This is a genomic window from Variovorax sp. P5_A3 (genome assembly GCF_056400665.1).
On the sequence record NZ_JBFUKW010000012.1, the window covers coordinates 110283 to 223181 of the forward strand.

The window sequence follows — 112899 nt, forward strand, 5'->3', positions numbered from 1 at the left end:
GCCGCGCTGATGAGCGCCTGCCTGCTGGGCAAGCGTTTCTCGATCGTGGCGATCTCGCATCGCATCGCTGCGTGGTACCGCGAATGCGTCGCCGCCAACGGCCTGAGCGACCGGCTGGCCAGCATCCGCAACCTGGACAATCCGCTGAAGGACATCGGGCGCGTCCAGGAAGACCACACCGCGCGCCTGGAGGCGCTTTGCCACTCGGCCGTGCAGGACGACGGCGCCGACGTGATCATCATCGCCGGTGCGCCGCTGGCGGGCTTGGCGCGGTCCATCCGGGATCGGATTCCGGTGCCCGTGGTCGATGGCGTGTCGAGCGCCGTGTGCCACGCGCAGACGCTGGTTTCGCTGGGCACCTTGCCGGCGCGGCAGGGCAGTTTCGCGCCGCCGCCTATCAAGCCCAATCACGGGTTGCCCGAGGGCATTGCGCGGCTTCTCGCGCGGGACCGAACGCAGAGATGAAGCGCCGTCGCTAAGATCGAAGCGCATGCCAAAAAAACTGAGTTCTCCCAAGGAAGCGAGCGGCCCGGTCCGCGAGCAGAGTGTCGACGCGATTGCCGAGAAGATCTCCACGGCGATCCTCGAACATCGCCTGGCGCCGGGCACCAAGCTCGGCGAGGACCGGCTGGCCACGATCTTTGGCACGAGCCGCGCCAAGGTGCGCGAGGTGCTGGCGCGACTGGCGCACGAGCAGATCGTCGAACTGGTGCCGCAGCGCGGAGCGCATGTCGCCAAGCCGACCATCGAGCAGGCGCGCGACGTGTTCGAGGCCCGCCGCCTGATCGAGCCCGGCGTGCTGCGACGGCTGATCGGCACGATGGACGACTTCAAGATGCAGCGACTGCGCCGGCATCTGGAATTGGAGGCCGAGGCGCGCCAGCGCAACGACGCGCGCGCGGTGGTGCGCCTGTCGGGGGAATTCCACCTGCTGCTGGCCGAACTCGCCGGCAACTCGGCGCTCGCACGCACCATGCGCGAGCTCTCGACGCTGACCTGCCTGATCATCTCGCTCTACGACGCGCCGACCGCGACCAGTTGCCGTGCCGACGAGCATGAGGAGATCGTCGAGGCCATCAAGCGCAACGATGCGCGGCGGGCCGAGACGCTGATGCTGCATCACCTGGAGCACATCCAGGAAAGCCTCAAGCTCGATGCGGGCAGCGACGAGGCGGATCTGGAGAGCATCCTCGGGCAGTGATCTCGCTGGCTCCATGCAAATGAAAAAGGGCGGCCCGAGGGCCGCCCTTTGCACATGGTCCGAAGTTGGATCAGAAGGCCACGTTGGCCGTGAGGCGTACGGAACGCGGAATACCCGGCGTGTAGCGGTAGCCGCTCTTGTTGATGGCCGCGACGTAGTCCTTGTCGGTCAGGTTGTAGAGGTTCAACTGGAGCTCGACGTTCTTGTTGATTCGGTAGGACGCCATGGCGTCGAACACCCAGTAGGCTTCGGTGTAGGCCGGCGTTCCGACCGCACCGTCGGTGCCGCGCTCGAGCTTGCCGTTGTAGCGGGCGCCGCCGCCGATCGTGAAGCCCATGGGCAGCTGATAGCTGGTCCACAGCGTGAAGGCATTCTTCGGCGTGTAGGCGAGGACGTCGTTCCCGGTGGCCGTCACGGCCGGACCGTTGGTGACCTTGGTGTCCATGGTCGTGAAGCCTGCGCTGACGCCCCATTGGTCCGTGATCGCGCCGACCACGCCGAGTTCGATGCCCTGGACCCGCTTCTTGCCGGTCTGGTAGTACAGCAGGGTGGTCGGATCCTGGACGACTTCGTTCGTGACTTCGGTCTTGTACAGCGCGCCGGTGAGCGACAGCCTGTTGTGCAGCACATCCCACTTGGTACCGATCTCGTAGGTCTTGGATTCCTGCGGTTCGAAATCGGTGCGATTCGCGCTGTTGCCCGTGCCGCCGGCGGCGAGCTGGAAGTTGGCGCCGCCCGGGGGCTGCGCGGAGGTGCCGTAGGCGGCGTAGATGCTGCCGTTCTCGGCCGGCTTGTAGACCAGGCCGATCTTTCCGGTCCACAAGTTGCCGGAGGTGTTGAGATCGGTCGGCGTGATCGTGCGCGCCGGCAGTACCAGCGCCGTGGCCGAGTAGTCGGTGTTGTAGTGGTCGTAGCGCAGGCCGCCCGTGAGCTGCCATTGCTCGTTGAACTTCATCGTGTCGAAGGCGTAGAGGCTGACGGTGTCGGTCTGGCCGAACGAGCCTGTGCCGTTCGAAAGGCGGTTGTAGCCGACGACGTCCGGGTTCGGGTTGTAGAGGTTGGCGACCGGCCAGGAGCCCGCAGGCGCAAAGGTGGTGTTGACCGAAGCGAAGCCGGGCGCGTAGAAGTTGCCGGACTCTTGCTTCTCACGAAGGAGTTCGAGCCCGAAGTTCGCCGTGTGGCTGAAGCTGCCGGTGTTGAATTTGGTGGCGAGGCTGGTCTGGTTGACGAAGATGGTGTTGTCCACGTCCTTGTTGGTCGGCAGGTTGCGCGTGACCGTCCAGGTCGTCGGCAGCGCCGGGTTCGGCGTGGCGATGAAGCCCGCCGTGACGGCCGGGACCGTGCCGCGGTAGGTGTTCGTGTTGCCGACCCTGCTTGCGGTGAGGCCGCCCAGCATGAACGAGGTCAGCATGTAGTCCTGCGACGTCTTGCCGTAGCGCGTGATGTTGCGGATCGTCGTGTCGGGCGTGATGTCGTGCTCGACGCGCGCGGTGAACATGTTGGCCGTGACGTCGTCGAAGTCGGAACTGGTGCCGTAGAAGTTCGACGAATCCACGCGTTGCGCGTAGTTGAGGAAGGTGCGGCGCAGGATCGGCGAATTGATCAGCAGGGCGTCGGGCGTCGTGTAGCCGGGCAGGCCGATCGTCGGGACGCCGCCGTCCGGCACGTTGTTCTGTTTGACGTAGAGGTAGTCGAGGAACACGCGGGTCGGCGTGTTCAGGCCCCAGGCGAACGACGGAGCGATCGCCGCGCGCTTGTTCTTGACCCAGTCGCGTCCGGCGACGCCGCCGTCTTCGGCCATCGCGTTCAGGCGGAAGGCGGTGCCGGATCCGTCCTCGGCGTTGATCGCGCGGTTCCAGTCGATCGTGCCGCGGGCGAAATCGGCGCTGCCGTAGGTGAGCGAGCCGGAGAAGGCGTTGTCCAGCGTCGGCTTCTTGGTGATCAGGTTGATGTAGCCGGTTGGCGAGCTGCGGCCGATGTCGGTGCCCGACGGGCCCTTGACGACTTCGATCTGGTTGATATTGAAGACGTCGCGCGAGATCGTGCCGAGGTCGCGGATGCCGTCGACGAAGATGCTGCCGGAGGCGTCGAAGCCGCGCAGGAAGATCGAATCGCCGGTGCTCGTGCTGCCGTTCTCGCCAAGGAAGAAGGCCCCGGCGCCGGGCGTGTTGCGCAGCGCCTCGCTGAGGGTGGTGGCACCCTGCTCGCGCATCAGCGTTTCGGGAATGATCTGGATGGTCTGCGGCGTGTCGACCAGCGGGGCGGTGAATTTGGGGTTCGCCGAGGTGTCGACCTTGAAGTCACCCATGCTTTCCTCGACCTTGATCTCCTTGAGCGTGTTCGACGTGGTTTGCGCCGCGACCGGCAGTGTCAGCGCGAACAGCGTCGCGGCTGCGGCCGTGCTGAAGGGTGGGATCGCGCGCGCAACAGTGTGCTTGCGGCTCTTGATATACGCCATGAGAACTCCAAAAGGCAGGACAGAAGAGGTGTGTCTCTCTTGGCTGGTCCTGACATTCGGAGTGGCTGCGAGACCGGGGACAGGGCGCCCCCGAAGGCCTCAAATGATAATTACTCTCAATACGTTTGTTCGAACTTTTTTACCTGGCGTTTTCGTAAAGCCTGGAACTTCGGGTCAACCTGTTGGTTTTTTGCATCTGCTGCCCGGATGGTCTGCCGCCTCGTTCGAGGCATGCCGGTGATCCGGCTGTGCCTGCGCATCTCGCCGATCCTCCCCTGACGTGTCGCCTGCAACACACGCCGGCGTCACCACATCGTCACCGTCGCCCTCGATAGTTCCCGCGTGAGCCCACACGCGTGCTCACCACACCTTTTCGCGATCCAGGATCTGGAGGGATTCCCATGTCGAAACACCGCTTCTCGCTGATCTGCGCGCTGACGATGGTCGCCGCAGGTTTTGGTCCGATGGTCACCACGGCGCACGCGCAGCCGGATGCCAGGTCCCGCAGCGACGGGGACGGCAAGGGCCGGGACCACGACCATGACAACGACCACGGTCACGACAACGGTCACCACGGCCGGCCGCCCGAGCCGATCAAGGTCAAGATCATCGGATTCAACGACTACCACGGCAACCTCCAGACGCCGGGGACCTTCGGCATCAACACCTTGGTTCCGACGGCCCAGCGTCCCGCCGTAGGCGGTGCCGAATACCTTGCCGCCTACGTGGCGCGCATGAAGGCGCAGAACGTCAACAATGTCGTGGTGGGGGCGGGCGACTTCATCGGTGCGTCGCCCCTGGTCTCAGCGCTGTTCTTCGACGAGCCCGCGGTCGAGACGCTGAACAAGATCGGCGTCGAGTTCAACGCCGTCGGCAACCACGAGTTCGACAAGGGCTCCGCCGAGCTTCGGCGGCTGCAATCCGGCGGCTGCAAGATCACCAACGGCACGCCAGATCCGAACAGTTGCAAGGGGCTGGGCTCGAATGCGCCGGGTACCTTCGACGGTGCGCGCTTCAAATGGCTGTCGGCCAACGTCTTCGAGACGGCGACGGGGCGCACCCTGTTCCCGGCCTATGGCATCAAGTCCTTCCAGGGCGCGAAGATCGCGTTCATCGGCATGACGCTGAAGGGCACGCCTGGCATCGTGACGCCGACGGGCGTGGCCGGTCTGGAGTTTCGCGATGAAGCACAGACCGTCAATGCCCTGATCCCGCGGCTGCGCGCACAGGGCGTCGATGCGATCGTCGTGCTCGTGCACCAGGGCGGCTTCCAGACCAGCCCCAACGTCGGCGACATCAACGGCTGCGACGGCAACCTCAAGAACGCCGACGGCACCGACTCCGACATCGCCACGATCGTGAAGGGTCTCAGCGATGAGGTCGACCTGGTCATCAGCGGCCACACGCATGCCGCCTACAACTGCTCTGCCAACACGGTCGACGTGAAGGGCGTGACCGGCGCGCCGGTCAGCACGCCGCGCCCGACCGGCTTGCCCAACCGCGCAGGGCGGTTGGTCCCCGTCACGAGCGCGAGCGCCTTCGGTCGCGTGCTCACCGACATCGATCTCACGCTGCATCCGCGCTCGCACAAGGTGCTCGCGGTGTCGGCAACCAATCGGCTGGTCGACCGTACCGATGTCGCGATCAACAACGCCATCGCCGCGGACCCGGGTGTCAGGAACATCGTCGATGGGTACAACACGCTCGTGTCGCCCCTGTCCAACCAGGTCATCGGCACGATCGCATCGGCCTTGCCGAACACGGCGAATGCCGCCGGAGAGATGCCCGCCGGCAGCCTGATCGCCGATGCCCAGTTGCAGGCGACGCAGCCCGCGTCGCTCGGCGGCGCGGTCGTCGCGTTCATGAACGCCGGCGGTGTGCGCAACCCCGGCTTCGTGAATGCGGCCGCGACCTACCCCTACAACGTCACTTACGGCAACGCCTTCACCGTGCAGCCCTTCGGAAACAGCCTCGTGACCATGACGCTGACTGGGCAGCAGATCAAGGATCTGCTGGAGCAGCAGTTCACCGGCTGCATGGGGCAGACGGCACAACGCGTGATGCAGGTGTCGAACGGCCTGAAGTACTCCTGGAGCGCCGCCGCGCCGGCCTGCTCGAAGATCGTGAACGTGGTGCTGACGCCCACCGACGTGACGGTGACACCGCCCGTTGCGAACGGCGCGCCGGACAACATCGTGGTCAATGGCGTCGTGCAGAACCCGACCAAGACCTATCGCGTGACCGTCAACAACTTCATGGCCACGGGCGGCGACGGCTTCACGGTGCTGCTTGGCGGTACCAGTGCGCTCGGTGGTGCCCAGGATATCGATGCGCTGACGGCCTACCTGAACGGCGGCTACAAGGCACCGAAGGCCGCCTACGATCCGACGCTACCGGCGCTGGCGATTCCGCGGATCACCCAGCTCCCCTGACGGCGATCGAGATTGACGCGGTCACTGAGGACGCTTTTCCTGGCGGTGCTCGCGCTGGGCCTGCCGGGCGTTGACTGCGGCGCGCAGGAGCCCGCGCCGCGCTCCGCGGCGGCGATCACGGACATCCGCGTCAACGACCCGGCAGTGATGGAGGCCCGTTCGGCGCTGCTGGCCCGCGCCGAGGCGGAACTCGCGCGCGGCGAGGTCGCAGCGGCGACCGACACCTTCGAGCGCGCGGCCATGATGCTGCACGCGCCAGACACAGAGATGGGCCTCGTGCGCGCCTATATGCAGGCCGGGCAGTACCGGCGGGCACTGTCGTTCTGCGCCCATACGGCCGGCGCACACCTCGAGTCGGGCGCGGCGGGTGCGTTGTACGCCTGGCTGTTGCGCGCGGGCGGGCAGGGGGAGTTCGCAGAACGCGTGCTCCAGGAGACCCTCCGGCGACTGCCGGGCGACGCCGTTGCCCTCGACGTGGGTCGGGCCTTCACGTCACCTGCGCCTGTGGCAACGGGGATCCTGCTGCGAACGCCACAGCGGATGGCGCCGCTGGCCGTGTCGGAGCGAGGTCAGGCCATCGTCCCGGACTCGGCCCGGATGGTCTCCGGCGGCGTCCTGATCGGCAACGGCACGATGGCGCTGGTGCCAAGCGCTCCGGTCCAGCAGGGGAATACGAAGACGATCTGGGTGCGCAACGGGATGGGACGGACCACCTTGGCGCGTGCAGACATTGCGCAGCCCCTGGCATCGCAGGGCGTCACGGTGTTGCGCCTGGACACGCCGCTGGTCGTCGAGGGGATGCTTGTCATGGCACCGCGCGATCCCTTCGCTGGAAGTGCCGGGTTCGCATTCGAATACGCGGCACAGGAGAACGAGCAGCCCGCCTGGCCCTGGCTGAGCCAAGGCTTCTTCGGCGCGTTCCAGGGCCATGAGGGACGGCGGAAGCTTGGCATCGGGGTAGCCGGCAGCACCTATGGAGGTCCGGTTCTCGATGCCGCTGGCCGTCTTGCGGGCATGGTGTTGCCGGACGACGCGAACGAGATCGCGATGCTGCCGGTTTCGCGATGGAAGGATTCGTTGACGAGCGAGTCGCCGGTCGCGGCGGCGACCTCGTCAGTTCCGGCCGCCACCGGCCGGCCGGGTGGCGCCATCCCCGCCGACGAGGCCTACGAAAATGGTCTGCGCGTTGCGCTCCAGGTCATCGTGCTGCGTTGATGACGCTGTCATCGACTCGAAATGCGCCGCGGGTAGCCTCCTCCTTCATTGAAGGCCGACGTCGGCGGAAACACCAGGAAAAGAACAGCATGAAGGTCATGCCCATCACGAAGATCATCGCGACCACGGCTGCCGCATGGATGCTCGCAGGCGGCGCGCTCGCACAGTCTCCGGCGGGAAGAAATCGCGGCGATTTCGACAGTGAAGCCATCGCAGCCTCGCGTGCCGCGGATCAGAACGTGCCGCTCGGTTCACGGACGGTCGAGTCTTCCAGGGCCGGCTGAGCTCAAAGTTCGGCGAATTCGCTGTCGGCGTCGTGCGCGCGCTGGCGCCAATCGTCGATGAATGCCTTGGATCGCTCCCGCAGCGATGAGACGATTTGACTTTCGTCCACGAGTACGTCGCGCAGTGCGATCCGGCACCGGAACGCGCCATCGAGAAACAGCTCCGCGCGCGCCGAATAGCTGCGCGCGAAGCTGTCCCACGCCAGCATGATCTGGACGTTCCATCCGTCGTAGTCGAAGTCGGTCCTTTGAGAACTCGTGTACATCCGTTTGCTTCCTGCGGGTCGCCGGCAAGGTGGCGGGGCCCTGGGGGTGCATTAAACCGGATTTCGGCTGCCTGGCGGCGCAGGCGGGGGTCTGCTTGTTCCCCCGCTCCAGGCGCGAGAAGAACTTCAGTTGGCGCCGTTCACCAATCGAAGCCAGGCCGGAAACTCCCGGTCGAACTCCTGGGGAGTCACGGCTGAAAGGTGTTCGCAGGCGCTGTTGGGCAGCGCGACACTGACCTCGCGATGCCAGAGCACGATGCCGACCAGGCGATTGACGAGGATTCGTTCCTCGCGCGGGACGGGGTATTCCGATACGTGACGAGGCAGTCTTTCCATGGCGACCCGGCGCCGGATCTCTACGTCGAGCCAGCCTTGTCGCTGGGTCCTGATGCACACCGATCTATTCAACCAGAGCTCGAGGTAGAACTCGCGCAATGCAAGAGCGATCAGGATGAGCATCGCGATCAACATGAAAAATGCGCTCTAAGTCGGTGTGATGAAAGAGGTAATCAGGACTAATGATCAGAAGATTAGGCAACCCCGACTGGGCGCGCAATACGGCGTTCGCACTAGAGGGCCCAACTTGCCCGCGAATTCCGCGATGTGTCGCGTGCGAGCAACCCAGGAGCGGATCGAAGCCCAACGAACACGACGGGGGCCGGTCCTCAGGCAGGCACGAAACTGAGGTGAGCCTCGTGCGGCAGACCGTCGCGGACCACGTCGCGCGCCTCGTCATCCGCAAAATCGAACAGCGCATCGGGGATCTGGCCTTCGTCGAGCGCGAAGAGCATCTCGAGCGCATCCTGCTGGGCCTCGGAGAAGGTGCCGACCTGCGTCAGACGGTTGAACTTTGCGGCCGTCTCCTTCGGCGCCAATTGATGCAGTTCGAGCAATTCGAGCACGAGTTCAATCTGCGATGGAGTGAGAGGTTGGGGGGCGGCGGAAGATTTCATGGCGGTTGATCCTTTCGGTCTGGCTCGAGACTGTTCGTTGCCTGAAAAACAGTCTCAGCGCGATGTCTTAAGCATCGCTGAAGACCCTCGAAGATCGTTTTCTCGGCTTGGAAGATCGCAGGCCTAGGCGTGAGGAAAGTCTCGTCAAGCCGCACGGCGCGATGCGCTCACCGCCGTCGTGATGACCCGAGCCAGCCCTCCAGGGACATAGCGCTTCAGAGCACCATCTTGATGATCGTGAAATCGTCCTCGAGCACGCCGGGGCCATGGGCTGCCCGTGCAAAGTCCAACAGGGTGTCGAGTTCGGACTCCCCGTCGCGGACCGGCCGACCGAGCATGTCGGTGAACGCCGAGAACGCCAGCATGGATCCATCGGGCTTGTTGATTTCGTAGGTTCCGTCGCTGAAGACGAAGAGCCTGGCGGGCGACGGCAGGACGCATTCCTGGTCCTTGTAGGTCGCGGTCGGCGAGATGCCGACACAAGGTCCGGATGCCGGCAACGGGCGGGCATCCGCAACGGCATCGCAAGGGCCGCTGACGAGCACGGCCGGCGGGTGGCCGGCAGAGGCGTAGCGCAGGCAGCGTGTGCCGCGGTGATAGACGCCGTACCAGACGGTGCAGAACAATTCGCCGTGGCTCTCCATCTGATAGGCCTGATTGAGCGCGGCGAGCACCTCTGCCGGCTTGTGGAAGTCGGTTCGCGACAGGGCCTCCGAGCGCAGCGTGTCGGCGACCGCCACCGAGAGAAGCGCGGAGCCCACCCCATGACCGCAGACGTCGATCAGGTAGAGCGCGAAGTGCTCGTCGTCGATCCAGTGGTAGCCGAAGGAATCGCCTCCCAGTTCCGTCGAAGGAACGAAGCGCCAGTCGACAGCCAACGGTTCGGACACCGGCGCCGGCAGCATGGCGCGGACGTAGCGTTCGGCATCACGCAGTTCCTGCTGCAACCGGTCGTGGGTGATCAGCAAGGCCTCGCGGGAAGCGGCGAGCTCATCGTGCGCACGCGTCAGCTCCTGGTTCGCCGATTCGAGCTGCGCGATGAGCCGGGCCTCGCGCTGGCTGAGCAAGGTCATGTCATAGGCCTTCTGCTGCACCAGGCGGGCCTCCTCGTATTCCGCCGTCACGTCGAGAAGAAGAACCCAGACGGTGCCGTCATCCGCGAAGAAATGGACGTCCGCCACGCGGCCGCTGGGCATCTCCATCGAACGGATGAGGAAAGGCGTTTCCACCAGCGGCAGCAGCCCTTCGAGGAACGGGATCTGGTCGCTGGCGGGCCCGCCGGACTGAAGGTCGGCCAGACCGTAGTGCGCCAGGTGGCCGCCGGCCTGCATCAGGTTCTGCGAGTCGTCGATGACCAGATGCGCAAGAACACGTTGCGCGTGCAGCAGCATCAGCAGCGAGTCGGAGATCCGCGGTGGAAGGTCGAGCATGACCTATCGCGCCAGGCGCGCCGCTAGTTCCTGGAAGGTCTCCTCGACCGCGAGGCCCGTCTTGGCGCTGGTACGGCGAAAGGTCCAGCCCGCAGCCTCCAGCGTTTCGATCCGTTCCTGCGGGATCGCCCAGTCTTCCACGAGGTCGGTCTTGTTGAGCAGCACGAAGAACGGAACGCCGCCGATCTCCGCACTGATGCGCCGCTGGATCGACTCCGCGGTGTCGAGGGTTTCAGGACGCGTGCTGTCGACGACGAGCAGATAGCCGGCAGCGCCGCGCAGGTAGCTCACACGCACGGCCGCGACCTCATCCTCGCCGGCGATGTCCCAGAGAATGAGTGCCATCTCCTCCGCGTCGACGGCGACCACCTTCTTGTCGATCTTCACTCCCACCGTGGTGAGGTAGGCGTCCGAGAAGATGGTGTCGACGAAGCGGCGCACCAGGCTGGTCTTTCCCACGCCGAATGCGCCGAGCAGGCAGATCTTCTTTTGCAGCATCGCTACTCGCCAGAACTCACGACGAAGGAGACACGACGGTTCATCGACAGTTCGTCTTCGCTGGCGCCGGGCCGCAACGGCTCCAGGGGGCCGGCGCCACGCACGGCGAGGAATGTCGGGTCCACGCCGCGCGCACGCAGCATGGAGCGAACGACTTCCGCACGCCCCAGGCTGAGGGCGAGGTTGGAGTTTTCCTTGCCGGTGGCATCGGCATGGCCGACGATCGTGACCTTCACCGGGAAGCCGAAGGTGCGCGACACCTGGATCAGCTCGCGCACTTCGGCGGCAAGGGCGTCTAGCTCGCCTTCCTGGCTGACTGCGGGCCGCGCCACGTTGTTCTCGAAGTGAATGAGGCGGGCCTGGATGGCGTCGTGCAGGCGAACGTAGTTGGGATCCTGCACATCCTGGAGCGCGCTGAGGTCGATCGTCGGCGCGCCGGCAGGCAAGGTCAGCAGGAAGGCCCGCGCCTTTTCCATCCAGTAGGGCGTTGCGCTGCCCGTGACGCGCACGCCGCTCGCGTCCTGCGACAGCCTGACCGTCGCCGGCGGATTCAACGTGGCTTGCAAACGCTTCAACATGATGGCCGGATGCAGCGCCTGGTAGGGCTCCCAGCGGCCGACGACCAGCGATGGGTCCAGGCGGGACTGCCCCAGCAGTGCTTCAGGAGGCATCGCCAGCGGGTCGCGCAGACCTGACACCAGCCACCTTCCGTCGCGCCGTTCGAAGCCTGTCACGACGATGCCAGGTTGCTCTTGCAGCGCCGCGACGTAGGCGCTGACGCGCTGGCGCTCGACGATTCGCTGGCCGACCCAGTAACCCAGGGCGACGAGCAGCGCCAACGGGATGATCCAGAGCAGCGGCGAAATCTTCCTGTGCGTCTCGGCGGTCTGCGACAGCAGGCAAGGCCGCATGCGCTCGGCGGCTTCCTCGAAGGGAGCGGTGTCGCCGCTGAATTCATCAAGCTCTGCGTGCCATTGCTCGTGGATGGATCCCAGCGTTTCGCCCAGCCGCGTGCGCACCATCGCAGGCGGATTTCCGTGGATGACGGCGGCCAGGAAGGCGGACGGACCTTCCTCGCACCACAGCAGCAGGTCGCCGAGGCGCAGGCTGTCGATGCTGCGGCCGCTCGCGCCGCCACTGCCGGATTCATCGAACGAGTCGCGCACGAAATCCTGGATCGCCGAGAGCATCGCCGAGACCAGTTGCGGGTCGCGCGTGGTCGCATCGTCCCTCGCCACGTGCGCGAGCAACAGGCCGGTCTTGCGATGGACCAGGAAGAGGTGCTCGACGCTGAACACCGCGGTGTGCCGCAGCACCACCTCGGCGAAGGTGCTCCCACTGCGCCATGCTTCGATGCGCCACTTGAGGCCGCGCCAAGACAGGCTGTGCTTGAGCGCCTGATTGATCGATTGCAGAGAACCCTCCAGCGTCTCGGCGATCGCCTTGCGGATCGCCGGCCCCATCACGGGATAGAGGATGTCGACCATCGTGCCCGGGTTCTTCTGGATCGAGGCCTGGGTGGCCCGCTCGACCGTGGGTGCGATGGCCTGGCCGAGGCGATCGTCCTTCGCCGCCGCCGCCAGCCTGAAGGCGGCAGGGAGCACCGTGCCTACCGCGTCGGCGAATTCGTCCGGGTCGTCGATCTTCTGCTGCAGCCGTGCCAGTGCCGCCTGCTCGGGTTCGAGCAGCACGCCTCGCAGGGCGTCCAGCCGCGGATCGGCGTCAAGCCGGCTCGGCACTGCCGCGGCCACGCTGGGATCGACGCAACGCGCCAACTCCATCAGGAGGCCGGCCAACCGCGTGTTCTTATCTTCGCTGGAAGCGCTGCCGGGCGCACTCGTCGCGGTCAGCGACAGGCGCGCGTTCACCTCGCCTCCGCCCGGGCGTCCGGTCGAACGTGGTGAACTGGCGCGCCAGACGCGCGGTTCACCCGCGCTCGATGCCGTTGCCGCCCTTGGGCGCGACGTCCTGATTCAGGCATTTGGCGATCTCGACGAACAGGCCCGCAAGCAGGTTGCGATCGGTCTTCACGTTGCTGAGCTCGGCGAACATGCGCTCGGTCGTGGCGCGACTGTCGTCCTGGCGCTTGCGCATTTCTTCGCGCAGGCCCTGGATCTCGTGGCTCAGTCGGTCCGTGAAATCGCGCTCGTGCCGCGCGAGCTGGTCGGACAGCTGCGCCAGGCGCTTCTCCAGCGTCTGGGTGTGATCCCGCAGGCTGCGCTCCAGCTCCTTGTCGGCATCGGAACGCAGGTCCTTTTCCTCGCGGAACTGGCCGGCGACCGATTCGAGCTGCTTCTTCATCGTGGATTCGAGACTTGCCAGGTTCCGCGTCGACTCCGATTCGATGTCGCGCAGCCTTTGCTGGAAGCGGTCCTCGAGAATGGAGAAGCGCTTGTCGTAGTCCTGCATCTGGTTGCCGAACAACAACTCGCGCATCTTGTCGACACCGGAACTCTCGCCTGCACCGTTGGGCTGTGCGGCGACGAGCGCCGCCTGTGCCGCCAGCGCGCTCTGCGTATCGATGCCTTGGGGGATTTTGGCTGCAGTGGCCATGGGTTTGACTCCTCGGTTGTGGATGGTGGGTTGTCGAAGCTGGATCAGTGCGGTGCCGACGCCCGGAAGAGAAGCGTCAGGCAATTGCGGCCGTCTTCGTGGCGGTAGCGCAAGCCATCGGAGAAGTGGCGAAGGATCGGAATGCCCCAGCCGCCGATGCGTGCATCGTGGACGCTGGTCGCCGGTGGCGGCGCGGGCACCTGACGCGGGTCGAACTGGCTGCCCTCGTCCTCGACGTCCAGGGCCACGTCCTGGCCTTGCCAACCCAGGTGCAGGAAGATGCGCTGCGCATGATCGCTGCAGGCATAGGTCATGATGTTCGTCACGACCTCGGCGGAGCAGAGATCGAGGTTCTGAGCGACTCTGTCCGGCAGGTGCTGTTGCTCTGCCCAATCGTGCACCCAGGCACTGACGCGAGGCAGCTCGCGCAACTCGCTGTCAACGATCAGGGATGCCTGTGGCTCCCCGTCGATCGGAGTCATCAGCGGCTCTCGGCAGCCGCCATCAGCGCGCTGCAGGCGGTATCGACGTCGGGGTAGACCGGGATGATCGTATCGATCCCTGCCATCTTGAGCACCTCCGCGACAAGGGGCTGAGGATTGGCGAGAGCCATCACGCCACCGCGCGATGACTGCGCCCTTGCATTGATCACGAGTGTGCGGATGCCGATGGATGCCAGGAAGGACACTTCGGACATGTCGACCACGGCAAGAAGCTTCCGGGTCGCCACGAGTGCCGCAAAACGCATGTCGATGTCGTGCCCGCCGATGCTGTCCATGCGTCCGACCAGGCTGATTTTTTCCACGCCGTCAGCCAGCTGTTCGCTCCTCAGGTCCATACACTCTCCGCAGTCGATATCGATGGGGTCTGAATGGGGTCCTACATGCGAGAACTGTCTCGTTTGCAAGTTCTTCTTGTTTCTAAAAGAAAACAAGAGCGACTTACCAGCAATAGATAGAGAGCAACAGGTAGAACCTTTTTCTAGCTTACGCCCAAATCGCGGTCACGTCGACAGAGTGCCGATGCGTCAATGCATGCGCGACGGGCTTCTGAAGCGTCTCGTTACCGATCGTTGCGTGCGGGCACGTTATGCAGGGCTTCGACAAGGCGCTCGACGCGGATCGGCTTGGTGAGGTAGTCGTCCATGCCCGCCGCGAAGCACATCTCCTGGTCGCCCTGCATCGCATTGGCTGTCATGGCGACGATGCGCGGACGCTGCGTCGCATCGAGCAATGTGCAGATCTGGCGCGTTGCATCGAGCCCGTCGAGTTCGGGCATCTGCACATCCATCAGCACCACGTCGTAGGTCTGTCGCTGCACCGATTCGACCGCCTCGATGCCGTTCGAGGCGAGATCGGCGCGGTAGCCCATCTGCTGCAGCAGGCGCATCGCGAGCTTCTGGTTCACTGCGTTGTCTTCGGCGAGCAGGATGCGCAAAGGATGGCGCGTCGCCATCGTCGGATCGATCTGCGGCTTGGCGGCATTGATGGGCGCAGCCTTGGCGGCAGGCTCGTCCGCGAGCACGTTCACCAGCGTGTCGAACAGTTGGGACTGGTGGATCGGCTTCGACAGGAACGCATTGAACAGCGATTCCGCGTCGCCCACTTCGCGACGGCCCAGCGAACTGAAAAGCACGAGCGGCAATGTCGTGTTGTTGGCACGAATCCGCCGTGCCAGGTCGACACCGTCCATCTCGGGCATGTGCATGTCGAGGATCGCGACATCGAAGCGCTCGCCCTTTGCAAGCCATTGCAAGGCTTCCGCCGGCGACTCGGTGTCGCGCGGGGCCATGCCCCACTTGCCGGTCTGGAGGTCGAGCACGCGTCGGTTGGTGGCGTTGTCGTCGACGATCAGCACGCGCTTGCCCTGGAGATCGAGGTGCACGCCGCTGACCGTCGGGCGCTTGCTCGGCGGGGCTTCCGCCGTCTGCGCCTCGATGGTGACGTAGAAGGTCGAGCCGCAGCCCGGGCCATCGCTCTCCACCCACATCGTGCCGCCCATCAGTTCAGCCAGCCGCTTGCTGATCGCGAGGCCCAGGCCGGTGCCGCCGTACTTGCGCGTGGTGCTGGAGTCGGCCTGCGAGAAGGACTGGAACAGCCGACTCTTGCCACCTTCCGACAGGCCGATGCCGGTGTCGCGCACGGCAAAGGTGAGGCCGATCCTGTCTCCGCCCTGGGCGGTCGCGCTGACCGTGAGCACCACCTCGCCGGTCTCGGTGAACTTCACCGCGTTGCTCAGCAGGTTCAGAAGGATCTGCCGCAGTCGCGTGAGATCGCCGTTCACGCCCACCGGCACATCGCCTTCGAACACGTAGGCGATGTCGAGCTTCTTCTCGGCCGCGCGCGCACTGATCAGGTCGAGCGCCGACTCGACGCAGTCGCGCAGGTCGAACGGATGCTGCTCGACGTCCATGCGACCCGCCTCGATCTTCGAGTAGTCGAGGATGTCGTTGATGATGGTCAGGAGCGCATCGCCCGAGTCGCGGATGGTCGAGACGTAGTCCTGCTGCTCGCTGTCGAGCGGCGTGTCGAGCAGCAGGCCGCTCATACCGATCACCGCATTCATGGGCGTGCGGATCTCGTGGCTCATCGTCGCGAGGAAGGCGCTCTTCGCTTCGTTCGTCGCCTCGGCGGCGGCGCGTGCCTCCTTGGTCTCGTTGAACAGGCGCGCGTTCTGGATGGCGATGACGGCCTGGTCGGCGAAAGTCTCGAGGAGCTTGATCTCCTTGTCCGCAAATGCTTCCGGCGGCTGGCGCGCGACGTGGATCGATCCGATGTATTGGCTCTCCCATATCAATGGGGCAATCAGGATCGCGAAGTTGCCCATGTAGTCGGCGACCTCGCGCATGAACGCGGGCAGATGCGGCTCGGCGAGCACATCCGGGAGATGAAGGACCTCGGGCCCCGCCATGGAATCGCCGAAAGCCGAATGATCGATGGGCCGGGGATAGAAGCGCTCCAGCGTTTCGCGGGCGGACCCGCGGTGTGCGCCCAGGTGCACCAGCCCGTCGCTGCCGATCAGCGAGATGCCGAGTTGCGTGCCGGAGAACAGCCGCTGGCAGCTCTCCAGGATCTTGTCGAACACCGGCTGGGCGTTCTCCATCGATTCGCTGATGACCTGCAACACGTCCGCCGTCGCGGTCTGCCGTTCGAGCGCATCGCGGGTCTCGTGGATGAGTCGCACGTTCTCGGTCGCGAGCACGGCCTGGTCGGCAAAGAGCTGGAGCAGGTCGATCTGCCGCTGCGGTGTCTTGCCGGGTTCCGGCCACGCGGTGGTGATGGCGCCGATCGGCACGCCGTCCTTGAGCATCGGCGCGCAGATCATGCGGCGCCGGTTCCCGCTGTTCGCGAGCCGCCGGTCGTAGTCGGGATCCGACCACGCATCCTCGATGCTCAGTGGCCTTCTCTCCAGGATGACGCGGCCGTTGAGCTGGCGCGGATCGGGCGGCGCGGGCCACACCGCGCGCGCGGCTTCCAGCGCCTCCGGGGTCCAGTTGCGCGTCGCCGCCAGATGGACCAGGCGCCCGTCATAGCTGAAGATGGCGGATGCGGGCCCTTCGAACAGCCACATCGAGCAGTCCAGGATGGCCTCGAACACCGGCGTCACATCGGTCGGCGATTCGCTGATGACGCGCAGCACGTCGCTGACGGCGGTCTGGTATTCGAGGGACTCGGTCAGTTCGGCGGTGCGTTCCTCGACCTTGTGCAGTGCCGCCTGCGTCTCGTTGAAGAGCTCCGCGTTCTGGATCGCGATGACGGCCTGGTCGGCAAAGGTCTTGAGCAGGGCACGCTCGCCGGGCCGGAAGGGGCCGACTTCGGTGCGCTGCATGCTCAGGATGCCGATGCCGCGGCCTTCCCAGATCAGCGGCGCCGCGAGGTTCGCGAAGCTCGTGCCGACGAGTTCGGCGTTCCGCTTCAACACCAGGGGCGCTGCGGGATCGTTCAGGACGTCCGCGAACTCGACGAGATCGCCCGTCCGGAATGACAGCTCGGCCGAGGTGCCGCCTATCGGCATCGGGTAGTTCGACTGCATCATCGCGCTCAGGAGGGCCATGCGTTCTTCGCTGATCGCGGCGCGACCGGCTGCAGTCAGCGTCCACCGTGCGAGCGCGAGTTGGCCGTGGTCGTCGACCATCATCAGGGCGAACGAGCTGACATCGAACAGGTGCTCGCAACATTCGATGATCTTGTCGAAAACGGGGCCGGGGTCGGCCACCGAACGGCCGATGACCTTCAGCACCTCGGCGGCGGCGGTCTGGTGCGCCAGCGCCTCGTGCATCTCGCGGCCCTGGCGCCGGGTCTCGTCGAACAGGCGTGCGTTCTCCAGCGCCAGGCCCATGCTGGCGGCGACAGTCTCGAGCAATCGGATCTCGTGCGCCCCGAAGGCGTACTCGCGCTCGTGGTTCTGCAGCGCGATGATCCCGAGCACTCGGTCGTTGCCGATGATCGGCACGGCGACGATCGAATGCGCCCAGTCGGTCCCCGGCGCCGGATGCAGGCCGATTCGCGTCTGCTCTTCGCGCGTGTTCGACACGCCGACCTGGCGACTGCGCAGGATGTGATTCAGGGGGTGCTCGGGCGTCAGCGGCCGCGGGGGTGGCAGGGGGAGCGGGCGGTTGTGTTCGTAGCGGTAGAGCACCTGGATCAGGTTGGTCTTGTCGTCCCACCACACGATGTTCAGGTCGCCGGAGTCGAACAGTTCGCGCAACCGGTCGCCCACGAGATCGACGATGGCCTGGAAGCCGATCTTGGCGGCCATGCCTTGCTGGATGCCGTTGATGAGCGTGAGCTCGTTGGCGCGCTGCGTGCGCTCCGCGCGGGACTCGGCAAGCTCGTGCTGGAGGGTCTCGTGGACACGTGCATGGGCCAGGGCACCGGCCGCCTGGCGCGCCAGCGTGGCCAGCAGGTCGCGGTGCACGCGGTCAAAGCGATCGACCGAGCCTTCGACGTCGGCGTAGAGGTAGCCGAACAGCTCCCGCTGCGCGATCAGCGGGGCGATCAGGCATGAACGCTGGTCGGCCGCCGCGGCGCCCTCGGGGCCGTGTCGCAGGGTCGGCTTGCGGGTGCGACGGGACTCGATCAGCCAGGGCGTGATGGCGCGCAAGAGTGCAGCGGCGTCTTCACCCGGCGGAAGGACCGAGCCCGCGCTGTCCAGGCCCGTCTCGGTGTCGAGGACCAGCAGCACGCGCTGTGCGCCTGTCAGCCGTGCGGCTTCGTCGACCAGCAGGTGGAAGACGTCGCCGGCGCTGTGCAGCTCGTTCAGCCGCAGGCCGATGCCGACCAACTGCTCGAACGGGTCGCGCAGCTTGCTGCCCGCGCGCGGCGGGTGCTTCGACAGGGGTCGAGACCGGGACTCAGCCATGGGGCATCTGCCTTCTGCGATCAGCGGGTTGATGCGCGATCGGCGCACCGCGGCGTGGAGTCTAGCGGTGAAGAGGGGATCCCTGCACGCCGGGCCTCCAGTCGCCAGCGCATGTGCGGCAACGAAGCGTCAGAGCCCGGCCACCCATTGGGCCACGCCGTCGAGTATCTCCTTCAGCACCTCGTCATCGTTGCGTCCCGAGCGCTTGAGGACGTGGAATGAATGATCCGCGTGCTCGATCGTCATCAGCCTGGCGCGCGAGCCCAGCGCGTCGATGACCGGGCGCAGATGCCCCAGGTCCGCCAGCTTGTCCTGCGTACCCTGGACGAAGAGCATCGGTATTCGGACTTTGGAAAGATGCTCCGCGCGAGAAACCGCCGGCTCGTCGGCCGGATGCAACGGAAATCCGAGGAACACGAGGCCTTCGACTTGTGGAAGAGGGGCGATTGCCTGCGCCTGGGATGTCATGCGCGCGCCGAAGGATTTGCCGCCGGCCACGAGCGGCAGCGACCCGAAGGTCTGCGCTGCATGCGCCACGGCAGCACGTACGGCGGCGTGCGCAACAGGCGGCGTGTCCGGGCGCTTCTTGCCGAGCTCCATGTAGGGGAACTGATAGCGCAAGGTTGCGATGCCGCGCTCGGCGAGACCATCCGCCACCGCGGTCATGAACGAATGCGCCATGCCAGCGCCGGCTCCGTGCGCGAACACGTAGCAGGCACGTGGATCGCTCGGCGCTTGCACGATGCCCGAGACGTTCAGTTCATCATTGATCCGGATCGAGACTTTCTGCATGGGGGAGTCCGTATGGGGTGTCAGCCAGGTGCTGAAGCCTCCATCATGAATAATGGAAGTTCTGTAACAAGGAGTTTCACACGTGACTTTGAGGATCCCTTCGACCGGTATCGCCGCGGCGGCTGCCGTGACAGTCCTGCTCGCCGGATGCGCCGCCCAGCGCGCAACGGAAACTGCACCAGTGCCCCCCGCACCTGTCGCGGCTGCGCCTGCGGCGCCGTCGACCGACACCGTCGCCCGCAAGGCTGCCGGGATGAGCTACGCGGAAATCACCCAGACGGTGAGCGATGGCGCCGCCAAGGCCAGGAAGGCTCTCGTCGGGAAGACCGTGGCGTTGAACCTGACCAAGTCCAGGACCGCCGGCCTTCCCGCAGGACTGTATGAGGTACAGGCGGATGACGACACATACTTCCGCTGCAAGGCAGTGGGCCCCGGCTTCAAGGGCGGCGACGCCACGGCCAAGATCACGAACTACGCGTACACGCCGAAGACGAACCGCTCCGTCATCGACCTCGACCGCTGCGTGGTTGCGGTCGTTGAAACGAGCGCGCCGGTTGTCCCGCCACCGGCGCCGGTGGCAGCAGCGCCTGCAGGGGCTCCGGCAGCCGCCCCCGCTCCTGCGAAGGGTGGCGCGAAGCCGGGCATGGACGCCCAGGGCAACGTGATTGACTCTTCGCTGGTCGAATCCGGCAGCGGCCGCACGGTCAAGGGCATCAATAACTACGAAGGCGAAATCACCGGCAATCCGGCCAGGAATTCGAAGTTCACCCAACTGCAGATCGGCATGTCCTGGAAGCAGGTCATTGACCTCGCTGGCGAGCCCACGGACAGCGGCGCCTACATGACGGGCAAGGCCTGGATCCCGTTCTACTTCGGCGGCGACCGCCATCGCCTGGAGATGACCTACAAAGGCCAGGGCCGCCTGATCTTCGCGGGCGGCAGCCTTGGCAACGTGTCGGGCGGCAACCTGATCTGGATCATCCACAACCCGAACGAGACCGGCTACCGCTGATTCGCCCCGTTAGCATTGGCCTCCTGCGGGCGCGCACGCCTGCGCTTCGCAAGGAGGCCTGATGCAATACCTCGATCTCCCAGACGGCGCGTCGATCCCTTCGCTCGGCCTCGGCACCTGGCGCATCGGCGAAGTAGCCGGTCGCCGAAAGGCCGAAGTCGCCGCGGTTCGCGCCGCCATCGACATGGGCTACCGCTTGATCGACACCGCCGAGATGTATGGCGAAGGCGGCGCCGAGGAAGTGGTCGGCGAGGCAGTGGCCGATGCATTACGTGCCGGCGACATCCGGCGCGAAGAGCTCTTCATCGTCAGCAAGGTGTACCCACACAACGCAAGCCGCAAGGGAACGCCCGCGGCGTGCGAGCGCAGCCTGGCGCGCCTGGGCCTCGACCACGTCGACCTCTACCTCCTGCATTGGCGCGGCGAACACCCCCTCACCGAAACCTGCGAGGCCCTGCGCACGCTGGCCGCACAAGGTCGCATTCGACGTTGGGGCGTCAGCAATTTCGACACCGACGACATGGAAGAACTCGCCAGCGCGTGCGGCGACGTCGCGGACTGCGCAGCGAACCAGGTCTACTATTCCGTCGCCGAGCGCGGCCCGGAGTTCAGCCTGCTCCCCTGGCTACGCGAAAGAGGAATCCCCCTGATGGCCTACAGCCCCATCGACCAGGGTGCGCTGGCCAAGGATGCAGGCCTCTCGAAGATCGCGCAACGCCTCGGCGTCACGGCAACCCAAGTAGCGCTCGCCTGGGCAATCTCCCAACCCGGCGTAGTCGCCATCCCAAAGGCCGTCCGCGAGACCCACCTCCGCGAAAACCTCGCAGCCACCGAACTGAAACTGAGCGCCGACGACCTGACAGAAATCAACCGCCTCCACCCACCCCCAACCCGCAAAACCCCCCTCGCAATGATCTAACCGGCCGGCAAAGCCAGGCCCGCACGTGAAACACCGCGGAACCGGCTCAGCCGGGCCGCAGGTGTTGCCCCCGGCAGGGGGTGGAGAGCGACACGAAGTGCGCGAGCCTGGGGGCGAGCCTAGTGCATTTCGGCCTGCGTGGCCGCAGCGATGATCGCCGTCTCGTCGTGCTTCGCGCCGTTGAGGAAGAGATTCAGCAGCACCGCGCTGATGGACGCCAGCAGGATCCCCGATTCCACCAGCGAGTGAATCGAGTGCGGCATCCACTGCTTGAAGTTGGGTGCGATCAGCGGAATCATGCCGATGCCGATCGACACCGCGACGATCATCGCGTTGTGGCGGTTGTTCTTGAAGTCCACGCCGGAGAGGATGCGGATGCCGGTGGCCGCGACCATGCCGAACATGACGAGGCCTGCGCCGCCCAGCACCACGGTCGGCAGCGATTCGACCAGCGCCGCCATCTTGGGCAACAGGCCGAGCACGATCAGGATGATGCCGCCGGCCACGCACACGAAACGGCTCTTGATGCCCGTCACGGCCACCAGCCCCACGTTCTGCGAGAAGCTGGTGTAGGGGAAGGTGTTGAACACGCCGCCGATCAGCGTGCCGAGGCCGTCGGTGCGCAGGCCGCGGGCGAGATCCTGCTGCGTGATCTTGCGGTCGGTCATTTCGCCGAGCGCGAGGAACATGCCGGTCGACTCGATCATCACCACGATCATGATCAGCGACATCGTGAGGATCAGGATCGGATCGAACTGCGGCATGCCGAAGTGGAAGGGCAGCACCACGTCGAACCAGGCGGCCTTGCCGACCTTCTCGAAGGTCATGAAGCCGAACAGCGTTGCGACGACCGCGCCGATCACGATGCCCAGCAGTACCGAGATGTTCGCGATGAAGCCCTTGGCGTACTTGACGATCATCAGGATCGACACCAGCACCAGGGCGGCAATGCCGAGTCCGCCGAGGTCCGCATACTTGGGATTCGGCATCGAAGGCACGATCGAGAGCCCCTTGGGCAAGGGCGGAACCGAGGAGCCGGGCGAAGTCACGTCGGCCAGCCACTTGGCGTAGACCGGATCGACCAGCGCCGGTGCGGTGGGACCGACCGGGTTGCCGAAGATCCAGTTGATGCCCACCCGCATCAGGCTGATGCCGATCACCGCGATGATGGTTCCGGTGACCACCGGCGGGAAGAAGCGCAGCATGCGCGACACCATCGGCGCGATCAATATGGAGATGATGCCGGCCCCGATGATGGCGCCGAACAGCAGTTGTGCACCGGCCTGGCCCGGATTGGCGTTGGCGATCGCGACCATCGGCGCGACCGAGGCGAAGGTCACGCCCATCATCACCGGCAGCTTGATGCCGAACCACTGCGTCGCGCCGAGCGCCTGAATGAGCGTGGCGACGCCGCAGCAGAACAGGTCCGCCGAGATCAGGAGCGCGACCTCCTGCGGACTGAGCTTGAGCGCGCGGCCGACGATGAGCGGCACCGCGACCGCGCCGGCGTACATCACCAGCACGTGCTGCAGCCCGAGGGCGGTGAGCTTGCCTGCCGGCAGGCGCTGGTCGACCGGATGGATGGAAGGCGAGACAGCCGTCATTGCGTGATCTCCTGGGGCGGCGTGAGGAAGAAATGGATGATGGGGCGGAAAGGGGGACTGTGACAATCGTCCACCGTTCTGTACGCCAAACTGTATACACGTCAGTCGCGCCGTCATATCGCGGAAAACCCGGAATCCGAGGCCCGAACGGCGCCCGGGACGACAATGCCGCGATGAAGGCACGCGTGGAACAGGCCGGCGAAATTGCAAGCCCAGCGGTCGGCGCGAGCCGCCGGTGGTGGCGTATCGCGGCCATCGCCATGGCGGTTGTCCTGCTGATGCTCGCCGCTGCCTTTGTCGCCCTGCGACAGGCCTATCCGCCGGAACGCCTGGCTGCGTTGCTTTCCGAACAGGTAACCGCCACCACGGGGCGCGCTTTTCGAATCGAAGGCGGCCTGTCGATCCATCTGTTGCCGACCATCGAGGTGCGGGCGAGCGATGTCGTGCTCGGCAACGCGGACTGGGGCTCCCAGCCGGACATGATCCGACTGAGGAACGCCGCCTTCGAGGTGTCGCTGCGCGAGTTGCTCGACGGCCGGATTCGTGTCCTCAGCGTCGACATGGAAGATGCGGAAGTCCTGCTTGAATCGGATGGCGACAACCGCTTCAACTGGGATCTCGCGCCGCACCCGCAGGCTGCCGGCAAGGGTGTGCAGCGGATCGCGGTCGAGGAACTGTCCCTCAAGAACGCCCGCATCACTTACCGCGATGGCCGGAAGGGCGTTCTGGGCACCGTCTCGGTCCACTGGCTCGACATTCAACCGCAGAGCGAAGACCTGGAACATCTGAGCGCGACTTTCCAGGTCGGACGCAGGCAATGGGAGGCCGAAGGCGAGATCGGCCACCTGGGCGACCTTCAGGCCGGCACCGGGCAGTGGCCGTTCGACATCCGCCTGACCACCGAGGGAACCACCGTCTCGGCTTCCGGCAACATCGGTACCGGTGCACGCGGGGGGCTGCTGGAAGCGAAGGTGTCGGCGCGTCTCGAGACCGCAGAAGCCTTCTCGCACCTCTCTCCGGCCATGGCGCAACTGCCGATGCCCATCGATGCGAGCGGGACGCTGCTTCGCTCGCCGGGCGAATGGCGTGTCGAGTCGATGCAAGCGTCGTTGGGCGGGCAGATGCTGACCGGCCGAGTCGGCTTCCGTACCGGACCGTCGTCACGGCTCGACGCCGATCTTTCCGCGTCGGCCGTCGATCTCGCCAAGTGGCACTTTGGAACGGGCGCGCCGAAGCCGCCGGCGTCGGCGCAGCGGGCCCAGTTCTTCGGAGATGCCCCACTGGCCTTCGATGCATTGCCGGCGCTCCCCATGCAGATCGCGCTGAAGGTGGAGCGCTTGAATGCGCCCGGCATGCCGCCGCTGTCCGCCCTCAGCCTGCGCTGGAAGTCGGAGGAAGGCCGCCTGACAGTCGAACCGTTGTCTTTCGCAGTTGCGGGCGGCGAGGTACGGGGCCGGATGGGCGTTACGGTCCCCAGGAATGCGCCGCCGCGCACCGACTTGCAGATGAACGCCAAGTCACTCTCCGTCGAATCGCTCGATGCGCAATGGGGAGGTGGCAGGCACTTCAAGAGCGGCCACGCGAACCTGGAACTGAAACTCGCGATGACGGGGCGTACGCCGCGAAGCCTCGCCGCGTCATCGACCGGTGACGTGCAACTGGTGATGCGTGACGTTTCACTGGCCGGGAGAGCGGCCGCGCTCGATCAGGACATCGTCGGCCGCCTGCTCGACATGCTGGTGCCCAAGCAGGGGCCCCGCCAGGAACTGGTCGTGCAGTGTGCCGTCGCGCGCCTGCCCCTGCGCAATGGCGTGGCGGTCATCGACCGATCGATCGCAATGGAAACCGCGCAACTCTCCGTCACGGCCAGCGGCGGACTGAATCTCGCGAAGCAGACGGTCGAACTGGCGTTCCGGCCGAGAGTGAAGAAGGGGCTGGACCTCAATCCGGCCACGCTGGTCCAGCTCATGCTCGTGAAGGGACCGTTGGAAAGACCCGAACTGAGCATCGACCCGAAGGGCACCGTCCGCCAGGCGGCCAACTATGGCGTCGCGGCGGCGACGGGCGGCCTGTCGCTGCTGGCGCCTGCCTTGCTGGGCGGTGCCGGTGAGTCGGCGGGCTGCGACCTCGCTTCCAGCGCGTCTCAACATGGCGCGAAGCCGCACGCGCCAGCCGCGAGCCGTGGGTTGAAACTGCCCCGGCCTTTCTCGGCCCTCAGGTCATCGACGCCCTGAGGGTTCGCAAAAAAAGAAAAAGTAAGAAGAAAGTGACTGAAATATCTTGTTACTTCGCACGCAACTAGGCACAATGTATTACATGGAATCCGAAAACCTTTCCAAGCCGCAATGGACGCCGTTCGGCCTGCTGGGCCTTCTCCGGTCCACCCTGCAAGCCGTCGATGACGCGCCAGCGTCGCGGGACAGCAACGCTCCCCCGCCACGTCTGAACAGCGCCCAGTTGTCGGAACTGGCGAACGAGTGGCGCCACCGCACTTCGGACGGCGACATGGGTGCCGAGTCCGTGGCCCAGGCGCTCGAACTCGTGGCGAGCCACCGTTCTCAGGACAGGCAGAAGCGGATCCAGGCCATGGGAAGGCGTCTGTCCGAACTGATGGGCCTGAATTGATCTGTCCGTTTTCCGCCCGGGTCCGGCGGCAATCGGCCAGAATCCGGCAAGCACGATTCCCAGGAAACTCTTCGACGCATATGAAGACCCAGATCGAAGCAATCAGCGAAGGCTACGACGTCGATTTGTCAGGACCCGGACGCCCCATGGGCGCGCGCGGCAAGTATCCGGAGTTCGAGGTGATTCCGCTGCTCACGGACATGGAGGCCGAGTTGCTCAATACGCTGAGCCTCATCCGCAAGCTGCTCACCGAAGGCACGCCGACCAGGGATGCACAGGAAGGCGTGGTTCTCGCGATCGACGGGCTGCTGTCGGTCGCCCGTTCCTGACATCCCGCATACATCGAGGGGACAGACAGGCATGAACACCTATCAGACAGCCAACCAGGCGGCCGGTGTGGCCCGCACGCTCAGCAAGAGCGCGGCTTGCACGATCATCGTCTACCAGGCCGGGGCCGGCAAGTACGTGACCGCCCGTCCGAACGATGTGGTTCGTGGCCTCGTCATCGGCGTGTATCGCGACGGCTACCTGATCCCGAGCGGCCAGCGCGCGGCATAGCGTCGCGCTCGGCCGCCAGCAGGCGGCCGAAGGTTCAGGCGATCAGATCGCTCAAGGTCCGGGCAATGACCTTGGTCGCGCGCCGCAGGTCTTCCAGCACCACGCGCTCGTCATTGCGCTTGGCATGCGATTCCAGGACCGTGCGCGGCCCGGCCCCATAGATCACGCCGGGAATCCCGGCCTCGCCATAGAGGCGCACGTCGGTGTAGAGCGGCGTTCCCATGGCCTTGATCGGCTCGCCGAAGATTTCCTGGCCATGCTTCTGGATCGCAACGACAAGCGGCTTGTTGCCGGCCATCGGCTTCATCGAGTTGGCCAGCAGCATGCGCTTGATGTCGACCGTGATGCCGGGCATCCTGGCGGCCGCGTCGGCGATGACCTTGCGGATATTGGCCTCGACCTCGACCGGGTTCTCTTCCGGAATCATGCGGCGGTCGAGCTTGAAGATCACCTTGCCCGGAACGACGTTGGTATTGGTGCCGCCTTCGATCCGTCCCACATTGAGGTAGGGATGCGTGATCCCCTCGACCTTGGACGTGACCTGCTGGTAGAGCGCGTTCTGCGCATACAGCGCATTCAGGATGTGCACGGAGCCCTGCAGCGCATCGATCCCCGTGGTCGGGATGGCGGCGTGCGCCATCTTGCCGTGCACGGTGACTTCCATCTGCAGGCACCCGTTGTGCGCGGTCACCACTTCGTAGCCGAAACCCGCGGCGATCATCAGGTCGGGCTTCGTCAGGCCCTGTTTGAGCAGCCAGCCCGGGCCGAGGATCCCGCCGAATTCCTCGTCATAGGTGAAGTGCAGTTCGACGCTGCCCTTGGTGGGCTTCACGACGGCCTCGAGCGCGCGCAGCGCAAAGGTGAAGCTCGCGAAGTCGCTCTTGCTCACCGCGGCTGCGCGGCCGTAGAGGCTGCCGTTGTCGATCTCGCCGCCGTAGGGATCGTGCGACCAACCTTCGCCAGGCGGCACCACGTCGCCATGCGCGTTGAGCGCCACGGTGCGGCCGCCGCTGCCGTACTTGCGTCGCACGATCAGGTTGGTGATGGATTCGAGACCGTAATCCTTCACCTCCTGTGCAGGCACCGGATGCTTCTCGGCTTCGAATCCGAAAGTCTGGAGCAGCTCGGCCGCGCGTTCCGCGTGCGGCGCGTTGTTGCCGGGCGGCGTGTCGGTGGGCACGCGCACCATTTCCTGCAGGAAGCGCACTTCCTCGTCGAAGTGGGCGTCGATCCAGGCGTCGAGTTGGGTGTAGTCGTTCATGATCAGTGGGCTTGCTCGGTGGCGAGGTTGTCGAGGAGCAACTGGAAGGCTTGCACCGCCAGTTGCATGTCGTCGTTGGTGCTCGATTCGAGCGGGTTGTGGCTGATGCCCGAATTGATGCCGCGCACGAAGAGCATGGCCTGCGGCATGACTTCGTGCAGCTTCATCGCATCGTGGCCCGCACCGCTGGGCATGCGGAAGAGCGGTACGCCGAGTGTGTCGACGGCCTTCTCCCAGCGCTTCTGCCAATCGGGCGCGCTGGGCGCGGCCGCGGCGCGCATCGTTTCCTCCAGCGTGTAGCGGACACCGCGGCGCTCGCAGATTTCCTTGAGTGCACCGACCACATCGGTCGCCAGCGCGTCGCGCTGCGCGTTGTTGGGCGCGCGCAGGTCCAGGCTGAACTTGCAGCGGCCCGGCACCACGTTGATGGAGCCGTTCGGCACTTCGAGCATGCCGACGGTCGCGACCGAATCGCCGTCCTTCGCTGCGCGCTGCTCGGCGAAGAGGATCAGTTCGGCAACGGTGGCCGCCGCGTCGCGGCGGCGATCCATCGGCGTGGTGCCTGCGTGGCTCGCCATGCCGATGACTTCGCCCACGTAGCGCACGCTGCCGTTGATCGACGTGACGATGCCCAGCGGAAGGTCCAGTTCGGTCAGCACCGGGCCCTGCTCGATGTGCACTTCGACGAAGCCGAGGTACTTCGAAGGATCACGCTGCACCTTGGGAATCTCCTCGTCCTTCAATCCGGCATGCTGCCGGGCCTCGCGCATGGTGATGCCGTCGGCGTCCTTCTGGTCGAGCCACTTCGGGTCGAAATGCCCGATCAGCGCGCCGGAGCCGAGGAAGGTCGCCTTGTAGCGCTGGCCTTCCTCTTCGGCGAAGCCCACGACTTCGAAAGCGTAGGGCAGGCGGCGGTTCTGCGACTTGAGTTCGCGCACGCAAGCCATCGGCACGAAGATGCCCAGGCGCCCGTCGTACTTGCCGCCGTTGCGCACGGTGTCGTAGTGCGAGCCGGTCAGCAGCGTCTTCGCGGCTGGCGTCGCACCTTCATAGCGCCCGACCACATTGCCAACCGCGTCGATGCCCACCGTATCGAAGCCGGCATCGCGCATGTCCTGCGCGATCTGCTGGGCGCAGGCGCGATGCGCGTCCGTCAGATAGGTGACCGTGAGCTGGCCCTTTTCGGCATAGCCGGGGTCGGTGTGCACGGCCAGCTTCTCTTGCCAGTCCCAGACGTGGTTGCCGAGCGTCGGCTCGGCGCTGAACTTGTCGTCGAGGCGAATCTCCGCGATGCGATGGATGTTGCGCAGCGCCTCGCCGAGTTCGAAGGCCGGATGGTGGTGCAGCCGGCGCTCGAAGGTGTCGATGATCTCGCGCTTGGCCAGTCCCGTTCCGCGCGGACCGCGCACCGCCAGGATGAACGGGAACCCGAACTTGGCGTTGTAGTCGGCGTTGAGCTGCTGGATCTTCGCGAACTCTTCAGGCGTGCAGTCGGTGAGGCCCGCCTTGTTCTGCTCGTTGGTCGATTCGGCCGTGAGGTTCTTGCTCACCATCGCCTTGCCCGCGAGTTCGGGGTGGGCGCGGATCAGGCCCAGTTGCTCGTCGGTCGATGCGCTGGTCACCGCCTTGACCAGGGCGTGCTTCAGGTGCGGCAGCGAACGGAACGGGCGTTCCGCCAGCGCGCGTTTTGCGATCCACGGCGAGTGTTCGTACACCCCGTCGAGCAGCGCGACGGCTTCGTCGGCCGAGGCGGCGTTGAGTTGGTCGATGGTGAGGGGCATGTCAGTCTCCGATGTAAGGGTGCGTGGCCTTCCAGTGCCGCGCAATGTCCAGCCGGCTGCAGACCCAGACGCGATCGTGCGCCGCGATGTGATCGAGGAAGCGCTGCAAGGCCGTGATGCGCCCCGGACGTCCCAGCAGGCGGCAGTGCATGCCGATGCTCATCATCTTCGGCGCTTCGTCGCCTTCGGCGTAGAGGGCGTCGAAGGTGTCCTTCATGTACTGGAAGAAGGGATCCGCATGCGAATAGCCTTGCGGCAGCGCGAAGCGCATGTCGTTGCAATCGAGGGTGTAGGGCACGATCAGCTGCGGCACCACCTCGCCGTCGGTCTTCCTGACCTTCATCCAGAAGGGCAGGTCGTCGCCGTAGTAGTCGCTGTCGTATTCGAAGCCACCGTAGTCGGCCACGAGCCGGCGGGTGCGCGGGCTGTCACGGCCGGTGTACCAGCCTAGCGCGCGTTCGCCGGTGAGCTTCTCGATGGCTTCCATGCCCAGGCGCATGTGCTCGCGTTCGGTGGCCTCGTCGATGCCCTGGTAGTGGATCCAGCGCCAGCCGTGGCAGGCGATCTCATGGCCCAGTTCCTTGAAGGCGGCGGCCAGTTCGGGATAGCGCTCCAATGCCATGCCGACGCCGAACACCGTCAGCGGCAGATTGCGTTTCTCGAACTCTCGCAGGATGCGCCAGACACCGGCGCGCGAGCCGTATTCGTAGATCCCTTCCATGCTGATGTGCCGGTCAGGAAAGCTCGCCGGATTGAACATCTCGGAAAGAAACTGCTCGGAGCCGGCGTCGCCATGCAGCACGCAGTTCTCGCCGCCTTCTTCGTAGTTCAGCACGAACTGGACGGCGATGCGTGCGCGGCCGGGCCATTGCGCGTGTGGCGGGTTGCGGCCGTAGCCGACGAGGTCGCGCGGGTAGGGCAGGGTTGTGTCGTAAGTCATTGCTCGCCCCCAGGTTGCCCGCACTGCGTGTCGGGCGCCCACCCCCTGCCGGGGGCGCTGCGTTGCGGCCCGGCGAAGCCGGTTCCACCGCAGCCCACGAACGGGCACGCTCGACTGAGCCGAGAAGCATTAGCAGCTTGTGCGCCGGTAGCCAAGCGCTTCGGTGAATCGGTTTTCTTCATGCCAATGCCAGTGAGATGTCGTGTGTCGGGACCTTGCGGTCGAAGGTGAGGTTGGCCTCGACGTGTTCGAGGTGTTCGGTCATGAGGCGCACGGCGCGCTCCTCGTCCTTGGCGGCCAGCGCCTTGACGATGTCGGCATGCTCGTCGTTCGAGTGTTCGGCGGCGGTCGCGCTCTGGTACATCAGCGTGATGAGCGCGCAGCGCGAGATCAGTTCGCCCAGGATCTGCGCCAGCACCGCGTTGCCCATGAGTTCGGCCATGCGCACGTGGAAGTCACCGAGCAGTTCGGTGCGCCCGGACACGTCTTCACCGGAAACCGCGGCCTTTTCGAGGGCCACGTGCTCCTTGAGGGCCTTGATCTTGGCCGGCGTCACGCTGCGGACGAAGGCGCGTGTCATCTCGGCCTCCAGCATGCGGCGCACGGCGAACACCTGCCTGGCTTCATCGACCGCGGGCGCAGCGACGAACGCGCCGCGCGCGGGCTCCAGTCGAATCAGCTTGTTCTGCGACAACTGGAACAGTGCCTGTCGCACCAGGGTGCGCGACACGCCGAAATGGTCCGCGAGCTTCTGTTCGGCCAGCTTGCTCCCCGGTTGCAACCGGTGTTCCACAATGGCCTTGGTGAGTGCGTCGACGATCGCGCGGGTGGTGGTCGAGTCCATGTTTTTCATGATAGACCCAAAGCCAAGAACTGTATACACTTTTGTCGACCGGAATTTCCCCAATGCACTGAAGGAGCAAATCCATGGGCCTGAGCACCCACGTACTGGACACCATGCACGGTACCCCTGCCGCCGGCATGGAGGTCGCGCTGTTCACCACCGACGGCACCGGCGAAGACGCACATGCCACGCTCGTGCGGCGCTTCACGCTGAATGCCGACGGCCGCAGCGATGGCCCCCTCTACGACAACACCACGCTGAAGGCCGGGACCTATCGCCTGGTCTTCGACGTGGCGGGCTACTTCGGCAAACGCGGTGTCGAGCTGCCGAAGCCGAACTTCCTGAACCGCGTCGCGCTGGACTTCGGCGTGGCGCGCACCGACCAGCACTACCACGTGCCCTTGCTGGTCAGCCCGTGGAGCTACTCCACTTACCGCGGCTCCTGAGCCTAGAGTTGCCCTTCGCTGAGCGTATCGAGCTGGAAATGGCCTTCCTCGTCCCACAGCCAGGTGTCGGTCCACGTGACCTTGCCCAACTGGGTCGCGACAGGGAAGGGCGCGGCGCTCAGCACGGTGCGTTCGATCTCGGTGATCACCTCGGGCGCATGCGTCGGTGCGCGCATCCAATGCATCGAGAGCACCTTCCCGTTGGTGTCGAGGTTGACCTGCAGCGTGCCAACGGCATAGAGCAACGGCGGCAGCTTGCCGATGTAGACGCGCTGCTTGTTGATGTCGTAGACATGGCGCGCGGCGTCGCGCCGGTAGTCGCGCGGGGTCGCCGCGTTGGAGGCCCGGGGCTTGGGTCGGCTGCCATCGCCCGGATCGGGGGCGGCATTGCTGAGTTGGCCCGGTACGGAACCGGTACCGGCAGTCGGGCTGGTGCCGCAACCGGCGAGCCACAGGCTCGAGAGAAGGGCGGCCGCCAGTGTGAGGCGGCGCGTCGTGGACTGAAAATTCATCGGCGCGGTTATACCGTGCCCGCGTTTCGCTCGCGCAACCGGAGGTTTCGACCATGACCGGCGCCGTCGACGAACTGCTGACCCGGCTGCGGCGCGAGAACGGCGTGCTCGTGCGCGTCGCATCGACTCAGGGCTCCGCACCGCGCGAAGCCGGCACGTGGATGGCCGTGTGGGCCGACGGCCTCACGGCCACGATCGGCGGCGGCCAGCTCGAATTCCAGGCGACCGACGAAGCCCGCGCGTGGCTCGCAGGCGGCCCGCCGATCGAAGACGTGCGGCGCTACCCGCTCGGCCCCAGCCTCGGGCAATGTTGCGGCGGCGTGGTGTTTCTTTCGTACCGTCTTGTTTCCGAATCGGATGCGAAGGCGCTGCAGTCCGAACTCCTCGCGCACCTGGAGCCGGTGGCGCTGTTCGGCGGCGGCCACGTCGGCGCGGCACTCGCACGGCTGCTGTCGTCGCTGCCCTTCACCGTGCGCTGGATCGACAGCCGCGACGGCGTGTTTCCCGATGCACTGCCGGCGCAGATCGAGACCGAATACTCCGAGCCCGTGCAGCAGGCGGTCGCGCAACTCGCGCCAGGCTCGCGCGTGCTCATCATGAGTTTCAGCCATGCCGAGGATCTCGACATCGTGATTGCCTGCCTCAAGCGGCTGCGCGAGCGCGACGATCTTCCCTACATCGGCCTGATCGGCAGCAAGACCAAATGGGCGACTTTCCGCCACCGCCTGGAGGCGCGCGGCTTCACCGCAGCGGAAATGGATCGCGTGACCTGCCCGATCGGCGTCCCCGGCATCACCGGCAAGGAGCCGGAGGTCATCGCCGTGGCGGTGGCGGCACAGTTGTTGCAATCGCTTCCGGATGCATGAAGGCGATCAGGGTTTTCCAGCACGCCGCCTGACGTAAAACCCGAGAACTTCGCGTTGAAAGTGTATACACTTCAGTCCACAAGCCGCAGCGGAGCGAGGCCCATTCGATGGCCTGCGTTCGCGGCACTTTCTCTGCTTACAGCGCCCGCAGTGGTGAGCAGGCCGGAACACCTCGGTGCCCCCACGCGCCGACAAGGTTGAGAGTCAATGGAAAGCTATTACCTCGACTGGGCCAATCTGCTGCTGCGCTGGGTCCACGTCATCACCGCCATCGCATGGATCGGCGCTTCCTTCTACTTCGTGATGCTGGACAACAGCCTCGAGAAGCCGGAGGACCAGGAATCCCTGGACAAGGGCGTCGGCGGCGAGCAGTGGGCGGTTCATGGCGGCGGCTTCTACAACATGCAGAAGTACGCGCTGGCGCCCAAGAAGCTGCCGGACCACCTGCACTGGTCGTACTGGGAGAGCTACTCCACCTGGCTCACGGGTTTCGCGCTCTTCACGATGTCGTACCTGTGGAACGCGAGCACCTACCTCATCGACAAATCGAAGATGGACTGGCAGCCCGGCGCCGCCATCGGCGTGGCGCTCGCTTTCTTCGTCGTGTTCTGGATGGTCTACGACGCCATCTGCCAGTTGTTCGGCCAGCGCAAGAACGGCGACACGATCGTGGGTGTCCTCATCGCGCTGTTCATCGCCTTCGCCGCATGGCTGGCGTGCCACTGGTTCGCGGGACGCGCCGCCTTCCTGCTGGTGGGCGCCATGATGGCGACGACCATGAGCGGTAACGTCTTCTTCTGGATCATCCCCGGCCAGCGCAAGAACGTGGCGGCGCTGCGCGAGGGCAGGCCGGTCGATCCGATCCATGGCCAGCGCGGCAAGCAGCGCAGCGTGCACAACACCTACTTCACGCTGCCGGTGCTGTTCGCGATGCTGAGCAACCACTACAGCTTCACCTACACGCACAAGTACAACTGGATCGTGCTGCTGCTCATCATGCTTGGCGGCGCAGCCATCCGGCAGTTCTTCGTGGTGCGCCATCGCTTCAAGCTCGGCAATGCGGGCAATCCCATGCCCTACGCGCTCTTCGGCATCGCCGTGCTGGGCCTGACCATCATCTGGATGAAGCCCGAACCGGTGGAAGCGCCTGCGCCCGGGGCTGCGGCGCAGAAGGTATCGTTCGGCGACGTTCAGAAGGTGCTGGAACAACGCTGCTACATGTGCCACGGCGCGCAGGTGCAGATGAAGAACGTCCGGCTCGATACGCCGGATCAGGTTGCCGCCCACGCGCAGGCGGTGTACCAGCAGGTCGTGGTCACGAAGATCATGCCGATGAACAATGCGACCGGCATCACCGATGCCGAGCGTGCGCTCATCGGCAAGTGGTTCGATGGCGGAGCGAGCACCAAGTAGCCTCGCGGGTCGTGCGGGGCAATATTCGGACAATGGCTGGAGACAGGCAAAGGCAATGACTTCATCGAACCCGCGACAGACCCCTGACCCGCGCACCGCGCCGCGCGAATTCCTCGAACACATCTACCGCGTCGCTGTCGAGCGCGCCTTGCCCCTGCGGAGCATGGGGCCCTGTCTGCCGAAGGTCCCGAAGGGCCGGACGCTGGTGCTTGGCGCGGGCAAGGCCGGTGGTTCCATGGCACAGGCGTTGGAGGCGCTGTGGCCGGCCGATGCCAGCCTCTCGGGCCTCGTGGTCACGCGCTACGGGCACATTCCGCCGCGGCCCGAAGGTCTGGCGCAGCGCATCGAAGTCGTCGAGGCCGCCCACCCAGTGCCGGACGAGGCAGGAATGAAGGCCGCCGAGCGCATCCTCGCGCTCACGAAGGGGCTGACCGCCGATGACCTCGTGCTGTGCCTGATCTCCGGTGGCGGCTCGGCCTTGCTCACGCTGCCGGCCGACGGGCTGACACTGGCGGACAAGCAACGCATCAACACGCAGCTTCTCGAATCGGGCGCGCACATCGGCGAAATGAATTGCGTGCGCAAGCACCTCTCGCGCATCAAGGGCGGGCGACTCGCGGCGGCGTGCGCGCCGGCCCAGGTGGTGACGCTGACCATCAGCGATGTTCCTGGCGATGACCCCGCCGTGATCGCCAGCGGCCCCACCGTGCCTGACGCGACCACCTGCGCGGAGGCGCTCGCCATTCTCGATCGCTATCGCATCGAAGTGCCGCAGGCCGTGCGCGCGCAGCTCGAAAGCGGCGCGCTCGAAACGCCCAAGCCTTCCGATCCGGTCTTCAAGGGCCATGTCACGCACCTGATCGCCACGCCGCAGCAATCGCTCGAAGCGGCCGCCGCGGCGGTCCGCTCGGCCGGCCTCGATGCCCATATCCTCAGCGACGAGATGGAAGGCGAATCGCGGGAGGTCGGCAAGGTTCATGCTGCGCTCGCGCGTGCGGTGTCCTTGCGCGGCGAGCCGTTCGCCAGGCCCTGCGTGATCCTGTCCGGCGGCGAGACGACGGTCACGATCCGCCCTCGCCAGCCCGGCCGGGCCAAGGGACGTGGCGGACGGGCGGGCGAGTTCTGCCTCGGGCTCGCCGGTGCGTTGGCGGCCCGGGAGGACATCTGGGCGCTCGCGGCCGACACCGACGGCATCGATGGCGTCGAGGACAACGCCGGTGCCTTCGTCACGCCCGACACGCTGCGCCGCGCCGAGACCGCCGGCCGCAAGCTGGCCGATCACCTGGACCGCAACGACGCCTATGGCTACTTCGACGCCATCGGCGATCTGCTGGTCACCGGGCCGACGCACACCAACGTCAATGACTTCCGCGCGTTGTTGATTCTGTAGTTCGGGTTTGCGGTTCGGGCGGTCCGCAGGCATGCTCGGTGCCTGACACGACCGACAACGCCGAAAACGCCGAATACATGAATCAACCGATCGAACTGCGCGGGGGTTCCCTCCCGTCGCGGACTTGGAGCGCCGAGATCGGCTTGCGGATTCGACGTCACCTGTTCCTGAAGGTGGTCGGGACCACGGTGTTCACGTGGATCTTCTTCATCGGCTATTTCCACCTGCTGCGCCAGCCCGTGTTTCCGATCACGGTGATGCCCCTGACTGCGCTCGATCAGCTGATTCCGTTCCAGCCGGGGGCATTGATCGCCTACTTCTCGCTCTGGGTCTACGTGGGTGTCGCGCCCGGCCTGCAATTGACCTTCAGGGAACTGGTCGTCTATGGACTGTGGGTCGGCGGACTGTGCCTGACGGGACTCGGCTTCTTCTACCTCTGGCCGACGCAGATCCCGACCATGCCGACGGAGCCGACCGACTTTCCCGGCTTCGCGATCCTCCAGGGCGTGGATGCGGCCGGCAACGCATGTCCGTCGATGCATGTGGCGATCGCCATCTTCACGGCGATCTGGGTCGAGCACATCCTGCATGGGGCACGCGCTCCGATCTGGCTGCGACTCGGCAACGGCCTGTGGTTCGCGGCCATCGTCTGGTCGACGCTGGCGGTCAAGCAGCACGTCGTGCTGGATGCGGTGGCCGGTGCCGCGCTGGGCATCGCCTTTGCGATTCCGTCCCTGCGCTGGCGGCCCGGCAGGGCGCAGTCGCGCAGGCGGAGCGGCTATCATGGAACGTCACTGCCCGCGGGCCGATTCGACGGCCGTGCAAGGAGGGGTTGATCTGCAGGCAGGCATACCAACATCGCCGTCGACAGGGATTGATCGACGGCCAGAATGACGACCGATAGCCGCACCATGAGTTCGCTGAAGGAATTGCAGGACCTGATCCACGAGAAGTACGGCATCGAGGCGTCCGCGCTCGACCCCCACGCCTCCATGCGCGAAAAAGGCTTCGATTCACTGGCGCTGGTCGAATTCGTCTTTGCGATCGAAGACCGGTTCGCGATCACGATGCCCGACGACGACCCGAACATCGACACGCTGGCGCAGCTCGCAGCCGTGGTCGACAGGGTCAGGGCGGCGCAGACGACGTGAGCCGGGTTGCCGTCACCGGACTGGGTGTGATGGCGCCGCACGGCGAGGAGCCCGCATCGCTCTTCGAGGCCCTCATGCGCGGCGAATCGGCGCTCCGGCCGATCTTCCCCGAACTGCCCAAGCCGGCCGCTGCGGCGACAGTGGCCTTCGACGAATCCCGCTGGTTCACCAAGCTGCAGCTCGCCGGCGTCGATCGCGTCAGCCAGCTGGCGGTGGCCGCCGCCGACTTCGCGATGCGCGACGCGGGCGTCGCCGGGGATGTCGACCCGGAACGCGTCGGCATCTACGCCGGCTGCGGCATGGGCGGCGCGGCGGCGCTCGAGACGGCCTATCGCGGCAATGGACGGGTTCCGCCGTTGACGATCCCCGCCTTCATGCCCAACGCGCCGGCCTCGCATGTGGCGATGCGCCATGGTGCGCAGGGGCCCGTTCTCACCTACTCGGTGGCTTGCGCCTCGTCGGCCGTTGCGATTGCCGAGGCCGCGAAGGCGGTGCAGCGCGGAGACGTCGATGTCGCGATGGCGGGCGGCAGCGAGGCGCTCATCGTACCGGGCGTCGTCCTCGCCTGGCAGGCGATGCAGACACTCGCCAGTTTCGCGCCCGGCGAAGAAGGGACTGCGGTCCGGCCCTTCGCGAGCGATCGCAATGGCTTCGCGCTGGGTGAGGGCGCCGCATTCCTCGTCCTCGAATCGGAAGATCGCGCCCGTCGGCGCGGCGCACGGATCTACGCCATGCTGGACGGCTGGGGCCACAGCTGCGACGCCACGCACCTGACCAAGCCCGACGCGCACGGCCAGGCACGCGCCATGCGCCTGGCCCTGCGCCAGGCAGGCTTGCAACCCCGGGACGTGGGCTACTGCAACGCCCACGGCACCGCCACGCGCATCGGCGACGTGGTCGAGCGCGACGCACTGGCGGAAGTCTGGGGCGACGCAATCGACCTGCTGAGCGTCAGTTCCACGAAGTCGATGCACGGCCATCTCCTCGGCGCCGCCGGCGCGATCGAAGCGCTAGTCACGGTACTCGCGCTGCATCGGCGGCAGTTGCCTCCCAACGGCCACCGGGGCGAGGTCGATCCGGCCTGCAGCCTGAACCTCGTTCCCGACGCCGGCGCTGCCGCCCCGCACCTCGAAGCGGCGATCAGCAATTCCTTTGCCTTCGGCGGCACGAACGCAGTGCTTCTGTTCCGCCGCGCCTGAACGTTTGAGTCGGTTCAAACGACGGCGTGCGCAAGGAAAGCTTCGACCCGGCGCGGCGGACGTTGGGGATTGCCGCTGGCAAGGTGACCTCGGTTCGGCGCGGATAGTTCGATGACCAGCCACCCGCTTCCGGGCAGAAGCAGCCGGTCGGCCCCGCCGCGTGCAACCGTCGTTGGAGCGAGAATCGCGAAATGGCTACTGCAAGGTCCTTCGAGACCACCGACTACAAGCTCTTCCCCTCGCCACGCAACGTGCACCGGGTAGTGTTCGAACACCAAGTGTTCGTGCCGCAGCCATACGCGCTCATCGACCTCCCGAGCTATGACTTGAGGGGTCGCTATAGCCTGTTCGCCGCCTGCCGACTCTCTGACGGCAAGATGGGCCAACTCGTGACCCTTGAACAAGCGGATGACATTGCAAAGTTCAAGGCGAGGTTCGTTCCGGACTAGCATCGCGATTGGAACTAGAGTTGGCGCTCCATATCCGAAAGCCGCCAATGATCGATCCCACGTTCGATGCCCTGCACGCTGCAATGAGGGCGCAGGTCGATCAACAGTTTCTGCCGGGCGTTTCGACCGCGTTGTTGCGCGGACGGAGCGTCGTGGATCGCTTTCGCTATGGCCACGCCGATCGTGAAGCCGGTGTCGTGCTGCGCGAGGATCACATCTTTCGGATGTTCTCGAGCACGAAACTCATCACGTCTTGCGCGGTGATGATGCTGGTCGAGGATGGACGCATTCGCCTGGAAGACCCGATCGATGCCTACATCCCCGAGCTGGCGAACAGGCAGGTCTTGCGCGCTGGCGCAAAAAGTCTGGCCGAGACGGAGCCGGCCCGATGCCCGATCACGCTGCAGCACCTGATGACGCACACCTCAGGACTTTCCTACGGCGTCTTCGATCCCGGCTCGCTGCTGTTCCAGGCCTACAACCAGGCCGCGGTGCTGGACCCGATGCAGGATCTGGCCACGATGATGAGGGCGCTCGAGCCTCTGCCGCTGTCGTTCCACCCCGGCACGCAGTGGGAGTATTCGGTCGCAACGGATGTGCTGGGACGCGTGGTCGAGGTGGTCAGCGGAGAGACTTTCGGCAACTTCCTGTCCAGGCGCGTTTTTGAGCCGTTGGAGATGGTGGATACGGATTTCTGGGTGCCGCCGGCAAAGCGCGAACGGTTGTGCACGCTGTACGTGGGTGCTGACCTGCTTGATCCGAACAAACCTGGCCTGCCGCGCGCAGACAACAAGCCGTATCTCGGCGCCTATCTCACCAAGCTGCCGCGAGAGTCCGGCGGCGGTGGACTCGTCAGCACCTTGGACGACTCGATCCGCTTGATCCAGAGCCTGATCCCCGAGGGGCCGACGCTGCTGAAGCCGGCCACACTCGACCGGATGTTCAGCAACCAGTTGCCGCCGGGCATCCACGTACGCTTTCCGAACGTGCCGACGCAGCCGGACTGGCGCTTCGGATTGGGCTCATCGGTGCGCGAAAGCATCAGCCCCGGGGAGCCGGAGAATGTTGCCGGCGAAGTGAGTTGGGGCGGGCTGGCCGGCACGCTGTGGTGGATCAACCCGCGTCTGGGCATCGCGGCCGTGCTCCTGACGCAGCGCTACTTCGGCTTCGGCAATCCCTACGCCTATCACTTCAAGTTGCATGCATATAAGGCGCTGGGTCATTGAGCTGGCAAGCTGTTGATTTTCCCGGGTTGGCAAATGCGACAACCTTGGAAGAACTCAACGCTAAACTGGCCGCGCCCCTTCATTCAGGATTGGAGTCGACATGACAGGACGGTTCGCAGCTTTGGGGTTCGCCGTGCTCCTTTCGGCTTGCGCGGCGGCGCCGAACGTCCACATCGACACCGCCCCCGGCACCGACTTTTCGCGCTTCCGGACCTACAGCTGGATCGCGCGGCCGGACGGCGTGAGCTCGCCGCTGGTGCAGCAACGCATCGTCGACGGCGTCGATTCGCGCCTGCAGGCCAAGGGATGGAAGCTCGTTCCCAACGGCGAGGTGCACGTTGCGGCCCGCGTGACCACCTCGGAGCGGCAGAGCGCCAACAGCTCCAGCGTGGGGTACGTCGGGTGGGGTGGCTTCGGCCCGCCGGTGACGGGCGCACAGGTCGACACCTATGAAGTGGGCACGCTGGTGGTCGACATGTACGACGGCACGCGCAAGCAGGCGATCTGGCGCGGCGCGACGAGCGGGACGCTGGACAGCGACCCCAACCGGATGAGCGCCCTGTTGCAGGCGGGGCTCGACAAGATGTTTGCCGGCTTCCCCCCAGGCGGCGCCCCGGCGAAATGACCTGAGCGCCTGGCCCGGTAGGTGGGACCACGTACGTGCAAGATACGTGCGCGGACCCTTCTCCCGGGCGCATTCCGCGCCTACCATTCGTCCGAAGACCCACGCCCGGGTCATCGGACGGTGCAGCGCATGTCTCAACCCATTCCCCCCATTCCTCCCAATTCCGCCGAAGCAGGGGTCGCGCCGGGACGAACGGCAGCGCCCGCGAGTGCCGGCAAGCGCTCCGAGGAGGCGCAAAAGCAGGAGATGCGGCGGATGGTGCTCGGCCTGCTCAAGCCTTACCGTGGCTGGCTGGTCATCGTGCTCATTGCGATGGTGATCGAGATCCTCATGAGCCTGGCGTCGCCCTGGCCGCTCAAGCTGGTGCTCGACGACGCGCTCGGCAACCACCACTTGCCGCCGTGGCTCGAATGGGCGCACCAGCTCGGCATCGGCCGGCACACGCTCGGCGTGGCGCTCTTCGCGGGGATCGCCACCCTGATGATCGCGGTCATCGCCGGCATCGCCACCTACATCGACAACTACTACACGACCAGCATCGGGCAGTACGTGGCGAACGACCTGCGCCTGAAGATCTACGAACACCTGCACCGGCTCTCGCTCGGCTACTACGACAGCGCCAAGACCGGCGCCCTGATGTCGACCATCACCAGCGACGTCGCGACGGTGCAGAACTTCGCCTCCTCGTCGACCCTCGGCATCCTGGTCGACATCGTCACGATCATCTTCATGCTCGGGCTGATGGTCTGGCTCGACTGGGACTTCACCCTGATCGCGATCGCGGTGATGCCTTTCCTGCTGCTGTTCGTCTTCCGGTTCAAGAAGGCGGTGAAGGAGGTCACGCGCGAGGTGCGCCTGCGCCAGAGCGAGATCGTCGCCGTGGTCCAGGAAGGCCTGGGCCAGGTCCGCGCCGTCAAGGCCTTTGGCCGTCAGGACCTCGAAGTGACCCACATGGCCGCCGCGAGCCTTGCCTCTACCGAAGCTGCATTGCGCGCGCGGCGCATCAAGTCACTGCTGTCGCCGGTGGTCGCGGTGGTGGTGGCGCTGTGCACCGGCATCGTGCTCTGGAAGGGGACGGCCCTGATCGTCGCCGGCACCATGACGGCCGGTGCGCTGACGGTGTATCTGGCCTACCTTAGCAAGTTCTTCAAGCCGGTGAAGGACCTCGCCAGCATGGCCAGCACGATCGCCCAGACGACGGTGGCGCTGGAGCGCATCCAGAAGATCCTGAGCGCGGACAACATCATCCGCGAGCATCCGGACGCCACGGACCCGGGCCGCACCCGCGGCGAAATCACCTTCGAGCACGTGGCCTTCGGCTACGGCGACGAATCCCTGGTGCTGCGCGATGTCTCGTTCAACATCAAGCCGGGCCAGGTGGTCGGCATCGTCGGGCCAACCGGTAGCGGCAAGTCGACGGTGGTGAGCCTGATGCCCCGCTTCTACGACCCGTCGGCCGGACGGATCCTGATCGACGGCGTCGACATCGCCAGCCACAAGCTGTCGGGCCTGCGCTCGCAGATCGGTTTCGTGCTGCAGGAGACGGTGCTGTTCCGCGGTTCCATCGCCGAGAACATCGCCTACGGCAAGCCCGGCGCCACCCAGGAAGAAATCATCGCCGCCGCCAAATTGGCCAACGCCGACGAGTTCATCAGCCGGATGCCGCACGGCTACGACTCCATGGTCGGGGAGCGCGGCGACACGCTCTCGGGCGGCCAGCGCCAGCGCATCGGGATTGCCCGCGCGGTGATCCGCAACAGCCCGATCATGATCCTCGACGAGCCGACCGCCGCGCTCGACACCGAATCCGAGCGCCTCGTCATCGAGGGGCTCGAAGGGCTGATGAAGGGCCGCACGGTCATCATGATCGCCCACCGCCTCAGCACCCTGCGAAACGCCGACAAGATCATCGTGCTGAAGGACGGCATCGTGGTGGAGGAGGGTACCAACGACGAACTGGTCGCGCTCGGCGGCGTCTACGCCGAACTGCACCGGATACAGTATGAAAATCCTGCCGCCCCCGCGGCTGCATCCGCCTGAGGCCACCATGTCGCACCAATTGATCGTATTGCCCGACGACACCGCCAAGCCCATCATCGACGCCATCAACGCGGCGAAGGATGCCCTGCAGATCCGGATGTTCCTGTTCACCGACGAGACGCTGCTGGCGGCGGTCGTCGCCGCCAAGCAGCGCGGCGTGAAGGTGCGCGTGATGCTGAATCCCGCCCGCCGCAGCGGCGAAAGCGAGAACGAGGCAGCACGCAAGATCCTGACCGATGCCGGCATCGAAGTGCGCGACAGCAACCCAAAGTTCGATCTCACCCACCAGAAATCGATGGTGGTCGATCATCAGATCGGCTTCGTCGAATCGCTCAACTGGGAGCCCCGGGACCTGACCGAGACGCGCGACTACGCCGTCATCACCACCCACGACCTCGAGACGAAGGAAATGGTGGCCTGCTTCGACGCCGACTGGGAGCAGCAGGACTTCCAGCCCCATCCGGAATCGCAGCTGATCTGGTGCCCGGACAATGGCCGCGTGCGGGTCGCGGCCTTCATCGACCGGGCGAAGCATTCGCTCTGGGTGCAGAACGAGCGTTACCAGGACACGGTGATCATCGAACGCCTGGTGCGCGCGGCGACGCGGGGCGTCAAGATCCACATCCTGACCAAGCCGCCGCATTCGCTCAAAGCCGAGAAATTGATCGAGGGCGTCGGCGGCCTGCGGATCCTGCAGGACGTCGGCGCCAAGGTGCACACGATGAAGCACCTGAAGCTGCACGCGAAGATGATGCTGGCGGACGGCGAGCGCGCCATCGTCGGCTCGATCAACCTGGCGCCGGGCAGCTTCGACGGCCGGCGCGAACTGGCCATCGAGACCGACCATGCCGGCACCGTGCAGCGGCTGGCGGAAACGGCGCACGCCGACTGGAAGCTGTCCCACCGCATCGACCTCAGCGACGAAGGGCTGCTGAAGGACCTCAAGAAACGCGAACTCGATCCGTCCAAGCTGGTGCTCGACGGCAGCGCACCCCACGAGAAGAAGCACAAGTCGAAGGGCTGACGAGCAGCGCAAGGAAAGCACCCGTGGCGATCACGACGGCATCGGGAATTTGTTGGCGTGCACTGCTGGCGACGCTCATGTGGACATGCCTGGCGCCGGTGGCGCTGGCAGCCGACGGCGCCGAGTACGCGCTGCGCTGGGAGCCGGTCGACGGCGGTCCACGCGGCATCGAGGAAGTCGCCACCTTGCTGCGCCTACCGCCTGGCAAGCGCAAGCAGTTCGAGGTCCGCTATTTCACCGCCGCGCAGCCCGCCGACCTGCCGCCGGGCGCGAGCGTCATCGTCCGCGAACGCGGCAACGGCGGCAAGACCGAATCGATGTACAAGCTCCGCAGCGCCGCACCCTTGCCGGGCAACGCGGTCAGCCCCGCGATGCGCTGCGCCTTTCCTGCGTCCACCGATCGCAAAAGCGAGGTCGATGTCGGCTGGACCGCCGAGGGCGCTCCGAAGAAAAGCTATTCGTACAGTTGCTCGGTCGACGGCCTTGTCCGCACCGTGATGCCACCCGGCTTCGACGCACGGCCGACCGGTTGCGGCAGCAAGGTGATGCGCCGCGAAGCCAAGGGCATCAAGATCGAACGCTGGACCTTGCCGGACGGAACGCTGGCGCTGGAGGTCTCATGGAACGGCGAGGACTCGCCCCAGGACCTGGAGCGGTTCACCGCCAGGGTCGTGCGGCCCTTGCTCGCCCACGGCGTCAAGCCGCTGCAGCAGAGCAAGACCGAGTTGGGAAGCCGCTGCTGACGGAGTCGGCGCGGACCTAGTGGTTGTCCCGCGGTATGCCGAAGGTCGCGTGGATCTTCTGGTACTTCACCGCAGGCTTCAGCACCATCCCTTCCGACAGCTCGTCGACGATGCCACGCTGGATTTCCTGCCACGGCGTCTGGCTCGCCGGATAGGGGTAGCCGCCGGCCGCCTCCAGCCTGGCGCGGCGTTTGGCGAGTTCCTCGTCGGACACCAGCATGTTGGCCGTGCGCTTCTTCAGATCGATGCGTACGCGGTCGCCCGTCTGCACCAGCGCCAGTCCGCCGCCGGTCGCGGCTTCGGGCGAGGCGTTGAGGATCGACGGCGAGCCTGACGTGCCCGACTGTCGGCCGTCGCCGATGCAGGGCAGGGCGGTGACGCCCTTCTTGATCAGGTAAGAAGGCGCGCGCATGTTGACCACCTCGGCGGCGCCCGGATAGCCGACAGGCCCGACGCCGCGCATGAAGAGCACGCTTTTCGGGTCGATCTTCATCTTCGGGTCGTCGATGCGGCGGTGGTAGTCCTCCGGCCCGTCGAACACGATCGCGGTGCCTTCGAAGGCCATCGGGTCGTTCGGGTCCTCGAGGTAGCGCGAGTGGAATTCCGGCGTGATCACGCTGGTCTTCATGATCGCCGAGTCGAACAGGTTGCCCTTGAGGTTGAGGAAGCCGGCGTTCTTCTTCATCGGCTTCGCGTACGGGAAGATCACCTTGCGGTCGCTGGTGAACTTGCCTTCGCAGTTCTCGATGAGCGTCTTGCCGTTGGCCGTGAGGGCCGGCTTGATCTTGCCCTGCGCGATCAGTTCGGCGACCACCGCGGGCACGCCGCCCGCGCGGTAGTAGTCTTCGCCGAGGTACTCGCCCGCGGGCTGCAGGTTGACGATCAGCGGGATCTTGTAGCCGTGCTTTTCCCAGTCGCCCGTCGTCAATTCGACGCCGATGTGGCGGGCGATGGCGTTCAGGTGCACCGGCGCATTGGTCGATCCGCCGAGTGCGGAGTTCACGACGATCGCGTTCTCGAAGGCCGCGCGGGTGAGGATGTCCGAGGGCTTCAGGTTCTCGCGCACCATCTCGACAATGCGCTTGCCTGTCAGGTAGGCCATCTCCTGGCGGTCGCGGTAGGGCGCCGGAATGGCGGCGCTGCCCGGCAGCGTCATGCCCAGCGCCTCGGCGAGCGAGTTCATGGTCGATGCCGTGCCCATGGTGTTGCAGTGGCCGGTCGACGGCGCGGAGGATGCGACCAGCTTCAGGAACTCCTGGTAGCCGATCTTGCCGGCGGCCATCATCTCGCGCGCCCGCCAGACGATGGTGCCCGAGCCCGTGCGCTCGCCTTCGTACCAGCCGTTGAGCATCGGCCCCGAGTTGAGTGCAATGGCCGGGATGTCCACCGTCGCAGCCGCCATGAGCTGGGCCGGCGTCGTCTTGTCGCAGCCGGTCGTCAGCACCACGCCGTCGATCGGATAGCCGTACAGCACCTCGACCAGCGACAGGTATTGCAGATTGCGGTCGAGCGCGGCGGTGGGGCGCTTGCAGGTTTCCTGGATGGGATGGATCGGAAACTCGAAGGCGATCCCGCCCGCGTCGCGAATGCCTTCGCGTACGCGCTCGGCCAGCACCAGGTGATGGCGGTTGCACGGCGCGATGTCCGAGCCAGTCTGAGCGATGCCGATGATCGGCCGGCCCGACTGCAGTTCGTCGAAGCCGAGTCCGAAGTTCATCGTGCGCTCGAGATAGAGCGCCGTCATGTCAGCGTTGGCCGGGTTGTCGAACCAGGCCTGCGAGCGGAGTGCCAGCTTTCCCTTGCCCGCTGCCTTGGTCTTCTTGCTCTTGGCTTTCATCAGTTCATCCCCTTGAGGGTCTCGTTGGCGTTTGGCAGTGCCGCGCAGTCGTCGATGTACTGCCGCACGATGTCGGCGAAGTTGTCGTGCGGATGCAAGCCGAGCCGCGCGGCGCGTGCGGCCGAAGCGCCGCTCGGCCAGTTGGCCACGATGCCGGCGATGCGCTCGTCGCGCTCGAAGCGAACGCGGGCACGAACGGCCGGGCCTGCCACCTGTTCCAGTGCATCGAGCATGTCGCTCACGCGGACGTTGAGCGCGGGCAGGTTCAGCGCGGTACGGCCGCAGAAGGCATCGCGGCTGGCTTCGAAGACGGCGATGAGGCCATCCACGGTGCGCGAGGGCGACGACACCGGATGCGACACATCGGGCGACACCGGGCAGATCGATTCCACGCCCGCCAACGGCTCGCGGATGATGCCGCTGAAGAAGGACGACGCCGCGCCGTTCGGCCTGCCGGGGCGCACGGTCACGGTCATCAGGCGTGCGGCGCGGCCGTCGACATAGCCCTTGCGCGTGTAGTCGGCGATGAGGTGCTCGCAGATCAGCTTCTGCGTGCCGTAGGAGGTCTGCGGCGCCGGCAGCGTGTCGTCTGCGACGATCTTGGGCAGCGGCACGGCGGGATCGGGTCCGAACACTGCCACCGAACTGGAGAAGACCACGCGCGGGACCTTGCCGCCCGCGTTGACATGGGCCCGAATGGCGTCGAGCAGGGCGCGCGTGCTGTCGAGGTTCGATCGCAGGCCCAGGTCGAAATCGAGTTCGCATTCGCCGGACACGGCGGACGCCAGATGGAAGACGCCGTCGAAGGGCTCTTCGCGCAGGGCATCGGTCTGTGCCAGCAGCGGCCCGGTGCGGGCCTCGACGCGCGTGTCGGCGAGCAGGTCGGCCGGCGGCGGCGCGATGTCGGTCAGGACGAGGCGGTCGATGCGTTCGCCGGCCAGCGTGCCGCGCGTCAGCAGCGTGCGAGCGAGGCGCGCGCCGACGAAGCCGCCGCCTCCGGTGATCATGAGTTTCATGCAGTCTCCTTCATTGCTTGCGAGGTCGTGGGGTGGAAAGACTTGCGGCGCGAACGGCCTTGGCCGCCGCCTGGCGACGCCGGCCATCGATGACGCCGCCCTCGACCAGCCGCTGTTCTCCGCGGATCAGATGTTCATTCGCATGGCGCCGTGCCGCGACCGGATCGTGCGCGGCGATGGCTTCGAAGATGGCTCGATGCTCGCTCTGCACCGCGGTCATGAAGTCGGCGCGCCGTGCTTCGTTGCCGCGCGTGATGCGCATGCCTTCGCGCAGGTATTGCTCCAGGAAGCCGAGCAGCAGGCGGAACTGCGGGTTGCCGGTCGATTCGCCGATCACGCGGTGGAAAGCCAGGTCCTCGGCCACGCCGTCGCGGCCATCGGCCACCGCCTCGTCGATCGCCTTGAGCGCGCGACGCAAGGCAGCAATCTGCGCGCGGGTCGCTCTCTCCGCAGCCAGCGCCGCGATCTCCCCTTCGAGCACGCGCCGCACCTCGACGACATGCACCACCGCCTGCACCGATGTCAGCACAGTCGGATCGAAGGCCAGGGGCAGGTTGGTCGGCTGCTGCGCAACGTAGACGCCGGAGCCCTGTCGCGACTGCACCAGTCCCCTGGAGCGGAGCTGGTGCACCGCCTCGCGGACCACCGTCCGCGACACGCCGTGCGTCGAAGCCAGTTGCTGCTCGGTCGGCAGCCGATCGCCGGGCCGGAGGCCGCCGGATCCGATCTGCGCGCCCAGCAACGCCGCCAGCCGATCCGACAGCCGATCGACGATCAGCTGCAGGGGCTGGGAGGGGGCCGATGTCCTGACGGCGGTGGGGGAAGTGATCTCGGTTATCAGGTCATCATACAAATTAACAGGGGTTAGTGCGTAACGGTTTGCCCTGATGCGCGCGTTTGTCGCAATGCCAATACTCCGCGTTTGCGACGTGGAGCGTTCCGTGTCGTTGCGGCGACCCGCGAACTTTCAGGACTCCAGTGCATGGCCAGTGTCACGATCCAGGCAGTCAAGAAGAACTTCGGTGATGTACCCATCCTCCACGGGGTGGACATCGACATCAAGGACGGCTCCTTCACCGTGCTGGTGGGCCCGTCGGGTTGCGGCAAGTCGACGCTCCTGCGCATGATCGCCGGGCTGGAGGAAATCAACGGCGGCGAGATCCTCATCGGCAACCGGCGCGTCAACGACCTGCCGCCGAAGGAGCGGGACATCGCGATGGTGTTCCAGAACTACGCGCTGTACCCGCACATGACGGTGCGCGACAACATGGCCTTCGCGCTGGCACTCGCGAAGACCGACAAGGCCACGATCGAGGCCAAGGTCGGGCGCGCGGCAGAGATCCTCGCGCTCACGCCGCTGCTGGAGCGCTATCCGCGCCAGCTCTCGGGCGGCCAGCGGCAGCGGGTGGCGATGGGCCGGGCGATCGTGCGCGACCCGCAGGTCTTCCTGTTCGACGAACCCCTGTCCAACCTCGATGCCAAGCTGCGCGTGGCGATGCGCAGCGAGATCAAGGAACTCCACCAGCGCCTGAAAACCACCTCGATCTATGTCACGCACGACCAGATCGAGGCCATGACCATGGGCGACAAGATCGTCGTGATGCGCGATGGCCGCATCGAGCAGACGGGCAGCCCGCTCGACCTGTACGACCAGCCGGCCAACCAGTTCGTCGCGGGCTTCATCGGCTCTCCGGCGATGAATTTCCTGCCGGGCACGCTACGGCGCAGTGCCGGGGCGGCGAGGGTCGAGCTGACCGATGGCACGCAACTCGATGCGCCCGTGCAGGCGGGCGGCGTCGACGGCCAGCCCGTCATCTACGGCACCCGGCCGGAGCACCTGAGCCTTTCGGACAACGGCGGCATCCCTGCGAAAGTCGCCGTGATGGAGCCGACCGGCATGGACACCTTCGTCGCCTGCCGCCACGAGGGCACCGAGATTTCCGCCGTGTTCCGCGAGCGCTACGACTTCGCACCGGGCACGCTGATCCGACTGCAACCGGATCTTCAGCGCGCGCATCTTTTCGACGCAGGCACCGGCCAGAGGCTGGTGGCTTGAGTTTCTTTGGCTGGCCGTTCAACAAACAGGAGACAGGAATGAGTGACATCAATCGCCGCAAGATTCTGAAGAGCTCGGCCGGCCTCGCCGCCGCTGCTTCACTCGGCGTCGGCACCGCGATCTTCTCGCCGCTGGCGAATGCGCAGACGCTGACCTTCAAGCCCGAGAAGGGCGCCAAGCTGCGGGTGCTGCGCTGGAGCCGCTTCGTGCAGGGCGACATCGACGCCTACATGGCAAACGTCAAGAAATTCAGCGAGACGACCGGCATCGAGGTGCGCGTCGACAACGAAGGCTGGGAAGACGTGCGGCCCAAGGCCGCGGTCGCGGCCAACACCGGCGCCGGCCCGGACATCATCCTGTCGACCAACGACGACGCCAACCTGTATCCGGACAAGCTGCTCGACGTCACCGACCTGGCCGAATACCTCGGCAAGAAGTACGGTGGCTGGTACACGGCCGGGGAACTCTTCATGCGCCCCGACGGCAAGAAGTGGATCGGTCTGCCGCTGGGCGCATCCGGCTCGCTCATCGTCTATCGCGAAAGCATGGTCAAGGCGGCCGGCTTCGACAAGGTGCCGACGAACAACGAGGATTTCCTCAAGCTCTACAAGGCGCTCAAGGAGAAGGGCACGCCGGGCGGCATGGCACTGGGCAACGCGACCGGCGACAGCACCTGGACCAACTGGCTGATCTGGTCCTTCGGCGGCAAGCTGGTCGACAAGAACAACAAGGTGGTGATCGACAGCCCTGAGACGCTCAAGGCGCTGGAGTACGCCAAGGAGCTCTACGCCAACTTTATCCCGGGCACGCTGTCGTGGCTGGACCCGAACAACAACAAGGCCTTCCTGGACGGGCAGATCAGCATCACGAACAACGGCATCTCGATCTACTACACGGCCAAGAATTCGACCGATCCGAAGGTCAAGGAGCTCGCGGCAGACATCAACCACGCGGTGTTCCCGGTCGGTCCGGTGGGCGTGCCGACCGAGTCGCACCTCTTCTTCAATCAGATGATCATGAAGTACACCAAGTACCCGCAGGCCTCGAAGGAGTTCCTGCGCTTCATGATGGAGCGGCCGCAGTTCGACGACTGGCTGACGGGCGGCGGCGGCTACGTCGCGCAGCCGCTGCGTGCCTACGAGGCGAACCCGATCTGGACGTCGGATCCGAAGAACACGCCGTACCGCGATTCGGTCAAGAACCTGCGTCCGGCCGGCTTCGAGGGCAAGCTGGGCTACGCGTCTGCGGGCGCTGCTGCGGATTTCATCATTCCGAATATGGTGGCAGAGGCGGCGAGCGGATCGAAGTCCCCGAAGGAAGCCGCCGAACGTGCCCAGAAGCGCGCTGAGCGCTACTACAAGGTATGACGAAGGCGCGCCGCTCCCGATGACTTGGGTCGCCAAGCTCCAGAACAGCCGCAACGCCCTCGGCTTCATGTTCATGTTGCCGGCGGCGTTGCTGCTGCTGGTGTTCCTCACCTATCCGCTCGGGCTCGGCACCTGGCTCGGCTTCACCGATACCAAAGTCGGGCGGCCGGGCGAGTGGATCGGGCTGGAGAACTACCAGTTCCTGTGGCAGGACGCCGTCACGCGGCTGGCGCTCTTCAACACGCTCTTCTACACGGCGGTGGCGAGCGTTTTCAAGTTCTTCCTCGGGCTGTGGCTCGCGGTGCTGCTCAACAAGAACATCCGCTTCAAGACCTTCTTCCGCGCGGTCATCCTGCTGCCGTACATCGTGCCCACGGCGTTGTCCGCGATCGCCTTCTGGTGGATCTACGACTCGCAGTTCTCGATCATCAGCTGGGCCCTGGTCAAGATGGGGCTGATCGACAAGTACATCGACTTTCTCGGCGATCCATGGAATGCGCGCTTCGCGGTGATCGCCGCCAACGTGTGGCGCGGCGTGCCTTTCGTGGCCATCACGCTGCTCGCGGGGCTGCAGACCATCTCGCCCTCCTACTACGAGGCCTCGGCCATCGACGGCGCGACGCCGTGGCAGCAGTTCCGGCATGTGACGATGCCGCTGCTCACACCGATCATCGCGGTCGTGATGACCTTCTCGGTGTTGTTCACCTTCACCGACTTCCAACTCATCTATGTCATCACGCGCGGCGGTCCGCTGAATGCGACGCACCTGATGGCAACCCTGTCGTTCCAGCGTGCGATTTCGGGTGGCGCGCTGGGTGAAGGCGCTGCCATTGCGATTGCGATGGTGCCTTTCCTTCTGGCGTGCATCATGTTCAGCTTCTTCGGCCTCCAGCGACGTGCATGGCAACAGGGAGGGTCGGATAAATGAGCAACAAGCCCGGCCAGATCGATGTCGTCGGCATGAGTTACCTGGAGTCCGTGCCGCGCAAGCTCGTGACGGTCTACCTGCCGCTGCTGGTGTTCCTCTTCGTGCTGCTGTTCCCGTTCTACTGGATGGCGATCACGTCGGTGAAGCCCGATGCGGAGCTGCTGTCGCGCGAGGGCAATCCGTTCTGGGTCATCGCGCCGACCATCGGGCACTTCCACAAGCTGCTGTTCGAAACCTCCTATCCGGAGTGGCTCTGGAACACCGTGCTGGTGTCGGTGGTCTCCACCTTCTTCTCACTGGCGGCGTCGGTCTTCGCGGCCTACGCGATCGAGCGGCTGCGCTTCAAGGGCGCGCGCCAGACCGGGCTCGCGATCTTCCTGGCCTACCTGGTGCCGCCGTCGATCCTGTTCATTCCGCTGGCGAACGTGGTTTTCAATCTCGGCCTCTTCGACACGCGCCTGGCGCTGATCCTGACGTATCCGACCTTCCTGATTCCGTTCTGCACCTGGCTGCTGATGGGCTACTTCCGTTCGATCCCGGCCGAGCTGGAGGAATGCGCGCTGATCGACGGTGCGAGCCGCTGGCAGATCCTCGTCAAGATCGTGCTGCCGCTGGCGGTGCCGGGGCTGATCTCGGCCGGCATCTTCGCCTTCACGCTGTCGTGGAACGAGTTCATCTACGCGCTCACCTTCGTCTCGTCGTCGGAGATCAAGACGCTGCCCGTGGGCGTGGTGACCGAACTGGTGCAGGGTGACGTCTACCAGTGGGGACCGCTGATGGCGGGCGCTCTGCTGGGCTCGCTGCCGGTGGCCTTCATCTACTCGTTCTTCGTCGAGTACTACGTCTCGGGCCTGACGGGCTCCGTCAAGGAATAGGGCGGGGGCGTGCGGTGGCGACGGGTCGCCAGCACGAGCAGCGACAGCGGCGCCACCTCGGTGTCATCCAGCACGGCTTCGCGGCGGCGCGCTGCCGCACCGGCGGTCGGTTCACCGACCTTCTCGATGACGAAGCCCGCGCCAATCACCATGTCGAGCCACTGACTGAGCGTGCGGTGGAAGATGGGCGTGTGGAAGGGCGCGACCTTCTCGCGCTGCTTTCTCGACAGCATGGAGAACCACCAGGTGTCCACGCGTCCCGTCGTCGATGCGAAGTAGTCGCCGATCTCGATGGCGCGCGCCTTGCCGCCGCGCCCGCGAAGCACCTTGCGATGCGGCGGTACGAAGCACGGATGAAGAATGGAAAACTGCAGGAATCCCCCGGGTCGCAGCACCCGGTTCGCCTCCTGCAGGGCGCGCTGCGGATCGGGCATGTCCATCAGCGACATGAAGGCCGTCACGAAGTCGAACGACGATTCGTCGAAGGGCAGCGCCATTCCGTCACCGACCCGGAAGTCGATCCCTAGGGGGGCGGTCGACTCGGTCTCCTGCGCATGGCGGATGAAGGTCGGCGCGATGTCCAGTCCGATCACCTTTGCGCCGCGCCGCGCGAGTTGCCGCGTGTTCGAGCCTTCGCCGCAGCCGACGTCCAGGCCTCGCAGCCCCTCGACAGCGGGCAACTGCGCCAGGAAGGCGGGTGTGTTCAAGGCATCGCGGAAGATGTCGAAGCCGCTGCGGGCCTGGCGCGTCCAGGCGTCGGCGTTGGCCTCCCAGTGTCGGGCTACGTCGGTTGGATCCAAGATTTTGTCTCTTCAGGAAGGCTGCGCGGCGTTGATGTTCAGCCTATTGGGAGGTGCGGGGAGCGAGGCGTCATCCTCCAAAGTGTGGACGGTGTCGTTGACTTGTTGGCGTGGAACCGGCGACTCGCTGCGCATCTACGAGAAGGCGATGCTGGACGACTGGTTCGACAGGCGAATCGTCCGGCCAGCGGAACACGGCTGAATCCGCTGAATCCAACTTCTTGCCGTCTGGCGCGCTCCGCGGTCTGTCCGCGGTCTGTCCGGCGGCAGGAGGTGTGTCATGAAGCAACTGAAACATTGGCAGGATGTGGTCAACGCCTTGCTCGGCGTGTGGGTCGTTCTTTCGCCCTGGGCCCTGGGCTTCCAGGGCACCACGACGGCGATGGCCAACGCCGTCGTGGTGGGCGTGGCACTCATCGCGGCTGCGCTGGGCGCGATGATCGTCCCGAGAGCCTGGGAGGAGTGGACCGAATGCGCACTGGGTGTGTGGCTGGTGATCTCGCCCTGGGTGCTCGGTTTCAGCGCGTTGCAGGTGGCGATGCTCGCCGCGGTGTGTAGCGGCATTGCGATCGCTGCGCTGGCGCTCTGGACGCTCTACACCGACAAGGACTACAGCGCCGCCTGGCATCGGCCAGCGCATTGAGCGTGCGGCGGGCGGCCTCTCGGGTCACCCCGCGGGCGCCGCCTTCGGCCGGTCGGTGCGCGCATCGCGCCGCGGCCGCAACTGATTGACGCGCGCGACGAGGCCGTCGGCCATGCGCCGACAGGCTTCTCCGCCGCCGGAGAGGGAGCGTGCGTCGAGCAAGGTCGACAGCCTCTCCATGTGCGCGACGGTCCGGTCGACGTGGCGGTCTTTCGGTCCGTGATCGACGGCTGACCGGCGATGAACTGGCCCCGAACTTGCTGCATCGGCTTGCGGACGCGCGGCGTAGGAAGTTGCTGACATACAGCGCGCGGCAGTCATGCAACAAGTGCTGTTTCCCTGTCGTTCACGGAGTTGACGATCATGTCGGAGTCGGTCGTTTGCAACGCCTGCGGGAGCGCCAACCGCGCGAAGGCCAAGTTCTGCACGGGATGCGCTCGCCCCTTGCCCGGCTTTGAGCCCTCCGGGCCGGGCGCGCTCGATCCCGTGATGTCGCATCGGCCCGCTTCCGAGCCGCCATCCCACGGCGCCACGGCCGTGCCGGTGCTGCCTGCCGAGACGGCAGCCTTCTGGTTGAAGGCCGCCTACGTCGCGTTGGCGATGATTGTCGGGTTCACGTTGTGGTGCCTCTACGTCACAAGCAAGCCTGGCGCGCCGCCGCTGAAGGCGGAACTCATGAGCCTGCTCGCACCGCTCACGGGAACGTCGTCGAGCCCGACCCCGCCGTCCGAGGCGTCGACGCCGCCTCCGGCCCCGGTCAATCCCGCGAGCGTGGCAGCGACCGTGCCCGCGGCAGCCCCGGCAGTCCCGGCAGACAAGGCGAGTTCGTCCATGAATGCGTTGCTTCCCCAGCGCAGCGCGGGGTCCGCGGAGACATCCCCGTCAACCGCCGAGCGGCAGGCCGCGAGCCCGCCGTACCCCAAGGCCGAGGGCCGGGCGCCGGCGAGGTCTGCGAGGGCGAGTGCCTATGCCAGCAGGGCCCCGCGAGATCGCGCGACGGATGATGAGGCGCCTGTGGTTCCGATCGCTCCGTCGTCCGAGCGTCGCAGCACCGCGCCCGATCCGGGGCCGCCGATCGCCGTCGGCCCGGGGCCGCTGTACGACTACTCGCGAATGCCGCCCGGTGCGGCGGTCCCTGCCAGTCGCGACATGCCATCGTCGCGGCAGGCCTTCCCGGACCCGGGTCCGCCGATCATTCCCGGCCCGGGGCCGCGCTACGAGGGTGCGCGCCTTCCGACGCAGGCCTCCGTCGTGCCGAGCAACGATCCGGGCCCGCCGATCGCGATCGGCCCGGGGCCGTTGGTCAACTACTCCACGCGCGGCGCCGGCACGCGCTGATCACGCACCAGCCGAACGCCAGAACGCAAACGCGAGCGACACCACCACCACCACGATGCCGGTGGCAAGTGCCAGCCGGTCGGCGAACAATCGACGCATCGGACCTCCTGATTCAGGAGCGCGGGACCAGTGCAGTAGCTTCCCCTGGAATCGGCCGCGCTCTCACGCAACTATATTTCAGTGAAACCGCAAGTCCAGCATCGAGTCCTCTCACTGTGTCATTGACGCAGGCGGCCAGGCCACCGATGGGTCCGCCGGCGGCACGGAGGCGAGCAGCGAGCGCGTGTAGGGATGCCGCGGGCTTGCAAATACCGTCTCGGTCTGGCCCTCCTCGACGACGTCGCCGCGCTGCATGACGATCACGCGCGAGCACAGGTAGCGCACGACCGACAGGTCGTGCGAGATCAGGACCAGCGCGATGCCGTGGCGGCGCCCCAGTTCGAGCAGCAGGTTCAGGACCTGGGCCTGCACCGACACGTCGAGCCCGGAGACGATTTCGTCCGCTACCAGCAGCCTGGGCATGACGCACAAGGCCCGACCGATGTTGACGCGCTGCTTCTGCCCGCCCGAAAGTTGGCTCGGAAAGCGCGTGAGCGCGTCCACCGGCATTCCGACATCGTTGAGCAACTGCTGGGCATGTTGCTCGCGCGGGAGGCGCTCGAGCTTCGCCGCGATATGGTCGGACTCGTAGGCCTGCGTCAGGAGCCGGAACACCGAGCGGCGCGGGTTCAGCGCGGAGTGCGGGTCCTGGAAGATCATTTGCACCTGTTCGCGTGTGATCTGAAGGGCGCGGGTGTCGGACCGTTCCCGCCCTTCCAGCAGAAGGCGGCCGCTGGTGAGGGTCTCCGCGCCGACGATCAGGCGCGCCACCGAGCTCTTGCCGCTGCCGCTTTCCCCGACGATGCCGACGAATTCGCCGGGCTGCACCTTCAGCGAAACCCGGTTGACCGCGACGTTGTGCACCTTTCGCCGGCCTAGCATGCCCCGGCGCGCGGTGTAGCGCAGCGTCGCGTCCTGGAGTTCGAGGAGCGGCGGCGCGGCGCGATCGCCGCCGGGCGCTTTCCAGGTGGCGGAGCGGCTGTCGTCGGCCGCGTCGCTCCTTGCGAGATCGCGCGGCGCGATGCAGCGGACCCAGTGCCCGACGGTCTGCTCGACGAGGGCGGGCTGTTGCTGCGTGCAAGCGGGCTGCCGTTGAGGGCAGCGCGCGGCGAAGCGACAGCCCGTGATCGAACCCAGCGCCGCGACCCCCGGCATCTGTCCGCCGAGTGTCGGCAGGACGCGCTGCGGTCCATGCACGTCGGGCGTGGCATGGTCCAGCGCCCAGGTGTAGTGGTGGCGCGAGCGGCGCAGCACTTCGCGCGCGGGGCCGTACTCGACCTGTTCGCCCGCGTAGAACACGGCGATGTCGTCGCACACGTGGGCGGCCAGCCGCAGGTCGTGGGTGATCAGCAGCATCGCCGTGTGGTGAATGCGCCTCTGCTCGGCGAGCAGTTGCAGCACGTTGGCCTGGCTGACGACATCCAGCGCGGTCGTCGGCTCGTCGGCAACGATGAGCGCAGGATTGGCCACGAAGGCCATCGCGATCAGCACGCGCTGGCACTGCCCGCCCGAGAGTTCATGCGGATAGCGTGCGGCCAACTCGTCCGGCTTCGGCAGATGCACCGATTCCAGTTGCTTGAGCATCAGGCGCTGTCGCTCGCGGGCCGGCACGCCCAGGTGCGCGAGGTGCTCGTGGAAGGTCTGGGCGATGGTCAGCACCGGATTCAACGCAGTCAGCGGTTCCTGCGGCACAAAGGCAATGCGCCGCCCCAGAAGCTCGCGCCAGGTGCTTGTCTTCAGCGCCAGGAGATCCTGTCCATCGAACACGATGCCGCCGCGCGTGATCTCGAAGCCTGCCGGGATGTGGCCGGCGATCACGCGGCCGATCATGCTCTTGCCGGCGCCGGACTCGCCCACGAGTCCGAGGACCTTGCCGCGTTCCAGCGTCAGCGAGACGTCGCGCAACAGGTCGACCTTCGCGCCGCCGAGGCGCGCCGTCAATGTGAGGTTCGAAATGCCGAGCACGTCATTCGCTCCGCTGGCGCAGCCGCGGGTCCAGCGCAACACGGACGCCGTCGCCCAGGAGATTGCAGCCCAGCACGGTGACGATGATGCAGGCGACCGGCACCAGCATCACCCAGGCGGCACTCTGCATGTCGGTGCGGCCGTCCGCCAGCATCTGGCCCCAGGTGGTGACCTGCGCCGGCACCGAAAGGCCGATGAAGGACAGCGTCGCCTCTACCACGATGGCGATGCCCATCTCGATGGAGAACAGCGTGATCATCAGCGGCACCACCGCCGGCAGGACTTCGCGCAGCATGGTGCGCAGGTGACTGAAGCCCAGCAACTGGGCCGCCAGCACATAGTCCCGGCGACGGGTGACCAGGACGTCGGCGCGGATCACGCGGCAGAAGCGCGTCCAGTCCACCAGGACCACCGCAAGGATCACCTTGTCCACGCCCGTGCCGAGGCCGACCAGGAGGATCAGCGACAGCACCACCGGCGGAAACGACATCCACAGGTCGACCACGTAGCTGATGCCGCGGTCCACCACGCCGCCGAAGTAGCCGCCCAGCATCGCCAGGGTGCTGCCCAGCAGCATCGAGCCGAGCGCCGCGACGACGGCGACGGTCAGGGCGACACGGGAGCCATAGATCGCGCGCGACAGCACGCAGCGACCCAGGCCATCCGTCCCGAGGGGGAATGCCGCGTCGCCACCGGGCTCCCACATGGGTGGCGACAGCATGTGCAGCAGGTCCTGGTCCAGCGGATCGTGCGGCGCCACCCAGGGTGCAAGCAGGGCCAGCAGGAGCACGACCAGCAGGATGCCGCCGCCCACCCACACGCGCGGCTGGAGAGCCAACTGCCGCAGCGCGCTGCGGGTGACTGGGAAGGAGACGGCCGTCGCGGCTGGCGAGGTCGTCATGGCAGTTGCGCTCATAGCGCCCTCAGTCTGGGGTTCAACACGGCGTACAGCACGTCGACGATCACAGTGATCGCCAGCATCAGCACACAGAAGATCAAGGCGATGCCCTGGATCAATGGCAGGTCGTTGCCCTTGACCGCCTGCACCATCAGGTTGCCGACGCCGGGGAAGCCGAAGATCATTTCCACCAGCAACGCGCCGCCGAACAGGAAGCCGAACTGGACGCCGATCATGGTGATGGTGGGCAGCGCCGCGTTCTTCAGCATGTGGCGCCAGACGATCCGCGTTTCCGAGAGGCCGCGCAGCCGGGCCGCTTCCACGTAGGGCTCGTTGGCGGCGTCGATCAGGCTGGAGCGCAGCACCCTGATCACCAGCGGCGCAAAGCCGAGGGCCAGGGCGAGGGCTGGCAGCAGGAGGTGCGACAGCGCCGAGAGCCACGCATCGAAGCGGCCCACCAGCAGCAGGTCGATGACGGCGAAGCCGGTGATGTCGGGCAGCGTCACGCCTTCGCCGACCCTCCCGCTGAAAGGCAGCACCGGCCACAGCACGCCGAAGGCCAGGATCAGCAACAGGCTCCAGAGGAAGGAGGGGATCGACTGCATCAGCGCCACCGCAAGGTCGGCGACGGTCTCGCGCTGGCGCTGGTAGAGAGCGAAGGCCAGCACGCCGCCCGGCACGCTGATCAGAAGTGCAAGCAGCAGGCCGGCGAGCGTCAATTCCATCGTCGCCGGCAGCGAGGACAGCATCAGGTGGGCGACCGGCTGACGGAAGTTGATCGACGTGCCGAGATTGCCGTTGAAGGCCTGCCACAGCCAGATCAGGAACTGCTGCGGGACGGGCTTGTCGAAGCCGAGCTGCTCCCGCAGCGCTGCCGCATCGGCCGGCGTGGCCGAAGCGGGCAGCAGCATCGCGAGCGGATCGACCGGCAGCATGCGCAACACGACGAACACGACCAGCGACAGCAGGAGCAGCGTCGGAATGGCCAGTAGCAGCCGGCGCACGACGATCGCGGAAATGATCTGGAACATGAGTGGACCTGCGCGCGGACTGTCGGGGGGCGATGCGGTTCAGCGGTACTTGATCTCGGCCGGCAGGATGTAGCCGTTGTCGAACAGGGTCGGCTGCAGCGCCGAGGCGTACGCCACGGTGGCCACACCCTGCAGCAGCGGGATGGCCCAGGATTGCTGGGATGATTCGACGTTGAGCGCCTTGTAGCCAGCCATGCGCTTGGCCTCGTCGACTTCGGTCATCAGGGCATCGATGCGCGGCGCCAGCGACATGTCCTTCCAGGTCGAGAAGCGCAGTGCGGGTCGAAGATGCGGCCTGCATAGTTCTCCGGGTCGCCGGTGCTGTTGACCCAGCTGTAGAGGAGAGGGCCCGTAAGCTTGCCGTTCTGCGCCGCTTCGACCAGCTTGGCCGGCGTGGTTTCCTCGATGGTGGCGTTGATGCCCACAGCCTTCCACATGCCGGCGATGGCGCGTGCCATGTCGTAGTCGTTCGGAAACACGCCGTTGGTGGACAGCAGCGTGAAGGACACCGGGTTGGAAGGGCTGAAGCCAGCGGCTTTCAGTTCGTCGATGGCCTTGTTCTTGTCGTAGGGAAAGTGGAAATCGGCGACGTAGGACGGCGTGCCCTCGGGCGTCATGACCGACAGCGGCTTGGCGACGCCGCCGTAGAAGGCCTTGGAGAGTGCCGCCTTGTCGATCGACAGGTGCATGGCCGCGCGCACGTGGTCGTTGTCCATCGGCTTCACGTAGTTGGGGATCCGGATCATGTAGACCTCGGACACGGGGTAGACCTTGGTGACGATGCCGGTCTTCGACGTCAGCCGCTGCACTTCGCGCATCGGCAACTGCGTGGCGATCCCGACCCGTCCGGACTCGGCCAGCGCGACGCGCGCCGAGCCTTCCGGAACGATCTGGAACACCACCTGCTTGATCGGGGGCACACCGCCCCAGTACTTGTCGAAGGCTTCCAGCACGATGCGCGAGCCGCGCTGGTGCTCCACCATCCGATAGGGGCCGGCGCCGATCGGCTTGGCGTTGAAGCCTTCGGGCCCGACCTTCTCCATGTAGGCCTTCGGCACCACGTAGACAGCCAGGAAGGCCAGGTAGATCGGGGCCGCCGGTGTCGGACGGTTGAAGACGATCACGCCCTTGGTCGGCGAGCTCACTTCGACGTCGCTGAGGGTGTTGAGCATGCCGCCGACCAGCAGCTTCTTGTCGGCCTTGCCGCGCTCGGCGAGGCTGTAGCGGACGTCGTCCATCGTCATGCGCGTGCCGTCGTGGAACAGGATGTCATCGCGCAAGGTGATCTCGAGGCGCGTGGCCTTGTTGTCGACCCACTTCCATTCCTTCACCTGGCGCGGTTCGAGCTTCAGTTGCGGCGAATAGCGCAGCGGCGAATCGAAGACCGACTGGTAGAGGTTCTGGATGTTGGGTATGGACAGCGCGTTCGGGTCCCACGTCGGCACATCGACAGGGTAGGCAATCGCCAGCGTGGACTTGTCCACCGCCTGCGCGCCGGCCATCTCCCACGGCAGGAGCGAGCCCGCGCCGGCAGCCATGGCGCCGAGCAACCAGCGCCGACGGGCAGGGTCCTGCAATGCCCGTTGGAGTTCGGCATCGTGAGCGGCTTGGAAACGGTTGTCTGTCATGGTGGGGATCTCTTCAGGGTGAAGGGGAGGGAACTCATTGCTTGCCCGATTCGCCCAGGGCGACGTAGGCGCTCTCTGCAGCCAGCACGAACCTGAACATGCTGTCGTGGGCCGCAACCGAGTCGTGGCGCGCAAAGCTTGCGTACAGGTCCTGCAGCCCGGCGACCACGACCGGATGGATTCCCGGCCCGCGCAAGGTGGACATCCGCACGGTCAGCACCTGGTCGGAGCAGCGCATGATCACGGCCGCCAGCCGCTTGTTGCGCACGGCGCCCAGCCACGTCTCGCGGAAATCCACGTTGGCGCGGAACAGGCGCGGAAAGTCCTCCGAGGCCTGCGCGGCCTTGGCCTCGCTCAGGGCCGCGCTCAGCTGCGCGATGCCGGCCCGCGACAAGTCCCGCGCGGCGAGCGCCGCGGCGCGGGGTTCCAGCAGCTTGCGAAGCTCGAACACTTCCATCACGTCCTTTGGATCGAGCGTGGGGATGCGGTAGCCGCGCGCGGTGCTGACCAGCACGCCCTCTGCCACCAGTTGCAGCAGGGCCTCGCGCACGGGCATGCGCGACATGCCCAACTGCGCGGCAATCTCGAGATCCACCATGCGATCGTCAGGCGTCACCAGGCCAGTGCGCAGCCGGCTGCGCAGGGCGTCGTACGCGATGGCGCTGAGGCTCTGGCGGCTCTGCGGCTGCGCGTCGGGCAGGTCCTTCAGGAGTGAAGTCGAGCGAGCCACGCCTAATTTCCGTATACGGTTTGGTGAGGAGCGAATGCCCGGATTGCGATTTCGTGCCCGCAGACATGGCTGTTCGGGGAGGCAAAAAACGCGTTCCTCCCTCTGCAGAAGCCGCTTCCGTGCTTCGTCAGTGAGTTGCCATTTAGTTGAGGCTTAAAGGACATTGACTTCAATGTGGCACGAACAATATACTGTTGTCAACCGCTTTTAACGCGATTCCTGGCCGCCACGGCCGGGGGCGACAAGCGGGGAGCGCTTCGACCCATGAATACGCAAGCACCGCCTTTCCAGCATCCCTTCAAGCCGCTGCTGGAACGCGGCGCCGCCTTGCCATTGATCTGGTTGGCGCTCGGCAGCGCAGCGCTGGCCGAGATCGCCGTGCGGTCGGCGCCGGCCGCCCTCGTGGTCGATCTCCAGCACGGGTTGTGGGAGCGCGCAGCGCTCGAAGCCGCCGCGGGCATCGCGGGTGCGCACACGCCGGTCATTGCGCGTACGGCGGATTTTTCGGCAACGGCCGTCGGCGCCGCGCTCGATGCGGGCGTGGCCGCTGTCATGGCGCCGCTGGTGGAAAGCGCTGACGGCGCGCGCGCGCTGGCCAGCGCCAGCCGCTATCCGCCGCAGGGAAGGCGCTCAGGCGGCGGCGTGCGGCCGCTGCTGGCTGGCTTCGACAGCATGCGTGTCGCCAATCAGCACGTCGCCGTGGGCGCCATGATCGAGACTGCGCTTGGCGCGCAGAACGCAGAGGCGATCTGCGCGGTCGAAGGCATCGACTTCATCTTCATCGGCACCGGCGACCTTCAGCTCTCGATGCCGGATGCGACCCCCGAGCAATTGAAGGCTTGCTGCGCGCGCATCCGCGACATCGCGCATCGGCAGGGCCTCCCTTGCGGCCTGTTCACCCCCGACGCCGCTGTTGCACGGCAGGCCTTCGCCGACGGGTACGAGTTGGCCGTGGTCGCCAATGACATCGGCCTCGCTGCCCGTGGCTTCCTCGAGGCGATGCAGGCGGCCCGACCCTGATCTTCCAACGTCCGTCAGAAAGACCCGTTTCAGCATGACTACCGCGCAAGCCGTCGACGCTCTGGTTCAGGCGCTCGGCACCGAACTCGTGGCCACCGGGCCGGCCATCCCCGATCGGCGACATGGCGACTGGAGCGGCGTCCCGTTCAGCGTGCCGCGCGCCCTGCTGAGGCCCTGCAGCACCGAGCAACTGACGCGCATGCTGCAGATCTGCAATGCCTACGGTCAGCCCGTCGTCGCGCAGGGCGGACTGACCGGCCTTGCCGGCGGCGCCTGCTGCGGTCCCGACGAAGTCGCCGTGAGCCTGGAACGCATGAACGCGATCGAAGAGATCGACCCGGTCTCGGGCACCCTCACCGCGCAGGCCGGTTGCACGCTACAGGCGGTACAGGAAGCCGCCGAGTCAGCCGGCTTCCTGTTCGCGCTCGACCTCGGCGCCCGCGGCACCTGCACCATTGGCGGCAACCTCTCCACCAATGCCGGCGGCAACCGGGTCATCCGCTACGGGACCATGCGCGACCAGGTGTTGGGCATCGAGGCGGTGCTGGCCGACGGCAGCGTGGTCGGAGGCCTTCACAAGATGGTGAAGAACAACACCGGCTACGACTTCCGGCACCTGCTGGCCGGTGCCGAGGGTACGCTGGGCATCGTTACGCGCGTGGTGCTCAAGCTCCATCCGCAGCCGCGCTCGGTGTCCACGGCCTGGTGCGGACTGCCGAACTATGAAGCCGTGACCACTTTGCTCCAACGCGCGAAGGCGGAACTGCCGGGAGGCGTGTCCGCCTTCGAGGTCATGTGGCCCAGCTATCTCGACTTCATGATGGAGAAGGTCAAGGGCTTGCGGCCGCCGTTGCCGGCCCGCTACGCCATGAACGTGCTGATGGAAAGCGCGGGTGCCGACGATGTGCATCACCCCGTGGCTTTCGACGAATTCCTTTCGCGCATGCTGGACGAAGGCGTGATCGGCGACGCCGCCGTTGCGCGTTCCAGCACCAATGCCCGCTCGCTGTGGGCGGTACGCGATGCCACGGCCGAATTTCCGATGCTCCTGCCCGGCATGGCGGCGTTCGACGTGAGTTTCGCGATCGCGGACATCGGCCGTGCCGCGCTCGAATGCGAAGCCCTGTTGCGCGAGCGATGGCCGGACAGCACCGCCCTCGTCTACGGCCATCTCGGCGACGGCAACCTGCACGTGATCGCGCATGCAGACGGCGGCAGTCCGGAGACACGCGCCCAGATCGAAGAACTGGTGTACGACCTGACACGGCGCTATCGCGGCGCCGTTTCCGCCGAGCACGGCATCGGCCTGCTCAAGCGCAAGGTCCTGGGCCACACACGAAGCCCCGCGGAACTGGCGGCCATGCGCGCCGTGAAGAACGCGCTGGACCCCAAAGGCATCCTCAACCCCGGGAAGGTGATCTGAACATGAACGCACCGAAGACCAGGTTCCGCATCTGGGCGCAAGGCGCCACCGACCAGGCGGGCCATCGCACGTATCTCGAACGGCTGCTGCCTCACATGCAGGCGTGCGTCGACCCGGAGTTCGAGGTGGAATTCCACACTACCACGCCTTCGGTGACGACAGTGCACGCGCTGTCCGAGTTCCGTTTCTCGCGCGAGGTGATCCGCAATGCCATCCGCGCCGAGCGGGAGGGCTACGACGCGTTCTTCATGAACCACTTCCAGGACGTCGGCCTGTACGAGGCGCGCGCCTCGGTGAACATCCCGGTGCTGGGGCTGGGCGAGACCAGCCTGCTGCATGCCTGCACGCTCGGGCGCAAGCTGGGACTGCTCTGCATCAATCACGCCTTCATCCCGACGCACACGGACCAGGTGCAGCGCTACGGCCTGCAGCAGCGCGTCGCCGGCATCCGCGCCGTCGACGCCACGATGGCCGACTGGATGGAGGCCTTTGCGTCCACCGCGAAGAAAGCGGAGCTGGAAGAGGTTTTCGTGCGCGAGGCCCGCCGGCTGATGGACCTGGGCGCCGACGTCATCGTGCCGACCGGCGGCATTCCCATGATGCTCTTCGGCGTGCCAGGCGCGCATGTGGACGGGGCTCCCATCGTCAACGGTGTCACCGTGGTCTTGAAGGCGGCCGAGATGGCCGTGAAGCTGCGGCGCCTGGGTGCGGCGGGCACCAGCCGCGTGGCGCATTCCGGGTTCGCATTGCCGAACGAGAAGACGCTCGATGAGTTCCTGAACCATGGCTGATGCAGGCGACAAGGTGCCGGCGTTCAAGGACAGGCTGGTCTTCGACGATGCCGCGGGCGAACTGCGCGACGGACCGCGCCGCTATCTGCTGCTGCGGCCCGATGCGTTGATGACCATGTTTCGACTGCTGCCGCCGGACACCCGCGAACTCGCGCTGAACGCACTGGAGCAGGCGGTGCACCAGCAGGGCTCCGACAGCGCGCGTGCCTACCTGGCACACAGCGGTGGCGACGTCGAGATGCTGCTGACGACCATCGAGCGCACCTCGCCGCAACTCGGCTGGGGCACCTGGCGCTTCGAAACCGACGGTGATCGGCTGCGCCTGGAAGTGCGCAACAGCCCGTTCGCGCACGCCTTCGGTCCTTCGGAGCAGCCGGTCTGCCATGCAGTGAAGGGCATGCTGCGCGGCTTGGCCGACCTTTGGCTCGGTGTCCCGGCACAGAGCGACGAACTGCAGTGCTCGGCGCAGCACCACGCAACCTGCACCTTCGAGGCGAGGCGCACTGTAGGAACTCAGCGAAGATTTCAGTAACTTCCTCAGGGCGGGCGTCCTACGTGCACGCTACTTTTCAGTGGCTTGACGCAGCGAATATGACGCTGTGTGTCGTCGCTGGAAGTTGGCAAATACCAACGTTCTCAATCTGCGCGGTGCGCAAACTGCTTGACCCAGAAACCTTTCGCGTCATCCAATCGGCATGTAACATCTCGAAACTGCGACCGCTTTCAACCCTTCGAGGACCCATGTTCGATTCTTCGCGCATCCGAGAATCTGTTTTGCGTTCGATCATGGCCGTATCGATGAGCGTAGGCGTCGTCGCTACGCACGCGGAGGTCACGGTCCTGGTGAACCCCGGGGACCAGGGCGAACAGTCGCGCGCGTCGGTGCTGACGAGTTGGAAGTCTGCGGTTGAACAAGGGCTACGCAAGCAGCGCGTTGCAGACCCCACAGCGAGCCCCATCTCGCCCTTCGACATGACCGCCGATCTAAGCGCCGTGCGCGCACGTGTACCGGATGTGGTAGTCGGCCCATCGCACCTCATTGGCTCGGCAGTTCGCTACGGCTACACGCCAGTGGTGATGGTTGACCAGCCATCGCGCGCCGTGCTGGTCACGATGACCTCGAGCGACATCGGTTCGTTCGAGCAGTCGTCCGGCAAGCGCCTCGGCCTTCCGCAGCAGGACAGCCTCGTCACCTACCTCATCCGTGGGGAAGCTACTGCGGTCAACACGACTCTGAAGCGCCAGTTCTCGTCCATCTATCAAACTCGGTTCCAGGATGCATTACTGGTCTGCCTGCAACTGCGTCGCTGCGATGTCGTCGGCGTGGAGCGTGTCGTCTTTGATCGCTGGGTGGCCGCGGGCAATCCCGTGAAAGTCATCACGGAGTCGCACGAGGCGCCAGGAATGAGCGTTGCCGTGAAGGACGATCTCAAGCTCAACGTCGACAGCTTGCGTAGCGCGATCGCGGAGGCGATGCCGGGCATTGTCGGTGCCAAGCCCGCAGCGGTCACTCGTGACAACTTCACTTATGTCTCGACGCTCGGGTATTTCACCCCGCGTACGCTCGCAAACGCGAAGGTGGTCGACGCCAAGACCGTTGCCTCGTTGCTTCAGGCCAAGCAGGGCCGCTACATCGACACTCGCAACGATGCCGAGTTCAACGAAGGGCACGTACCGGGCGCCACACTGATCCCGTATGTCGAGAAGTCGAGCAAGGATCCGGATTTCGACGCCGCCGTCGACGCGTTCAATGTCGGTCGTCTCGGGCCTGACAAGGGTGCTCTGCTGATTTTCGGCTGCAATGGCCCGGAGTGCTGGAAGAGCCATAAGGCAAGCATCGCCGCCATCAAGGCCGGTTACACGAACGTCGCCTGGTTCCGCGGCGGCGTTCCCGAATGGCGCTCTGCCGGACTACCTATCGAAACTGGCAAGTCTCCTGTCGCCAACCCGTGAGCATGCGTTCCGCCGTCATTGCGGAACAGCACAATCAGGACTTGATCACCAACCTCCATCTCTACGCATGACATCACAACACGCAGTTGATCCCTCGCGTCGCGCCCTTCTTGGGGCCTCGGCTTCCGCCGTAGCACTGACCGGGCTCGGCCCGTGGCAGCACGCGTTCGCACAAGAAGCCCGCCCGTTGCCCGGCTATGCGGCGTGGAAGGATGCGAGCGCCATGATCGTGCACAGTCCCAACACTATTGAGCTGCGTCGCAGCGCGATGGGCGATGGCGTGATCACGCCGGCCAGTCAGCTCTACGTGCGCAACAACCTGACGCCGCCGAGCCCTGAAATCCTGATCAACAGCGATGCATGGAAAGTCCAGATCGACGGCGTTCGCAATCCGGGCGCATTCACATTGGCCGAACTCAAGAAGATGCCGACCGAGACGGTGACGATGGTCTTGCAGTGCAGCGGCAACGGTCGCGGCATGTTTCCCTCCAAGCCTTCCGGCACGCCCTGGCAGGTCGGTGCGGCCGGCTGCGTCATGTGGACCGGCGTACCCGTGCGCGAGCTGGCGCGCGCACTCGGCGGCACCGATGCCGTGGCGAAGTTCCTCACCGGCACTGGCGGAGAGGTGATTCCGGCCGGGGTCGATCCGAAATCGCGGGTCGAGCGCAGCGTTCCGCTTCCGGCGATGCACGACGCGCTGATCGCATGGGAGCTCAACGGCCAACCGATTCCGCTGGCCCACGGCGGGCCAGTGCGCCTGATCGTGCCTGGCTTCACTGGCGTCAACAGCGTGAAGTACGTGAAACGCATCGCGTTCACTGCAACGGAGTCCGATTCGGCGATCCAGCAGACCGACTACCGCATGAGTGGACCGGATGCGAAAGGGATGAGTCCGTCGGACCCTTCCGTCTGGGAGATGCCTCCGAAGTCCTGGATCAATTCGCCTTTGCCCGAAAGCGGCGCTTTGCGCGCTGGCGCGGCAGTCATCAAGGGTGTCGCGTTCGGCGGCACCAATGCGGTCAGACAGGTCGAAGTTTCGACCGACGGCGGCGCCACTTGGAAGGTGGCATCACTCGTCGGACCTGACCTCGGTCGTTTTGCGTGGCGCGAATTCGTGGCGAATGCCGACCTGAGCTCCGGAACCCATCGGCTGGCCAGCCGAGTGACCGATGTCAAGGGGCGCACGCAACCGGAAGCGCGCATCGAAAACAAGGCCGGCTATCTCAACACCAGCTGGCGCGACCACTCCGTCACGGTGACCGTGGCATGAGGGCGATGCCGGCAACAAGCCGGCGGCGAGGGCTTGCTGTTGCAGTTATCTGGCTGTGCGCGGGATTCGCCGGTCCGTCTTTCGCAGGAGATCCGGCGCTCGCCGAAGGGCGGCAGCTGTTCATCAACGGCGTGGCCCCCGCGCCGACCTGCGGGCTTTGCCACACCTTGAAGGACGCTGGCTCGACCGGGCAGATTGGCCCGAACCTGGACGAGCTCAAGCCGGACACGGCCCGCGTCGCCGCGGTCATTCGCAGCGGCATGGGCCCGATGCCGGCGTTCACCGCGCTGACGGATGCGCAAGTGGCTGCGTTGGCGCGCTACGTCGCCGCGGTTACGAAGCCCTGATCGGCTCGAACACGGCCAGTACGCCCCCCCAGCCCGCCGACGTCTCCCTTTGCTTCCGGCGCTCCCACATCGCACTCAGACGAAGCTGTAGCGCTCCGAGTGGTACTTGGCGAGCGGCACCTTCATCTCGCCCAGCGCCGCCTCGATGGCATCCATCATCACGTTCGGGCCGCAGATGAAGTACTCGTGATCGGCATAGCCAGGCGGCAGGTGACGCCGAAAGACCTCGGCGTTGATGTAGCCCCGCTCGCCCGTCCAGTCCTCCGGCGGCCGCGAGAGCACATGCACCACGGTGAGGTCGATGCGCTTCTGCAGTGCATCCAGTTCCTCGCGGAAGGTGATCGACTCCCAGTCCTTGCTGCCGTAGAGCAGGATCAGCGGCCGCTTGTCGCCCCGGTCGGCCAGCGTGCGGATCATGCTCACCATCGGCGTGATGCCGATGCCGCCCGCGATCAGCACATGCATGTCCGCAGGGTTGCCGATGGTGAATGCGCCATACGGTCCGTCGAGGTAGATGCGATGCCCGACCGGCACCTGGGCGATCGCGCTCGTGAAATCGCCCAGGTTGCGGATCGTCATCGCGACGCTGCCATCGTCGACCTCGGCGCTCGACGAGAACGAGAACGGATGGCCCGTGATCTTGAAAGGGCTGCCCCAAAGCGTCAGCCAGCCGAACTGGCCGGGCCTGAAGCGAAAGCCTGGATGGCCTTCGGGCCGCATCACGAGCGTCGTGGTGTCGCCGCGTTCCCCGCGCACCTCGGCCACCCGGTACGGCCGGCGCAGCATGAAGAGCGGCTTGACGAGGCGCACGTAGAGCAGCAGCGCGATCCAGAAGATCGTCATGCCGATCCACAGGGCGCGCTTCCATGGGTCGGCCAGGTAGAAGCCCCATCCGACCATGTGCAGCAGCCCGCCGCCGACGGCGACCACCGCGAGAACGATATGGGCGATGTGCCAGAACTCGTAGCTGATCCTGAGCTTCGTGCGCCACAGCGCCATGATCACCAGGGTGACGAGCGAGCCGATGGAGATCACTGCGAAGACCGCGCCGAGCGGTACGTCGCGCAGCGACTCGGGCGGCGCGAGCTTCTCCGAGCCTGTCGCCATCAGGATGATCGGATGCACCACCACCAGGCTGACGGCGATCAGCGAAATGCGGCGATGGAAGTGGTAGATGACGTCCTCGCCCCAGGGATCGGTCACATACCGGAATCGCGCCGTGAGGCCGAACTGCAGGCCCATCATCGCGAGCCCCGAGTAGCCGAGCGCGACCGAGAACTCGGTCCAGAAATCACGGCTCGGTGGCAATGCGCCCGTCAGCAGTGCAAGCAGCGGCGCCAGAATGAACAGCAGGTAGATGGCCGACCAGACAGCCTTGCGGGTCATGGCTCACCCCCAGGTTGGCTCACTTCGTGTAGCCGCCCACCCCCTGCAAGGGGGCGATACCTGCAGCCCGGCGAAGCCGGTTCTGCGGTATCCCTGGCTGATGCGCGTTCATTCAGATGCATGTGGTCAGCAGCAGTGGAGGCCCGAGCGCAAGCACCCCGCTCGCGAAGGCGGCGATGGTCACCCAGACGATGGCGTCGTGCAGGAAGCTGCCGGTCTTGCCCGACGCCGGATCGGGCGAGCCTTTGGCGAACTTGCCCCACATCCAGCCGATGACGACCAGGTGCGCGAGGAACGAGACGATGAGGCTCCAGCGCAGTGCGCCGGCCGACCACCCGAACGCGCAGCCGATGGCATGCATGGCGTAGAGCACCACGAGCGCGATGCACCAGACAACGAAGCCGGCTGCGAGCCACCAGAGCCGTCGCGGAGCCACCAATATGGCGCTCATGGCCGCGCTCCCAGGACCGTCACCAGCGCTGGCAGCGCGAGCACCAGTCCCACCGCGATGACGCCGGTCGCCAGCGTGTAGTCGACCCAGAGCCGCGTCAGGCGCAGGTCGGTGTGCCGACGCGGCGACACGAATCCGGCACCGATACGCAGGACGTTGCTGATGAGGAAGATCAGGCCGATGAAAGCATGCAACCCGACGTAGCCCAGCAGGGCCGCGGCCGTCGCGCCAAGAGCGTGCTCGGTCGGTCGCGGCGTGACACCCATGATCAGGCCCACGACGGCGGCGATGGTCACCACCAACACGAGCGCCGTCAGGCCGATCCAGCCGACGGCACCGCGCCCGGCGATGACCGCCTTCAGCGCGCCGCGCGACGTCACCGCAGCGACCACGAGACAGGCGATGGCGCCGAAGGCCATCAGCCGGTTCGGCTCGGGCGGCGTCATCGTCTGCCAGTTGGCGCCGGCCAGCCAGAGATAGAAGGTGCCGAACACCAGCGAAGTGAACAGCGTTCCGTTCGCCACCAGCGTGCAGATCAGCGACAGCCACGCCGGCGAACTGGCCACCTCGGTGTGCGGCGGCACCTCGACGCCCATCCCGACGGGCAGCGGACCGTAGTCGCGCGCGAGACCTGCTCGCTGCCCCGCGAACACGAAGAGCCCGAAAGTGACCAGTGCCAGCGCGAGTGACAGCAGGTAGAACTTGAACAGCAGACCGAGGACCGCCCCACCCGTCACGATGGCGGTCACCAGCGGCAGGTAGGTCGGGTTCGGCAGCACGATCAACTGGTCGGGCTTGCCGCTCGTCGCGTGCACGCCGATCGTCTCCTGCCAGCCGTTGCGTGTGAAGGCCAGGTAGCCTTCGCCGCGGGCAAGCTTCAGCGCAAGATCACCGGGTGCGACGCCATCGGTCTGTGGTCCGACATGCGGGATCGAGGCGAAGGCGTAGGGTGCCGGCGGAATCCGCATCGCCCATTCGAAGGTCTGGGCGCGCCAGGGGTCGCGCCGCACGCGGCGGCCGTAGCGCAACTGCACGAACAGGTCGATCACGAGCAGCCCGAAGCCGATCGTCATCACGAAGCTGCCGACCGACGACAGCAGGTTGAGTGCGTTCCAGCCTTCGTCGCCGTTGTAGGTGTAGATGCGCCGCGGCATGCCCATCAGGCCGGTCAGGTGCATCATGAAGAAGGTCATGTTGAAGCCGATGAAGATCAGCCAGAAAGCCGGCACCGCCAAGCGGTGCACGGCGGCGCGCCCGGTCAGCAGCGGCAGCCAGTAGTAGAGCCCGGCCATCATCGGGAAGGCGAGCGCGCCGGCCACGACGTAGTGCATGTGCGCGACCACGAAATAGGTGTCGTGCGCCTGCCAGTCGAAGGGCACCATCGCGAGCATCACGCCGGTCAGGCCGCCCATCGCGAAGACGAAGAAGAAGCCGAAGATGTAGAGCATCGGCACGTCCCAGCGCGGCCTGCCGTGCGACAGTGTCGCCAGCCACGCGAAGATCTGCACGGCCGTTGGCACCGCGACGATCGCCGACCCCGCCGAGAAGAAAGCCAGCGCCAGGTGCGGAATGCCCACGGTGAACATGTGGTGCACCCAGATGCCGAAGCTCAGGAAGGCAAGCGCGATGATCGCGACGACGATCGCTCGGTAGCCGACCAGTTCGCGGTTGGCGAAGACCGGGATGATGGTCGACAGCACCGCCGCCATCGGCAGGAAGATGATGTAGACGTCCGGATGGCCGAAGAGCCAGAACAGGTGCTGCCACAGCAGCGAGTCTCCACCGCGCGTCGGATCGAAGAAGGGCAGGCCGAAGGCGCGCTCGATCTCCAGCAGGATCGAGCCCAGGATCAGCGGCGGAAAGGCCACGATCATCATCATCGCCGTCACCAGGATGTACCAGGCGAAGATCGGCATGCGGTCGAGCGACATGCCGGGCGCACGCATCTTGAGGATCGAGACGGTGATCTCCATCGCGAGCGACAGCGCCGAGATCTCGACAAAGGTGATGCCGAGCAGCCAGACGTCGGCGTTGAGGCCCGGCGTGAAGACGTTCGAGCTCAGCGGCGTGTACATGAACCACCCGCTGTTGGGCGCCACCCCGACGATCAGCGATACCGTCAGGATCGTGCCGCCGAACAGGTAGCACCAGTAACCATAGGCCGTGAGCCGCGGAAAGGCGAAGTCGCGCGTGCCGAGGATCTTCGGTGTCAGGTAGACGGCGAAGCTCTCCACCATCGGAATGGCGAAGAGGAACAGCATCATCGAGCCGTGCATCGTGAAGACCTGGTTGTAGGTCTCCGGATCGAGGAAGCCTGAGTGCGGCGTCGCCAGTTGCACCCGCGTCAGCATGCCGAGCACGCCGGCGATCGCGAAGAAGGTGAACGACGTGACCATCATCCGCACGCCAATAACCGAATGATTGACCGCGGCGAAGCGCTGCCAGCCCGGCCCGGTGGCCCAGATCCGGTTCAGTTGGCGGTGCAGGCGCAATGCGCTGCCCCTGCTGCCGCCGCTGCCTTGGGCCTGCGGGTCGACGACGGATCCACTCATTGCTTCGCCTCCGGTGCATGGGTCGCCTGCGTCAGCGCGGCGGAAAAGTCCTCCGGTCGATGGACGATGATGACGAAGCGCATGCGCGCATGGCCGATGCCGCAGAACTCGTCGCAGGTCCCTTCGTAGCGGCCCGGCTCGTTGGCCTGGATGCGCAGCCGGTTGACCTTGCCGGGCACCGCGTCGATCTTGCCGGCGAAGCGTGGCGCCCAGAAGGCGTGGATCACGTCCTTGCTGGTCACCACCATGTCGACGGGCGCGCCCGCGGGCAGCAGCAAGACGTTGCGCGTCTCGGCGCCACCGTGCCCGGGGTAGCGGAAGGTCCATGCCCACTGCTGGGCCACGGCCTCGATGCGTTGCGGCGGCGTGCTGCCGGGCAGTGGAATCAGCCGCTCGCCGACGACCAGTCCGTAGGCGAGCAAGGGCAGCAGCACCACCGCAGGAAGGACCAGCCCGCCCATCACGATCCATCGCGTGGGCGAGACGCTCGAACCCCAACCCGGACGCCGGACCACCATGACGAAGAAGGTCATGAGCATCAGGAAGAGAACGGCAGCGCCGATCAGCATCACCCACCACATCGTCGCGATCGAGTGCGCGGCCGGGCCTGAAGGATCGAGCGCGGACAACGGTCCCTTGCAGCCCGCCAATGCCGTCATCGATGCGGCTTGGATGGCCCGGGACAAGACGCTACGATGGCCGCACATCGGCCGAACCCGGCGCGAAGGAGAAGCAGCATGGCGAAAGGCGAGAGGACCCCACCTCCCAGCGAGGTCGTTCTGGAACTGAACCGGCTCGACATGGGCTCGGCGGTGGCACTGGTGGGCCATCCGATCCACGTGATGATGGTTCACTTCCCGGTCGCCTTCGTCGTCGCGACGCTGGGTGTCGATGTCCTCTACTGGTGGACGGGCGATGTGTTCTGGCTGCGCGCCGGACTCTGGTCGGCGGGCGCCGCCTTCTGGACCGGCGTGGCGGCCAGCATCGTCGGCACCGGCGAACTGCTGCTCGTGCGCGGCATCCGATTGCTGGAAGCGAGCTGGTCGCATGCCGTCGCGGCGATGACGCTGGTCGCGATCGCGGGCGCCAACTGGGGCTTGCGGCTGATCGACCCGGTGTCCGTCCTGCCGCACGGCCTGGCCCTCTCTGCCCTCTCCTCGGTGATGGTGGGTTTCGCTGGGTGGCACGGGGGCAAGCTCGTGTTCGATCATGGCGTGGGCATCTTGGTCAGCCCGAAGGACTGATACATCCATTTGCCGAGCGCGCCCGGCTCGAACAGATGCGCGGCCATTGCGTTCGAGTCGATGTGCGGCTTGGCCAGCACCACCCACAGGATGCCGGCGATCACCACCGCATAGGCCGTCATCAGCGCCACATAGGACAGCCATCCGAATCGGCCGGTGGGTGAGAAGAGCTGCAGCAGCACGAGACCGCCCACGACGTGCAGCATCGCCATGAGCCCGACCAGGACCATCTTGATGGAGAACCACTCCACGAAGGTGGCCTGCAGGAAGATCAGGGCCGTCCCGGTGCCGATGGCGATGAAGGCCGCCGGTGAAGTGAGCTCCACGTAGACCAGCCGCGTGACGCGGTGCAGCCGGTCGAGCTCCGGTCCTGCGGCGACGCCCTTGCGCTGCCAGAAGAGGAAGGGCAGGGCCAGCAGCCCGCCCGACCAGATGGCGATCGCGGCCAGATGCGCGAACTTGAGCGCCGTCGTCACAGCGCGGGCTCCCGTGGCCGAAGGCTCGACCACGCGATCCAGAGCCCAGCGCCCAGGTAGGGCAGCATCGCCGGCACCCACATCAGCAGGCCGGCAAGTTGCTGGTCGGTGAGCGGCGTGAGCCCCCAGGCTGCGGTGGTTGCGATGTGCACCCGATAGAGCGGTGCGGACGCGAAGACGATCACCGCGCCCAGGAGACCCATCTGTCCGATCGTCGCCGCCAGCGCCACCAGCCGGGGCCCGGCGTGAACGGCAGGCGCGAGGATCGCGCGCCACATCAGCCAGGCGCTTCCGAGCAGCGAGAGTTGCATCAGCCAATAGGCCGGCACGCTGGCGAGTCCCCACGCATAGGCGCCCGGCGCATGCCAGAGCCAGAGGATGACTGCATGCGCCGTGACCAGCGCAGGCAGCGGCACACGGCTGGCCCGTCGCTGCGGAAAGGCCCTCGCAAGCAGAGGCGCCACGGCCGAGACGAGGATGATGTGGTGCAGCACACGCGCGGAGAACAGTGCCGAAGACAGGGCGCACAGAGGCGAGACGAAGACCACCAGCATCAGTGCGATCGCCGCCCAGCCTGCACGGATGTCCGACGAACGCCGGCTGGACACTGCGAATGCCAGCACGGCGAGGGCTGCAAGCAGCAACGGGTCCGTGTTCCAGCGCGACCAGAGGTCGTCCGGGACCGCGGCGGGACCGCAGTAGGCGATCATGAAATCCATCATGGCTCCATCCTCTTCCCGGTGGGCGGCCGCGCTGCGGTAGGCGGCCGGTCTTGTCTTCGGGGACAGGATAGTCGCGCACGTGCGCGGACTCAAGCGTTGTTCGTTTGCCTTGACAAATGGTCGATGCAAGGACATTGAGGCTCAGTCCTGCCGCGTGGGGTCGTTGAACGCGTCTTGCCGGCGTGCTCGCCCTTCATGCTGCGCGGGCCGGCTTCGTCGCCGATGTTCCCGGGAACAACACAGCGAACGCTCTGCTCGTCGAATAGGAATGATCCGATCGACGGTCCTCTCCTTCGAGTCGTAGTCTCAAGCTGAACAGGGAGTCGTCCTCTTGCCTCTGGAGGAAGTCGGGCCGATGGCATCCGGGACCCCCTGCGGGAACGATGAGACGCGCACGTCGCGCAAAGGATCAGCGTTCGACCACAACGAAGGGAGCTTCAAAAAATGAATCGATACAGAAGCAGGCTGTTCCTGCTGAGTGTTGTCGCCTGCGTTACTGCGTGCGCGACCGCCCGAGTGCCAGAGGCGTCTCCGCAACAGGCCTCTGCAACAGCGCCCATCGCGACGTTCCAAGGGCGGCCCATTGCGGCCGAACTGCCGCCAGAGGTGAAGCGATTGATAGATGGGGTGAGACGCCTTCACGAGCAGCCGGGGCTAATACTGGATCGCGAAGCGATCTACAAGACTCTCGATGTAGCGCCTACCTCATTGTTTGCACCATCGCTCCCCGACGGACGAACGATGACCGAAGAACTCGGGTTCGAGCGTCAGGAGGAGTACGTGAATTGGAAAGCGAGACTGAAGTACTCCGAACTCCCCAAAAGGAAATCATGGAACGTGAGGGTGGAACTGAGCTACGGCAAAGGCTCGAACTGTTATCCCTCACGTCTCGTGGAGTCGTACTGGGGAAAGCCATTCATCTATCGCCCCCTCGGTGTGCATGCGTTCCGAGGTGAACTGCAACGCAAGCAACGGGATCTGCCACCCACAGGACCTCATGACGGAGCGCCCTACAACGCGGAGTTCGGTGCACTCCATGCGAACAGCGCGAACGTGATCTTTTTCATTGGCCTGGGCGGCTGCCTGGTCTCCGTCAGGGCCAGCAACATCTTCAAACTGAAGGAATACAGCGATGACCACATCTACCACGAATGACGCAGTCTTTCAGTCATCGGGAGACGAGCTTGGGGATCGAATCGCGAAGTGCTGGAAGTCGTCAGCGGGCTTGGCGGTCGATTGCCGGCGCTTTTGGAGAGAGTCCAATCACAACGAAGGGAGTTACTAGGAATGAGTCGATGTAGAAGCAGGTTGGTCCTGCTGAGTGTGGTCGCCTGCCTCACGGCCTGCGCGACAACCCAGGTGCCGGAAAAAAAGACCCCACTTGGGGTGCCAGGGATACCGCCGCCGGTGTCCCAGCCCGCAGGCACCCCCAAGCCGCAGGCCACGTCAGCCGCGCCCGTCGTGACTATCGAAGGGCGTCCCATTGCGACCGAGCTACCGCCGGAGGTCAAACGATTGATCGATGGGATGCGACGCCTGCATGAGCAGCCTGGGCTGATTCTCGATCGCGAAGCGATCTACGAGGCACTCGGCGTGAAGGTCACCGAATCGAAGTCGTCACGAAGCACCGAGGGATCGCGATCAATGGGCGAAGGACTTGCCTTTGTTCGCTCGCAGGAGTACCCGAATTGGCGAGGGGCATTGATGTACTCGGAGTTTCCCGAAAGTGAATCGTGGAATGTGAGCGTCGAACTGAGCTACGACCACGGACCGATCTGCTATCCCTCACGTCTCGTCGAGTCGTACTGGGGCAAGCCATTTGTCTATCGACCCTTCGGTGTTCATGCGTTCCGACGCGAACTGCAGCGCAAACAGAGGGGCATGCCACCAACCGAGCCGCACGACGGCGAGCCCTACATCACGTCATTCAGCGCACCCCATGCGAACAGCGCCAGCGTGTCGTTCTTTGTTGCCCCAGGTGGCTGCCTGAGCACAGTCAGGGCTATCAAGCTTTTCAAAGTGAAGGAATACAGCGATGACCACGTCTACCACCAATGACGCGATTTCAAGCACTAGTGAAAGGAGCTACGAAGAATGAATCGAAGTAGAAGCAGGTGGAGCCTGCTGGGCGTTGTCGCATGCGTCGCGGCGTGCGCGACCGCCCGAGTGCAACAGGAAAAGTCCTCGCTCGGAACGACAGGGATACAGCCGCCCCCGTCGTTGATGCCGCAACCCGCCAGCACGCCTCCGCACCAGGCCTCTGCAACAGCGCCAGCCACAACGTTCGAAGGTCGGTCCATCGCGACCGAACTGCCGCCAGAGGTGAAGCGATTGATAGATGGGGTGAGGCGCCTGCATGAGACGCCGGGGCTGATACTGGATCGCGAAGCGATCTATAAAACTCTCGATGTAAAGCCCACCTCACTGTTCGCACCTCCGCGCGTCAGCGGGCGGACTATGACTGAAGAACTGGGCTTCGAGCGGTCGCCGGCGTACGCGAACTGGCGAGGGAGCCTGAAATACTTCGAATTCCCCGAGAGCGGGTCTTGGTCCGTAATCGTCGAACTGCGCTATGGCAATGGTCCGAACTGCTACCCCTCTCGCCTCGTCGAGTCGTACTGGGGCAAGCCCTTCGTCTATCGGCCCCTCGGAGTGCATGCGTTCCGGCGCGAGTTGCAACGCAAGCAACGGGACTTGTTGCCAACAGGGCCGCATGACGGAGGATCGCCCTTCAACGCGGAATTCAGTCCACCGCACGTGAACAGCGCCAGCGTGATTTTCTATGTTGGCCCGGGTAGCTGCCTGGTCAGTGTTACGGCAGGCAGACTCTTCAAATCAAAGGAATATGGCGATGACCAAATTTACCGTCAATGACGCGATCTTCGAGTCAGTGAGAGACGCGCTCGGGAATTGAGTCCCGAAGTCTTAGAAGTCGTCAGTGGGCTTGGAGGTCAATCGCCTGTGCTTTTAGTGAGAGTTCAACAACCAAGGGAGTTGCGAAGAATGAATCGATGTGGAAGCAGGCTGTTCCTGCTGAGTGTTGTCGCATGCCTCACCGCGTGCGCGACGGCCAGAGTGCCGAAGGAGAAGTCTCCGCTCGGGGCGACGGGGATACCGCAGCCCCCGCCCGTGGTGCCGCAACCCATCAGCACGCCGTCGCCGCAGGCATCCGCAGCCGCGCCTGCCGCGATGTTCGAAGGGCGACCCATTGCGACCGAGCTACCGTCAGAGGTAAAGCACGTGATCGATGGCATGCGACGCCTGCACGAGCAGCCCGGATTGATTCTGGACCGCGAAGCGATCTACACGACCCTCGGCGTGAAGGTCACTGAATCGAAGTCTTCGCGAAGCACTGATGGATCGCGAGGAATGGGCGAAGGGCTGGCCTTTGAGCGCTCGCAGGATTTCCCGAATTGGCAAGGGACTCTCATGTATTCCGAGCTCCCCAAAACCGAATCATGGAATGTGGGTGTCGAACTGAGCTACAGCCGTGGCCCGAACTGCTATCCCTCACGCCTCGTCGAGTCGTACTGGGGCAAGCCGTTCATCTATCGACCGTTCGGCGTGCATGCGTTCCGGGGCGAACTCCAGCGCAAGCAAAGGGGAATGCCGCCCACCGGGCCGTATGACGGAGTGCCGTACCAGCCGAGCTTCGCTGCGCAGCACCCGACCAGTGCGGCTGTGATTTTCAGGATTGGCCGTGGCGGATGCTTGAGCAGCATGAAGGCAATTCAACTTTTTAAACTGAAGGAATACAGCGATGACCGCATATACCATCAATGACTCGATCTTCCAACCATTGAGAGATGCTTCAGGGGCCGATCCCGCAGCTCTGCAGGCACTGATCAATGCACTCAATCAAAACTCCTACGCGAATGCCGCCTTCACGCAGGCTGTTCAGCGTGGGGACTTCGTCTTCGAATTGGTCGATCACGACACCTTGGCAAGTAACGGGGCCGGCGCCCTCTACAGCAATGATCGAGGAACAGACGCATTCATCAAACGCGAAAATAAGTTTGCCATCCAGCTCGACAAGGATTGGTTCGTGCCTCAGGATTCGAATCCCGCCACCTTCACGAAGAACTCCAGCACAACCCTCGGCATGCTGATCCAGGAGGCGGACCATTCCAATCGTCAGGCCACCTTCGACGAGGCCTTCAAGATCGCCATCACACCGAGCTATCTCCCGAGCTTGACCGGTGCAGCGCGCGTGGCTGCTTCAGTTGACGCGACGATGAAAGCCGAAGTTGCCGGTTGGTATGCCGAGCTGCAGACGGTGCGAGCGGATCTGGAGCGAGGGCACCTCGACCAGTTCAAGTACGACCTGTACACGAAGGAAGGCACCTCCTTCGGCAAGCTGCTTGCAGTGGAGGCGCAGGGAAAGGCGCTCGGCCTCAGTGGCGAAGCGCTCACCAACTACGTGAGCGATCACGGCAAGCAAGCCATCCCGAGCGACTACGTCGACAGGTACATGTCGTCGTATATCACCCCCGGCATCAATCCAGCGGACGTTCGCGCGCTAATGCCCTATGCCCAGACGAGTGATCCGCTTCGGGTCAAGTCGTACTCGGCGGAAGTAGGCCCCGACGGCGTCTTCAACGCCAATACGACGTACAACAACGGCGACCAGCTCACATATATCGATACCGGACTGTCGTGCCGCGTCATCGAGACGGACAGCGCTTTCAACGACGCCGACTACTCCACGCGCACGTTCATGTATGACTCGCTCGGCCGCCATGACTGGACAGCGGTCTATGACGACCACGGTGGATACACGGGCATTGACTACGACCAGAACAACGAGCGCGCCGACAGCATCTGGCAGATTCACATCGACGGGCTTGGTCGTACTGACTGGATCGCCACTAACGAGGACGACGGCAGTTACACGGGTACGGACTACGACCAGAACAATGAACGCGACGACAGCATCTGGCAAATCCACCTCGATGCACAGGGGCGCGAGGACTGGAAGAACGTTACGTACGACGACGGCCGCCGCTTGTTCGTGGACTTGGATCAAGCGAATGCCACTTCATTGAGCAGCGTTCACCATACTTACGATGCGCAGGGTCGAGAAACCGACTTCGTGGAGTTCAACGACGCCGGCGGCTGGAAATGGGTGGCCCTCGACTACACGGGCATTCAGTCTTGGAGCAGCGCTCACCATACTTACGACGCGCAGGGCCGCGAAACCGACTTCGTGGAGTTCAATGACGCTGGCGGCTGGAAATGGGTCGCCCTGGACTACACGGGCTCCCAGTCGTGGAGCAGCGTTCACCATACTTACGACGCGCAGGGCCGCGAAACCGACTTCGTGGAGTTCAAYGACGCTGGCGGCTGGAAATGGGTCGCCCTGGACTACACGGGCTCCCAGTCGTGGAGCAGCGTCCACCATACTTACGACGCGCAAGGTCGCGAAACCGACTTCGTGGAGTTCAACGACGCTGGCGGCTGGAAATGGGTCGCCCTCGACTACACGGGCACTCAGTCATGGAGCAGCGTTCACCACACCTACGATGCGCAGGGTCGAGAAACCGACTTCGTGGAGTTCAACGATTCCGGCGGCTGGAATTGGGTCGCCCTCAACTACACGGGCTCTCAGCCATGGAGCAGCGTCCACCATCTCAACGATGCACAGGGTCGCGAAGACTTCAACACTTCGTACTTGAACGACGGCCGCCGGACCGTCATCGACTTCGATCAGAATGGAAGCCAGACATGGAGCAGCACCGTCACCAACTACGATGCGTCAGGCAGGAAGGCCACTCAGACGCAATACCACGACAACGGCGACCGCTCCGAGAGAACGTACTTCCCTGAACAGAATCCGAATGCCTTTTCCGAGCAGTACATCTATGCCGATGGACACGGGGCGGGTGGGAAAGTCCTGTTCGACGGCTATAACTCCCGACTCCTCATTGGCGGAAGCGATATGGCAGGTGAATTTGTCGGTAGCCCACACGACCTGTGGCTTCGAGTCGGGGTGACGTACTACTTCGAGGAACCCGACGCCCTTGTCATCGTTGGCCCAATCGAAGGCCCCTTCGATTCAACCGAGGGGTGGTAATGCTTCAGCCGGCGTCCTGCTCGCACAGGCGCCGGATCTCCATAGGAATCGGCACCGCCCGGATCCCGCCACCCTCACGCTTCGCTGCGAAGATCCGCACCTCCTCGCATTCCAGGATCAGATCGTCGCCGCGAGTGATGCGATAGCGCTGCACGAAGCTCTTCTCGCGCCATTCGGAGATGGTGACGGCGATGCCCAGCGTCTCGCCGTAGGTGGCGCTCTTTACGAAGCGCGTGTGCGTGTCGACCAGCGGCGTGCCGATCACGCCCATTGTCTCGGTCGTCTCCTCCCAGCGCGGCACGCCGCGCTCGGCAAAGAAGTGGCGCGAGGCCGCGTCGATCCACCGGAAGAAGTTGGGAAACCAGACGATGCCGGCAGGGTCGCAATCGCCGAACTCGACGCGCACGGTGTAAATAACTTCAGAACTCATGATGTGCCAGTCTTCAAACAGGAATACCGCGGAACCGGCTCCGCCGGGCCGCCGGTATTGCCCCCTTGCAAAGGGGGTAGGCGAAGCGACACGAAGTGCGCGCAGCCTGGGGGATGTCAACAGCTACCCCATTTTCGTGGGCAGCCAAAGCGCGATGATCGGGAACGCGATCAGGATCACCAGCCGCACGATGTCCGTCAGGATGAACGGCAGCACGCCCTTGAAGATGGTCGTGAAGCTCACATCCTTCACCACGCTCTTGATGACGAAGACGTTCATCCCCACCGGCGGATGGATCAGCCCGAGTTCCACCGTCATCACGATGATGACGCCGAACCAGATCGGATCGAAGCCCAGATGCACGATCACCGGGAAGATGATCGGCACGGTCAGGATGATCATCGCCATCGCGTCCATCAGGCAGCCGAGTACGAGGTACATCAGCATGATGAGCGCGAGCACGCCGTAGCGGCCGATGCCCAGGCTCGTCAGGAACTCGGTGAGCTTCTGCGGGCTTTGCGTGATGGTGAGGAAGTAGCCGAACAGTAGTGCGCCGATCAGCACGGTGAAGACCGCCGCCGCCGTGCGCGTGGCCGAGAGCAGGGCTTCGCGGATCTTCGGGCCGTCGAGCTTGCGCCGCAGCAGGCCGAGGATGAAGGCGCCGCTCGCGCCGACGCCGCCCGCCTCGGTCGGCGTGAAGAAGCCGCCGTACAGTCCGCCGATCACAAAGACGAAAAGCACCAGAGGTGCCCACACGTTCTTGAGATCGGCCACGCGTTCGGCCCAGGGCTTGATCTCGCCGCCGGGCAGCCAGTCGGGGCGGACCTTCACGATGATCGCGATGGTCAGCACGTACATCGCCATCGCGAGGATGCCGGGGACAATGCCCGCCATGAAGAGCTTGCCGATGTCCTGTTGCGTGAGGATGGCGTAGACCGCGAGCACCGTCGAAGGCGGCAAGATGGCGCCCAGCGTGCCGCCGGCCGCGATCACGCCGGTCGAGAACGACTGCGGGTAGTTGAAGCGCCGCATCTCCGGATAAGCGACCGCCGAGAAGGTCGCAGCCGTGGCGACCGAAGAACCACAGATCGCCGCGAAGCCGCCACAGGCCAGCACCGTGGCCACGCCGAGGCCGCCGCGCAGGTGGCCAATCATCGAGTTGGCGGCCTTGAAGAGTTCGCGGCTCACGCCGGAGACGGACACCAGGGCGCCCATCAGCATGAACATCGGGATCACGCCGAAGGTGTAGTCGGTCACTGTGCGCATGGAGGTCTGCCCGACCAGCTTGAGCGCGGGGCCGGGGCCGACGATCCATGCGTAGCCTGTGACACCTACCAGCCCCATCGCCATGCCGACCGGCACGCGCAATAGCATCAACGCAAAAAGAACCACGAAGCCCAGAACGGCAATTGCGTCAGTGCTCATTCATCGGCTTTCATTTCAGGCTTCTCGTCATGGAGCAATTCGGGATGGAAGATCAATCGATAGGTGCGGATCGCGATCAACACCACTGCAGAAACATCGCCGAGCCAGGCCACTGCATAGAAGGGCCAGGTCGGGATGTTCATGTCGTAGGTCAGCACGTGGTCGACGTAGGTGGCGCGCACCTTGTCGAACAGCGTGGCGGTCTGCACCGCGACGACGAACAGCAGCACCAGCGTGGCGAACACGTCGATCCACCGCTTCGTGTGCGACCCGGCCGCGGTCCACACGAGGTCGACCGTGATGTGGCCGCCCCGGTAGCTGGTGGCAGCGATACCCCAGAAGATCAGGATGCCGAGCAGCATGCGGCCGAAGTCGTAGGAGTCCGGAATCGAGGTGTCGAAGAACTTCCGAAGAACGACCGCGATGAAGATGTTCAACGCAACGATCCCCACGAACATGGCGGCCAGCCATTCGATCGTGTTGATCATCCGGTCCATAACGTTCTCAGAACGCTTCGTCATTGCATCTCCAACGCGCGATCAGCGGGCAAGCAACGGATCACAGGCTCGATTTGTTTTTGGCGAGGCTGGCCTTGAGCGAATCCATGACTGCCTTCGGATCCTGCCCGACCTTCTTCACGCCTTCCGCCCATTGCGCCTCGCCCGGCGCTGTCGCCTTGCGCCACGCGTCGAGCTGCTCAGGCGTCAGCTTGTAGATCTCATGCCCCGCCTGCGAGGCGATCTTCGCGCGGCCGGCGAATTCGAAGTCGGCCCACGGCGTGGCGACCTTCTCGGCCCACTCGCTGGTGCAGTGGTCGTCGATCACCTTCTTCTGCGCGGGCGACATGCTGTCGTACTTGCTCTGGTTCATGGCCCAGACGAAAGGCGTCACGTAGAGCGGCACGTCCATGTGGTAGCTCACCACCTTGTCGATGCCGAAGAGGCCGATCGAGCCCCACGGGAAGGTGATGGCATCGGCCACGCCACGCTCCAGCATGTCGCGCGACTCGGGCGCGGAGGCCTGCACGTTGGTGCCGCCGAGCGAGGTGACCATCTGGCCGATGGTGCTGGTCGCGGGGCGGATCTTCATGCCCTTGATGTCGGTCGGCAGCGTGATCTTCTTGCGCGCGTGGAAGGTGCCGGGGTCGTGCACGAAGGCGAAGCAGAACTTCACGTCCTTCATCTCCTTGGCGGCGTACTGGCGATACCACTCGTCGATCGCGGCCGTTCCGCCCTTGCCGTTCGAGAACAGGAAGGGGAGCGAGGCGCCCGCCATGATCGGGAAGCGGCCCGGCTGGTAGCCGGGGTTGATGTAGGCGAAGTCGGCAATGCCGTCACGCGCCATGTCGTAGTGGTCGAAGGCCTTGCCCAGTTGCTCCGATGGGAAGAGCGTCGCCGTGATCGTGCCGTTCGATGCCTTCTTGATGTCGTCGGCCCATGCCTGCAGCGAAGGATTCAGCGGATGTTGCGCCGGCACCCAACTCGACATCTTGAGATTGACGGGCTTGTCCTGCGCCTGCACCGGCGCGGCGGCCAGTGCGAGCGCGGCCGAAAGGGCCAGCACGGCGCGGGTGGCGGCCGAGGTCAGGAAGCGGGTTGTCGGCATGGGTTTGTCTCCTAGCGGGTTGGATGGAATCGGCGATTCGACGATGCGCGCTTGTTGTCGTGTTTGTGCGGTGCGCAATCGATTATTTTTCATAAGAGTCGGCAGCGCCGTAAATCGGCGTTTACCTTGAGTCAGCGCGCCTGCGTCGTCGAATGAGGCGGTCGCTTCATCCAGCGGATCGGCTGCGCCTTCACGGGACGCGGCGGTGCGCCGTGGCGGACCAGCGCGGCATCGAGCGCGGTGCCGGCCTCGTCCGCCAGCGCGGCCTCGCGTGCGGCGGCAATCGCTGTCGCACGTGCCGAGGGCGAGGGATCCGGCAATGGCGCAATGGCCAGGTGGTCGATCACGTGAAGCAGGTTGTGCTTGCCGCGCTCGTTGGTGCTGCCGTAGCCCTTGATGAGCCGGCCGCACAGCGCGATCTCTTGCCCCAATCGCCAGTTGGTCCGCGTGCCGCCGACCACCGCGTCGAGCCAGCGGCCGATCAGCGCCTGTTCCTCGGCGAAGCGATGCCCGCGCTTGCGCAGCCAACGCAGCGAGGCCAGCACGCGCAGCGACGCCATGCCGAAAACCGAATGGCTGCCGACCTTGAGCGGCAAGGCCCACGGCGTCTTGCGGCGACGGTCCCACGCGGTCATGCGATGGGCGAGCGAAGCCGGCAGCAGGGCGGCGAACTCGGGCGTGCCTGGCTTGAAGTGGTCGTACACCTTGACGATGTCGTCGTCTCCCGCCTTCACCTCGTCGCGCACCCGCCGCGCCCGGCTGGCGCGGCTCTTGAGTTCGGCCACTCGCACGATGTCGTCGAAGGCCATCCACAGTGCGAGCCAGCGCGCCATCTCGCGGGTGATCGCAAAGCCTTCGACACCGGCAGGGTCAACGGCACGTTCCGCGGCAAGCACCTTCTGCAGCCGCTCCATGTACAGCATGGCGTAGTTCGCATCTTGGTAGTCGAGGACCCGCGCGTGGCCGAGCGCAAGCATGTCATGCACCGAGGGCGGGAACAGGCTGGCGACGGCTGCCGGCAGGCTCTGCGGGGCCGGCGAATCGCTCGCGTCCGTTGCCAGCAGGCTCGTGACCAGCGCAGCTTGCCGGCGAGGGGTGTCCACGGCGTCCAAGGCTTTCGCAAAGCCGCGCAGGCTGGCGGCCGCTGCCTTGCCGACCTTGTCGGGTGCGCTGGTGTCCCCGCCGCGCACCACGCGTTCATACGCCTCGAGCGGAAACGGAAACAGCCCGCTGCCTGCGATGGCGCCGAGCATCACCGCGCTCACGACTGTTCCGGCTTCGCGTGCCACCCCACTCATGTCGAACACGTGATGCTCGCGGCTGAAGGCCTTGACGACGTCGAGCAGGCGTTGCGCATCGGCACGGCCGTCCCCGGGCTGCATGCGTTCGGCGGTGGTGAGCGTGCGGCCCGAGGAGGTGATGACGAGCGTCCGGTCGGGCGAACTCATGCCGTTGCCGATCTGGCGCGTCGTCTCCAGTAATTCGGAGGAGACGATGGCGTCCAGCGCACCCGGCACCGGGCTCAGGCTGAAGACGGGCTTGCGCCCGCCGAGTTCGGCCAGCGGCACCGGGAACACTTCGACGTAGTAGGTCGTAGCGCCGGTGCGCTGCGCGACACCAGGGATCGACGTGCTCTGTGCGGCGTAGCCGGCATGGCGCGCGGTGTCGACCAGCCATTCGGTCAACACGCCGCCGCCTTCGCCGCCGAGGGCGCAGATCAACAAGGTGATGGGTTGGGTGCGGTTCATCGTCGTCATGCGGGTTGAAGGGCGCGCACCACGGCACCGCGCAGGCTGTGAAGAAGACGTTCGTGCCACTTGGGGTTCTGCACCACCTCGGCGCGATAGAAACTGGGGCACAGCGTCGCCGCATGCGCATTGGCGCCGCACAGGCCGCAGCCGACGCATCCATCGATCACGACCGCCACCGGATCGACCTTGAGCGGGTCCGGGTTGTCCTTGATCGTGAGCGTCGGGCAGCCCGACAGGCGGATGCAGGCGTGGTCGCCGTTGCATACGTCCTCGTCGACGCCGTACTTCACGCGCACCACGCGCTCGCCCTTCTTCAACAAGCTGGCGATCCAGGGCTTGATGCGGCGCTGGCGCTCGAGCTGGCATTCGCCCTCGCCGATGATGACCTTCAGGCCGTTGAAGTCGCTCGTGAACGCTTCGTTGAGCGTCTTGCGCATCCTGTCGACGTCGTAGGTATGGACGGTGCGCAGCCACTGCACGCCGAGGCCCCTCAGCGTCGATTCGATGGTCTGGTTCTTGTCGACCAGGCTCTGCTGCTTGTCGACGGCGTGCGCCTTCATCTCGTCGTCGGGCGTCGAGATGATGTTTTGCGTGCCGGTGGCCGAGGTGTAGCCGTTCTTGAAGATCAGCAATACTGCGTCGTCGCCGTTGAAGAGTGCGCTTTGCACACCGGTGAGCAGGCCGTTGTGCCAGAAGCCGCCGTCGCCCATGATCGACAGCGCCCTGCGCTGCATCATCGGCGAGACGCCGGCGCGGCTGGCGAGGCTCATGCCGTAGCCGAGGATCGAGTGCCCCATCGAGAAGGGCTCGAAGGTGCCAAAGGCATGGCAACCGATGTCGGCCGCGATGTGCACCGGCCCGCTATCCTGCTGCGCCAGCTTGAGCGCCGCGAACACCGGCCGCTCGGGGCAGCCGATGCAGAAGCTCGGCGGGCGGTTCGGCAGTGGCGCCTCCAGCTTCGTTGCCACGGCGGCGCGCCGGTCGCGGTTGCCCGTGAGCCATCCTTTCGCCGAATCCTGCGCGTGTTCGGGCAGGTAGCGCGCGGCGAACTGGCTCACGCCCGTCGCCAGCACCTCGACGCCGTATTCGCCCGCGGCCGGCAGCATGTCGCAGCCGTGCAGGAAAGTCCGGATGTCGCGGCGGCGCAGCAGCGTGGCGATTTCCTGCTCGATGTATTCGGGCTGGCCTTCCTCGGCCACCAGCACCGCGCGCTTGCCCGCGCAGAAATCTGCGACTTCATCGGGCACCAGCGGATAGGCGACGTTCAGCACCAGCAAGGGGATGTCGGTCGCGCCGAAGGCGTCCGCAAGTCCGAGTTGCTGCAGGCTGCGGATGAGCGCGTTGTAGAGCCCGCCCTGCACCACGATGCCGAGGTCGGCGTGCGTTCCGGGGATCAGTTCGTTGAGCTTGTGCTCGGCGATGTAGCGGCGGGCGGCGGGCAGTCGTTCCTCGCCCTTGAGCTTCTCGTGCCTGAAGGTCACGGGCGGGTGCGCGAGCCGCATGTAGTCGAAGCCAGCAGGCTCTTCCATCAGCGCACGCGTCGAGATCGGCGGCGGCAGGTTGGCCTTGCATTCGAAGCTGCCGCGCACGTGGCAGGTGCGGATGCGCAGTTCCATCATGCAGGGCATGTTCGAGGTCTCGGACAGCCGGAAGCCGTGCTCGACCATGTTCACCATCACGCCCAGGTCGGGCCGCGGATCGAGCAGGCACATGCTCGACTTGAGCGCGTAGGCATGCGTGCGCTCCTGGATGACGGAGGCGCCCTCGCCGTAGTCCTCGCCGACCACGATCAGCACGCCGCCCTTGACGCCGGGCGACGAGAGGTTGGACAGCGCATCGGCCGCGACATTGGTGCCGACGATCGACTTCCAGGTCACGGCGCCGCGCAGCGGGTAGTGGATCGACGCGCCGAGCATCGCCGCCGCAGAGGCCTCGTTGGAGCAGGCCTCCACGTGCACGCCCAGTTCGTCCATGTACGGCTTGGCCTGCACCATGACGTCGAGCAGGTGTGACACCGGCGCGCCCTGGTAGCCGCCGACGTAGGCCACGCCCGATTGCAGCAACCCCTTGGTGATGGCGAGGATGCCCTCGCCATGAAAGGTGTCGCCCGCGCCGAGGCGCAGGGCCTCGATTTCCTTGCTGAATGAAACTTCCACGCGTCTTGACTCCGTGAGCCTGTTGCTATCGTTGGGTTCGGGTGCGCGGAACCGGCGTCGCACGTTGCCGACGCCGCCTTTCGCGAACCGCGCCTATTTGCCGGTCGGATTGGCGGGCGCGCCCGGGAAGCGCGCCACGTAGTAGGCGATGGTGTCCAGGTCCTCCACCGGAATGCGGCTCACCGCTTCGCCCATTGCCTGCGTGTAGCCCGGGCGCTTGCCCGACTTGAACTCGCGCAGCGTCATCTGCAGGTAGTCCTCGCGTTGCTGCGCGATGCGCGCCACCTGCTGTCCGCCGCTCAGGTCGGCGCCGTGGCACATCACGCAGCGATGCTCCTGCGCCAGGGCCTGGCCGCGCGCCATGCGCGCCGCATCGGGCGGCGTGGCCGGCGGTGGGGCCGGCACCGGCGGCAGGGTGCCGATGTAGTCGGAGAAGCCGCGCAGGTCCTTGTCGTTCATGGTCTTTGCTACAGCGGTCATGGCTTCGTTGCCTCGACGGCCCTCGCGGAACAGGAAGAGCTGCGTGATCGCATAGAACGAATGCTGGCCCGCGAGGGCGGGCGTCCCGGGCATCTCGCCGCGTCCGTTCGCCCCGTGGCAGGCCGCGCACAGCGATGCGAAGCGCTGCTTGTAGCTTTCGGTCGTGGCCTGGCCCTGCGCGCCGGCCGGCAGCGCCGCAAGCCAGACGAGCGCAGCGGCTACCGGGATCGCCCGTCCTGCGCGTCCTCTCATTTGCCGTAGCTGATGCGGTAGATCGCACCGGCGTGGTCGTCGCTCACCAGCATCGAGCCGTCCCTGAGCACGAGGAAGTCGACGGGCCGGCCCAGGTAGGTGTTGTTCTCGACGAAGCCGGTCATGAAGGGCTCGACCTTCGCGCCGCCCTTGCCGTCAGGCCAGGCGACCGCAACGTCCGCGTACTTGACCGAACGGTTCCACGGACCATGGCGGGCAATGAACATCGCGCCCTGGTACTTGGCCGGGAACATCTTGCCGCGGTAGAAGCTCAGGCCCAGCGCACCGGCGTGCGGGCCGAGCAGCGCGGCGGGCTTGGCGTAGTCGTTGCAGCTCTTGCCCCAGCCGAACTCGCCGTCGAGGATGTTGCCCTGGTGGCAGTACGGATACCCGAAGTGCTGGTCCTTCGCCGTGATCTGGTTGAGCTCGTCGTTCGGCAGGTCCTCGCTGAACCAGTCGCGGCCGTTGTCGGTGAACCAGAGGTTGCCCGTCTTCGGGTCGAAGTCGAAGCCGACGGTGTTGCGCACGCCGCGCGCCACGGTCTCGATGCTGCTGCCGTCGAGGTTCATGCGGAAGATGCGCGCGTGCCGCTCGTCCGGATCGCACAGGTTGCAGGGGGCGCCGACCGCGTAGTAGAGCTTGTCGTCGTGGATGCGCAGGTAGCGCCAGCTGTGGTCCTGGCCACCCGGCAGCTTGTCATAGAGCACCACCGGTGTACCCAAGTTGTCCAGCTTGTCCTCGACGTTGTCGTACCGCATGATTTTTGTGTTGGTCGCGACGTAGAGGGAGCCTTTGTAGTACTCGATGCCCGTGGCCATTTCCATCTTGTCGATGATGGTCTTGGGCTCATGCGAGCCCTTCTCGGGGATCGCGTAGACCTTGTTGCCGACGAACAACGTGCTGACGAACACATTGCCCTTTGCTCCCTGGCGCAACTCCCGTGCGTCGAGCACGCCCGACGCCCAGGTCTCGACCTTGAAGCCGGGCGGGAGCTTGAACTTCTTTGTCGGCAACTGGTCGGCCGCGGTCGGGATCGGGAAGGCCGGCACCGGCGCCAGGCGCGTGGCGGCCTCGGTCTTGGGACGGCCCTTGGCCCAACCGGGCTCTTCGGCCGGTGGCTGCTGGGCCCAGGCGGCGGTGGCCGCGCAGAGCAGTGCGGCGATTGCCGCATACGGACGGATGGTGGCCATTGTCTTGTCTCCTTCTCGTTGTCGGCTGGATGCCGTCTGTCAGTTTGCGGGTGTGGCGTCCGGGCTTCAATAAAATAATCGAGCTAAGCGACATGAATGCCATGCATATAGACGCCATCGACCTCAACCTGCTGCGCCTTTTCGACGCGGTGTACCGCGCCCGCAATGTGAGTCGGGCTGCCGATGCGCTGGGGCTCACGCAGCCTGCCGCGAGCCACGGCCTGGGCCGGCTGCGCCTGCTGCTGCAGGACGCGCTATTCATCCGCGCGCCGGGCGGCGTGGCGCCAACGCCGCGCGCCGAGCGGCTGGCAGTGGCGGTGGAGTCGGCATTGACCACGCTCGAAGTGGCACTGAGCGAGCCCGATCGCTTCGATCCCGCCGCCTCGCGCAAGACCTTCCGCATCCACATGAGCGACATCGGCGAAGGCCGCTTCCTCCCCGGCCTGATGGCGCGCCTGGGCGAACTGGCGCCCGGCGTGCGGCTGGAGACATCGCCGCTGCAGCCAACCGAGATCGCGCCCGCGCTCGATGGCGGCCGGATCGACTTCGCCTTCGGTTTCCTGCCGAAGGTGAGCGATACGCAGCGCGTGATGCTGCTGAAGGACCGCTACATCGTGCTGCTGCGCAAGGGCCATCCCTTCGCCCGTTCGCGCCGCAACGGGCCGGCCCTGCTGGAGGCACTGCAGAAGCTGGAGTACGTCGCCGTTCGTACCCATGCGGAGACGCTGCGAATCCTCCAGTTGATGAATCTCGAAGACCGCGTAAGGCTGACGACCGAGCACTTCATGGTGCTGCCGGCCATCGTGCGCGCGACCGACCTGGCCGTGGTGATGCCGCGCAACATCGCACGCGGCTTCGCGGAGGAGGGTGGCTACACCATCGTCGAGCCGGCCTTTCCGCTGCGGGACTTCACCGTCTCGCTGCACTGGAGCAAGCGCTTCGAGGCGGATCCGGCGAACCGGTGGCTCAGGCAGGTGATCAGGGATCTGTTCGCCTGACGCCGAAGCGATCCGAGGCGCTTATAGTCCGAAACAACAAGAATCCAAGGGAGTAGACTGAAATCATGGAGTTGGAAATCTATACGGCATTTCGCAAGATAGGCATCGAGGATGCCGATGCGCGCGCTGCCGTCGAGTCGATCAACAAGGAGATCGACCGTCGGTACGGGCTGCACGCCCAGCAACTCGCGACGCGGGGCGACGTCAGCGAAATGCGGCACGAAAGTTCCGAGATGGAAGCGCGTCTGTTGCGGGTGCTGAATGACATGCAGCGATGGACGCTGGGTGCAGTGTTCGGAAGCATGGCAGCGCTGGCGGTGATCACCAAGCTGTGGCATTGAGGCACAGCGCATAGCGCAGCGCCCCAGCAAGCCGCCCTCGGGCGGCTTTTTTTATGCTGCGCCCGGTTTGGACGCGGTTCCGACTCAAGGGTTTTCCCCAGCGTCGCATACCAGCCCCCACATAGCCGATATGGGCACACCCGTATGCACGCACCCCCTTTAAGGACTAACTTCCAGTTGGCCCGATTTTTGATCTCGATAAAGCATTGCCCCCCACGAGCATGAGCATGACCCCGAGCACCCAACCCATCCGCTTCTTCCACCGCGGTCGGATCGTCGACGTCAGCGGCGTGCATCCGACCCGTTCTGTGCTCGACTGGCTGCGCGAGGACGCCCGCTGCACTGGCACCAAGGAGGGATGCAACGAGGGCGATTGCGGTGCATGCACCGTGGTGATCGGCGAACTGGCCGATGACGGCGAGAAAGGTGCAGTCGGCGGGCTGCGGCTGTCGACGGTCAATGCCTGCATCCAGTTCCTGCCGACGCTGCACGGCAAGGCGCTGTTCACGGTCGAGGACCTCAAGGCGCAGTGCGGCCACGGCCATGACGCGCAACAGCACGACAAGCACCCGGTGCAGCGCCTGCATCCGGTACAGCAGGCGATGGTCGACTGTCACGGCTCGCAGTGCGGTTTCTGCACGCCGGGCTTCGTGATGTCGCTGTGGTCGACCTACGAACATCACCAGGCCGGCGGCACCCGGCCGACGCGCCAGCAACTGGCCGACGATCTCTCGGGCAACCTCTGCCGCTGCACCGGCTACCGGCCGATCCTCGATGCCGGCCAGCGCATGTTCGACCTGCCCGATGTGCGCCTCCAGACGCAACCCGTGGTGGACGCGCTGTCCAGCCTGCGGCACGACCAGACCTTCGAATACGCCGCCCCGCTGGGCCAGCGGCTGGACCACTTCCATGCGCCGACCACGCTGGCCGAACTCGCCGCGCTGCGCGAGGCCAAGCCGACGGCACAGTTGCTGGCCGGATCGACCGACGTTGGCCTCTGGGTCAACAAGCAGTTCCGCGACCTGGGCGACATCATCTTCGTGGGCGACGTCACCGAGATGAAGTCGATCGAGGAGCGCGACGACGCCCTCTACATCGGCGCCGGCGCCTCGCTCGAGAACGCCTTCCGCGCGCTGACCCAGCGCGTGCCGAGCCTCACGGACGTCTGGCTCCGTTTCGCGTCGCCGCCGATCCGCAATGCCGGGACGATGGGCGGCAACGTGGCCAACGGTTCGCCCATCGGCGATTCGCCGCCGGTGCTGATGGCACTGGATGCGGAAATCGAATTGCGCCGTGGCGACCGTGTCCGTCGCATGCCGTTGCCGGATTTCTATATCGACTACATGAAGAACCAGCTCGAACCCGGCGAGTTCGTGCAGGGTCTGTCAATTCCGCTGGCGGCGCTCCGGCGCCAGGTGCGGGTCTACAAGATCAGCAAGCGCTTCGACTGCGACATCTCGGCCCTGTGCGCCGGCTTCGCCATCACGCTGGACGGTGAGGTAGTCAAGGAAATCCGCCTCGCATTCGGCGGCATGGCCGCGACCGTGAAGCGCGCCGCGCAGGCCGAGGCGGCGCTGGTCGGCAAGCCCTGGTCGCAGGCCAGCGTGAACGCTGCCAAGCTGGCCCTCGCGCAGGACTTCAAGCCGCTGAGCGACATGCGCGCGAGCGCAGACTACCGCCTGCAGGTGGCGCAGAACCTGCTGCAGCGCCTGTGGCTGGAAACGCGCACGACCGATCCGCTGCCGGTGGAAGCCACCAGCGTCTGGAGCGTGATGCCCCACGAAACGAGCGTCGAAGGAGCATGAGATGAACAAGCCATTGGATCCCAGCCTGTTCAAGTCGGCCGAGGCCTTTGCCGACTACCTGACCAATACCGCGGCGCGCATCGATGAACGCGCCGAGGCCAAGGCGCACGGCGACGGTGCGCGCGTGGGCATCAGCCGGCCGCACGAGTCGGCCCAGTTGCACGTGGCTGGCGAAGCGACCTACATCGACGACATTCCCGAACTGGCCGGCACGCTGCACTGCGCGCTGGGCCTGTCGCCCGTCGCCAATGGCGTGCTGAAGGGAATGAAGCTCGACGCGATTCGAGCCATGCCCGGCGTGGTCGACGTGATCACCGCGGCCGACATCCCCGGCAGCAACGATTGCGGATCGATCATCCACGACGACCCGATCCTGTGCAGCGGCGAGATCCGCTTCCTGGGCCAACCCGTCTTCGCAGTTATCGCCGAGACACGCGACGCCGCGCGCCGTGCGGCGGCCGGCGCCAAGGGCGCGCTCGACATCGAGGCCGTGCCGCCCGTGCTCACGCCGCAGGAGGCGCATGCGAAGGAACAGTACGTGGTGCCGCCGATGCACCTCGTGCGCGCCACGAACGAGGGCGGTGCCCAGGCAGCGATCGCCAAGGCCCCGCACCGGCTCAAGGCCGAACTCGACGTCGGCGGCCAGGAGCAGTTCTACCTGGAAGGCCAGATCAGCTACGCCACCCCCAAAGAGGGCGGCACGATGCATGTGTACTGCTCGACGCAGCATCCGAGCGAGATGCAGCACCTGGTCGCGCATGCCTTGCACCTGCACGCGAACGAGGTGCACGTCGAATGCCGCCGCATGGGCGGCGGCTTCGGCGGCAAGGAATCGCAATCGGGGCTCTTCGCCTGCGTGGCGGCGGTGGCGGCGAACAAGCTCAAGCGTCCCGTCAAGCTGCGGCTGGACCGCGACGACGACTTCATGATCACCGGGCGGCGCCACTGCTTCTGGTACGAATACGAAGTGGGCTACGACGACGAGGGCCGCATCCTCGGCGCGGAGATCACGATGGTCTCGCGCGCCGGCCATTCGGCCGACCTCTCGGGTCCGGTGATGACGCGGGCGCTGTGTCACTTCGACAACGCCTACTGGCTGCCGGACGTGTCGATGCACGGCTTCTCGGGCAAGACCAACACGCAGAGCAACACGGCCTTCCGCGGTTTCGGTGGCCCGCAGGGCGCGATCGCGATCGAGAACATCCTCGACAGCGTGGCGCGCGAACTCGGGCGCGATCCGCTGGACGTGCGGCGCGTCAACTTCTACGGCAAGGGCGAAAACAACGTCACGCCCTACGGCCAGGTGGTGAGCGACAACATCATCCACGAGCTGGTGGCGGACCTCGAAGCGAGCAGCAGCTACCGCGAGCGGCGCGAAGAGATCACGGCCTTCAATGCCAAGAGCCCGGTGCTCAAGCGCGGCATCGCGCTGGCGCCGCTGAAGTTCGGCATCTCGTTCAACGTGAAGCATTTCAACCAGGCCGGCGCGCTGGTCCACGTCTACACCGACGGCTCGATCCTCGTGAACCACGGCGGCACCGAGATGGGGCAGGGCCTCAACACCAAGGTGGCGCAGGTGGTCGCCCATGAACTGGGCGTGAGCTTCGAAAGCGTGAGGGTCACGGCCACCGATACGCAGAAGGTCGCCAACACCTCGGCCACCGCCGCGTCGACCGGCGCCGACCTGAACGGCAAGGCTGCGCAGGACGCCGCGCGGCAGATCCGCGAGCGGCTCGCGGCCTGCGCCGCCGCGCGCCATGGCGGCGAGGCTTCGGCGGTGCGCTTCGCCAACGACAAGGTCGAGGTCAACGGCCGCACGCTCTCCTTCAGCAACGTGGTGGCCGAGGCCTACCTAGATCGCGTGCAGCTCTGGTCCGACGGCTTCTACGCCACCCCCGGCCTGAGCTGGGACAAGGACAAGATGTTCGGCCGCCCGTTCTTCTACTACGCGTACGGCGCGGCCGTGAGCGAGGTCATCGTCGACACGCTCACCGGCGAATGGAAGCTCCTGCGCGCCGACATCCTGCACGACGCCGGCAAGTCGCTGAACCCGGCGGTCGACATCGGCCAGGTCGAGGGTGCCTTCATCCAGGGCATGGGTTGGCTCACGACCGAAGAACTGGTTTGGCATCCCAAGACAGGCCTGTTGACCACGCACGCGCCCAGCACTTACAAGATCCCGACGGCCAACGACTGCCCGCCGGTGTTCAACGTGCGCTTGTTCGAGGGCCAGAACTTCGAGGACTCGATCCACCGAAGCAAGGCCGTCGGCGAGCCCCCCCTGCTGCTGCCGTTCTCGGTCTTCTTCGCGATCCGCGATGCGGTGTCGGCCGTGGGCGATCACAAGTCCGATCCGCCATTGCGCGCACCGGCCACGAGCGAGTCGATTCTCCGCGCGATCACCGCGGTCCAGAACGCCGCCTGAGGGCACTTCCATGTGAATGCAGCGCTGTATAACTGCCCGCACATTCCAGACCACGGTGGGCAGCTATGAGAGACCAAGCGCTTCTAGACAAGATCGATCTTCATCTCATCAGGGTTCTACACACCGTGTTGACCGACCGCAGTGTCTCGCGTGCCGCCATCCGATTGGGGATGTACCAGCCGGCCGTTTCCGCAGCCCTCAAGCGGTTGCGCGAGCTGTCGGGCGACCCGTTGCTGGTGCGCTCGGGATCGGGCATGGTGCCGACTGATGCGGGGCTTCGGATGATCGAGCCCGCGGCGGCGATCCTGCGTTCGGCCGAGGTGCTGTTCAGCGATGCGCGCGGCTTCGACCCGCAGACCGCGGCAACCACCTTCCGCATCGCGGCGAGCGACTACATGGACCCGATCTTCCTGCCGCAGCTGGTGGCGCAGATCAAGAGCCAGGCGCCGCTGTGCCATATCGAGATCCATCCGCTGACCTCCGACTCGGACTACCACGCCCACCTCTCGCTCGGGCAGGTCGACGTGGTCATCGGCAACTGGCTGAAGCCCCCGGAAGACCTGCACATGGCGCGCCTCTTCGGCGACGAGATCGTCTCGCTGGTCAACAAGGACCATCCGGCCGTGCGGCGCGGCTGGGACCTGGAGAGCTGGCTCTCCGCCGAACACATCGCGCCGACGCCCACCCATCCGGGCGCGCGCGGGATCATCGACCAGATGCTCGACGAGATGGGCCGCCAGCGGAACATCACCGCGCGTTGCGCGCACTTCGGCCTCATCCCCGACATGGTGGCCTCGAGCCTGCTGGTGCTGACCACCGGCCGCCAGTATTGCGAGCGCTTCCTCGACCGGCTGCCGGTCGCGATCCTCGAATGCCCGGTGCCTCTGCCGCGACTCATGTACTACCAGCTCTGGCATGAGCGCACGCATTCGTCGAGCTCGGCGCGCTGGCTGCGCGAGCGGGCGAAGGCGGTGGCGGCTTCGCTTCGGCCCTCGGCGGTGCAGGGCGGCCCCGACTAGATAGATCTCGCGCCGGCGTCGCGAGCAAAGACAGACAACGCCATCGATCCATAAAGACTCGGAGACAAGACGATGAACCGGACAGAACAAGTGCTCGACCTCAAGGAGCACGGCGCGCCAGCGCAAGCCACGGCCTCGAGAGGCTGGGCAGAACGGATGTTCAAGCTCAGGGAGCACAACACCACCATCCGCACCGAACTGGTGGCGGGCCTCACCACTTTCCTGACGATGGCCTACATCATCTTCGTCAACCCGTCGATCCTTGGCGACGCGGGCATGCCGAAGGATGCGGTCTTCGTCGCCACCTGCCTGATCGCGGCGCTGGGGACGGGCATCATGGCCCTCTACGCGAACTACCCGATCGCGCTCGCGCCGGGCATGGGGCTCAACGCCTACTTCGCCTACGTGGTCGTGCTGCAGATGGGCTTCACGTGGCAGGCGGCGCTGGGGGCGGTGTTCGTCTCGGGCTGCCTGTTCCTTCTGGTCACGGTGTTCAAGCTGCGGGAGCTGATCATCCGCGGCATCCCGCACTCGATCCGCATCGCGATCACGGTGGGCATCGGTCTCTTCCTCGCCATCATCGCGCTCAAGAGCGCGGGCATCGTGGCGCCGTCGAAGGCGACCTACGTCACCCTGGGCGACCTGCACACCCCGCAGGTGGTGCTGGCAACGCTGGGCTTCTTCCTGATCGTGGTGCTCGACCGCCTCAAGGTGCCCGGCGCGATCCTGATTGGCATCGTCGGGGTCACCGTGCTGTCCTTCTTCTTCGCCGGCAACACGTTCAATGGCGTCTTCGCGGCACCGCCGTCCATCGCGCCGACCTTCCTGCAGCTCGACATCAAGGCGGCGCTGTCGGGCGGCATCCTGAACGTGATCCTGGTCTTCTTCCTGGTCGAACTGTTCGACGCCACCGGCACGCTGATGGGCGTGGCCCGCCGCGCCGGCCTGCTGGTGCCGGGCAAGATGGACCGTCTCAACAAGGCGCTGCTGGCCGACAGCGGCGCGATCTTCGCGGGCTCGCTGCTGGGCACCTCCAGCACGACCGCCTATGTCGAGAGCGCTGCGGGCGTGCAGGCCGGCGGCCGCACGGGTCTCACGGCGCTGACGGTGGCGGTGCTGTTCCTCGCGGCGCTAGTGATTTCGCCGCTGGCCGGCGCGGTACCGGCCTATGCCACCGCACCCGCCCTGTTCTTCGTGGCCTGTTTGATGCTTAGGGAACTGACCGAACTCGATTGGGACGAGACGACCGAGGTCATTCCGGCTGCCGTGACGGCGCTGACGATGCCTTTCACGTATTCCATCGCCAACGGCCTGGCGTTCGGCTTTATCACCTATGCGGTGTTGAAGCTGTTCACCGGCCAGGCCAAGCAGGTGCACTGGATGGTGTGGCTGATCGGCGGCGTGTTCCTTTTCAAGTTCATCTACATCGGCGGAGGATCATGAAAACACCCCCAGGCTTCGCGCACTTCGTGTCGCTGTGCCAACCCCCTCACCGGGGGCAACACCGGCGGCCCGGCAAAGCCGGTTCCGCGGTGTTTCCGGACCCCCGCGGCCCGGTTTCGCGGTTGTAATACGCGAACGAAACGGCAGGCACAGCCATGACAATCCAAAGACTCCAGCTCTCGCACATCACGAAGCGCTATCCAGCGGTCGTCGCCAACAGCGATGTGTCGCTGACGGTGGCACCCGGTGAAACCCACGCGGTCCTCGGCGAGAACGGCGCCGGCAAGTCCACTCTGATGAAGATCATCTACGGTTCGGTCAAGCCGGATGAAGGCAGCGTGATGTTCAACGGCCAGCAGGTCAACGTGCGCAATCCGCAGGAGGCGCGTGCGCTGGGCATCAGCATGGTGTTCCAGCACTTCAGCCTCTTCGACACCCTGACCGTGGCCGAGAACGTCTGGCTCGGACTCGACAAGAGCCTGGCACTCGCGGAAGTCGCGCGCCGGGTGCAGGCGAAGGCGGGAGAGTACGGGCTGGATATCGACCCCTCGCGGCCGGTGCACACACTGTCGGTCGGCGAGATGCAGCGAGTGGAGATCATCCGCGCGCTGCTGACCGACCCCAAGCTGCTGATCCTCGACGAACCGACTTCGGTGCTGACGCCGCAGGCGGTGCAGAAACTCTTCGTGGTGCTCAAGAAGCTGGCGTCGGAAGGCTGCAGCATTCTCTACATCAGTCACAAGCTGCATGAGATCCGCGAACTGTGCACGGCGTGCACGGTGCTGCGCGGCGGCAAGGTGACGGGGGTGTGCAACCCTCAGAACGAATCCAACGAATCGCTGTCGCGCCTGATGATCGGCGCCGAGCCGCCGCCGCTGACGCACCGGCCGATCCATGCGGGTGCCGTCGCGCTGCAGGTCAAGGGCCTGTCGCTGGCGCGCGAGGATCAGTTCGGCGTCGACCTCGACGGCATCTCGCTCGACGTGCGCGCCGGCGAGGTGGTGGGCATCGCCGGCGTGTCGGGCAACGGCCAGAAGGAATTGCTCTACGTGCTCTCGGGCGAGGACGTCCGCGCCGAGGCGCCGATGATCCAGGTGTTCGGCCAGCCGGCCGCGCATTTCAGGCCGCGCAGGCGGCGGGCGCTGGGGCTGCATTTCGTGCCGGAGGAAAGGCTGGGGCGCGGTGCAGTGCCCACGCTCGGTCTGGCGCACAACCTGCTGCTTACGCGCAGCAACGCGGTCGGCAAGGGCGGCTGGATTCGCACCCGCGCGCTGCAACAACATGCGAGCGACATCATCCAGCGCTTCAACGTCAAGGCCGGCGGGCCGAATGCCGCGGCGCGCTCGCTGTCGGGCGGCAACCTGCAGAAGTTCATCGTCGGTCGCGAGATCGATGCGAACCCGAAGATCTTCATCGTCTCGCAGCCCACGTGGGGTGTGGACGTGGGCGCGGCGGCGCTCATCCGCGGCGAGATCCTCGCGCTGCGCGATGCCGGTTGCGCGGTGCTGGTGGTGAGCGAGGAACTCGATGAACTCTTCGAGATCAGCGACCGGCTGTACGTGATCGCCAAGGGCCGGCTCTCGCCTTCGATCGATCGTGCCGCGGCCACCGTCCCGCAGATCGGCGAGTGGATGAGCGGCCTGTGGGACAAGTCGTCTCACGCCGCCACGGCATCCCCGGAGGTGGCCCATGTTTAAGCTCGAACCCCGCCCGCAGCTCTCGCGCTTCTGGAGCTACGGCTCGCCGATCCTGGCGCTGCTGGTCACGGTCGTGATCGGCATGGTGCTCTTCGCGCTGCTGGGCAAGGACCCGGTCAAGGGCCTCGCGGTCTTCTTCTGGGAGCCGATCAAGAGCGGCTATGCGCTGGGCGAACTGATGGTCAAGGCGACGCCGCTGCTGATCATCGCGCTCGGCCTTGCCGTGTGCTTTCGCGCCAACGTGTGGAACATCGGCGCCGAAGGCCAGTTCGTGTTCGGCGCCATCGCGGCCGGTGGTGTCGCACTGCTGGCCGACAAGACCACGGGCGGCTGGATCGTCGCCGCCATCCTGGTCGCCGGCATCCTGGGCGGCATGGTTTGGGCGGGCATCGTCGCGTTCCTGCGCGACAAGTTCAACGCCAATGAGATCCTGGTGAGCCTGATGCTGGTGTACGTTGCGACACTGCTGCTGGGCTACATGGTCTACGGGCCGTGGAAGGACCCGCAGGGCTACAACTTTCCGCAGACCAAGACCTTCGAGGCGGTGACGCAGATTCCGCGGCTGATCAAGGGCTCGCGCGTGAGCATCGGGCTGCTCATCGCACTGGTCGGCGCGGGGGCGCTGTGGGTGTTTCTCTTCCGCACGCGTGCGGGCTTCGCGCAGCAGGTCGGTGGCCTGGCGCCGGCGGCGGCGCGCTATGCGGGCTTCTCGGCGCGGCGCGCGGTGTGGATCGCGCTGCTGACCTCGGGCGGGGCGGCGGGCCTGGCGGGTGCGCTCGAAGTGGCGGGCCCGATCGGCCAGCTCAACCCCTACGTGCCGGCCGGCTACGGCTTCGCCGCGATCATCGTGGCCTTCGTCGGGCGACTGCATCCGGTCGGGATGATTTTCTCGGCGATCCTGATGAGCATGTTCTACATCGGTGGCGAACTCGCGCAATCTCGACTTGGGTTGCCGAAGTCGCTGACGGGCGTGTTCCAGGGGCTTTTGCTGTTCACGCTGCTGGCGTGCGACACGCTGATCGCCTATCGCATCAAGCGCAAGTCGGCGCCGAAGGCCGCCGCGGTCTCGCCGGGCACTTCTTCCTTGCAGGCCAGCACGCCGCTCACGGCCCCAGTCGCTCGTCCCACAGAAGGAGCTGCATGATGGAAAGCTACGCACTCCTCCTGGGGTCCACCCTGAGCGCCGGCACGGTGCTCGCCATCGCGGCGCTGGGACTGCTCATCAACGAGAAGTCCGGCATCGTGAACCTCGGCGCCGAGGGCATCATGCTGTGCGCCGCGATCGCCGGCTTCGCCACCGTCGTGACCACGCACAACCACTGGCTCGGCTTCGTGGCCGGCATGGCGGCCGGTGCGCTGCTGTCGGCCTTCTTCGGCGTGCTGGTGATCTGGCTCAACACCAACCAGTACGCGACCGGGCTGGCGCTCAGCCTCTTCGGCGTTGGCTTCTCGGCCTTCCTGGGCATCAACTTCGTGCAGGCCAAGTTGCCGGAGAGCGTGTCGTATGCGCTGCCGGTGCTCGGCGACATCCCGCTTGTCGGCCCGGCGCTGTTCCGGCATCACCCGATGGTGTATTTCGCGGTGCTGCTGACGTTCGGGTTGATCTGGTTCCTCTACCGCACGCGCGCCGGGCTGGTGCTGCGATCGGTGGGCGAGTCGCCCGAGTCATCCCACGCGCTGGGTTATCCGGTACGGCGGATCCGCTTCCTGGCGGTGATCACGGGCGGCGCGTTGTGCGGGCTCGCGGGTGCCTACCTGTCGACCGTCTACACGCCGTTGTGGGTCGAGGGCATGGTGGCCGGCCGCGGCTGGATCGCGCTGGCGCTGACCACCTTTGCGACATGGCGGCCGATTCGCGTGCTGCTCGGCGCGTACCTTTTCGGCGGCGTCTCGATGCTGGGTTTTCACCTGCAGAGCACCGGGGTCAACGTGCCCAGCCAGTTCCTGAGCATGCTGCAATACATCGCGCCGATCGTCGTGCTGGCGCTGATCTCGCGCAACCCGGCGTTCATCCGCGTGAACATGCCGGCTTCCATAGGAAAACCGTTCTACCCCGGCTCATAATCGCGTTTCGTTTCGTTTTGTTTCTCCGCCAACCCGTCCTTTGAGGATTTCAAACAATGAATGATCTGAACAAGCGTTCCCTGCTCAAGCTGGCCGCCCTGACGGCGGTCGCTTCGGCCGCCCTCATCGGCTGCGGCAAGAAGGAAGAAGCGCCGGCCCCCGCACCCGCCGCCCCGGCCCCGGCTCCGGCCGCTGCGGCACCCGCGGCCGCGGCGCCGCTGAACATCGCCTTCGCCTACGTCGGCCCCGTGGGCGACGGCGGCTGGACCTTCGCGCACGACAACGGCCGCAAGGCGATCGAGAAGGAATTCGGCGACAAGATCAAGACCACCTTCGTCGAGAGCGTGCCCGAGGGCGCCGACGCCGAGCGCGTGTTCCGTGACATGGTGAGCCAGGGCAACAAGCTGATCTTCGGCACGACCTTCGGCTACATGGAGCCCATGCTCAAGGTCGCGGCGGACAACAAGGACGTGAAGTTCGAGCATGCCACCGGCTACAAGACCGCCGAGAACATGCGCACCTACGACAGCCGCACCTACGAGGGCGCGTACATGGCCGGCATCATTGCCGGCTCGATGACCAAGAGCAACACGCTGGGCGTGGTCGGCTCGGTGCCGATCCCCGAAGTGCTGCGCAACATCAACAGCTTCACGCTGGGCGCGCAGTCGGTCAACCCGAAGGTCACGACCAAGGTGGTGTGGGTCAACGAATGGTTCAGCCCGCCGAAGGAAACCGAGGCAGCCACCGCGCTGATCAACGGCGGCGCTGACGTGCTGTTCCAGAACACCGACTCCCCGGCCGTGCTGAAGACCGCCCAGGAAAAGGGCAAGCGCGCCTTCGGCTGGGACTCGGACATGACCGCCTACGGTCCCAAGGCCCACCTTGCCTCGGCGACCATCAACTGGGCGCCGTACTACATCAAGGCGACGCAGGACATGCTCGACGGCAAGTGGACGACCGGCCAGAGCTGGTGGGGCGTGAAGGAAGGCGCGATCGACCTGGTGTCGATCGCCGAAGACGTGCCCGCCGAGGCCAAGGCCAAGGTCGACGAAGTCAAGAAGGGCCTGAAGGACGGCAGCTTCTCGATCTGGAAGGGCCCGATCGTTGACCAGGACGGCAAGGAGCTGGTGGCGGCCGGCGCCGTGGCGGACGATAAGTTCCTGAGCGGCGTCAACTTCTACGTCAAGGGCGTGGAAGGCAAGGTCCCCGGCGACAAGAAGTAATCGACGACCGGAATTCCGGTGCAAAGGGTTGCCTCCCGGGGCAACCCTTTTTCGTTTGAGCTCCCATGATGATTGAAAGACAACTCTGGCATCCCGTTGCATTGACCGAAGACGTGACGGCGACACCCGTCGCGGTGCGTCTGCTTGGTGAGAGCCTCGTGCTGTGGCGCGACGATGCCGCAGCCATCCATGCATGGACGGATCGCTGTCCGCATCGCGGGGCGCAGCTTTCGCTTGGCAAGGTCGTCACCTGCGAAGGCGGCGCGCGACTTGAATGCCCGTACCACGGCTGGCAATTCGAGGCCGGTGGACGGTGTGTGCAGGTCCCCGCCTTGCCGACGTTCATTCCCCCGGCGACCCACCGCGCGACGACGCATGCGGCGCGCGAGGCAAGTGGTCTGGTGTGGGTTCGCCTCGATGCATCGGCCGAGGGGGAGGGCGACGATTTGCCCGCCTTCGTCGCCGAGGACGACACCCGCCTGCGCAAGCTCAACTGCGGCCCCTACGACGTCGAGACCAGTGCGCCGCGCCTGGTCGAGAACTTCCTCGACATGTCGCATTTCGGTTTCGTGCACGAAGGCTGGCTGGGCGCGCGCGACATGACCGCCATCGACGACTACCGTGTCGAAGCCACGCCGAACGGCCTGCTCGCGACGGGCTGCAAGGCTTGGCAGCCGCAATCCACCATCAACTCGACCGCGCCCGCGCAGGTCGAATACACCTACGAAGTCACCGCGCCCTACGCGGCGGTGCTGACCAAGATCCCCGAGGCGGCAAGCGTCGGCATCGACGACTACCGCGAATCGATCGCGCTCTACATCTGCCCGATCGACGCAGAGCGCAGCCGCGTCTGGTTCCGCCTCGCGACGGCGGACTTCGATCGCGATGACGCCGCCTTGCGCGCCTTCCAGGACACGATCTTCCTGCAGGACAAGCCGGTGCTCGAATCGCAGCGCCCCAAGACCCTGCCACTGGACCTGCGCGCCGAACTCCACACCGTGGCCGACAAGGCCTCGTCCCTCTACCGTCGCCACCTCAAAATGCGTGGCATCACCTTCGGAGTCTGCTGATGAACACGCCCCGCCACACCGTTCGCGACATTCCCGCGGACCGCCTCCCGGCGCTGCTGCGCGCCATGCCCAAGGCCGAACTGCACATGCACATCGAAGGCTCGCTCGAGCCCGAGCTGATCTTCGCGCTCGCGCAGCGCAACGGCGTTTCGATTCCCTATGCCAGCGTGGAAGACCTGCGCCGCGCCTATGCCTTCACCAACCTGCAGACCTTTCTGGACATCTACTACGCGGGCGCGAGCGTGCTGTTGAAGGAGCAGGACTTCTACGACATGGCCTGGGCCTACCTGGAGCGCGCGGCGGCGGACAACGTGATCCGCACCGAGATGTTCTTCGATCCGCAGACGCACACCGAGCGCGGCGTGCCGATGCAGACCGTGATCGACGGCCTGCATCGCGCCTGTGTCGACGCCAAGGCGAAGCTGGGCGTCGATGCGGCCCTGATCCTGTGCTTCCTGCGCCACCTGAGCGAGGAGGATGCCTTCGCCACGCTCGAACAGGCGCTGCCGTTCCGCGACCGCTTCATCGGCGTCGGCCTCGATTCGAGCGAACTCGGCCATCCGCCCGAGAAGTTCGCGCGCGTTTTCGCGCGCTGCCGCGAACTGGGCTTCCACCTGGTCGCGCATGCGGGCGAGGAAGGGCCGCCGGCCTACGTGTGGAGCGCGCTCGACGTGCTCAAGGTCGAGCGCATCGACCACGGCGTGCAGAGCACCAAGGACCCCGCGCTGATGAAGCGCCTCGCGCAGGACCGCATTCCGCTGACCGTCTGCCCGCTGTCGAACCTCAAGCTGTGCGTATTCCCGGACCTGGGGCAGCACAACCTGCGCGAACTGCTCGATGCCGGCCTGGTCGCCACCGTCAACTCGGACGATCCGGCCTACTTCGGCGGCTACATGAACCAGAACTTCATCGAGACCTTCGCCGCCACCGGCCTGACGGCGCAGCACGCGTGGCAACTCGCGGCGAACAGCTTCGAGGGCAGCTTCGTCGATGCGGCGGCCAAGCGGGCGTACGTCGAGCGGCTGAACGCGGCGTTCGACGCGTTCGCCTGAAAGAGCAACAGGGCGTACGCGAGCCGCCTTCGTCATCGTTTCGCCATGGGTGAGGGTTAACCTCGATAAGGGTTTTCCCGATATCGGCCAGACGCGCCGACCGGGCTCTTCGTGGCGCGCAGCTGCGCGCCCAGCCACTCTCATCCAAAGGATCCGATATGAAAGTCTCGCAATTTGTCGCAGGTTCCCTGCTCGCCGCCTGTACCGTGACCAGCGTCCAGGCCCAGACCGTCCAGGGCAGAAGTCGCGCCGAGGTCGAGGCCGAAGCCATCGCCGCGGCCCACGCGCCCGATCAGAACGTCACGCGCGGCTCGCGCGGCCCGGAGCGCTTCACGCCGATGGCCGATCCGGCAAAGGTCCAGCAGCAGGCCATCGACACCGCGAACGCACGGGACCAGAACGTGACCCGCGGTTCGCGCGGCGCAGAGCCCTTCACGCCGATGGCCGATCCGGCGGTGGTCAATGCCCAGGCGGTTTCCACGGCATCGGCGCCCGACCAGAACGTGGTGTCGGGTTCGCGCGTGAATAGCAAGGTGATCTCGACGATGGAGAACCCGGCCGCTGCGCGCGCTCAGGCGCAGCAGGGATCCGGCGCTGCAGCCAAGTAAGCACGACGCAAACGTCCAGTTCCGGGCGCCKGCGGGCGCCCGGGTCATTTCAGGACCGCCTCAGGTGTCCAGCTTGCCGAAGGCCGGATCGCTCACCGAGTGCTTGCCGGTTTCCACGCGTCCGGCGATGCGGCGGTAGAAGGTGGCGTCGGAGTCGCAGGTGACTGCGAAGTCGTACCACTGGCCGCTGGCATCCAGGTCCCAGTGCTTCTCTTCGTCATCGCCGCCCTTGACCCGGACGACCCACGGGCCGTCGCTGCGGTAGGCCTTGGCCTGGATCGTGAACTGGCACGTGCTCTCGCCGTCGTTGCGCAGCTTGAGGTACAGGTCGCCGCGCCGCGCGTCGTAGCCCACGCGCACTTCGGGCTCGGGAGCCTTGCCGGCGCGCAAGCGATTCAGGTCGCCCTTGAACTGGCGGTGGAAGCCGTTGGGGCCGAGCACCCACAGGTCATAGAGACCGGCGTTGTCGGTCATCGCAGTCCAGGTGTCGTCGAGCTTCTCGCCGCGCTCCACCATGTAGCGGCGCGGCAGGCGGTCGAGATGGAGCTTGTCGTAGACGTGGAACACGGCGCCGGCTTCGCCCGTGTTGGCGAACACGAGCTTGACCGTGCCGCGCCGCACATCGGTGTTCGCGCTGACATGCAGTTCGTACGGCAGCGCGCGCGACGGGCGTGTGCCGGGCGCCTGTTGCGGCAGCATCGGGTTCGCAGGCGGCGTGATGAGCGCGAGCTTTTCCTGGTCGGCACGCAGCATGTCGGCCTGGTCGCGGGTCTTGCGTCCGGCCAGCGTGGGCAGGACTTCGTCGTTGGGCCGGGCGAAGTTGAAGGCGCTCGTCAGGTCACCGCAGACCGACCGGCGGAAGCGGCCGATGTTCGGCTCCTTCACGCCGAAGCGCTTCTCCAGGAAGCGGATCACGGAGGTGTGGTCGAAGGCTTCCGAATTGACCCAGCCGCCGCGGCTCCAGGGCGAGATCACGTACATCGGCACGCGCACGCCGGGGCCGTACACGCGGCCATCGGGCTGCGGCTGGCCGGTGGTGCCGGGCGGGTTCGGATGCGTGAAACGCTCGAAGGCGACGTCGCGTTCGGGCAGCGTCGTCTTGCCCGCGGCCGTTCCGTCGGGGTTCAGGGACGGTGCGGAGGGCGAGGGGTAGTGGTCGAAGTAGCCGTCGTTCTCGTCGAAGTTGACCAGCAGCACGGTCTTGCTCCACACGTCCGGCACGGCGGTGAGGGCGTCGAGCGTTTCCTGGATGTACCAGGCGCCCTGCACGGGGCTGGACGGGCCGGGGTGCTCGGAATAGGTGGCCGGCGCGATGATCCACGACACCTGCGGCAGCTTGCCGTTCTTGACGTCCTGGCGGAAGCGCTCGAAATAAGTCTGCGGATTGTTGAAGTCGCCGGGCATGGTGTTGGCGATGCCCTTGTAGAGCGGGTTGCCGACGTCGTCGCTGGCCGGGTCGTAGGCGGGCGAGAGGGCGTCATTGCTCACCGGCTTGCCGGAGGCTTCATTCGCCTTGCGGTACTGCCTGAAGCCCGCCAGCGGGTTGTCGCCGAAGTTGTCGGGCATGTTCTGGTAGACGATCCAGCTTACCTTGGCTTCCTGGAGGCGCTCGGGATAGGTCTTCCATTCATAGCCGAGCGTCGATGCGTCGATCGAGTCCCACTCGTTGTTCAGCGACGCCACGCCGGCGCCGGTCGGGCCGTTGGTGCCGGTCCACAGGAACATGCGGTTGGAATTGGTGCCCGTGTGCATCGAGCAGTGATAGCCGTCGCACAGCGTGAAGGCGTTGGCCAGTGCGTACTGGAAGGGCAGTTCGGCTTCCTTGAAATAGCCCATGGAGGCGACGGTCTTGTAGCGCGCCCACTGTTCGATGCGGCCGCCGTCCCAGGCATTCTGGCCGTCGTTCCAGCTGTGCGGCGTGCCGGTGAAGCGCTGTGCGTTGCCCTTGCTGCTGTCCAGGTAGAAGGGGAGCGTAGGCTGTCCGTTGGCATCGAGCTGTTGCCAGACGCTGCGGCCCTGCGGCAGCGGAATGGTGAAGCGGTCGCCGAAGCCGCGCACGCCGCGCAGCGTGCCGAAGTAGTGGTCGAAGGAGCGGTTCTCCTGCATCAGGATCACGACGTGCTTGACGTCGTGGATGGTGCCGGTCTCGTTGTGCGCGGGAATCGCAAGCGCGCGACGAATGCTCGGCGGGAATGCGGCCAGCGTGGCGGCGGCGATGCCGGTGGTGGCGGTGCCCTGGATGAATTTGCGGCGAGAGTTCATGTTTCTGGTCCTCGTGTCGTGGTGGATCGTTCAGGGGGCGTAGCGAACGGCGGGTTTGTCGTTTGCCTCCGTCGCCGCGGGTGACATCGCGGCATCGGGCTTCTGGCTGCTTGCGGCAGCCGAGGGCGTCGTGGACGATGCGGCGAGGCTCGTCGGCGTCGCACTGCCGCTGCCGCCGCCACAGGCTGCGAGCGCCAGGGCCAGGGTCAATGCGCAAGTCGCGCGCACGGTCGGAACCACTTCATGCATGGGGAATGCCCTCCGGTTGTTGGGGATCGTTGTTTACGGCCAGCCTGGCGAGATTTGTGCCGGCTGATCGCGTCGGACGCCGAGGCTAGGCAGCCAACGTGACATCGCCGTGAAGAGACGCCGACCATTGCGCAACCAGAAGTGACATGCGAAGTGCGCTTGCCGGCACCGGATAAAATGCCGGCCCGGCGCTGCTGCCCCGCAGCGCCGTTTTTCATTCCGGGGCCATGTAGAGGACTACCATGTATAAAAACCTCGCAGCCGCGCTCGCGGCCGCCTGTTTTTTCCTTCCAGCTTTTTCCCAGACCGCGCCGAAGGCCGATCCATTGAAGATCGGCTTCGTGTATGTCGCGCCCATCACCGACGCCGGTTGGGTGCGCCAGCATGAGAGCGGTCGCAAGGCCGTCGAGGCCGCGCTCGCCGGCAAGGTGAAGACCACCTATGTCGAGAACGTCTCCGAAGGCGCCGATGCCGAGCGCGTGATCCGCGATCTCGCGCAGCAGGGCAACAAGCTCATCTTCACGCCCAGCTTCGGCTACATGGAACCCACCATGAAGGTCGCGCGGGACTTTCCGGACGTGAAGTTCGAATCGATCACCGGCTACAAGACCGCACCCAATGTCGCGACCGCGAACGCGCGCTACTACGAAGGGCGCTACCTGGCCGGCGTTGCGGCCGGCCGCATGACGAAGACGAACGTCGCCGGGTATGTCGCGGGCTTTCCGATTCCCGAGGTGCTGCAGGGCATCAACGCGTTCACGCTCGGCATGCGCTCGGTCAATCCGAAGGCGCAGGTCAAGGTGGTGTGGCTCGATGTCTGGTTCGATCCGCCGAAGGAACGTGACGCGGCGATGGCGCTGTTCAACCAGGACGTCGACGTGATCGCCTTCCATACCGGCTCGACCGCCGTGATGGCGGCGGCGCAGGAGCGCGGCAAGATGGCGGTGGCCTACCACTCGGACATGCGCAAGGTCGCGCCCGACGCGCAGATCGTCGCCGTCACGCACCAATGGGGCGGCTACTACACGGAGCGTGCCCGCGCGGCGCTCGACGGCACCTGGAAGAGCGGCCATGTCTGGGGCGGCGTCAAGGAAGGCATGATCCGCGTCGGCGATTTCGGCCCGAAGGTGCCGAAGGCCGTGCAGGAAGAGGTGCAGGCGCGGCAGCGCGACATCGCCGCCGGCAAGGTGAAGCCGTTCCAGGCCGTTGCCGACGTGCGCGACAACGAAGGGCGCGTCGTCATCGCCAAGGGCCAGAGCCTGAGTGACGAGCAGATCCTCAAAATGAACTGGCTAGTCGAAGGCGTACAAGGCAAGGTGCACTAGTCAGGCCAGGAATACCGCGGAACCGGTTTCGCCGGGCCGCTGGTATTGCCCCCTGCAAGGGGGGAGAGCGACACGAAGTGCGCGAGCCTGGGGGTGGGCTCTAGTGGACGAAGCCGCGTTTGCGGTGGAAGTAGGCGGCGTTGGGGTCGACGGACTTGACCTTGACGGCGGGCTGGCCGGCGTACACCGCACATTCCTCGGTGTGCGCCTTGTTCAGGACCGAGCCCGCGCCTAGCAACGAACGGTCGGGCAATGCGGCGCCGCCCAGCACGGTGACGCGCGTCCCCACCAGGCAGTAGGCCCCGATGCGGATCGGCTTGCAGTCCTGGCGCCCTTCGACCACGTTGATGCCATGCGTGATCAGTTGCGAGTGGTAGCCCGCGATGGTGGTGAAGGCGCCGATCTCGATCTTGTCCGTGCAGTCGATGATGTGCGACTTCGTGATGGCCGCATGCTCGCCGACCACAAGCACCGGCTCGCGCTGCGTGCGGTGCGTGAAATGGGCGCCCTTGGGCGGATGGCCCGTGATCCAGTTGGAGCGGTCGATCACCGAATGGGCGCCGCAATCCAGCTTGCCCAGATGGATTGCGACATTGAAATGGCCGATGTAGGCGCCTTCGCCCATTACAAGCTCACCCGGGAAGACGTAGGACAGGCCGATGCGCGCCCCGTCCGCGATCTGGTAGCCCCAGAAGCGCCGCAGCACCCAGCGCTTCAGCGCCCAGGGGAGGAACACCACGCCCAGCGCCAGCAGCTTCTTCATGACGAGGCCTGGCGCTCCCTGATCGCGCGCTCGTACACGGCCTTGTAGTTCGCTGCCATCTGCCTCGCGCTGTAGTGCGAGGCGTTCTCGATCCCGAGGCGGCGCATCTCGCCCAGCCGGGGCGCGGCCTGCTCGATGGCGGCGGCCATGGACTCCGGATCGCAGGGGTCGACGTACACCGCGCCTGTGCCACCGATCTCGTTCATCGGTGCGAGGTTGGAGGTGAAGACGGGGCAGCCGCAGGCCTGCGCCTCGATGATCGGCCAGCCGAAGCCTTCCTGGAGCGAGGGGAAGAGCAATGCCGTTGCGCTGGAGTAGATCGCGCGCAGCTCGTCGTGCGAGATCTTGTGTACCGTCCGGATCCTGTCGGCGACGCCATGCTCCTGCGCCAGCCTGGCCGACTCGGGCGCCAGCTCCGGCCCCACGAACAACAGGCGGTCCACCACCGGCGCCGCGCCGGCGGCGGCCGCGCGTTCCTGCAGTGCGATGAATGCCTCGACCACGCCCCGGCGGTTCTTGCGGTCCAGGTCCCAGCCCACGTGCAGCAGGTACTTGTCCTGCACCGAAACCCCGAGTCGATCCAGCAGGCGCTGCGCCTCCTCCGGGGCCACGGGCGCGAAGTTGTCGTTCAGGCCGTTGAGCACGGTCGTGACCTTGTGCTCGTCCGCGAAACCCATGGTCAGCACTTCGCGCTTCGTCATGTCCGACACGCAGGCGATGAGGTCGGCGCGGGCCATTCCCTTGACGATCAGCCGCTGGAACAGCCTGCCGGTCCAGCCGACGTTCCAGCCGTCCACCAGGCCCTTGGCGGCCTGCACCGCGATCACGTCATGGCAGGTGATGACATTGGGCTTGCTCGTCACGCGAGGGATGTACATGCCGTTCGAGTGGTCGGCGACATGTACCACGTCGGCCCAGCGGACCTGCGCCGCGAGCGAGGGTATGAAGAGGATGAACTTGTCGACATAGCCCAGCCACTTCCACCAGCGCGAGGAGGAGGGCACCCGAAGCACGCGCTTCGGCGGAGAGATCACCCGCAGGTTGCAACCCGTATGGGGAAGCTCGCGCTCCAGGACGCGTTTGAAGGCGAGCATGCTGGTTTGGCCATCGGGCTCATAGTTCGCTATCAGAAGCACTTTCATCTGCACTCGGCGCTCTTGGCGGCGTCACGTGTAGTCATTGCTCTTCCTGGAGTAGTTGGCGGGATTATGTGCGACCGCCGGGGTCAGCCGGAAGTACGATCGGTCTCGACAGCAGCGCTGTCGCCATATAGCGTCCATACGAGCAAGCACATTGCATACCGGCATTGCTGCCTTACCCTCCGTGCCCATGCAAGCGTACCGTGCCTCCCTTTTGCGATTCGACACCGCCGGCCAGCCGGTCTTCGACGAAGACGGCCTGCTGGTCGTCGGCCCCGATGCCGCCGGGCGGCAACTCGTCGTTGATGCGGGCGACTTCGGCGCCGTCGCGGCGCGGCATCCGGGTGTGACCGTCACTCACTGGCCGGGGCGGATCCTGGCGCCGGGCTTCGTCGACATGCACATCCACTTCCCGCAGACCGACATCATCGGCGCGCCCGCGGACGGCCTGTTGCCCTGGCTCGAGAACTACACATTCCCGGCCGAGAGCCAGTTTGCCGATCCCGCCCATTCGGCGGAGGTCGCCGAGGTGTTCTTCGACGAACTGCTGCGCAACGGCGTCACGACATCGCTCACCTTCGCGACCTCGCACCCGCAATCCGTGCAGGCGTTCTTCGAGGCGGCGCGGCGCCGCCAATTGCGCATGATCACGGGGAAGGTGCTGCAGGATCGTCATTCACCGGACGGTGTACGCGATCAAACTGAACAAAGCCTGATCGACACAGAATCTCTTATTCGCCAGTGGCACAACGTCGACCGGCTGGGCTACGCCATCACCCCGCGCTTTGCGCCGACCAGCACCGACGCGCAACTGCAAGGTGCGGGCGAACTTGCCGCGAAGTACCCCGACACCTGGATTCACTCGCACGTCGCGGAGAACAAGGACGAAGTGAAGTGGGCGCGCGAGTTGTTCCCGCAGGCGCGCTCGTACCTCGACGTCTACGCGGGCTTCGGTCTGATGCGCGAACGCGCGGTCTACGCGCATTGCATCCACTTCGACGACGACGACCGCCGGCTGATGCGCGAGACGAAGACCGCCACGGCCGTCAGCCCGACCAGCAATCTGTTCCTCGGCAGCGGTTTCTTCGACTTCGAGGGTGCCGACCGCATCGGCTACCGCTACGGCCTGGCCAGCGA

The 112899-nt window shown here is 65.6% G+C and carries 105 protein-coding genes (2 of these 105 running past the window's edge); 58 read left to right on the forward strand and 47 right to left on the reverse strand.

Going from position 1 to position 112899, the window contains the following annotated elements; genetic code table 11:
- On the forward strand, positions 1–465 hold the 3' portion of the coding sequence (locus AC1D3B_RS19720; RefSeq protein ID WP_478192351.1) for an aspartate/glutamate racemase family protein. The gene continues 291 nt to the left of window position 1, outside the view; 465 of the gene's 756 nt are visible here — the last part of the coding sequence; the start codon falls outside the window, past its left edge; the stop codon is at positions 463–465.
- A 25-nt stretch (positions 466–490) separates the two neighbouring features.
- Positions 491–1201: a GntR family transcriptional regulator gene (locus AC1D3B_RS19725; RefSeq protein WP_478192352.1), complete on the forward strand. Its 711-nt coding sequence runs from the start codon at positions 491–493 to the stop codon at positions 1199–1201.
- A 70-nt stretch (positions 1202–1271) separates the two neighbouring features.
- Here the strand turns inward: AC1D3B_RS19725 and AC1D3B_RS19730 are convergent, their stop codons facing one another.
- On the reverse strand, positions 1272–3659 hold the full coding sequence (locus AC1D3B_RS19730; protein ID WP_478192353.1) for a catecholate siderophore receptor Fiu: 2388 nt from the start codon (positions 3657–3659) through the stop codon (positions 1272–1274).
- Between the two features lie 401 nt (positions 3660–4060).
- Here AC1D3B_RS19730 and AC1D3B_RS19735 point away from each other — a divergent pair, with 401 nt between their 5' ends.
- From AC1D3B_RS19735 to AC1D3B_RS19745, 3 genes are all read left to right on the forward strand, one after another.
- Complete coding sequence (locus tag AC1D3B_RS19735; RefSeq protein ID WP_478192354.1) at positions 4061–6091, forward strand: bifunctional metallophosphatase/5'-nucleotidase; 2031 nt, start codon at positions 4061–4063, stop codon at positions 6089–6091.
- 12 nt (positions 6092–6103) lie between these two features.
- Positions 6104–7306 carry a tetratricopeptide repeat protein gene (locus tag AC1D3B_RS19740; protein WP_478192355.1) on the forward strand — a complete coding sequence of 401 codons (1203 nt, stop codon included), beginning with the start codon at positions 6104–6106 and terminating at the stop codon, positions 7304–7306.
- Positions 7307–7395: 89 nt separating this feature from the next.
- Positions 7396–7590: a hypothetical protein gene (locus AC1D3B_RS19745; protein WP_478192356.1), complete on the forward strand. Its 195-nt coding sequence runs from the start codon at positions 7396–7398 to the stop codon at positions 7588–7590.
- Between the two features lie 2 nt (positions 7591–7592).
- On the opposite strand, the gene AC1D3B_RS19750 is transcribed toward AC1D3B_RS19745, so the two are convergent.
- The 11 genes from AC1D3B_RS19750 to AC1D3B_RS19800 all read right to left on the reverse strand — a co-directional run bounded on the left by AC1D3B_RS19750 (position 7593) and on the right by AC1D3B_RS19800 (position 19443).
- Positions 7593–7856 (reverse strand): hypothetical protein, encoded by a 264-nt coding sequence (locus tag AC1D3B_RS19750; RefSeq protein ID WP_478192357.1) that lies wholly within the window; start codon positions 7854–7856, stop codon positions 7593–7595.
- A 126-nt stretch (positions 7857–7982) separates the two neighbouring features.
- Positions 7983–8327 carry a hypothetical protein gene (locus AC1D3B_RS19755; protein ID WP_478192358.1) on the reverse strand — a complete coding sequence of 115 codons (345 nt, stop codon included), beginning with the start codon at positions 8325–8327 and terminating at the stop codon, positions 7983–7985.
- Positions 8328–8521: 194 nt separating this feature from the next.
- Positions 8522–8809: a hypothetical protein gene (locus AC1D3B_RS19760; protein WP_478192359.1), complete on the reverse strand. Its 288-nt coding sequence runs from the start codon at positions 8807–8809 to the stop codon at positions 8522–8524.
- A gap of 215 nt (positions 8810–9024) precedes the next feature.
- Positions 9025–10239: a PP2C family protein-serine/threonine phosphatase gene (locus tag AC1D3B_RS19765; protein WP_478192360.1), complete on the reverse strand. Its 1215-nt coding sequence runs from the start codon at positions 10237–10239 to the stop codon at positions 9025–9027.
- 3 nt (positions 10240–10242) lie between these two features.
- Complete coding sequence (locus tag AC1D3B_RS19770; protein WP_478192361.1) at positions 10243–10737, reverse strand: Rab family GTPase; 495 nt, start codon at positions 10735–10737, stop codon at positions 10243–10245.
- Between the two features lie 2 nt (positions 10738–10739).
- Positions 10740–12605 (reverse strand): OmpA family protein, encoded by a 1866-nt coding sequence (locus AC1D3B_RS19775; protein WP_478192362.1) that lies wholly within the window; start codon positions 12603–12605, stop codon positions 10740–10742.
- Between the two features lie 58 nt (positions 12606–12663).
- Positions 12664–13290, reverse strand: coding sequence for a hypothetical protein (locus tag AC1D3B_RS19780; RefSeq protein WP_478192363.1), 627 nt, complete (start codon positions 13288–13290; stop codon positions 12664–12666).
- Between the two features lie 44 nt (positions 13291–13334).
- A complete protein-coding gene (locus AC1D3B_RS19785; RefSeq protein ID WP_478192364.1) occupies positions 13335–13772 on the reverse strand; it encodes an ATP-binding protein in 438 nt (145 codons plus the stop codon).
- A complete protein-coding gene (locus AC1D3B_RS19790) occupies positions 13772–14128 on the reverse strand; it encodes an STAS domain-containing protein (RefSeq protein ID WP_286569115.1) in 357 nt (118 codons plus the stop codon). The genes AC1D3B_RS19785 and AC1D3B_RS19790 overlap by 1 nt, the downstream gene beginning before the upstream one ends.
- 224 nt (positions 14129–14352) lie before the next feature.
- On the reverse strand, positions 14353–18651 hold the full coding sequence (locus AC1D3B_RS19795; RefSeq protein WP_478192365.1) for a GAF domain-containing protein: 4299 nt from the start codon (positions 18649–18651) through the stop codon (positions 14353–14355).
- 129 nt (positions 18652–18780) lie between these two features.
- The gene (locus tag AC1D3B_RS19800; protein WP_478192366.1) at positions 18781–19443 is read right to left on the reverse strand and encodes an alpha/beta hydrolase family protein; all 663 of its coding nucleotides are present in this window, start codon (positions 19441–19443) and stop codon (positions 18781–18783) included.
- Between the two features lie 82 nt (positions 19444–19525).
- On the opposite strand from AC1D3B_RS19800, the gene AC1D3B_RS19805 reads away from it, so the two are divergent.
- Together AC1D3B_RS19805 and AC1D3B_RS19810 are read left to right on the forward strand one after the other, a co-directional pair.
- On the forward strand, positions 19526–20455 hold the full coding sequence (locus AC1D3B_RS19805; protein WP_478192367.1) for a hypothetical protein: 930 nt from the start codon (positions 19526–19528) through the stop codon (positions 20453–20455).
- 61 nt (positions 20456–20516) lie between these two features.
- Positions 20517–21374, forward strand: a complete 858-nt coding sequence (locus AC1D3B_RS19810; protein ID WP_478192368.1) for an aldo/keto reductase — start codon at positions 20517–20519, stop codon at positions 21372–21374.
- 119 nt (positions 21375–21493) lie between these two features.
- On the opposite strand, the gene AC1D3B_RS19815 is transcribed toward AC1D3B_RS19810, so the two are convergent.
- Complete coding sequence (locus AC1D3B_RS19815) at positions 21494–22978, reverse strand: nucleobase:cation symporter-2 family protein (protein ID WP_478192369.1); 1485 nt, start codon at positions 22976–22978, stop codon at positions 21494–21496.
- Positions 22979–23151: 173 nt separating this feature from the next.
- On the opposite strand from AC1D3B_RS19815, the gene AC1D3B_RS19820 reads away from it, so the two are divergent.
- From AC1D3B_RS19820 to AC1D3B_RS19835, 4 genes are all read left to right on the forward strand, one after another.
- Positions 23152–25212: an AsmA family protein gene (locus AC1D3B_RS19820; protein WP_478192370.1), complete on the forward strand. Its 2061-nt coding sequence runs from the start codon at positions 23152–23154 to the stop codon at positions 25210–25212.
- An 82-nt stretch (positions 25213–25294) separates the two neighbouring features.
- A complete protein-coding gene (locus tag AC1D3B_RS19825; RefSeq protein ID WP_478192371.1) occupies positions 25295–25603 on the forward strand; it encodes a hypothetical protein in 309 nt (102 codons plus the stop codon).
- A gap of 80 nt (positions 25604–25683) precedes the next feature.
- Positions 25684–25932, forward strand: a complete 249-nt coding sequence (locus AC1D3B_RS19830) for a hypothetical protein (RefSeq protein ID WP_478192372.1) — start codon at positions 25684–25686, stop codon at positions 25930–25932.
- 31 nt (positions 25933–25963) lie between these two features.
- Positions 25964–26161 (forward strand): hypothetical protein, encoded by a 198-nt coding sequence (locus tag AC1D3B_RS19835; protein ID WP_478192373.1) that lies wholly within the window; start codon positions 25964–25966, stop codon positions 26159–26161.
- Between the two features lie 34 nt (positions 26162–26195).
- Here AC1D3B_RS19835 and AC1D3B_RS19840 read toward each other — a convergent pair whose 3' ends face one another.
- From AC1D3B_RS19840 to AC1D3B_RS19855, 4 genes are all read right to left on the reverse strand, one after another.
- Complete coding sequence (locus AC1D3B_RS19840) at positions 26196–27422, reverse strand: M20 family metallopeptidase (protein ID WP_478192374.1); 1227 nt, start codon at positions 27420–27422, stop codon at positions 26196–26198.
- 2 nt (positions 27423–27424) lie between these two features.
- The gene (gene uraD, locus AC1D3B_RS19845; RefSeq protein ID WP_478192375.1) at positions 27425–29203 is read right to left on the reverse strand and encodes a 2-oxo-4-hydroxy-4-carboxy-5-ureidoimidazoline decarboxylase; all 1779 of its coding nucleotides are present in this window, start codon (positions 29201–29203) and stop codon (positions 27425–27427) included.
- A 1-nt stretch (position 29204) separates the two neighbouring features.
- The gene (gene puuE / locus AC1D3B_RS19850; protein ID WP_478192376.1) at positions 29205–30143 is read right to left on the reverse strand and encodes an allantoinase PuuE; all 939 of its coding nucleotides are present in this window, start codon (positions 30141–30143) and stop codon (positions 29205–29207) included.
- A 178-nt stretch (positions 30144–30321) separates the two neighbouring features.
- Positions 30322–30996, reverse strand: coding sequence for a GntR family transcriptional regulator (locus AC1D3B_RS19855; RefSeq protein WP_478192377.1), 675 nt, complete (start codon positions 30994–30996; stop codon positions 30322–30324).
- Between the two features lie 74 nt (positions 30997–31070).
- Between AC1D3B_RS19855 and uraH the strand changes: the two genes are divergently transcribed.
- On the forward strand, positions 31071–31433 hold the full coding sequence (gene uraH, locus AC1D3B_RS19860; protein ID WP_478192378.1) for a hydroxyisourate hydrolase: 363 nt from the start codon (positions 31071–31073) through the stop codon (positions 31431–31433).
- 2 nt (positions 31434–31435) lie between these two features.
- Here the strand turns inward: uraH and AC1D3B_RS19865 are convergent, their stop codons facing one another.
- Positions 31436–31945 (reverse strand): hypothetical protein, encoded by a 510-nt coding sequence (locus AC1D3B_RS19865; protein WP_478192379.1) that lies wholly within the window; start codon positions 31943–31945, stop codon positions 31436–31438.
- Between the two features lie 53 nt (positions 31946–31998).
- On the opposite strand from AC1D3B_RS19865, the gene xdhC reads away from it, so the two are divergent.
- The 12 genes from xdhC (at position 31999) to AC1D3B_RS19925 (ending at position 44071) form a co-directional block, all read left to right on the forward strand.
- On the forward strand, positions 31999–32811 hold the full coding sequence (gene xdhC / locus AC1D3B_RS19870; RefSeq protein ID WP_478192380.1) for a xanthine dehydrogenase accessory protein XdhC: 813 nt from the start codon (positions 31999–32001) through the stop codon (positions 32809–32811).
- Between the two features lie 207 nt (positions 32812–33018).
- Entirely contained in the window at positions 33019–34224 is a 1206-nt protein-coding gene (locus AC1D3B_RS19875; protein WP_478192381.1) for a urate hydroxylase PuuD, read from the forward strand.
- A 55-nt stretch (positions 34225–34279) separates the two neighbouring features.
- On the forward strand, positions 34280–35614 hold the full coding sequence (locus AC1D3B_RS19880) for a glycerate kinase type-2 family protein (protein ID WP_478192382.1): 1335 nt from the start codon (positions 34280–34282) through the stop codon (positions 35612–35614).
- A 38-nt stretch (positions 35615–35652) separates the two neighbouring features.
- On the forward strand, positions 35653–36450 hold the full coding sequence (locus tag AC1D3B_RS19885) for a phosphatase PAP2 family protein (protein ID WP_478192383.1): 798 nt from the start codon (positions 35653–35655) through the stop codon (positions 36448–36450).
- A 54-nt stretch (positions 36451–36504) separates the two neighbouring features.
- Positions 36505–36765, forward strand: coding sequence for an acyl carrier protein (locus tag AC1D3B_RS19890; RefSeq protein ID WP_478192384.1), 261 nt, complete (start codon positions 36505–36507; stop codon positions 36763–36765).
- Positions 36762–37964, forward strand: coding sequence for a beta-ketoacyl-[acyl-carrier-protein] synthase family protein (locus AC1D3B_RS19895; RefSeq protein ID WP_478192385.1), 1203 nt, complete (start codon positions 36762–36764; stop codon positions 37962–37964). The genes AC1D3B_RS19890 and AC1D3B_RS19895 overlap by 4 nt, the downstream gene beginning before the upstream one ends.
- 191 nt (positions 37965–38155) lie before the next feature.
- Complete coding sequence (locus tag AC1D3B_RS19900) at positions 38156–38413, forward strand: hypothetical protein (protein ID WP_478192386.1); 258 nt, start codon at positions 38156–38158, stop codon at positions 38411–38413.
- A gap of 47 nt (positions 38414–38460) precedes the next feature.
- A complete protein-coding gene (locus tag AC1D3B_RS19905; RefSeq protein ID WP_478192387.1) occupies positions 38461–39639 on the forward strand; it encodes a serine hydrolase domain-containing protein in 1179 nt (392 codons plus the stop codon).
- A gap of 100 nt (positions 39640–39739) precedes the next feature.
- Positions 39740–40264 carry a DUF4136 domain-containing protein gene (locus AC1D3B_RS19910; RefSeq protein WP_478192388.1) on the forward strand — a complete coding sequence of 175 codons (525 nt, stop codon included), beginning with the start codon at positions 39740–39742 and terminating at the stop codon, positions 40262–40264.
- A 129-nt stretch (positions 40265–40393) separates the two neighbouring features.
- Positions 40394–42304, forward strand: a complete 1911-nt coding sequence (locus AC1D3B_RS19915; RefSeq protein WP_478192389.1) for an ABC transporter ATP-binding protein — start codon at positions 40394–40396, stop codon at positions 42302–42304.
- A gap of 7 nt (positions 42305–42311) precedes the next feature.
- Entirely contained in the window at positions 42312–43328 is a 1017-nt protein-coding gene (locus tag AC1D3B_RS19920; protein ID WP_478192390.1) for a phospholipase D-like domain-containing protein, read from the forward strand.
- Positions 43329–43351: 23 nt separating this feature from the next.
- Positions 43352–44071, forward strand: a complete 720-nt coding sequence (locus AC1D3B_RS19925; RefSeq protein ID WP_478192391.1) for a hypothetical protein — start codon at positions 43352–43354, stop codon at positions 44069–44071.
- A gap of 16 nt (positions 44072–44087) precedes the next feature.
- Here the strand turns inward: AC1D3B_RS19925 and AC1D3B_RS19930 are convergent, their stop codons facing one another.
- From AC1D3B_RS19930 to AC1D3B_RS19940, 3 genes are read right to left on the reverse strand one after another with little or no spacing between them, the layout of a single operon-like run.
- The gene (locus tag AC1D3B_RS19930) at positions 44088–45908 is read right to left on the reverse strand and encodes an IlvD/Edd family dehydratase (RefSeq protein WP_478192392.1); all 1821 of its coding nucleotides are present in this window, start codon (positions 45906–45908) and stop codon (positions 44088–44090) included.
- Entirely contained in the window at positions 45908–46924 is a 1017-nt protein-coding gene (gene denD / locus AC1D3B_RS19935) for a D-erythronate dehydrogenase (RefSeq protein WP_478192393.1), read from the reverse strand. The genes AC1D3B_RS19930 and denD overlap by 1 nt, the downstream gene beginning before the upstream one ends.
- Before the next feature lie 10 nt (positions 46925–46934).
- The gene (locus AC1D3B_RS19940) at positions 46935–47702 is read right to left on the reverse strand and encodes a FadR/GntR family transcriptional regulator (RefSeq protein WP_478192478.1); all 768 of its coding nucleotides are present in this window, start codon (positions 47700–47702) and stop codon (positions 46935–46937) included.
- A 204-nt stretch (positions 47703–47906) separates the two neighbouring features.
- Between AC1D3B_RS19940 and AC1D3B_RS19945 the strand changes: the two genes are divergently transcribed.
- From AC1D3B_RS19945 to AC1D3B_RS19960, 4 genes are read left to right on the forward strand one after another with little or no spacing between them, the layout of a single operon-like run.
- The gene (locus AC1D3B_RS19945; protein WP_478192394.1) at positions 47907–48980 is read left to right on the forward strand and encodes an ABC transporter ATP-binding protein; all 1074 of its coding nucleotides are present in this window, start codon (positions 47907–47909) and stop codon (positions 48978–48980) included.
- 38 nt (positions 48981–49018) lie between these two features.
- On the forward strand, positions 49019–50347 hold the full coding sequence (locus AC1D3B_RS19950; protein ID WP_478192395.1) for an ABC transporter substrate-binding protein: 1329 nt from the start codon (positions 49019–49021) through the stop codon (positions 50345–50347).
- 19 nt (positions 50348–50366) lie between these two features.
- Complete coding sequence (locus AC1D3B_RS19955; protein ID WP_478192396.1) at positions 50367–51275, forward strand: carbohydrate ABC transporter permease; 909 nt, start codon at positions 50367–50369, stop codon at positions 51273–51275.
- On the forward strand, positions 51272–52150 hold the full coding sequence (locus AC1D3B_RS19960) for a carbohydrate ABC transporter permease (RefSeq protein ID WP_478192397.1): 879 nt from the start codon (positions 51272–51274) through the stop codon (positions 52148–52150). Before AC1D3B_RS19955 ends, AC1D3B_RS19960 begins: the two co-directional genes overlap by 4 nt.
- Here the strand turns inward: AC1D3B_RS19960 and AC1D3B_RS19965 are convergent.
- Positions 52114–52950: a class I SAM-dependent methyltransferase gene (locus AC1D3B_RS19965; RefSeq protein ID WP_478192398.1), complete on the reverse strand. Its 837-nt coding sequence runs from the start codon at positions 52948–52950 to the stop codon at positions 52114–52116. The two genes, AC1D3B_RS19960 and AC1D3B_RS19965, sit on opposite strands and share 37 nt — an antisense overlap.
- 280 nt (positions 52951–53230) lie before the next feature.
- Between AC1D3B_RS19965 and AC1D3B_RS19970 the strand changes: the two genes are divergently transcribed.
- Positions 53231–53593 carry an SPW repeat protein gene (locus AC1D3B_RS19970; protein WP_478192399.1) on the forward strand — a complete coding sequence of 121 codons (363 nt, stop codon included), beginning with the start codon at positions 53231–53233 and terminating at the stop codon, positions 53591–53593.
- Positions 53594–53617: 24 nt separating this feature from the next.
- Here AC1D3B_RS19970 and AC1D3B_RS19975 read toward each other — a convergent pair whose 3' ends face one another.
- Entirely contained in the window at positions 53618–53896 is a 279-nt protein-coding gene (locus AC1D3B_RS19975) for a hypothetical protein (protein ID WP_478192400.1), read from the reverse strand.
- 60 nt (positions 53897–53956) lie between these two features.
- Between AC1D3B_RS19975 and AC1D3B_RS19980 the strand changes: the two genes are divergently transcribed.
- Positions 53957–54931, forward strand: a complete 975-nt coding sequence (locus tag AC1D3B_RS19980; protein WP_478192401.1) for a hypothetical protein — start codon at positions 53957–53959, stop codon at positions 54929–54931.
- Positions 54932–55141: 210 nt separating this feature from the next.
- On the opposite strand, the gene AC1D3B_RS19985 is transcribed toward AC1D3B_RS19980, so the two are convergent.
- Genes AC1D3B_RS19985 through AC1D3B_RS20010 form a run of 6 tightly spaced genes read right to left on the reverse strand, consistent with a single transcriptional unit; the run spans position 55142 to position 61282 of the window.
- Positions 55142–56995: a dipeptide ABC transporter ATP-binding protein gene (locus tag AC1D3B_RS19985; protein ID WP_478192402.1), complete on the reverse strand. Its 1854-nt coding sequence runs from the start codon at positions 56993–56995 to the stop codon at positions 55142–55144.
- Position 56996: 1 nt separating this feature from the next.
- Entirely contained in the window at positions 56997–57911 is a 915-nt protein-coding gene (locus AC1D3B_RS19990; RefSeq protein ID WP_478192403.1) for an ABC transporter permease, read from the reverse strand.
- On the reverse strand, positions 57908–58924 hold the full coding sequence (locus tag AC1D3B_RS19995; protein WP_478192404.1) for an ABC transporter permease: 1017 nt from the start codon (positions 58922–58924) through the stop codon (positions 57908–57910). The genes AC1D3B_RS19990 and AC1D3B_RS19995 overlap by 4 nt, the downstream gene beginning before the upstream one ends.
- A 39-nt stretch (positions 58925–58963) precedes the next feature.
- On the reverse strand, positions 58964–59146 hold the full coding sequence (locus AC1D3B_RS20000; protein ID WP_478192405.1) for a hypothetical protein: 183 nt from the start codon (positions 59144–59146) through the stop codon (positions 58964–58966).
- On the reverse strand, positions 59146–60552 hold the full coding sequence (locus AC1D3B_RS20005; protein ID WP_478192406.1) for an ABC transporter substrate-binding protein: 1407 nt from the start codon (positions 60550–60552) through the stop codon (positions 59146–59148). The genes AC1D3B_RS20000 and AC1D3B_RS20005 overlap by 1 nt, the downstream gene beginning before the upstream one ends.
- Positions 60553–60586: 34 nt before the next feature.
- Positions 60587–61282 (reverse strand): GntR family transcriptional regulator, encoded by a 696-nt coding sequence (locus AC1D3B_RS20010; RefSeq protein ID WP_478192407.1) that lies wholly within the window; start codon positions 61280–61282, stop codon positions 60587–60589.
- A gap of 264 nt (positions 61283–61546) precedes the next feature.
- On the opposite strand from AC1D3B_RS20010, the gene AC1D3B_RS20015 reads away from it, so the two are divergent.
- The 7 genes from AC1D3B_RS20015 to sorU all read left to right on the forward strand — a co-directional run bounded on the left by AC1D3B_RS20015 (position 61547) and on the right by sorU (position 68086).
- Positions 61547–62302, forward strand: a complete 756-nt coding sequence (locus AC1D3B_RS20015; protein ID WP_478192408.1) for an HpcH/HpaI aldolase family protein — start codon at positions 61547–61549, stop codon at positions 62300–62302.
- 34 nt (positions 62303–62336) lie between these two features.
- Positions 62337–63725: an FAD-binding oxidoreductase gene (locus tag AC1D3B_RS20020; RefSeq protein WP_478192409.1), complete on the forward strand. Its 1389-nt coding sequence runs from the start codon at positions 62337–62339 to the stop codon at positions 63723–63725.
- Between the two features lie 2 nt (positions 63726–63727).
- Positions 63728–64516, forward strand: a complete 789-nt coding sequence (locus AC1D3B_RS20025) for an aspartate/glutamate racemase family protein (protein ID WP_478192410.1) — start codon at positions 63728–63730, stop codon at positions 64514–64516.
- Positions 64509–65048, forward strand: a complete 540-nt coding sequence (locus tag AC1D3B_RS20030; protein WP_478192411.1) for a V4R domain-containing protein — start codon at positions 64509–64511, stop codon at positions 65046–65048. The genes AC1D3B_RS20025 and AC1D3B_RS20030 overlap by 8 nt, the downstream gene beginning before the upstream one ends.
- Positions 65049–65257: 209 nt before the next feature.
- Positions 65258–66469 (forward strand): rhodanese-like domain-containing protein, encoded by a 1212-nt coding sequence (locus AC1D3B_RS20035; RefSeq protein ID WP_478192412.1) that lies wholly within the window; start codon positions 65258–65260, stop codon positions 66467–66469.
- Between the two features lie 67 nt (positions 66470–66536).
- Positions 66537–67739, forward strand: a complete 1203-nt coding sequence (sorT, locus tag AC1D3B_RS20040; RefSeq protein WP_478192413.1) for a SorT family sulfite dehydrogenase catalytic subunit — start codon at positions 66537–66539, stop codon at positions 67737–67739.
- A gap of 5 nt (positions 67740–67744) precedes the next feature.
- The gene (gene sorU, locus AC1D3B_RS20045; protein ID WP_478192414.1) at positions 67745–68086 is read left to right on the forward strand and encodes a SorU family sulfite dehydrogenase c-type cytochrome subunit; all 342 of its coding nucleotides are present in this window, start codon (positions 67745–67747) and stop codon (positions 68084–68086) included.
- A gap of 75 nt (positions 68087–68161) precedes the next feature.
- On the opposite strand, the gene AC1D3B_RS20050 is transcribed toward sorU, so the two are convergent.
- The 4 genes from AC1D3B_RS20050 to coxB form a co-directional block, all read right to left on the reverse strand.
- Complete coding sequence (locus tag AC1D3B_RS20050) at positions 68162–69472, reverse strand: ferredoxin reductase family protein (RefSeq protein ID WP_478192415.1); 1311 nt, start codon at positions 69470–69472, stop codon at positions 68162–68164.
- A 112-nt stretch (positions 69473–69584) separates the two neighbouring features.
- On the reverse strand, positions 69585–69923 hold the full coding sequence (locus AC1D3B_RS20055) for a hypothetical protein (protein WP_478192416.1): 339 nt from the start codon (positions 69921–69923) through the stop codon (positions 69585–69587).
- A complete protein-coding gene (gene ctaD / locus AC1D3B_RS20060) occupies positions 69920–72475 on the reverse strand; it encodes a cytochrome c oxidase subunit I (RefSeq protein WP_478192417.1) in 2556 nt (851 codons plus the stop codon). Before ctaD ends, AC1D3B_RS20055 begins: the two co-directional genes overlap by 4 nt.
- Positions 72472–73134: a cytochrome c oxidase subunit II gene (coxB, locus tag AC1D3B_RS20065; protein ID WP_478192418.1), complete on the reverse strand. Its 663-nt coding sequence runs from the start codon at positions 73132–73134 to the stop codon at positions 72472–72474. The genes ctaD and coxB overlap by 4 nt, the downstream gene beginning before the upstream one ends.
- Positions 73135–73212: 78 nt before the next feature.
- On the opposite strand from coxB, the gene AC1D3B_RS20070 reads away from it, so the two are divergent.
- Positions 73213–73719: a DUF2231 domain-containing protein gene (locus tag AC1D3B_RS20070; RefSeq protein WP_478192419.1), complete on the forward strand. Its 507-nt coding sequence runs from the start codon at positions 73213–73215 to the stop codon at positions 73717–73719.
- Here AC1D3B_RS20070 and AC1D3B_RS20075 read toward each other — a convergent pair.
- Together AC1D3B_RS20075 and AC1D3B_RS20080 are read right to left on the reverse strand one after the other, a co-directional pair.
- Entirely contained in the window at positions 73683–74195 is a 513-nt protein-coding gene (locus AC1D3B_RS20075; protein ID WP_478192420.1) for a CopD family protein, read from the reverse strand. The two genes, AC1D3B_RS20070 and AC1D3B_RS20075, sit on opposite strands and share 37 nt — an antisense overlap.
- Positions 74192–74917: a cytochrome c oxidase assembly protein gene (locus AC1D3B_RS20080; RefSeq protein ID WP_478192421.1), complete on the reverse strand. Its 726-nt coding sequence runs from the start codon at positions 74915–74917 to the stop codon at positions 74192–74194. The genes AC1D3B_RS20075 and AC1D3B_RS20080 overlap by 4 nt, the downstream gene beginning before the upstream one ends.
- A gap of 741 nt (positions 74918–75658) precedes the next feature.
- Here AC1D3B_RS20080 and AC1D3B_RS20085 point away from each other — a divergent pair.
- From AC1D3B_RS20085 to AC1D3B_RS20105, 5 genes are all read left to right on the forward strand, one after another.
- A complete protein-coding gene (locus tag AC1D3B_RS20085) occupies positions 75659–76072 on the forward strand; it encodes a hypothetical protein (RefSeq protein ID WP_478192422.1) in 414 nt (137 codons plus the stop codon).
- 153 nt (positions 76073–76225) lie between these two features.
- The gene (locus AC1D3B_RS20090; RefSeq protein WP_478192423.1) at positions 76226–76975 is read left to right on the forward strand and encodes a hypothetical protein; all 750 of its coding nucleotides are present in this window, start codon (positions 76226–76228) and stop codon (positions 76973–76975) included.
- A gap of 399 nt (positions 76976–77374) precedes the next feature.
- The gene (locus AC1D3B_RS20095; RefSeq protein ID WP_478192424.1) at positions 77375–77791 is read left to right on the forward strand and encodes a hypothetical protein; all 417 of its coding nucleotides are present in this window, start codon (positions 77375–77377) and stop codon (positions 77789–77791) included.
- Positions 77792–78046: 255 nt separating this feature from the next.
- Entirely contained in the window at positions 78047–78700 is a 654-nt protein-coding gene (locus tag AC1D3B_RS20100; protein ID WP_478192425.1) for a hypothetical protein, read from the forward strand.
- Positions 78678–80990, forward strand: a complete 2313-nt coding sequence (locus AC1D3B_RS20105; protein ID WP_478192426.1) for a hypothetical protein — start codon at positions 78678–78680, stop codon at positions 80988–80990. The genes AC1D3B_RS20100 and AC1D3B_RS20105 overlap by 23 nt, the downstream gene beginning before the upstream one ends.
- A gap of 4 nt (positions 80991–80994) precedes the next feature.
- Here AC1D3B_RS20105 and AC1D3B_RS20110 read toward each other — a convergent pair whose 3' ends face one another.
- The 8 genes from AC1D3B_RS20110 to AC1D3B_RS20145 form a co-directional block, all read right to left on the reverse strand.
- On the reverse strand, positions 80995–81420 hold the full coding sequence (locus tag AC1D3B_RS20110; protein WP_478192427.1) for an acyl-CoA thioesterase: 426 nt from the start codon (positions 81418–81420) through the stop codon (positions 80995–80997).
- A gap of 123 nt (positions 81421–81543) precedes the next feature.
- Complete coding sequence (locus AC1D3B_RS20115; protein WP_478192428.1) at positions 81544–82845, reverse strand: TRAP transporter large permease; 1302 nt, start codon at positions 82843–82845, stop codon at positions 81544–81546.
- Positions 82842–83366, reverse strand: a complete 525-nt coding sequence (locus tag AC1D3B_RS20120) for a TRAP transporter small permease (RefSeq protein ID WP_478192429.1) — start codon at positions 83364–83366, stop codon at positions 82842–82844. The genes AC1D3B_RS20115 and AC1D3B_RS20120 overlap by 4 nt, the downstream gene beginning before the upstream one ends.
- A 37-nt stretch (positions 83367–83403) precedes the next feature.
- Positions 83404–84450: a TRAP transporter substrate-binding protein gene (locus AC1D3B_RS20125; RefSeq protein ID WP_478192430.1), complete on the reverse strand. Its 1047-nt coding sequence runs from the start codon at positions 84448–84450 to the stop codon at positions 83404–83406.
- Positions 84451–84581: 131 nt separating this feature from the next.
- Positions 84582–86198, reverse strand: coding sequence for an indolepyruvate oxidoreductase subunit beta family protein (locus tag AC1D3B_RS20130; RefSeq protein ID WP_478192431.1), 1617 nt, complete (start codon positions 86196–86198; stop codon positions 84582–84584).
- A 5-nt stretch (positions 86199–86203) separates the two neighbouring features.
- Positions 86204–88357, reverse strand: coding sequence for a thiamine pyrophosphate-dependent enzyme (locus AC1D3B_RS20135; protein WP_478192432.1), 2154 nt, complete (start codon positions 88355–88357; stop codon positions 86204–86206).
- Positions 88358–88450: 93 nt separating this feature from the next.
- Positions 88451–89089 (reverse strand): c-type cytochrome, encoded by a 639-nt coding sequence (locus AC1D3B_RS20140; protein WP_478192433.1) that lies wholly within the window; start codon positions 89087–89089, stop codon positions 88451–88453.
- Complete coding sequence (locus AC1D3B_RS20145) at positions 89086–90279, reverse strand: PQQ-dependent sugar dehydrogenase (protein ID WP_478192434.1); 1194 nt, start codon at positions 90277–90279, stop codon at positions 89086–89088. Before AC1D3B_RS20145 ends, AC1D3B_RS20140 begins: the two co-directional genes overlap by 4 nt.
- Before the next feature lie 92 nt (positions 90280–90371).
- Between AC1D3B_RS20145 and AC1D3B_RS20150 the strand changes: the two genes are divergently transcribed.
- From AC1D3B_RS20150 to AC1D3B_RS20210, 13 genes are all read left to right on the forward strand, one after another.
- Positions 90372–91277 (forward strand): LysR family transcriptional regulator, encoded by a 906-nt coding sequence (locus tag AC1D3B_RS20150; RefSeq protein ID WP_478192435.1) that lies wholly within the window; start codon positions 90372–90374, stop codon positions 91275–91277.
- A gap of 65 nt (positions 91278–91342) precedes the next feature.
- On the forward strand, positions 91343–91618 hold the full coding sequence (locus AC1D3B_RS20155; RefSeq protein WP_478192436.1) for a hypothetical protein: 276 nt from the start codon (positions 91343–91345) through the stop codon (positions 91616–91618).
- Positions 91619–91839: 221 nt separating this feature from the next.
- On the forward strand, positions 91840–93423 hold the full coding sequence (xdhA, locus tag AC1D3B_RS20160; protein WP_478192437.1) for a xanthine dehydrogenase small subunit: 1584 nt from the start codon (positions 91840–91842) through the stop codon (positions 93421–93423).
- 1 nt (position 93424) lies between these two features.
- Positions 93425–95848, forward strand: coding sequence for a xanthine dehydrogenase molybdopterin binding subunit (xdhB, locus tag AC1D3B_RS20165; protein ID WP_478192438.1), 2424 nt, complete (start codon positions 93425–93427; stop codon positions 95846–95848).
- Between the two features lie 65 nt (positions 95849–95913).
- Complete coding sequence (locus AC1D3B_RS20170; protein WP_478192439.1) at positions 95914–96867, forward strand: LysR family transcriptional regulator; 954 nt, start codon at positions 95914–95916, stop codon at positions 96865–96867.
- A gap of 156 nt (positions 96868–97023) precedes the next feature.
- Positions 97024–98310 carry an NCS2 family permease gene (locus AC1D3B_RS20175; RefSeq protein WP_478192479.1) on the forward strand — a complete coding sequence of 429 codons (1287 nt, stop codon included), beginning with the start codon at positions 97024–97026 and terminating at the stop codon, positions 98308–98310.
- A 155-nt stretch (positions 98311–98465) separates the two neighbouring features.
- Positions 98466–100007 carry an ABC transporter ATP-binding protein gene (locus AC1D3B_RS20180; protein WP_478192440.1) on the forward strand — a complete coding sequence of 514 codons (1542 nt, stop codon included), beginning with the start codon at positions 98466–98468 and terminating at the stop codon, positions 100005–100007.
- Entirely contained in the window at positions 100000–101151 is a 1152-nt protein-coding gene (locus AC1D3B_RS20185) for an ABC transporter permease (protein ID WP_478192441.1), read from the forward strand. The genes AC1D3B_RS20180 and AC1D3B_RS20185 overlap by 8 nt, the downstream gene beginning before the upstream one ends.
- The gene (locus AC1D3B_RS20190) at positions 101151–102071 is read left to right on the forward strand and encodes an ABC transporter permease (protein ID WP_478192442.1); all 921 of its coding nucleotides are present in this window, start codon (positions 101151–101153) and stop codon (positions 102069–102071) included. The genes AC1D3B_RS20185 and AC1D3B_RS20190 overlap by 1 nt, the downstream gene beginning before the upstream one ends.
- Positions 102072–102127: 56 nt before the next feature.
- Complete coding sequence (locus AC1D3B_RS20195) at positions 102128–103294, forward strand: BMP family ABC transporter substrate-binding protein (RefSeq protein ID WP_478192443.1); 1167 nt, start codon at positions 102128–102130, stop codon at positions 103292–103294.
- Positions 103295–103362: 68 nt separating this feature from the next.
- The gene (locus AC1D3B_RS20200) at positions 103363–104364 is read left to right on the forward strand and encodes an aromatic ring-hydroxylating dioxygenase subunit alpha (RefSeq protein ID WP_478192480.1); all 1002 of its coding nucleotides are present in this window, start codon (positions 103363–103365) and stop codon (positions 104362–104364) included.
- Positions 104364–105416, forward strand: coding sequence for an adenosine deaminase (locus tag AC1D3B_RS20205; RefSeq protein WP_478192444.1), 1053 nt, complete (start codon positions 104364–104366; stop codon positions 105414–105416). The genes AC1D3B_RS20200 and AC1D3B_RS20205 overlap by 1 nt, the downstream gene beginning before the upstream one ends.
- Before the next feature lie 158 nt (positions 105417–105574).
- Positions 105575–106024: a hypothetical protein gene (locus tag AC1D3B_RS20210; protein WP_478192445.1), complete on the forward strand. Its 450-nt coding sequence runs from the start codon at positions 105575–105577 to the stop codon at positions 106022–106024.
- 60 nt (positions 106025–106084) lie between these two features.
- On the opposite strand, the gene AC1D3B_RS20215 is transcribed toward AC1D3B_RS20210, so the two are convergent.
- Both AC1D3B_RS20215 and AC1D3B_RS20220 read right to left on the reverse strand, forming a co-directional pair.
- Positions 106085–108286, reverse strand: a complete 2202-nt coding sequence (locus AC1D3B_RS20215) for a phosphocholine-specific phospholipase C (RefSeq protein WP_478192446.1) — start codon at positions 108284–108286, stop codon at positions 106085–106087.
- A 30-nt stretch (positions 108287–108316) separates the two neighbouring features.
- On the reverse strand, positions 108317–108535 hold the full coding sequence (locus AC1D3B_RS20220; RefSeq protein ID WP_478192447.1) for a hypothetical protein: 219 nt from the start codon (positions 108533–108535) through the stop codon (positions 108317–108319).
- A gap of 242 nt (positions 108536–108777) precedes the next feature.
- Between AC1D3B_RS20220 and AC1D3B_RS20225 the strand changes: the two genes are divergently transcribed.
- The gene (locus AC1D3B_RS20225) at positions 108778–109860 is read left to right on the forward strand and encodes a BMP family ABC transporter substrate-binding protein (protein ID WP_478192448.1); all 1083 of its coding nucleotides are present in this window, start codon (positions 108778–108780) and stop codon (positions 109858–109860) included.
- Between the two features lie 100 nt (positions 109861–109960).
- Here the strand turns inward: AC1D3B_RS20225 and AC1D3B_RS20230 are convergent, their stop codons facing one another.
- Complete coding sequence (locus tag AC1D3B_RS20230; RefSeq protein ID WP_478192449.1) at positions 109961–110623, reverse strand: acyltransferase; 663 nt, start codon at positions 110621–110623, stop codon at positions 109961–109963.
- Entirely contained in the window at positions 110620–111765 is a 1146-nt protein-coding gene (locus AC1D3B_RS20235; protein WP_478192450.1) for a glycosyltransferase family 4 protein, read from the reverse strand. Before AC1D3B_RS20235 ends, AC1D3B_RS20230 begins: the two co-directional genes overlap by 4 nt.
- Before the next feature lie 187 nt (positions 111766–111952).
- On the opposite strand from AC1D3B_RS20235, the gene guaD reads away from it, so the two are divergent.
- Positions 111953–112899: the 5' portion of a guanine deaminase gene (guaD, locus tag AC1D3B_RS20240; protein WP_478192451.1), read on the forward strand. It continues 343 nt past the right edge of the window; only the first 947 of its 1290 coding nucleotides appear in the window; the start codon lies at positions 111953–111955; its stop codon lies beyond the right edge, outside the window.

What these genes read in the sequence shown, in the direction of transcription:
- AC1D3B_RS19890 (WP_478192384.1), top strand. Translation starts at nt 36,505, where the DNA reads ATGACGACCGATAGCCGCACCATGAGTTCGCTGAAGGAATTGCAGGAC.
- AC1D3B_RS20080 (WP_478192421.1), bottom strand. Translation starts at nt 74,917, where the DNA reads ATGATGGATTTCATGATCGCCTACTGCGGTCCCGCCGCGGTCCCGGAC.
- AC1D3B_RS19980 (WP_478192401.1), top strand. Translation starts at nt 53,957, where the DNA reads ATGTCGGAGTCGGTCGTTTGCAACGCCTGCGGGAGCGCCAACCGCGCG.
- AC1D3B_RS20085 (WP_478192422.1), top strand. Translation starts at nt 75,659, where the DNA reads ATGACCGAAGAACTCGGGTTCGAGCGTCAGGAGGAGTACGTGAATTGG.
- AC1D3B_RS19760 (WP_478192359.1), bottom strand. Translation starts at nt 8,809, where the DNA reads ATGAAATCTTCCGCCGCCCCCCAACCTCTCACTCCATCGCAGATTGAA.
- AC1D3B_RS19970 (WP_478192399.1), top strand. Translation starts at nt 53,231, where the DNA reads ATGAAGCAACTGAAACATTGGCAGGATGTGGTCAACGCCTTGCTCGGC.
- AC1D3B_RS19750 (WP_478192357.1), bottom strand. Translation starts at nt 7,856, where the DNA reads ATGTACACGAGTTCTCAAAGGACCGACTTCGACTACGACGGATGGAAC.
- AC1D3B_RS19900 (WP_478192386.1), top strand. Translation starts at nt 38,156, where the DNA reads ATGGCTACTGCAAGGTCCTTCGAGACCACCGACTACAAGCTCTTCCCC.
- AC1D3B_RS19830 (WP_478192372.1), top strand. Translation starts at nt 25,684, where the DNA reads ATGAAGACCCAGATCGAAGCAATCAGCGAAGGCTACGACGTCGATTTG.
- AC1D3B_RS20215 (WP_478192446.1), bottom strand. Translation starts at nt 108,286, where the DNA reads ATGAACTCTCGCCGCAAATTCATCCAGGGCACCGCCACCACCGGCATC.
- AC1D3B_RS19835 (WP_478192373.1), top strand. Translation starts at nt 25,964, where the DNA reads ATGAACACCTATCAGACAGCCAACCAGGCGGCCGGTGTGGCCCGCACG.
- AC1D3B_RS19780 (WP_478192363.1), bottom strand. Translation starts at nt 13,290, where the DNA reads ATGGCCACTGCAGCCAAAATCCCCCAAGGCATCGATACGCAGAGCGCG.
- AC1D3B_RS19905 (WP_478192387.1), top strand. Translation starts at nt 38,461, where the DNA reads ATGATCGATCCCACGTTCGATGCCCTGCACGCTGCAATGAGGGCGCAG.
- AC1D3B_RS20130 (WP_478192431.1), bottom strand. Translation starts at nt 86,198, where the DNA reads ATGAACCGCACCCAACCCATCACCTTGTTGATCTGCGCCCTCGGCGGC.
- AC1D3B_RS20190 (WP_478192442.1), top strand. Translation starts at nt 101,151, where the DNA reads ATGGAAAGCTACGCACTCCTCCTGGGGTCCACCCTGAGCGCCGGCACG.
- AC1D3B_RS19975 (WP_478192400.1), bottom strand. Translation starts at nt 53,896, where the DNA reads ATGTCAGCAACTTCCTACGCCGCGCGTCCGCAAGCCGATGCAGCAAGT.
- AC1D3B_RS20155 (WP_478192436.1), top strand. Translation starts at nt 91,343, where the DNA reads ATGGAGTTGGAAATCTATACGGCATTTCGCAAGATAGGCATCGAGGAT.
- AC1D3B_RS20070 (WP_478192419.1), top strand. Translation starts at nt 73,213, where the DNA reads ATGGCGAAAGGCGAGAGGACCCCACCTCCCAGCGAGGTCGTTCTGGAA.
- uraD (WP_478192375.1), bottom strand. Translation starts at nt 29,203, where the DNA reads ATGCCCCTCACCATCGACCAACTCAACGCCGCCTCGGCCGACGAAGCC.
- AC1D3B_RS19995 (WP_478192404.1), bottom strand. Translation starts at nt 58,924, where the DNA reads ATGTTCCAGATCATTTCCGCGATCGTCGTGCGCCGGCTGCTACTGGCC.
- AC1D3B_RS20180 (WP_478192440.1), top strand. Translation starts at nt 98,466, where the DNA reads ATGACAATCCAAAGACTCCAGCTCTCGCACATCACGAAGCGCTATCCA.
- AC1D3B_RS19810 (WP_478192368.1), top strand. Translation starts at nt 20,517, where the DNA reads ATGCAATACCTCGATCTCCCAGACGGCGCGTCGATCCCTTCGCTCGGC.
- AC1D3B_RS19765 (WP_478192360.1), bottom strand. Translation starts at nt 10,239, where the DNA reads ATGCTCGACCTTCCACCGCGGATCTCCGACTCGCTGCTGATGCTGCTG.
- xdhA (WP_478192437.1), top strand. Translation starts at nt 91,840, where the DNA reads ATGAGCATGACCCCGAGCACCCAACCCATCCGCTTCTTCCACCGCGGT.
- AC1D3B_RS20125 (WP_478192430.1), bottom strand. Translation starts at nt 84,450, where the DNA reads ATGCCGACAACCCGCTTCCTGACCTCGGCCGCCACCCGCGCCGTGCTG.
- AC1D3B_RS19815 (WP_478192369.1), bottom strand. Translation starts at nt 22,978, where the DNA reads ATGACGGCTGTCTCGCCTTCCATCCATCCGGTCGACCAGCGCCTGCCG.
- AC1D3B_RS19920 (WP_478192390.1), top strand. Translation starts at nt 42,312, where the DNA reads ATGTCGCACCAATTGATCGTATTGCCCGACGACACCGCCAAGCCCATC.
- AC1D3B_RS20175 (WP_478192479.1), top strand. Translation starts at nt 97,024, where the DNA reads ATGTTCAAGCTCAGGGAGCACAACACCACCATCCGCACCGAACTGGTG.
- AC1D3B_RS19875 (WP_478192381.1), top strand. Translation starts at nt 33,019, where the DNA reads ATGGAAAGCTATTACCTCGACTGGGCCAATCTGCTGCTGCGCTGGGTC.
- AC1D3B_RS20140 (WP_478192433.1), bottom strand. Translation starts at nt 89,089, where the DNA reads ATGAGAGGACGCGCAGGACGGGCGATCCCGGTAGCCGCTGCGCTCGTC.
- AC1D3B_RS19955 (WP_478192396.1), top strand. Translation starts at nt 50,367, where the DNA reads ATGACTTGGGTCGCCAAGCTCCAGAACAGCCGCAACGCCCTCGGCTTC.
- coxB (WP_478192418.1), bottom strand. Translation starts at nt 73,134, where the DNA reads ATGACGGCATTGGCGGGCTGCAAGGGACCGTTGTCCGCGCTCGATCCT.
- AC1D3B_RS19755 (WP_478192358.1), bottom strand. Translation starts at nt 8,327, where the DNA reads ATGTTGATCGCGATGCTCATCCTGATCGCTCTTGCATTGCGCGAGTTC.
- AC1D3B_RS19795 (WP_478192365.1), bottom strand. Translation starts at nt 18,651, where the DNA reads ATGGCTGAGTCCCGGTCTCGACCCCTGTCGAAGCACCCGCCGCGCGCG.
- AC1D3B_RS19785 (WP_478192364.1), bottom strand. Translation starts at nt 13,772, where the DNA reads ATGACTCCGATCGACGGGGAGCCACAGGCATCCCTGATCGTTGACAGC.
- AC1D3B_RS20200 (WP_478192480.1), top strand. Translation starts at nt 103,363, where the DNA reads ATGATTGAAAGACAACTCTGGCATCCCGTTGCATTGACCGAAGACGTG.
- AC1D3B_RS20035 (WP_478192412.1), top strand. Translation starts at nt 65,258, where the DNA reads ATGTTCGATTCTTCGCGCATCCGAGAATCTGTTTTGCGTTCGATCATG.
- AC1D3B_RS19855 (WP_478192377.1), bottom strand. Translation starts at nt 30,996, where the DNA reads ATGAAAAACATGGACTCGACCACCACCCGCGCGATCGTCGACGCACTC.
- AC1D3B_RS19990 (WP_478192403.1), bottom strand. Translation starts at nt 57,911, where the DNA reads ATGAGCGCAACTGCCATGACGACCTCGCCAGCCGCGACGGCCGTCTCC.
- AC1D3B_RS20015 (WP_478192408.1), top strand. Translation starts at nt 61,547, where the DNA reads ATGAATACGCAAGCACCGCCTTTCCAGCATCCCTTCAAGCCGCTGCTG.
- AC1D3B_RS20150 (WP_478192435.1), top strand. Translation starts at nt 90,372, where the DNA reads ATGAATGCCATGCATATAGACGCCATCGACCTCAACCTGCTGCGCCTT.
- AC1D3B_RS20185 (WP_478192441.1), top strand. Translation starts at nt 100,000, where the DNA reads ATGTTTAAGCTCGAACCCCGCCCGCAGCTCTCGCGCTTCTGGAGCTAC.
- AC1D3B_RS19800 (WP_478192366.1), bottom strand. Translation starts at nt 19,443, where the DNA reads ATGCAGAAAGTCTCGATCCGGATCAATGATGAACTGAACGTCTCGGGC.
- AC1D3B_RS20095 (WP_478192424.1), top strand. Translation starts at nt 77,375, where the DNA reads ATGACTGAAGAACTGGGCTTCGAGCGGTCGCCGGCGTACGCGAACTGG.
- xdhC (WP_478192380.1), top strand. Translation starts at nt 31,999, where the DNA reads ATGACCGGCGCCGTCGACGAACTGCTGACCCGGCTGCGGCGCGAGAAC.
- AC1D3B_RS19915 (WP_478192389.1), top strand. Translation starts at nt 40,394, where the DNA reads ATGTCTCAACCCATTCCCCCCATTCCTCCCAATTCCGCCGAAGCAGGG.
- AC1D3B_RS20055 (WP_478192416.1), bottom strand. Translation starts at nt 69,923, where the DNA reads ATGAGCGCCATATTGGTGGCTCCGCGACGGCTCTGGTGGCTCGCAGCC.
- AC1D3B_RS19910 (WP_478192388.1), top strand. Translation starts at nt 39,740, where the DNA reads ATGACAGGACGGTTCGCAGCTTTGGGGTTCGCCGTGCTCCTTTCGGCT.
- AC1D3B_RS20005 (WP_478192406.1), bottom strand. Translation starts at nt 60,552, where the DNA reads ATGACAGACAACCGTTTCCAAGCCGCTCACGATGCCGAACTCCAACGG.
- uraH (WP_478192378.1), top strand. Translation starts at nt 31,071, where the DNA reads ATGGGCCTGAGCACCCACGTACTGGACACCATGCACGGTACCCCTGCC.
- AC1D3B_RS19840 (WP_478192374.1), bottom strand. Translation starts at nt 27,422, where the DNA reads ATGAACGACTACACCCAACTCGACGCCTGGATCGACGCCCACTTCGAC.
- AC1D3B_RS19725 (WP_478192352.1), top strand. Translation starts at nt 491, where the DNA reads ATGCCAAAAAAACTGAGTTCTCCCAAGGAAGCGAGCGGCCCGGTCCGC.
- AC1D3B_RS19880 (WP_478192382.1), top strand. Translation starts at nt 34,280, where the DNA reads ATGACTTCATCGAACCCGCGACAGACCCCTGACCCGCGCACCGCGCCG.
- AC1D3B_RS20220 (WP_478192447.1), bottom strand. Translation starts at nt 108,535, where the DNA reads ATGCATGAAGTGGTTCCGACCGTGCGCGCGACTTGCGCATTGACCCTG.
- sorU (WP_478192414.1), top strand. Translation starts at nt 67,745, where the DNA reads ATGCCGGCAACAAGCCGGCGGCGAGGGCTTGCTGTTGCAGTTATCTGG.
- AC1D3B_RS19790 (WP_286569115.1), bottom strand. Translation starts at nt 14,128, where the DNA reads ATGGACCTGAGGAGCGAACAGCTGGCTGACGGCGTGGAAAAAATCAGC.
- AC1D3B_RS19745 (WP_478192356.1), top strand. Translation starts at nt 7,396, where the DNA reads ATGAAGGTCATGCCCATCACGAAGATCATCGCGACCACGGCTGCCGCA.
- AC1D3B_RS19865 (WP_478192379.1), bottom strand. Translation starts at nt 31,945, where the DNA reads ATGAATTTTCAGTCCACGACGCGCCGCCTCACACTGGCGGCCGCCCTT.
- AC1D3B_RS19950 (WP_478192395.1), top strand. Translation starts at nt 49,019, where the DNA reads ATGAGTGACATCAATCGCCGCAAGATTCTGAAGAGCTCGGCCGGCCTC.
- AC1D3B_RS19730 (WP_478192353.1), bottom strand. Translation starts at nt 3,659, where the DNA reads ATGGCGTATATCAAGAGCCGCAAGCACACTGTTGCGCGCGCGATCCCA.
- AC1D3B_RS19820 (WP_478192370.1), top strand. Translation starts at nt 23,152, where the DNA reads ATGAAGGCACGCGTGGAACAGGCCGGCGAAATTGCAAGCCCAGCGGTC.
- AC1D3B_RS19960 (WP_478192397.1), top strand. Translation starts at nt 51,272, where the DNA reads ATGAGCAACAAGCCCGGCCAGATCGATGTCGTCGGCATGAGTTACCTG.
- AC1D3B_RS20050 (WP_478192415.1), bottom strand. Translation starts at nt 69,472, where the DNA reads ATGACCCGCAAGGCTGTCTGGTCGGCCATCTACCTGCTGTTCATTCTG.
- AC1D3B_RS19735 (WP_478192354.1), top strand. Translation starts at nt 4,061, where the DNA reads ATGTCGAAACACCGCTTCTCGCTGATCTGCGCGCTGACGATGGTCGCC.
- AC1D3B_RS20195 (WP_478192443.1), top strand. Translation starts at nt 102,128, where the DNA reads ATGAATGATCTGAACAAGCGTTCCCTGCTCAAGCTGGCCGCCCTGACG.
- AC1D3B_RS19770 (WP_478192361.1), bottom strand. Translation starts at nt 10,737, where the DNA reads ATGCTGCAAAAGAAGATCTGCCTGCTCGGCGCATTCGGCGTGGGAAAG.
- xdhB (WP_478192438.1), top strand. Translation starts at nt 93,425, where the DNA reads ATGAACAAGCCATTGGATCCCAGCCTGTTCAAGTCGGCCGAGGCCTTT.
- sorT (WP_478192413.1), top strand. Translation starts at nt 66,537, where the DNA reads ATGACATCACAACACGCAGTTGATCCCTCGCGTCGCGCCCTTCTTGGG.
- AC1D3B_RS20210 (WP_478192445.1), top strand. Translation starts at nt 105,575, where the DNA reads ATGAAAGTCTCGCAATTTGTCGCAGGTTCCCTGCTCGCCGCCTGTACC.
- AC1D3B_RS20000 (WP_478192405.1), bottom strand. Translation starts at nt 59,146, where the DNA reads ATGACCGAAGTCGACGAGGCCAAGCGCATGGCTGGCTACAAGGCGCTC.
- AC1D3B_RS20110 (WP_478192427.1), bottom strand. Translation starts at nt 81,420, where the DNA reads ATGAGTTCTGAAGTTATTTACACCGTGCGCGTCGAGTTCGGCGATTGC.
- AC1D3B_RS20205 (WP_478192444.1), top strand. Translation starts at nt 104,364, where the DNA reads ATGAACACGCCCCGCCACACCGTTCGCGACATTCCCGCGGACCGCCTC.
- puuE (WP_478192376.1), bottom strand. Translation starts at nt 30,143, where the DNA reads ATGACTTACGACACAACCCTGCCCTACCCGCGCGACCTCGTCGGCTAC.
- AC1D3B_RS19930 (WP_478192392.1), bottom strand. Translation starts at nt 45,908, where the DNA reads ATGAAAGCCAAGAGCAAGAAGACCAAGGCAGCGGGCAAGGGAAAGCTG.
- AC1D3B_RS20145 (WP_478192434.1), bottom strand. Translation starts at nt 90,279, where the DNA reads ATGGCCACCATCCGTCCGTATGCGGCAATCGCCGCACTGCTCTGCGCG.
- AC1D3B_RS20020 (WP_478192409.1), top strand. Translation starts at nt 62,337, where the DNA reads ATGACTACCGCGCAAGCCGTCGACGCTCTGGTTCAGGCGCTCGGCACC.
- AC1D3B_RS20030 (WP_478192411.1), top strand. Translation starts at nt 64,509, where the DNA reads ATGGCTGATGCAGGCGACAAGGTGCCGGCGTTCAAGGACAGGCTGGTC.
- AC1D3B_RS20025 (WP_478192410.1), top strand. Translation starts at nt 63,728, where the DNA reads ATGAACGCACCGAAGACCAGGTTCCGCATCTGGGCGCAAGGCGCCACC.
- AC1D3B_RS20225 (WP_478192448.1), top strand. Translation starts at nt 108,778, where the DNA reads ATGTATAAAAACCTCGCAGCCGCGCTCGCGGCCGCCTGTTTTTTCCTT.
- AC1D3B_RS19825 (WP_478192371.1), top strand. Translation starts at nt 25,295, where the DNA reads ATGGAATCCGAAAACCTTTCCAAGCCGCAATGGACGCCGTTCGGCCTG.
- AC1D3B_RS20120 (WP_478192429.1), bottom strand. Translation starts at nt 83,366, where the DNA reads ATGACGAAGCGTTCTGAGAACGTTATGGACCGGATGATCAACACGATC.
- AC1D3B_RS20115 (WP_478192428.1), bottom strand. Translation starts at nt 82,845, where the DNA reads ATGAGCACTGACGCAATTGCCGTTCTGGGCTTCGTGGTTCTTTTTGCG.
- ctaD (WP_478192417.1), bottom strand. Translation starts at nt 72,475, where the DNA reads ATGAGTGGATCCGTCGTCGACCCGCAGGCCCAAGGCAGCGGCGGCAGC.
- AC1D3B_RS19945 (WP_478192394.1), top strand. Translation starts at nt 47,907, where the DNA reads ATGGCCAGTGTCACGATCCAGGCAGTCAAGAAGAACTTCGGTGATGTA.
- AC1D3B_RS20235 (WP_478192450.1), bottom strand. Translation starts at nt 111,765, where the DNA reads ATGAAAGTGCTTCTGATAGCGAACTATGAGCCCGATGGCCAAACCAGC.
- AC1D3B_RS20230 (WP_478192449.1), bottom strand. Translation starts at nt 110,623, where the DNA reads ATGAAGAAGCTGCTGGCGCTGGGCGTGGTGTTCCTCCCCTGGGCGCTG.
- denD (WP_478192393.1), bottom strand. Translation starts at nt 46,924, where the DNA reads ATGAAACTCATGATCACCGGAGGCGGCGGCTTCGTCGGCGCGCGCCTC.
- AC1D3B_RS20170 (WP_478192439.1), top strand. Translation starts at nt 95,914, where the DNA reads ATGAGAGACCAAGCGCTTCTAGACAAGATCGATCTTCATCTCATCAGG.